The organism is Vreelandella sp. L-25 (assembly GCF_056857535.1).
On record NZ_JBSXNH010000053.1, the window covers coordinates 1 to 115343 of the forward strand.

Sequence of the window (115343 nt, forward strand, 5' to 3'; positions counted from 1 at the left end):
CGACGGACACCCTTGCTGTTCAGCTAACGGTTCCCGCTATCAGGGTCCGTAGGGGACTCTCACCCCCAAGTCATCCCGCCAACCACCACGGTTGACCGGATAGCGCCTGAGCGGCGCTTCGCGCCATGCCTGGCGCACCACGAAAAAGGGCGGCCAAGCCGCCCTTTTAGTATCACCTGAAGGTGTACGACCTAGCCTTCGAACGGGTTGCGCAGCACGATGGTTTCAATACGATCGGGACCGGTAGAAATGATATCGATGCTAGTGCCTACCTGCTCTTCGAGGAAGCTGATGTATGCACGGGCATTAGCCGGTAAGTCTTCCACCTTCTTAGCGCCCAGCGTGGACTCTTTCCAGCCTGGCAGATCGTGATAGACCGGCTCTACCGCTTCGTAGCCCTCTGAATCCACCGGGTTATCCAGCACGTCGCCATCTTTGCTGCGGTAGCCGACACACACGCGGATATTTTCCAAGCCATCCAGTACGTCCAGCTTGGTCAGGCAGATACCCGATACCGAGTTGATCTGTACCGCGTGACGCAAGGCAACGGCATCAAACCAGCCACAGCGACGCGGGCGGCCCGTAGTAGCACCAAACTCATGGCCACGCTCAGCTAGGTGACGGCCGTGATCGTCAAACAGCTCGGTGGGGAACGGGCCGGAGCCGACACGAGTGGTATAGGCTTTGGTAATACCCAGCACGTAGTCCAGGTAGAGCGGACCGACACCAGAACCAGTCGCCGTACCACCCGCGGTGGTGTTCGAACTGGTCACATAGGGGTAGGTACCGTGGTCGATATCCAGCAGCGAGCCTTGAGCACCTTCAAACAGGATATTCTCACCGGCTTTACGCAGGTCATGAACCATACTGACCGTATCGCTGACCATCGGACGCAGCTCCTCGGCCATTTGCATGGCGCTATCCAGCACTTCCTGGAAGTCTACCGCCGGCTCACCGTGGTAATTCACCAGTACAAAGTTGTGGTAGTCGAGCACTTCACCGAGTTTGGAGGCAAACCGCTCGCGATGAAGCATATCGCCCAAACGCAGGCCGCGACGAGCCACTTTGTCTTCGTACGCCGGGCCAATACCACGACCAGTAGTACCGATTTTGGCAACACCGCGGGCTTTCTCACGCGCTTGGTCTAGGCGCACATGGTAAGGCAGAATCAGCGGGCACGCCGGAGAAAGACGCAGGCGCTCACGCACGGGCACGCCCTTCGCTTCCAACTCGCGGATCTCTTTGATCAGCGCTTCCGGCGAGAGCACAACACCGTTGCCAATCACGCAGGTTTTACCAGGGCGCAGCACGCCTGAAGGAATCAGGTGAAGAACGGTTTTCTCACCGTCGATGACCAGCGTGTGGCCTGCGTTATGGCCGCCTTGGAAGCGCACCACAGCAGAGGCGGATTCGGTGAGCAGGTCAACGATCTTGCCTTTGCCTTCATCACCCCATTGGGTACCCAGGACTACGACATTCTTACCCATTATGCACTCGTCTCTTGTGTCAGGGTCGTTGTCTGCCAACGACCATCGATAAACTCAAGACGGCGGTCACAGCTGTGCTCCGCCGGCCCAGTACGCTGCCCAGGCAGCGCTTGAATTACGCGTTCACCCTGCTCACGCAGCGCCACAATGGCAGCGTTAAGCGACTCTTCTTCTTGGGCAGGAGCCCAAATTGCACCCCGGCTGGGTGAAGCCAGTGCCAGCGATGCCAGTTGTTTCAGGTCCATCGAGAAACCGGTGGCAGGCCGTGCACGGCCAAACGCGCGCCCGGTATCATCATAGCGCCCGCCTTTGGCCAGCGCATGGCCATAACCCGGCACGTAAGCCGCGAACATCATACCGGTGTGGTATTGATAGCCGCGCAGCTCTGCCAGATCAAAATAGAGCGAGACATCAAAGCGCGCCAGAACGCCTTTATAAAGCGCTTCTAGCTGGTCGAGGGCTGCAGTTACAGGCGCAGGCGCACCTGCAAAGCGCTCGCGGGCCTGGGCCAACACACTGGCATCGCCATGTAACTCACCCAAGGCCATCAGCATATCGGCCAGCACAGGATCGCTCACACTGTCGTTCACTTGCTCTGCTAGCTGACCCGGTGATTTTAACGCCAAGGCCTCAAATAGCGCACGCTCTTGCTCATCGCTGAGTGCAGCGGCCTCTACAAGGCTACGGTAAATACCAATGTGGCCCAACGCCAGGTGAATTTCATCAGCGCCCGCCGCATGCAGACTTGCTAATGCTAAGTGGATAATTTCACTATCAGCCTCTAAGCCTGCATGACCAAACAGCTCCACACCAACCTGTACGGGGCTTCGGCCGCCCTGATGCTGGTCGGCCTTTGCGCGCAGCACATTGGTGCAGTAACACAGACGCACCGGGCCTTGGCGTTTTAGGGAGTGAGCGTCCATACGCGCAACTTGAGGCGTCACATCGGCAGATGCGCCCATCATGCGGCCCGTCAGTTGGTCGGTAAGCTTGAACGTTTGAAGGTCGAGGTCTGTGCCGGTACCTGTCAGCAAGGAGTCCAAAAACTCCACCGGCGGCGGCATTACTTGGTCGTAGCCCCAGCAATGGTAAAGATCAAGCAGCGCACGGCGCAGCTCTTCCATGCGGCTTGCCTGAGGCGGCAGCACCTCATCCATGCCGTCGGGCAATAGCCAGCGGTCAGCGATGGTCATGTGAACAATCCTGCGAGACGATGAAGGCCCCTTCTGACGACACCACCAACAGCCTCACAAGGCGCTGCGTGGAAACGTTCACGAAACGAGGGCCACAAAAAAACCGGGCGACGCCCGGTAGATAAAGTCTATCACGTTTATGCGCTAGATGAACCCCGCCAAGCACACCGCTTGACGGGGTTCCGCGCCATTACTCAGCGCTATTAGGCACTGCGCTACGCAGATAGCGGAAGAAGTCGCTATCCGGCTCAAGCACCAGCAGGTTGCCATCGCCAGAGAAGCTTTCACGATAGGCGTTTAGACTGCGCCAGAAAGCGAAAAACTCCTGATCCTGGCCGTAAGCCTGGGAGAAGATCGCAGCTGCCTCGGCGTCACCTTCACCACGCAGGGTTTCGGCGCGCTCGTTAGCTTGAGCAAGCAGAACCTGACGGCGGCGATCGGCGTTAGCACGAATACGCTCAGCTTCTTCTTGACCCTGGGCGCGCCACTCACGGGCTTCACGCTCCCGCTCTGAACGCATACGCTCGAACACAGCGGCAGAGACATCTTCCGGCAGGTCGATACGCTTGATACGGATATCGCGAATCGCCACGCCGAGCTCTTCACGCATCAGCTCGTCAAGCTCTGCTGTCGGGCCTGTCATTAGGTCATCACGGCGCTCGGCAATGATTTCCTGAAGGTTCAAGCGACCAAACTCGTTACGCAGACTCTCATCGACCCGTGGCTGAATCAGGCGAATCGCCATCATCTCATCACCTGCGGTCGCCTCGTAGTAGCGAGTGGGGTTAATCACTTGCCACTTTACGTAGGAGTCTACGATTACCGCTTTCTGCTCAAGGGTCAGGTAACGGCTGGTATCGGTATCCAGTGTCAGCAAACGCGTGTCAAATTTACGAATTGTCTGAGCAATCGGAATTTTGGCATGCAGGCCCGGCTGAATATTCTCTTCGATGACTTCACCAAAACGCAGCTTCACCGCACGCTCGGTTTCATCCACTACGTATAGGCTGTTACTTGCTAGCCACGCCACGGCGGCCAAGCCACCTACGATAAGCAGGGATCGATTATTAATCATTTAGCGGCCCTCCCTGCGGATAGGGTTATTACTAGACGACGATGAGGAGCTGCTTTGGCTGCCCCGCAGCGACTCCAGCACGCGCGGATCAATCGCATCGCTGCTGCTATCGCCACTGCTATCAGTCGTTGAACTGCTGTCACTACCACTGTTACCGCGCATCTGGTCTAGCGGCAGGTACATCAGCGGAGCATTTTCGCTCACATCCAACAGCACCTTGGGCGTGCTACCAAACACTTCTTCAATTGCATCCAGATACATACGTTCACGCATGACCTCTGGCGCATTACGGTACTCAGTTAACAGCGCATTAAAACGGTTGGCTTGACCTTGCGCTTCAGCGACTACCGACTCCCGGTAACCCTGGCCCTGCTCTACAACACGCTGAGCTTGGCCTTGTGCAGCTGGGATGATCGCGTTGGCATAAGCCATACCTTCGTTGATGGTCCGCTGGCGATCTTCGCGAGCACGAATAACGTCATCAAAGGCATCAATAACCGGTGCAGGTGCAGATGTTGATTCAATGTTGATGGTTTGCAGACGAATACCGGCACCATAGGCATCTAAGTATGCTTGCAGACGGCTCGCCACCGAGCTACCCAAAATCTCACGACCAGAGGTCAGGATATCAATCATATCCGTACCACCGACCACATGACGCAGTGCAGAGTCCAGCGCATTCTCAATAGAGAGAGCGGGATTACGTACGTTAAGTACAAAGTCACGCGGGTTGGCGACTTGGTACTGCGCAGAGATTTCCACTTCAACGATGTTCTCGTCGCGAGTCAGCATGGACTGGGTCTGAGAGACGGAACGAACGCGTGTTACGTTTACCATGCGCACATCATCAATCAGCGGTGGATTCCACTGCAGGCCTGGCTCAACAATGCCTTGGTACTCACCAAAGCGCAGTACAACCCCACGCTCAGACTGGTCAACCAAGTAAAAGCCTGAGGCAGCCCAAATGGCAAGCGCAACAATAATCAAGAGGCCCGGCAACGCAAAGGAATTGCGAGGTTTACCGCCCCCGCTTTTACCATTACCGCCCCCGCCACTTTGCTTACTGCCGCCGCCAAGCATGCCGTTCAGCTTGTCTTGGAATTTTTTCAGCGCTTCGTCAAGATCGGGTGGCCCTTGATTGTTGCCACCTTTATTGCCGTTATTACCACCACCATTGCTCCCACCGCGATCGCCGCCGCTGTTACCACGTCGACCACCACCACTCCAGGGGTCGTGCTGGTTGCCACCACCGGGCTCATTCCAGGCCATACTTCGTCTCCACTAAGGTGTTCACCTGCACATTGCCTTGTGCTTATGCAAGGCCGGGTGCTTTTGATATTGTTGCTATATCAATCGTGTACCACAACTCCACAGTCAATGACTGTGGAGTAGGTACTTGATGGGCTACCATTCGTCAGATTCGCGTAATGCTTCTGGTAAATAGGTATTGGCACGCTCACCCAGTTGAGCCATCAACTGGTTAAAGTCGCGCCTGGGCAAGCGCACATCCAACACGGAGCGCCCTTGCTCATCAAAACTCTCTTCGCGTACGGCGTTAAGCTCATGCAAGCCAGCGCGTAACTTACCCTGCTCTGGTGACAGTGTAAGCGAAAAACCAATCACGTCATTGGCAAGGCGCTCGGTCAAAGCTTCATGCAATAGATCAAGCCCTTGGCCCTGCTGAGCAGACAGCCAAACTACCTCTGGCACGCCATGGCCGTCGCGCTCAATGCGCGGGGCGCTGTCTAGCTTGTCGATTTTATTCATGACTTTGAGCACCGGCACGCTGTCAGCACCGATCTCTTTGAGCACATTATCGACTTGCTCAACGTTTAGCTCTCGATCTGGGTCAGCTGCATCGATGACATGCACCAGCAAAGTTGCCTCGGCCGCTTCTTGCAGCGTCGCCTGAAAGGCCTCCACCAGCTTATGCGGCAAATGGCGAATAAAACCAACCGTATCCGCCATAACAACGGGCCCAACGTCTTCGATTTCAAGCCGGCGGAGCGTTGGATCCAGGGTAGCAAACAGTTGATCAGCCGCATAAACCTCAGCGCTGGTCAACGCGTTAAACAGCGTCGACTTACCCGCGTTGGTATAACCCACCAGCGAAACACTGTGGATCTCCGCCCGAGCCCGAGCACGCCGATTCTGCTCGCGCTGGCTGCGTACTTTATCGAGCCGTTTATGAATAGATTTAATGCGGCCGCGCAGCAGCCGTCGGTCAGTCTCTAGCTGGGTTTCGCCAGGACCGCGCAGGCCAATGCCGCCTTTTTGGCGCTCAAGGTGTGTCCAGCCGCGAATCAGGCGTGTGGACATATACTCAAGCTGGGCAAGCTCTACTTGCAGCTTACCTTCATGTGTTCGTGCCCGCTGCGCAAAAATATCGAGAATCAGACCGGTGCGATCCAAGACACGACACTTGAGTTCCTTCTCAAGGTTACGCTGCTGGGAAGGGCTTAAACTGTGGTTGAAGATCACCAGTTCCGCTTGATGAGCTGCGAGCATTGCCCGCAGCTCATCCAACTTACCTGACCCAATAAACGTACGGGAATCAGGGCGCTGTCGGCTGGCTGTGAGCAATGTCGCGGGCTCTGCGCCAGCAGAGCGCACGAGCTCCAAGAACTCACCCGGGTCTTCACGCGCCTGCTCATCATAGAAATCTACGTGAACAAGAACTGCCGTTTCACCGGCTTCTGGGCGTTCAAAAAACAATCAATACCTCGTGGACTCTCTTGCTATCCAGCAGTGTTAGAGTTCAGCATCAGATGCTGAAGGGTCTTGTGCCGGCAAACGCACATTGCGTGAAGGCACTACCGTGGAAATAGCGTGTTTATAAACCATCTGACTGACGGTATTGCGCAACAAGATGACAAACTGGTCAAACGATTCAATCTGGCCCTGCAGCTTAATGCCGTTTACCAGGAAAATAGAGACCGGAATGCGCTCCTTGCGCAAGATGTTCAGGTACGGGTCTTGAAGGGACTGCCCTTTGGACATGTTGCTCTCCCTAAAACTGTCGTTGGGGTTGGTTATCAAATGGCGTGCCCTACTGGTGCTACGCCGCAATCTTGTTGCCCGAAAGGCCCGGTGTGTCAAAAGCGCTCGCCGGCCACTCGAAATCACTATCTTACGCTAAGCACCGCTGTCACGCACGAATTTCAGAAGCTTATCCAATGCGTCTGGCTGCTGCGAGTCTATCCAGTTAAGTGACGGCCAGCTACGCAACCAAGTGAGCTGACGCTTCGCTAGCTGCCGAGTGGCAATGACCCCTCGTGACACCAGCTCGCCCTGATCGTAAGCGCCGTCTAAATATTCCCATACTTGACGGTAGCCAACACTCTTCATCGATGGCAAGCCAAGATGAATATCATTACGCTTTCTGAGGGCGGCCACCTCATCTATCAAGCCCTCACCCAACATTGTTTCAAAACGTTGGGCAATACGTTGATGAAGTATCTTACGATCATTAGGCGCTAGCGCTATCGACAACACCCGCCACGGAAAGGTTTCAGGCTGCTGTTCGGCCCACAGTTCACTCATGGGTCGACCGCTGGCGTAAAACACTTCCAAAGCCCGCATTAACCGCTGGGGGTCATTAGGATGAATACGCGCCGCCGAAGTCGGGTCCACTTCAGCGAGTGCGCGATGCAAGCCCGCTAAGCCTTCGGCTTGTCGCTTCACTTCAAGCTGTTCACGAATAGCGGCATCCGCAGAAGGCAGGTTCGCGACACCTTCCACTAAGCGTTTAAAGTAAAGCATTGTGCCGCCTACCAGCAGCGGCACTTTCCCAGCCGCGCTGATTTGCCGCATCTCTTGCAGGGCGTCTTCACGAAAATCTGCCGCGGAGTAAGGGTCGGCAGGGTCGCGAATATCAATAAGCCGATGGGGTGCCCGCGCAAGCTCCTCAGCGCGGGGCTTAGCGCTGCCCACATCCATTCCCCGGTAGACCATGGCGGAATCCACGCTGATGAGCTCGTGACCTAACTGCTCGTGGAGCGCTATTGCCGCGTCGGTTTTTCCAGCGGCAGTAGGCCCCATCAAAAATATCGCCCAGGGGCGTGTATCAGCCATCTGTTTACCGCACTCCGTTTATTGTCTTCATCATTACTGGCCACGTAAAAAAAGTCGGTCGAGCGCTTGCATGCTCATTTGCGTCCAAGTAGGGCGACCGTGATTGCACTGATCGCTGCGCTCGGTGCGTTCCATATCGCGCAACAGGGCATTCATTTCATCGAGCGTTAAACGACGATTGGCACGCACGCTGCCATGGCACGCCATGGTAGACAGCAACTCATGAATACGCGCTTCTACCTGATGCGTACGGCCAAATCGAGCTAGCTCTTCGAGCATTTCACGCACCAGCGCTTCAGGGTCGGCCTGAGCCAGCAGAGCGGGCAGTTGGCGCACCAGCAGCGTCTCGGGGCCTGCCACATCCAACTCAACGCCTAGCTGAGCAATAGCGTCACGTTCGCTCTCTGCAGTAGCCACTTCGCTGCGACTCGCCGCCAGCGATACGGGCACTAACAGCGGCTGCGTATCGATCCCTTTAGCCGCCGCCAGTTGGTTTTTCATGCGTTCATATACGATCCGCTCATGAGCCGCATGCATATCGACCAACACCAACCCCTGGGCGTTTTGAGCCAGGATATACACGCCGTGCAGCTGGCCTAGTGCAAAACCTAACGGTGGTGCGGCGGTGGCATCATGCGCGGGCATAGCCAGCGGCGCTTCGCGCACTTCGTTAGCAGCTGGGCGCTGGCCGGGCGGGCTTGGTTGAGGCGTTAACAGCGTCTCTTCGTGATCAGGATGGAGCGCCTGGTACCCTTGCATAAACCGGCGCACGCGCTCGGCGCCGGGGTGCCGATCCGACCCTTCCGATAGCGGCATGCCCTGCTGCTGCCAACGTGGCGCGGGCGGCTCTTCCGTTGTGGCCGCTTCAGGGCCAACAGGCACCGGATGATCTTCTGGCGAGGACTGCTCCTCTTCGGAAGGCTTTGAAGCCGCCAGACAGTGGTGCAAGCTTGAATAGAGAAAGTCATGGACCATCCGGCCATCACGAAAGCGCACTTCATGCTTGGTGGGATGGACGTTAACGTCGACCACATCCGGGTCCAGCTCAAGATAGAGTACAAAAACCGGATGACGACCGTTATACAGCACGTCTCGGTAGGCCTGGCGCACCGCATGCGCCACTAAGCGGTCACGCACGACCCGGCCATTGACGAAGAAGTACTGCTGGTCAGCCTGGGAGCGGGAGTGGGTCGGCAGCCCCACCCAGCCGCTTAACCTAAGGCCACCCGCTTCGCGTTCAATATAACGCGCATGCTCAATAAAATTTTTACCCAGCAGGGAGGCAATACGGCGCTCGCGCGCAGTGGGCGTATTGCCCGGCGGCAGCTGGTGCACCACTTTTTGATTGTGCCTCAGTACCCAGGCAATGTCGTAGCGCGACAGCGCTTGACGACGAAACGCCTCTTCCACGTGGGCAAACTCGGTCTTTTCAGTGCGCAAGAACTTGCGCCGCGCTGGCGTATTAAAAAACAGATCGCGCACAGAAACACTGGTGCCTCGGGGGTGCGGCGCGGGCGTTACCCTGGCCTCCATGCCACGGCCCTCCGCCACTACCCGCCACCCCTGGCGGGGGTCTTCGTCAGCATTAGAGACTAGCTCTAGGCGCGAGACGGAGCTGATAGATGCTAGTGCCTCGCCGCGGAAACCCAGCGAACTAACGCCTTCTAGATCCTCCAGGCTGCTGATTTTGCTGGTGGCATGACGGGCCAGCGCCAGGGGCAAGTCCTGCTCGCCAATACCGATGCCATCGTCGCGCACTTTAATCAGCCGGGCACCGCCCTGCTCGATCTCTACTTCAATACGCTGACTGCCCGCATCAATGGCGTTCTCAATCAGCTCTTTTGTCACTGACGAGGGGCGCTCGACCACCTCCCCCGCCGCGATTTGGTTCGCTAAGCGGGGGTCGAGCACATGAATACGGCCAGACAGCGAGTTTAATTCAGTCAACCAACACCTCAGAAGCTAATCATCAAAACGATTTCTTAAGCACCCGTTTCTAGCCCAGACGCTTAAACAACGGCTTAAGAACTGGGGATACGCAGCACTTGGCCCACGCGGATCACATCGCCATTCAGGTCGTTCGCTTGCTTTAGCTGGTTCACCGGTACGCCGTGGCGAATCGCAATCGCCGATAGCGTATCGCCGGACTGAATGCGGTACTCGTTTCCGGTAGGGCTACGCTGATTATCGCGCTGCCACGCCAGCAGGCTCGCTGGGGGCGGGTTACGCTGAAAATGATCGCGCAAGCCACTGAAAATGGCCGTTGCTAGCCCCTGCTGATGCACCGGGTCGCGCAGGCGGCGCTCTTCATCTGGGTTTGAGATAAAGCCCACTTCAATCAGTAGCGAAGGAATATCCGGCGATTTCAGCACCATGAAGCCCGCCTGCTCTACCCGCGATTTATGCAACCGGTTCACGCGCCCAAGTTGCTCAAGCACCTGCCCGCCAATCGAGAGCGAGTCGTTGAGCGTAGCCGTCATGGTGAGATCCAGCAGCACCCCGCGCAATACTTGGTCTTTATCACGCAGCGACAAACTGCCATCGACGCCACCAATCAAGTCGGAGCGGTTCTCGCTATCCGCCAGCCACTGAGCCGTTTCTGACGTTGCCCCCCGCTGTGAAAGCGCATAAACCGAGCTACCCTGGGGCCTTGGACTGGTAAACGCATCGGCATGTACCGATACAAAGAAGTCAGCTTTCTGCTCGCGGGCAAGCTGAGTACGCTGGCGTAACCCCAAATAATAGTCGCCGTCACGAATCAACACAGCCTTGAAGCCTTGGGTTCGATTCACCTCAGCAGCCAGCCGTCGGGCGATATCCAACACCACATCCTTTTCACGAGTACCCGATGGGCCAATCGCACCGGGGTCTTCGCCGCCGTGCCCCGCATCAACAGCAATAATTATGTCACGCTGTGGGTGAGGCTGAGCGGGCTGAACCTCGACGGGAGGCTGCGCGGGCGTAGGTGTAGAAACGTCAGCTTCCACACCGGACAACTGGGCCTGAGCCGAGCGCTGCGCCAGCATCTCCTGGTCACGAATCATCGCCTCAATAGGGTCGATAGGGTTCTCCACAGCGCTTTCGCCAGGGTACTCCAAATCCACCACGAGACGGTGGCCATACTGATCATTAGGCGGTAGCGTAAAGTGGCGCGGCTCAATATCACGATTCAACTCAAGCACGACCCGCAGGCCACCACCATCCCGCACGCCGGTTCGCACTTCCGCAATCGCACTGCCATCTAGCGGCAGTGTTGATACGTCGGTATTCAGCTGGCTCTCATCAAGATCAATGACTAGGCGCGACGGGTTTTCTAATGAAAACACATTGGCCTCTGCGGCAGCGGTAAGATCAAACACCAAACGAGCATGATCGGGTGCTGCCCAGAGTCGCATGCTCTCAACGGTGGCCGCCTGTAGAGTGGCGGTACCTACCAATAAAACCGCGCAGCCAGTTGCTAACTGACCTATTAAACGAGCCAGTGGGTTTTTCATATCCATTGAAGCACACCACACTCCTGTTGCATCCCGACACACTGACGCGCCAGTTGCTCTATGACATCTTCGCCAAGAGAACTACCGGCGTTTAATAGCGCGACGCGTCCAGTTTCAGCAACGCTCAGTTGAATACGCAGATCTGGGGCGGGCAACCAGCCCTCCCCTCGGCTCGGCCACTCAATCAGACATAGCGCATCGTCGGCCAGCACATCGCGTCCACCGATGAACTCCAGCTCTTCCGGGTCTGCTAGGCGATACAAATCAAGGTGATAAATACGTTGATTGCCAAGCTCATAAGGCTCTACCAAGGTGTAGGTGGGGCTTTTCACCGCCCCTTGATAACCGTAGGCCCGCAAAATGCCGCGCGTTAAGGTCGTTTTACCTGCCCCTAAGTCGCCTTCTAAATAAACACGCCCGTGACCTTTTAGCGCTTGACCCAGCGCTTCGCCAAAAGCGACGTGGGCCACTTCATCGTTCAATTGCACCTGCATGTTGGCCGCCTTCACGGGTTAATTAACACTCGTGCATAGGATGCCAGATCACTTGCTAACAGGCCACGCTCGCCCGCTGCTTTAGCGGCTTCATCCCCCGCTAAAGCGTGTGCCATCACGCCCAGCCATGCGCTCTGCTCCAGGCTATTAAACTGCCCCACCAAAGCGCCTAACATACCGCTTAATATATCTCCCATCCCGCCACTCGCCATGCCTGGATTCCCGTAAGGGCAAACCACCAATCCGCTCGGCCCGGCAATCAGGCTGCCTGCTCCTTTCAATATCACTATACCGCCACGAGCGCGTTGCAATGCACGGGCAGCCTCAGGCCGGTCGGCTTGGACATCAGACACAGAGCACCCCAGCAGCCTTGCTGCCTCACCAGGATGAGGCGTGAGTATCCAGTTATCCCGGCGGAGGTCTGGCCAGCGGCTTGCCAACAAGTTGAGCGCATCGGCATCCACTACCAGCGGTGAAGAAGCCTTAAGCGCGCTTTGCAACATCGCCTGCCCCCAGGACTCTTGCCCAAGCCCTGGCCCTATCACCACCACATCCGCTGAGGCAGGCAAATCTGCCGCATCAGCACCACCACGCACCGCCCGCACCATGACTTCTGGGCAGCGCACTAGGCTTGCGGTGATATGTTCGTGTGCCGTGGCCAACGTTACCTTACCGGCACCCAAGCGTGCAGCCGCCTGGGAAGCCAGCAGCGCTGCGCCACCAAAGCCCGGCGCACCGCCCATCACCAGCACATGCCCCAAGCTGCCCTTATGGCTAGTACGAGAACGTGGAGTGAAAGCCTCGCCTAGCAGCGCATCATCCAGCCGCCAAGCGGTAGGTGGAATATCAAAAAATGCCTGGGCTTTGACGCCCAGCGGGCGAAAATCGATATCGCCGGTATACGCCGGGGCATCACCGGTATGCAGACCAATTTTGTCGCCAATAAAGGTTACCGTGCAGGTGGCTTCCACTGCTGTGCCTAACATCGCGCCAGTATCGGCTGAAATGCCCGACGGGATATCCAGCGCCAGCACTGGCTGAGATGCCGTATTCATCGCTTTAATGGCCTGCTTAATGCTGCCTTCGACCTCGCCGGAAAGCCCGGTACCCAGCAACGCATCGACAATGACCTCACCGGCAAGCGTAGTGTGCGGGTGCCACTCTTCAAACCCTACCCCGGCGGCCGTTGCCAGCTCCGCGGCACGGGCAACGTCGCCAGAAAGCGCGTCTCGCGGCTTGAGGGAAAGGCGCTGCACCTTAAGCCCCGACTGCATGGCCAGCGCCGCCAATACATGCCCATCGCCGCCGTTATTACCGCCGCCGCAAAGCACCGTGACACTGCGCGCCTGAGGCCAGCGGGAACGAAAGCTGTGCCAAGCGCTAGAGGCGGCTCGCTGCATTAGGGCAAAGCTCTCTATACCGCCTGCAATGGTGCGCTGATCCAGCTCGCGCACTTGAGACGCCTTATAAAGGGGGCGTAGCGAAGAGGTACTCAACGTAGACACGATTGCTCCTTAAATAGGGTACTAAATCAACGCTTAAACACAGCCAGTGTCAGCTTAGGCACGCACGGCATGTTGTGGCAGAGGCTAATGCGTTAGCATAGCGCGCTTAACGCACCACCGTTGACTGACCATGCCAAGTTCCACGACTTTTTCACTGTCTCGCAACCAGCCGTCGCGTGAACACCCGACTCACGAACGGCTATCCGCAGAACAGCTTCGCCAGCTTGCCGCACTGATTAGACAGTGGGGGCGCGAGCTGGGCTTTCAGCAGGTGGGTATCACTGACACTGATCTAAACGACCACGAAACGCACCTCACCAACTGGCTGGATAAAGGCTACCACGGCGAGATGGGCTTTATGGCGAAGCACGGCACCAAACGCACGCGACCTGACGAACTGGAACCCGGCACCCGCCGGGTCATCAGCGTGCGCATGGACTACCTGCCCGCCGAAGTAGAGAGTGCCAAAGTGCTTGGCCAACCCAACCGTGCCTATGTCTCCCGCTACGCGCTGGGCCGTGATTATCATAAATTAATGCGCAAACGCTTGGCGCAGTTAGCAAAGCACATCGAGCAAGAAGTAGGAAAATTTGGTTTTCGCGCCTTCGTCGACTCCGCCCCGGTGATGGAGCGTGCGCTCGCCCAAAAAGCAGGCTTAGGGTGGTTCGGTAAAAACGCCATGTTGCTGAATCCCAAAGCGGGCTCGCTGTTCTTTCTTGGGGAGCTGTATACCGACCTACCGCTGCCTGTCGATGCTCCTTTTGCGCAAGAGCATTGCGGCAGCTGTAGCGCTTGCCGCACCGCTTGTCCCACAGGGGCCATCGTGGACGATAAGGTCGTCGATTCGCGCAAGTGCATCTCTTATCTCACCATTGAGCTGCACGGCGCGATTCCCGTGGAGTACCGTCGCGCCATGGGCAATCGCGTGTATGGCTGCGACGACTGTCAGCTCGTTTGCCCGTTCACACGCTTCACAAAATTCACCCAAGAAGAGGACTTCTCCCCACGCCACGACCTTGACCGCGCATCGCTTATTGCGCTGTTTAGCTGGGGCGAAGAGGAATTTTTGGACAAAACCGCAGGCAGCCCCATTCGCCGCATTGGCTATGAGCGCTGGCTACGTAATCTTGCCGTCGGGTTAGGCAATGCTCCGTGGAGTGATGCCGTCGAGGCAGCGCTGTGGGCACGTCGTGCCTATCCCAGCGCGCTAGTACGCGAACACGTTGCCTGGGCACTCGACGAGCAGCGCCATAAGCGAGATGCGCGTATCGCGACACGCGCATGAGGGCTACTCCTCTTCGTCGCCACCACCTTCAATACGCAAAAACGTGCTGCGGTAATGGGCAAGCTCCGCAATCGACTCCTTGATATCATCCATCGCCAAGTGGGCATTCTGCTTTTTGAAGCCCGCCAGCGCACCGGGGTTCCAGCGCTTCGCCAACTCTTTGACGGTCGAGACATCCAAGTTGCGATAGTGAAAGAACGCCCACAAGTCGGGCATTTCCCGCTCTAAGAAGCGGCGGTCTTGATGAATACTGTTGCCGCACATCGGCGAGGAGCCCGCCACCACGTACTGGCGTAAAAAGTCGAGAGTTTGGCGCTCGGCTTCTTTAGTTTCGATGGTGCTCGCTTTCACCCGCGCCACCAGCCCAGACTCACCGTGGGTTTTCTGGTTCCAATCGTCCATTCCGGCCAAGAGGCTATCGGGCTGTTTGACGGCGATCACGGGGCCTTCTGCCACGACATTCAACTGAGCATCGGTGATGAGTGTCGCCACCTCGATAATGCGCTCTTTATCCGGCTCCAGGCCGGTCATTTCCAAATCAATCCATACCAACAGGTCGCTACGCGGTGCGCCGCTTTGCTCGCTCATTGCATTCATTCCTTGGCCAGTTTCGCCCTGACATCGGCGAATAAAGTAAAAGTGTCGCTTATATTGCGCTAACCCGCACCCCATACAGGACAGTTGACCGCCCTGGTGGGTACAATGACGTCTATTGTAACGATCATCAGGTGGTCATGAGCAAACGTAAATTAAGCCGCCAGCAGCAGTGGCGAGTCGAGAAGATTCAAGCCGAACGCGCCCAGCGCGCTGAAAAGCGCGATTCCAAGGATGCCGAAAAGCTCTCTGCAGGCGAATACGGCCCAGAGCAGCCGGGTCGAGTGATGGCCCACTTTGGCCGTACGCTGGAAGTGCGTGACGCCGACGGCACACCTATACGCTGCCACCTGCGCGCCAACCTTGATGGCTTGGTGACCGGCGACCGAGTGATCTGGCGGGCAGGCCAGGATGGCTCTGGCGTGGTGGTTGCCCGTGAAGAGCGCGACAGTATTTTGAAACGCCCTGACCCACGCGGCCAGCTTAAGCCGGTAGCCGCTAATATTGATCAGCTGCTGATTGTATTCGCCGTCGAGCCTGCACCCCACCCCAACCTGATTGACCGCTATCTGGTAGCCGCTGAAGCTACCGGCATCGCGCCTGTGCTGGTGCTGAATAAAACCGATTTACTGCCAGACGATGGCGGCGAACTCGGTCAGCTGCTGGAGCGCTATCACCAGCTAGGCTATCCGGTGGTACGCACCACCACGGCCAACCCCGAAGGGCTGGATAAGTTGCGCCAGCAGCTCGCGGGCCGCACCTCGGTATTCGTCGGCCAGAGTGGCGTGGGGAAATCATCGCTCATAGACCTGCTGCTGCCCGACGAAACCCTGCGCATTGGCGCGCTATCGGAAGATTCGCGTAAAGGCACGCACACGACGACCACCGCACGGCTCTACGCTATGCGCAGCGACGAAGTCAGCAATGGCGAACTGATCGACTCGCCCGGCATCCGTGAGTTTGGCCTGATCCATCTGGACGAGCAGGAAGTGACCGACGGCTTCATCGAGTTCCACCCCTATTTGGGCCTTTGCCGGTTCCGTGACTGCCGCCACCGCAACGAGCCGGGCTGCGCTTTACTGGATGCCGTCGAGGCAGGCAAGATTCACCCAGAGCGTTTTGCCAGTTATCGACGGATTCTCGATAGCTTGAATCCGCAGTGACGAACCTACAATGACCAGGGCGACACCGTCGTTAGCCTCGTTGCAGTTGTCTTAATGTTAAGGGAGCCGGATATGAGCACCGCCAGCCACTCATCAGAACACAATCTATTGCCACTCATCGTGGAGCCGGAGCAGTTACAAGAGCACTTACAGGCGCCTGAACTGCTGATTATCGATGTGCCCGCCAATGGCGAAAGCTACCGTCAGGGCCACGTTCCCGGCGCCATTTATCTGGATTTTCGCTACTTGATGCGCGGCGAAGGCCCAGTGCCCAACGACGTGCCGTCGGTGGAGTTTCTCTCCAAGTTATTCAGCGCGCTGGGATTAACCCGCGACACCCATGTAGTGGCTTACGACGACGAAGGCGGCGGCTGGGCAGCTCGCCTGCTCTGGACACTGGAGCTGATCGGCCACACCCGCTACTCCTATCTAAACGGCGGCATTCACGCCTGGCGCGACGCAGGACTGGAAGAGAGCACCGAGCCCACCGCGCCAACGCCAAGCGAATACCACGCTGAGATTCTCAACCCTAGTGCCGCCATTACTTGCGATGAGATCAAAGAGAAGCTCAGCAACAAACAGTTTGCCATTTGGGACGCCCGCTCCAAAGCGGAGTACGACGGCGAACGCGGCAACAACAAACACTTGGGACATATTCCTGGTGCAGTGAACATGGATTGGCTAGACGCCATGGATCGCAGCCGGGCGCTGAGAATCCGCGACTACGCCGAGCTCATGACCGAACTTAATGCCCTAGGGCTCACTCCCGATATGGAAATTGCCACCCACTGCCAAAGCCACCACCGCAGCAGCTTTACTTGGCTTGTAGGTAAAGCGCTAGGCTTTAATATACGCGGCTACGCGGGTTCCTGGGGTGAATGGGGCAACCGCGACGATACACCCATCGAGAAATGAAGATATTACTGTGACCCTTTCCCAAAAAGCCTTTTCACTACTTCAATACCCCTTGCCTCAACACGCGCTGTCGCGCCTGACGGGTAAGTTTGCCCAGTGCGATAACCCCTGGGTGAAAGACACCCTGATTAAAGCGTTTATCAAGCGCTTCAAGGTGGATATGGGCCAGGCGCTGGAGCCAGACCCCACCGCCTACGCCACATTCAACGACTTTTTTACCCGCGCGCTGAAAGCGGATGCTCGCCCACTGGGCGAAGGTCTACTGAGCCCTGCGGATGGCACGCTTTCACAGTTTGGCCGCCTCACCACGGCGGGCAAACTGGTGCAGGCAAAAGGGCATACGTTTTCCGTCCAAACCCTGCTGGGCGGCGACAAAGCGTTAGCTGATGAATTTTTGAACGGCAGCTTCGCGACGGTTTATCTCTCGCCAAGCGACTACCACCGCGTGCATATGCCAGTGACCGGCACGCTGCGGGAAATGATCTACGTGCCGGGGCGACTCTTTTCGGTCAACCAAGCCACCGCCAACTACGTGCCCGGCTTGTTCGCCCGCAATGAGCGTTTGGTGTGCATCTTTGATACCGAGCACGGCCCTATGGCGATGGTGCTGGTCGGCGCCATGATTGTAGCCGCCATTGAAACCGTCTGGTCTGGGCAAGTAACACCGCTGTCGGGCCACCCTCAGCGCATGCGCTTCGGGCAGCCGATTGTGCTGGAGAAAGGTGCTGAGATGGGCCGCTTCAAGCTCGGCTCCACCGTCGTGTTGTGTTTCGCTAAACCCGTGGCGTTTGGCAACCACACGCTAGGGGCAACAGTGCAAATGGGGCAGAGCCTCGCCACCCCAACGCCCTGAGTCAGGCTGGCCGCGTTGTTAGCAGTTAGCCGTCGAAAACGCCAAGACCTCTTCCAGGCGCGCTTTACCCAGCGCTAATTGGATCAAACGATCCAGCCCCAGCGCCACGCCGGAAGAGGCTGGCAGCCCCTGTTCTAGCGCTGCCAATAGATGAGCATCGACATCTACTTCAGGTAGCCCCAACCGGCGACGCTCGGCATTATCTGCATCGAAACGCTGGCGCTGCTCCTCGGCATCGGTCAACTCATCGTAGCCATTGGCGAGCTCGATACCGTTCAGGTATAGCTCAAAGCGAGAGGCCACCCATTCGCCATCGGCATCCTGATGACGTCGCGCCAGCGCCGCTTGGCTCGCAGGATAGTCAACGACTACGCTAAGCTCCTGTTGCCCCAAGGTTGGCTCGATAACCATTCCCATGAGCAGATCCAGGCAAGTATCGCGCCCCTCCTCGGCTAGCGCTTGGGCCGACATATTGCCCCGCTCTGCTGCTAGCGACCGCAGCGTGACCAGCGACGTGGTGAACGGGTCTACCTCCAAGTGGCGATGAAAGAGTTCGCGATAACGGTAGTACACCACCGGGCCAGGTGACTGGGGCAATACGTGCTCCACCAGCGCCGTTGTCTCCTCTATCAACTGCGCCAGCGTGAAACCAGGGCGGTACCACTCCAGCATGGTGAATTCGATATTGTGCCGAGCCCCCACTTCGCCATCACGAAAGCTTTTTGCCAGCTGAAAAATGGGGCCGCTGTCGGCCGCCAGCAGTCGCTTCATATGAAACTCAGGCGAGGTTTGCAGCCATAGCTTGCGCTGACCTTTATCGGTGCGGGCAAGCGACGATAGCGACACTAGATGCACGTCGGTGCTGCCCCCTTGGCCGAGCACTGGCGTCTCCACCTCCCATATGCCCCGAGCAGCAAAAAAGGCGCGCACCGTCGCGATCAAACGTGCGCGCTCGCGCAAGGTGCCTATCGTTGCCGTTGGCTGCCAGTTCAGTGTCATTCCCTTCTCCCTAACAACATAAAGCCACGCAACAGTATCGCGTGGCTTTATGAACGAAACGCTTAAGCGACTATGTCTGCCGCTTTTATCATCGCGCGGTTAAGCGCGTGATACGTACTCACCAGAACGGGTGTCGATTTTCAGCACTTCACCCTGATTGATGAACAGCGGTACGCGAACCACAGCACCCGAAGATAGCGTAGCAGGCTTAGAACCACCCTGTGCCGTATCGCCTTTTAGGCCTGGGTCAGTCTCTACGACTTCCAGCTCGATGAAATTAGGCGGCGTTACGGAAATGGCCTTATCGTTCCACAAGGTAAGAATGTAAGGTACCTGCTCTTTTAGCCACTTGACGGTATCACCCAGCGCTTTTTTCTCTACCGCATACTGCTCAAACGAGCCGTCGGTCTTCATGAAGTACCACATATCACCGTCGGTATAGAGGTACTCCATTTCCAGATCCATGACGTCAGCGCCTTCTAAAGAGTCGCCAGACTTGAAGGTTTTCTCACCCACACGGCCTGTCATCAGGTTGCGCAGCTTCACGCGGTTGAACGCCTGGCCTTTACCCGGCTTCACCAGCTCGTTCTCAACGATCGAACAGGGGTCGCCGTCGAGCATTACTTTCAAACCTGCCTTGAATTCGTTGGTAGAATAGTTCGCCATAATGCCTCTCAATGGTCTGTTTCAATTGTCTATGTCGTACGTGCGGCGATCTGCCAGCCACTTACGTTACCGTCAGTTGCGTCATTGCGAATAGCAACGCCGCTAAGTGCGCGCATGATAACCCGAAGGAGGGCTTTTTGCAGGAGAACATCATTATCGCTGGTCACCACGCCCATGCCCAGGTTTCGATCTCCTGGCAGCAGCAGCTTTCTCATGCGATTCGTGATCCCGACACGCTCTGCCAACGCCTTGGTTTAGACGCCCAATGGCTGCCCGGAGCGCAGGCCGGACATCGTCTGTTCGATATTTGCGTGCCCGACGCTTACCTTGCCCGCATTAAGCCCAACGACCCTAATGACCCGCTGTTGCGTCAAGTGCTGCCTATAGGCGATGAAACACTGGCCTCACCGGGCTACGTCACAGACCCGTTAGAGGAAGCCGACCACCGCCCCGTCAAAGGGCTGATCCATAAATATGCAAACCGGGTACTTCTGATAGCAAGCCCAGCCTGCGCAATCAACTGCCGCTACTGCTTTCGCCGCCATTTTCCTTATAGCGAGAACTCGCCTTCCCGCGCCCAGTGGCAGGAAGCCCTGGACTACCTACGTGCCGACACTTCGATTCACGAAGCCATCCTATCAGGAGGCGACCCCCTTGCCGCCAGCGACCGGCAGCTGGCGTGGCTGGTTGAACAGCTAGAGAGCATTCCTCACCTAAAACGGCTGCGCATTCACACCCGCTTGCCCGTGGTCATTCCCGACCGTGTGGATGAAGGCCTGCTGAGCTGGTTAGGCAGCACCCGCTTACAAAAAGTCGTCGTGCTGCATATCAACCACGCCAATGAGATCGACCAAGCCGTGGTGGATGCCTGCGCGCGCTTAAAACAGGCAGGCGTCACGCTGCTGAACCAGAGCGTTCTATTACGGGGCATCAACGACAACGTGCCCACCCTCGCGGCCCTCTCGGAACGGCTGTTTGAAGCAGGCGTGCTGCCCTACTACCTGCACGTACTCGACCCAGTTCAGGGCGCCGCGCACTTTGACGTGCCTGACAAAGAGGCGCAAGCGCTCATTCAAGTGCTACTGGAACACCTGCCCGGCTTTCTCATGCCCAGGCTGGTGCGGGAAGTACCGGGCAAGATGAGCAAGACGCCTTTGTGATCCGCGTATAGCGGCCTCTAAGCCCCTGTCGGGGCTTAGAGCTGCGCTATTCCCCGTGAGGTCGCCGCAGCCAGGGGCCGCTCGCTCTCTGCCTTGTTAATCGAATACCGCTTGCTTAGCCTAGGGTTTCCGCCGTCACATTGGCCGCCGCAGGCTGCGTCGAATAGTGGCGGTTGATCGCACTCAGCACACCTTTCATGGAGGCACTGGTGATACTTTCATCGGTGCCTACGCCGAACACGGCTTTGCCATCAATACGCACTTCCACGTACGCGATCGCTTCGGCATCCGCCCCTTGGCCGCGGGAGTGCTCGTGATAGTCAATGATTTCGACCTCTTGGCCGCTCGCCACCAGCGCCTTGATGAACGCGGCCAGCGGGCCGTTGCCTTCACCGGTCAGGGTCTGGCGTTGGCCGCCGTTTTCGACAATGGCCTCTAGCGCGACTTTGGGGCTATCTGGCTCGGAGGAAAGACGGTGATTCACCAGTGCCAGCGGTGACCGCTGCTCTAAATACTCATCGGCAAAGGCTTGGTAGATCATTTGTGAGGTGATCTCTTTACCGGTGCGGTCCGCCACTTCCTGCACCACTTGGCTGAACTCGATGGAGAGCCTGCGGGGCAGCTCGATACCGTGCTCCTGTTCTAACAGGTAAGAGATGCCGCCTTTGCCTGACTGGCTGTTCACGCGGATAACCGCTTCGTAGCTGCGACCTACGTCCAGCGGATCGATGGGTAGGTAGGGAACGTCCCACGGCGCTTCTGGATGGGCGCGACGGTCGGCCATGCCCTTCTTGATGGCGTCCTGATGCGAACCGGAAAACGCCGTGAACACCAGGTCGCCCACGTAAGGATGGCGCGGATGAACCGGCAGCTGGTTGCAGTACTCCACTTCGCGCATGATCGGCGTGATATTGGAAAAATCGAGCTGGGGGTTTACCCCTTGGGTATACATGTTCATCGCCAGCGTGACGATATCTACGTTACCAGTACGCTCGCCGTTGCCAAATAGCGTGCCCTCGACGCGATCCGCCCCCGCCATCAACGTGAGTTCGGCCGCCGCCACGCCGGTGCCGCGGTCGTTGTGCGGATGAACGCTAACGATCAAGGTATCGCGCTTTTTGACATGGCGACAGAACCACTCAATCTGATCAGCGTAGTTGTTGGGCGTAGCGACTTCGACTGTGGCTGGCAGGTTGACGATCATTTTGTTGTCGACGCTGGGGCCAAAAGTGTCCATCACCGCTTCGACGATCTCGACCGCGAACTCCATCTCCGTGGTGGTGAATAGCTCGGGAGAGTACTGGAAGGTCCAGTTCGTTTCCGGGTTGGCCGCCATCAAATCGCGAATCTGCGCGGTGGCATCCACAGCAATTTGGATACACTCGGTTTTATCCACGTTGAACACCACCCGGCGGAACATCGGGTCGGTGGCGTTATAAACGTGCACGATGGCGTTCTTGACGCCTTTCAGCGCTTCGAAGGTGCGTTCAATCAGGTGCGGACGCGCTTGGGTCAGCACTTGAATGGTCACGTCTTCGGGAATCTTGTTTTGCTCGATCAGCGAGCGAACGAAATCAAAATCGGTCTGCGATGCAGAGGGAAAGCCCACTTCGATCTCTTTGAATCCGATCTTCAACAGCATGTCGAACAGGCGCTGTTTGCGCTCTTGATCCATCGGGTCAATCAGCGACTGATTGCCGTCGCGCAGGTCAACGCTACACCAGATGGGCGGTGTTTCGATACGTTGGCTTGGCCACTGGCGGTCAGGCAGATCCACGGCCACGAAAGGGCGATACTTTTTAGAAGGGTCGGACAACATCATAGCGGCGCTCCTGTCGTTAATCTGTTTTAGCGGAATCAGTAGGACTATTGGGGGGAGGCGAAGCTGTATTTCGCTCTGCCAACGCGGCTTCCATACGATCGAGCTGCGCTTTGAGCGAGTGAACGTCGCTACGCAGTGCCTGCAGCTGTGCAGGCTCCCCTTCGCCACTGTCAAAATCGAGCTGGGCACTCTCTTTCTGCATCACGTCCAGCACAATACCAATCATCATATTAAGAAAAATAAACGCAGTAAGGAAAATGAACGTCAGGTAGTAAATCCAGCTCCAGGCATATACCTCCTGGGTGGCGTACATCACGTCCGTCCAGTCTTCAAATGTGGCGATACGAAACAGCGTTAACATGGCAACGGAAATGTTGCCCCACAAAAACTCATCCACGTTGTGGAAGAGAAAACTACCCAGCGCCGCATAGATGTAGAAAATAATAAACATGAGCAGCACCACGTAGCCCATGCGGGGAACCGATTTCACTAGCGCGCCCAGCAGCATCTGCAGCTCTGGAATCATCGACACCAGGCGCAGCACGCGGAAAATGCGTAGTAGCCGCGCCAGCAGCACCATCTCTGAATCGTCCATAGGAATCAGACTGGCGGTGACGATTAAGAAGTCAAAAACGTTCCAGCCCTTCTTAAAAAAGCTGACTAAGTTGCGCTCGGCTGCCATTCTGATCAAAATCTCGACCAGGAAAAATACTGTGACTGCGACATCCAGGTAGAGCAACCACTGCTCAATTCGAGAGGTTTCTTCGTAGGTTTTCGCGCCAATGACCAACGCAGAAATGACGATAATGGAAATCACTACTCCCTCAAAAAGCTTGTTACTACGCAGCTTTTCAAAGCGGGCTTGCCAGGTATTGAAGGGTTCACTCATGGAACAAGAAGTCTCTAAACGGTTAACGTCGACACTTTATACTAAAATTACACACCTTCCATACAAGTGATATCCTGTTGTTTCACTTGATGTATCTTCGCCTCCAGGGCAACCCTCTTTGCTCTGGCGATTTTTTTGATTTTTTGCGCTGGATGACCTCATGACACTGCTGTGGATCGCCTTACTGCCGTTACTGGGCGTACTGGTGCCGGCACTGACTGCCCAACGCGGCCGCACTTGGTGCTCGCTCGCAACGGGCATACTGCCAGCAACAGCACTGCTACTTACGCTGCTGCAAATACCTGCCCTGATGGAGGGTGAAGCGCTGCGTTTTGCTGCCACCTGGATGCCCGCACTCGGCCTGGAGCTTGCGTTTCGTCTCGATGGCCTGTCGCTGCTCTTCAACCTACTCATTTTGGGCATTGGGCTATTGATTCTATTATATGCCCATTTTTACTTGGCAAGCGATGAGCCTTTTGGGCGCTTTTACGCCTTCTTGATGCTGTTTATGGCCTCGATGGTCGGCATCTCGATGTCCGATAACCTTATCCTGCTCTGGCTATTTTGGGAGTTGACCAGTCTCTCCTCCTTCCTGCTAATTGGCTTTTGGTCCTACCGCAGCGATGCCCGTAAAGGCGCGCGCATGGCGCTGACCGTGACCGGTGCAGGCGGCCTAGCACTGCTAGCAGGCTTACTGCTGCTGGGCGATATGGCGGGTAGCTACCGCATGGATGACGTGCTGGCCAGTGGCGCAATCATTGTGTCTGACCCGCTCTACCCACTCATGCTCGGGCTTGTACTACTGGGCGCATTCACCAAATCCGCACAGTTCCCGTTCCAGTTCTGGCTTCCCCATGCCATGGCGGCTCCCACGCCCGTTTCTGCCTACCTGCACTCAGCCACGATGGTAAAGGCGGGTATTTTCTTAATGGCCCGGTTGCATCCCACCATTGCGGATAGCGCGCTGTGGAGCGTGGTCGTGCCACTGGTGGGTACCATTACGCTGCTTTACGGCGCGTGGTTTGCGCTGTTCAAAACCGACTTGAAAGGCATTCTGGCGTTTTCGACCGTCAGCCACCTGGGCTTAATCACCGTTCTGCTAGGGATTGGCAGCCCCATGGCTGTGTTAGCTGCGCTGTTTCATATTCTGAACCACGCTACCTTTAAAGCGGCGCTGTTCATGAGCGCGGGCATCATCGATCACGAAACCGGCACCCGGGAGCTGAAGCAGCTTGGCGGGCTCAAAAAGGCGATGCCCGTCACCGCACTGCTGACCACCTTGGCAGCTGCCGCTATGGCGGGGGTGCCGCTGTTTAACGGTTTCCTCTCGAAAGAGATGTTCTTTACCGAAACCCTCGCCACCCCGGTACTCGGCGGTTTGAGCTGGGTGCTGCCCGCCCTGGCGACGCTGGGCGGCATTCTCTCCGTCGCATACTCACTGCGGCTGGTTCATGCAGTGTTCTACAAACCCGCCCGCGAGCAAACGCCGAAAGCTCCCCACGAGCCGCCCCACCTGATGCGCTTGCCCGTAGAGCTGCTGGTGGCGCTCTGTGTGCTGGTAGGGCTATTCCCCGCCTTTTTCGCAACAGGCATTTTGGAGCTAGCCACCCAGGCAGTTCTGGGCAAGCCGTTGTCGTTCCATCTCGCCATCTGGCACGGCGTGAATTTGCCGCTGATGATGAGCTTGCTGGCCTTTGCAGCGGGCATTGCCATGTACTGGCGTCATGCCGATCTGCGTCGTTTCATGCAGCCCTTCGACAGCGTCGATGCCCGTCGCGTTTTCGAGCGTTTGATCCTTACCACCGGCTATCGCGCCGAACAGGTCATCACCAAGCTGGAAGGCAACTCGCTACAGCGCTATATGGGATGGTTGCTGGGGGCCGCTCTACTCATGGGGGTGATCGGCCTTGCCAGCGTGCAAGAATTGACCGGCACCAAAGGTAACCAGCCGATAGATGGCGTAGTGCTGCTAGGCGCGGGCATGCTAATTTTTGGTGGTATTGCTACCGCAGCGACTCACCGCTACCGCTTAATTTCGCTGCTGATGCTGTCAGTAGTAGGGCTCTTTGTCGCCCTCACCTTCGCACGTTTCTCGGCCCCGGATCTCGCTTTGACCCAGCTATCGGTAGAAGTCGTCACCATGATTCTGCTGATGCTGGCGCTATTCTTCTTACCACAAAAAACCCCCACCGAATCGAGCCCGTTGCGCAACGTGCGCGATATTCTGCTAGCCGGTGCGCTGGGGCTGGTGATCGCCAGCTTGAACTACGCGGTGATGACCCGCGAAACGCTATCGATCTCCAACTTCTTCGTGGAGAACAGCAAGCCTGGCGGCGGCGGCTACAACGTAGTCAACGTCATCCTGGTCGACTTCCGGGGCTTCGATACCCTGGGCGAAATTACCGTACTGGCCATTGCAGGCCTGGCTATCTTCAAGCTGCTCAACCGCTTGCGTCTGTTCATGCCCCACAGCGACGGTGAAGGCCGTGCTTGGTCGCCGGATCGCTACCCGGCCATTCTGACGTCTATCTCAATGACGCTACTACCACTGGCGCTGCTGGTCTCAGCCTTCATCTTCCTGCGCGGCCACAACCAACCCGGCGGCGGCTTTATTGCCGGTTTGATCACTGCGGTTGCGTTGATTCTGCTGTACATGGCGCGGGGCGTTGAGTGGGCGCAGGAGCGCCTGAACTTCCCCTTCCAGCCGGTCGCCGTGGTCGGCGTGGCCATTGCCACGCTCACCGGGCTAGGCAGCTGGCTATTGGGCTATCCCTTCCTGACCTCGTCGTTTGGGTATTTCAGCCTGCCGCTGATTGGTACGTTCGAGCTTGCCACGGCCCTGCTGTTTGACCTGGGGGTGTACCTTGCAGTGGTAGGTGCCACGCTGATGATTCTGGCCAACCTGGGTAAGGTGACGACACCACACCGCCCGGTGAGCGACCCGAAAACGTCAGACACCCACGACACGCCGAATGAAAAGGAATCCCACTAATGGAAATGCTCTACGCCATTACCACGGGCATCTTAACCTCCTGCGGGCTCTACCTGACGCTGCGTGGAAGAACGTTCCCGGTCGTTGTGGGCCTGACGCTGCTCTCCTACGCGGTCAACCTGTTCCTGTTCTCCATGGGCGGGCTGACGACGGACGGTGCTGCGCTGGTGAACGAAGGCTCTCAGTTTGCCGACCCGCTGCCCCAGGCGCTGGTTCTCACCGCTATCGTCATCGGCTTTGCCATGACGGCGTTCGTCGTCATTCTTGCCATGCGGGCGCGCAGCGAAGTGGGTAACGACCACGTGGATGGTAAAAAGGAAGACCGCGAATGATTCAGCATCTAATTGTGTTGCCCGTGGTACTACCCCTGGTCGCGGGTATTTTATTGCTTTACCAACGCCAGGGGCTGACGCACTACAAGCGCGCTGTGAGCGTTATTGCCACCATGCTTCTGCTGCTGGTGTCGATTGCCCTGGTGCGCCAAGCCACCAGCGGTGAGATCACCTATTACGCCCTAGGCGACTGGCAGCCCCCATTTGGCGTCGTGCTGGTACTTGACCGCCTCTCCGCGCTGATGGTGCTGCTCACGTCCCTTCTTGCCGTGGGTGCCGTGGTGTTTGCCTGCGGTGGAGACGACGAGAAAGGCAGTAACTTCCACGGTTTGTTTCAGTGGCAGTTGCTAGGCATCAACGGCGCGTTTTTGACAGGGGATTTGTTCAACCTATTCGTCTTCTTTGAAGTGCTGCTGCTGGCCTCCTACGCGCTGCTGCTACACGGTGGTGGCAAAGCGCGCATTCAGGCCAGCGTTCACTATGTAGTGCTTAACCTAGCGGGCTCGTCGCTATTTTTGATTGCCGTGGGCATTCTGTATGGGGCCACCGGCACGCTCAATATGGCGGATATGGGCTATAAGCTTGCTAGCCTGCCCGCCGAGCGCGAGGGCTTAGTGACCGCAGGCGCGCTAATGCTGCTGGTCGTCTTTGGCCTCAAAGCCGCTATTTTGCCGCTCTATTTCTGGCTCCCCCGCGCCTATGCGGCGGCCCCTGCCCCGGTGGCAGCGCTGTTTGCGATCATGACCAAGGTGGGCATCTACGCCATTCTGCGGGTCTATTCGCTGATTTTTGGCGAGCAGGCTGGCGGACTTGTGGCGCTTGAGCAGCCTTGGGTGTGGTGGTTAGCGCTAGCCACCTTGGCAGCCGCTGGCGTTGGTGTGATGGCCGCTCGCGACCTACGCCTGCTGGTGGCCTACTTGGTGCTGATTTCGGTCGGCACGCTGCTGGCAGGTGTGGGCATGCGCTCGGTAGAGGCCACCTCTGCCTTGCTCTACTACCTGATCCATACCACGCTGATCACCGGTGGCCTGTTCTTGCTGGCTGAGATGATTGGCCTGCAGCGCGGCAAGCCGGGTACGCGCATCGTCAAAGGGCGCCCGCTGGTTCAGGGTAACGCCCTGGCGATCACCTTTTTCATCGGTGCGATTGCCGTGGTGGGGATGCCACCCCTTTCAGGCGCGCTGGGTAAAGCGATGGTGCTAGTAGCCGCAGAAGGCACTCAGCGCGTGTGGCTATGGCCACTGCTGCTGCTCGCCAGCCTAGCATCACTCATCGCGCTCTCCCGTGCAGGCTCTACGCTGTTTTGGCGCAGCCACCGGGGCAGCCCCAGCGGTAGCCCTCTTTCGCGCTACCAATGGTTCGGTATGCTCTGGCTACTCAGCGCCGCGCCTTTACTGGTGGCGTTTGCCGGGCCGGTGAGCAGCTACACCCAAGCCACCGGCGAGCAGCTCGCCAACCCACAGCTGCTAATTGAAACGCTGCTGCCCGATGCAGGAGAGACGCCATGATTACCCCTCGCAAATGGCTGCCCACCCCAGTTCTTTCGATACTGCTGCTGTTGGTGTGGCTGCTGCTGGTGCGCAGCTACGCCTTTGGCCAGCTCGTTCTGGGGGGTGCGCTGGCTATTCTGATCCCTTTGTTAACCCACCGCTTTTGGGATGCTCGGCCACGGATCAGCAAGCCTATGATGCTGCTGCGTTTTGGCCTGCGGGTATTGGGCGATATCGTCACCGCCAACTTTGAGGTCGCGTACCTGATCGCTAACCCATGGCGCAAGCTAAAGCCTCACTTCATCGAGTATCCTCTGATGTTGGAGGAGCGTTTTACCATCACGCTGCTGGCCAGCACGATCAGCCTGACCCCGGGCACCGTTTCGGCCAACCTGCGAATGGATGGCAAATCCCTGCTGATTCACGCACTGAACGTGGATGATGAAGAAGCGCTCATTGAGCAAATACGCGAACGCTACGAACGGCCGCTCAAGGAGATTTACGAATGCTGAGTATTGCGCTCTATATCACCTTAGCGCTGGTGGTGATGGCCCTGCTAATGAACCTTTATCGGCTTACCGTAGGCCCCGATCTCCCTGACCGGGTACTGGCGCTAGACACCATGTACGTCAACTCCATCGCGCTGATCGTATTGCTCGGCTTGTGGCTCAACAGCAAGACTTACTTTGAGTCAGCGCTGTTGATCGCCATGCTTGGCTTTATCAGTACGGTAGCCGTGTGCAAGTACATTCTACGCGGGGATATTATTGAATGAGCCCGATTAATGAGGTGCGTTTATGCCATTCTTAGTTGAAGCGCTGATTTCCCTACTGTTAATAGCGGGAGGCGTGTTTGTGTTTATAGGCTCGCTAGGCATGGCACACCTGCGCGATTTCTATATGCGCCTACACGGCCCTACTAAAGCCACTACGTTGGGCATCGGCTGCATGCTGATTGCTTCCATGGGGTATTTTTGGAGCGCCGATGGTAAGCCGGATATCCAAGAGCTGCTGATTACGCTGTTCCTGTTTATTACCGCCCCAGTAAGCGCTCACCTGCTGGCCAAAACCGGCTTGCATATGCAGTTAAAGCACAGCCAAAAAACCCAGGGCAAACCGGTCGAGTTGCGCCCTGAAGAGGTCGGCGAAAAGCCGGTACCTCACCCGGACAAAGGGCACGGCTAAGCTTCGCTGCCCTATTTTCTCAAGCGCTGGCAACCGCCAGCGCTTTTTATTGCCCGCTATGCTAAACCGCTGAGCGAGCACCAAAAGTGTCAGCCTCACGCATGATCTGCTCTCAAGAGAAAGTAGTGGCGGATGCCACTTTCCGGTAAGCTCTTGCCGATTGATTTTTTGTGGTGAGGTACATCTATGTGGAGCCTACTCAGGCTATCTGCACTTTCATTATCCGCCTTGGTACTCGTAGGCTGCTCCGACCCGAAAGTCGATACGAGTTCCATGCCTGCAGCGGTGGTCTCAATCGAGAAAGTGCGTGAGTCGCTGCCCACCTATAAGCGCGACGAGTTTGATACCGCGCTGAAGATCATAGCCATGTCATCGTTTAACGGTATCGATCTCTTTAACCCCCAACGCATGAACGCTGCTGAAATTGCTGAATCGGCTAATGCCTATATGCACGGGCTAACGGGCGACGAAATTATTGAGCGCGCTGACGAGATGCTGCGCCAGCGGCGTGCACGAGAGCGGGAGCAAGCACTGCGCACGCTTAACCGGCTAGAAGCCAAACAGGACAGCGCCCAGCGCGCCCAAGAGCATTTAGCGCAAATCAGCATTGATAATGCGCGTTACTACATCAGCACCAGCCCCTACGGCGCACTGGAACCGGTGATTGAGCTAACGGTGACGAACGGCTCTGAACACGCGGTTGCAGAGCTCATGCTGCACGGCGTACTGAAAAGCCCTAACCGCGAGGTGGCCTGGGTGGATGAAACATTCTACTACGCTACTTCCGGCGGCCTAGCGCCAGGGGAAAGCGCCACCTGGAGCCTCGCCCCTAACCGTTTTGGCCCCTGGGGCAACGATCAAATACCGCGTAATGCCGTACTGACACTAACACTGCTCGGGGTTAACAATAGCGAAGGTGAACCGCTATGGGATGCTCCCGCGTTAACCGATAACGAGGCCGAGCGGCTTGAGGAACTGCGCGCTGAATATGGCGGAGTAAATCCGCAAAGAGCGGCGAATTAAGCAAACGGCGGTGCTTAGCACCGCCGTTTGCTTACTAGGTGAGTACACGGTGGTTAAATCAAGTCGGCTTCACCGTAGCCCAGCAGATACAGCACGCCATCCAGCCCTGCCACGGAGATCGCCTGACGCGCTTCGGCACGCACGAGGGGTTTAGCGCGGAACGCCACGCCTAGGCCAGCTTTCGCCAACATCTTCAGGTCGTTCGCCCCATCACCTACGGCGACGGTTTGCGCTAAGGCTACCCCTTCCCGCTCGGCAATTTGCTGCAGTAGCGCGGCTTTACGCTCGGCATCGACAATTGGCTCATGGACCGCACCGGTAACTTTGCCATTCTCAATCACCAGCTCGTTGGCGTGGATTTCATCAAACCCAAGCCGCTCCTGCAGGTAACGGGCAAAGTAGGTAAAACCGCCGGATAAAATAACCGTACGGAACCCCAAACGTTTCAGGTTCGCCATCAGACGCTCAACGCCATCCATCAGCGGCAGTTCTGTAGCAATATTCGCCAATACCGACTCATCCAGGCCTTCCAGCTTGCTCATACGCTCGCGGAAGCTGGCCTTAAAATCCAGCTCGCCGCGCATGGCGCGCTCGGTGACTTCCGCCACCTCGTCGCCTACCCCGTGACGGCGCGCCAGCTCATCAATCACTTCCGCTTTAATCAACGTGGAGTCCATATCAAAACAGACCAAACGGGGTGCGGCACCGCCCCGCTGGTTCCGTTGGACCACCATATCCACACCGAGGGTTTCACTCAGCTCCAGCGCCGCATGGCGAAGGGAGGTTAATTCACTGGATGCGCCGCTCAAGTGCAGCTCCACACAGTCGATAGGCTCGCCTTTTTCCGTATCGGCAAGCCGCTGACGGTGCTCTTCCTGCAGGCCAAACTGCGCCATCAGCGCGGCCATGTGCGACTCAATATCCGCCGTTAAGCGCGGTGCCAATACGGTTAACAGAACATCCCCGCGTGCCATCCGTTACTCCCCTGCTTCTAAACGATCAACTTTTTGGAAACCACGCGGCAGCTTGCTGCCCCTTCTGCCACGCTCCCCACGATAATACGCGAGATCATCCGCCTTGAGGGTCAGTTTGCGCTTACCCGCATGAATGATCAGCTCTCCGCCTTCCGGCACAATGGCGATATCACGCAGGAACTCTTCGCGCCGCGCCGCCCGGGGGCCGGGGATATCGAGCATCTTGTTGCCCTTGCCCTTGGCCATCTCGGGCAGCTGGTCCAGCGGGAAGAGCAGCAGCCGCCCTTCGTTGGAGACCGACGCCACCCACAGCGATTCGCCTTCCGGCACCTCCACGGGCGGCATGACGCTGCAGCCTTTCGGCACGCTGAGCACGGCTTTACCCGCTTTGTTTTTGCCGGTGAGCGCTTCGAGCTGGGCCACAAACCCATAGCCGCCGTCGCTGGCCAGAAGATAGCGTTGGGTGGGCGGCGCGAGCATCAGACCCGCCATCTGCGCCCCCGCTGCCACGTTCACCCGACCGGTTACCGGCTCTCCCTGCCCTCGGGCGCTGGGTAAATTGTGCGCCGCCAGGGTATAGGCGCGGCCTGTATCGTCCAGCAGCACCAGCGGCTGGTTGGTTTTACCCCGAGCTGCTAGTCGGAAACTATCCCCCGCTTTGTAGGAGAGCCCTTCAGGGTCGATATCGTGGCCTTTGGCAGCACGAATCCAGCCTTTATCCGACAGCACTACGGTAATCGGGTCGGCACCTAGCAGCTCCACCTCGGAGAGCGCTTTAGCCTCGCTGCGCTCCACCAGCGGCGAGCGGCGTTCGTCGCCGTGCTCTTTACCCGCTGCGCGGATCTCTTTCTCGATCAGCGTGGTGAGCTTGGCTTCGCTACCCAGCAGCCCCTGCAGGGTTTTACGCTCTTTTTCCAGCTCATCCTGCTCGCCGCGAATCTTCATCTCTTCCAGCTTGGCAAGATGGCGCAGACGCAGTTCAAGGATCGCTTCAGCCTGACGCTCGGTCAGGCCAAAGGCGCTCATCAGGGCAGGCTTGGGCTCATCCTCTTCGCGGATGATGCGGATCACCTCATCAATATTCAGGTAAGCGGTCAGTAGGCCTTCTAGAATATGCAGGCGATCTTCCACTTTGCCTAAACGGTGCTCAAGGCGGCGACGCACCGTTGCACGGCGAAACCGCAGCCACTCACCCAGCATATCAGTCAGCGGCATCACCCGTGGACGGCCATCCAGGCCAATCACGTTCATGTTCACCCGCACGTTCTTTTCCAGATCCGTGGTAGCAAACAGGTGCGCCATCAGCGCTTCGACATCCACACGGCTCGAACGTGGCTCAATCACCAAGCGGGTCGGCTCTTCATGGGTCGATTCATCGCGCAGGTCGGCCACCATAGGCAGCTTTTTCGCCTGCATTTGCGCGGCGATCTGCTCCAATACTTTGGCACCGCTTACCTGATAGGGCACGGCGGTAATGACGATATTGGCGTCTTCACGTACGTAGCGGGCGCGTAATTTGACCGAGCCTCGGCCAGTCTCATAGAGCTTACGCAGATCCGCTTTCGGCGTGATGATTTCTGCATCCGTCGGGAAATCTGGTGCAGGCACAAACGCCATCAAATCCGCCGTGGTGGCCTCGGGATGACGCAGCAGGTGGCAAGTGGCTTCCACCACTTCTGAGACGTTATGGGGCGGAATATCGGTCGCCATGCCCACCGCAATGCCCGTGCCGCCGTTGAGCAGCACGTGGGGCAACCGCGCGGGCAGTACTACAGGCTCTTGCATGGTGCCATCGAAGTTCGGCGCCCACTCCACGGTGCCCTGGCCCAGCTCGCTGAGCAGCACTTCGGCAAATTTGGAGAGCTTGGCCTCGGTGTAGCGCATCGCCGCGAAGGATTTCGGGTCGTCGGGACTACCCCAGTTACCCTGGCCATCCACCAGCGGGTAGCGGTAGCTGAACGACTGCGCCATCAGCACCATGGCTTCGTAACAGGCGCTGTCTCCGTGGGGGTGAAACTTACCCAGTACGTCACCGACGGTACGCGCCGACTTTTTGTACTTGGCATTGGCGTGCAGCGCCAGCTCGCGCATGGCGTAGATGATCCGTCGCTGAACGGGCTTCATGCCATCGCCAATGTTGGGCAACGCGCGGTCTAGAATGACGTACATCGAGTAGTCGAGGTACGCTTTTTCGGTGTAATCGCGTAGGGACAGACGCTCGACGTCGCCTTCCGCTACCTGAATATCCATGGTCATCGGGGGGTCATACCTCAATGTCTGCCAAATTACCGTAATCTTCCAACCACTTCTTGCGGTCGCTGGCGCGCTTTTTGGCGAGCAGCATGTCCATCATTTCCAGGGTGCCGTCGCCCTCGTCCAGCGTGAGCTGTACGAGACGGCGGGTTTCCACGGCCATGGTGGTTTCACGTAGCTGCAGCGGGCTCATTTCCCCTAGCCCTTTAAAGCGCTGCACGTTGGGGGTGCCCCGCTTTTTCGCTAGCTGTTTCAAAATGGCGGCTTTCTCGCTCTCATCCAGGGCGTAGTGCACCTCTTTACCCAGGTCGATCCGGTAGAGCGGCGGCATGGCCACGAAAACATGCCCGGAATCGACCAGAGCGGGGAAGTGTTTGACGAACAGCGCGCAGAGCAGCGTGGCGATGTGCAGCCCGTCGGAGTCGGCATCCGCCAGGATGCAGATCTTGTGATAGCGCAGCTTTTCAAGGTCGGCGCTGCCGGGGTCGGCACCAATCGCCACGGCAATGTCGTGAACTTCTTGAGAGCCATAGATATCGTGGGTTTCGACTTCCCACGTATTGAGGATCTTCCCGCGCAGAGGCAGGATGGCTTGGGTGTCGCGATTACGCGCCTGCTTGGCACTGCCGCCTGCCGAGTCACCTTCTACCAAAAACAGCTCACTCAGCGCTGGGTCCTGGCCAGAGCAGTCCGCCAGTTTGCCGGGCAGTGCCGGGCCGGAGGTCACTTTCTTCCGCGCGACCTTCTTCGATTTCTTCTGACGCTGCTGGGCTGCGCTGATCACCATCTCCGCTAGCTGCTCGGCCTGCTCGATATGATGATTCAGCCACAGCGAGAAGGCGTCTTTCACCACGCCTGATACAAACCCGGCAATGGTGCGCGAAGAAAGTCGCTCTTTCGTTTGGCCGGCAAACTGTGGGTCAAGCATTTTCACCGAAAGCACGAAGGAAGCACGCTCCCACAAATCATCGGCGGTGAGCTTGATGCCACGGGGCAGCAGGCTGCGGTATTCACAGAACTCCCGCAGAGCGTCTAGCAGGCCGGACCGAAAACCATTGACGTGGGTGCCACCCTGGGGCGTGGGAATGAGGTTGACGTAACTTTCGAGGAGCGCCTCGCCACCTTCCGGCAGCCACTGAATGGCCCAGTCCACGCCGTGCTCGTCGTCACTGAAGTGGCCTACAAACGGCTCCTTGGGCAGCACCTCATAGCCATCGGTGGCTTCGGCCAGATAGTCGCGCAGGCCATCGGCGTAGGCCCACTCGGTTTTGGTGCCATCCGGCTCGACCAGGGTGACCGAGAGCCCTGGGCAAAGCACCGCTTTGGCGCGCAGCAGGTGCTTCAGTTTGGATAGCGCGAGCTTCGGGCTGTCGAAGTAGCTTTCGTCGGGCCAGAAGCGTACCAGGGTGCCGGTGGCACGTTTGGCGGCTTTGCCGATTTCATGCAGCTCTTCGACCTTTTCGCCGTGCTCGAAGGCAATGGCGTGGCGGGCACCGTCGCGGGTCACTTCGACTTCCAACCGTCGAGACAGCGCATTGACCACCGAGACGCCCACGCCGTGAAGGCCACCCGAGAACCGGTAGCTCGTCGAGGAGAACTTACCGCCCGCGTGAAGCTTGGTCAGGATGAGCTCGACCCCGGAGACGCCGTGTTCCGGGTGCAGGTCGATCGGCATGCCGCGGCCGTTATCCTGGACTTCGATGGCTCCGTCGCTGTGAAGCACCACGCTGATGCTCGAAGCATGACCCGCCAGCGCCTCGTCGACACTGTTGTCGATGACCTCTTGGGCGAGGTGATTGGGACGTGAGGTATCGGTATACATACCGGGACGCTTTCGCACCGGCTCGAGGCCTGAGAGAACCTCGATCGAACTCGCGCCGTACTGGGAGGCATCAAACTGGGTCATGTAACGTCGGTTCCTGAAAAAACGTACTGAACAAAAGCGCACAGGCGGCCTGGTTGGGTGCCGTACAAAGGCAGTCACTAGTCCTATCAACGCGAGAGGCACACCGGAAGAGACCGCGCATAAAGGTACACAGGATAGCGGAAAAGCAAAAAGCTGTATATCCAGCCATATGAGTTGGGCGTCCTACTGCTGCTCTGCGGCCCAAAACGCTTCAATCAGCCCGCGGCTAGAGGCGTCCATGCGGCCAATATCACCTTCCCCGTCGATAATTGCCTGGGTATCGGTGGCAATCTGCTTGCCTAGCTCGACGCCCCACTGGTCAAAGGGGTTAATGTCCCAAATCACGGCCTGCACGAAGACTTTGTGTTCATACAGCGCTATCAACGACCCTAGCGTGGCAGGCGTGAGCTTATCCAGCAGCACCGTTGAAGAGGGCTGATTACCCCGGTAGCGCTTGTGTTCGGGGCGAGGGCCATCCTCTTCCAGCGCATCGTCGCCCAACATCAGCACACGGGACTGGGCAAAACAGTTGGCCAGCGCCAAGCGATGCTGCGACTTCAAATGGCGGCGGGTATCCAGATTTTCGACCTCATCGTAACGCTTAAGCGGCGCGATAAAATCGCACACCACCGGCTGCGTGCCCTGGTGAAGCAGTTGATAAAACGCATGCTGGGCATTAGGGCCCAACTGGCCCCACAGCACCGGGCAGGTGGAGTAGTTCACCGCTTGGCCCTGGCGCGTCACCGATTTGCCATTGGACTCCATCTCCAACTGCTCAAGATAGGCGGCAAAGTACTCAAGCCGCCCGTCGTAGGGCAGAATCGAGTGAGCGCGAATATCCAAAAAGTTAACGTTCCAGATACCTGCCAAGCCCAGTAACACCGGCAGATTGTCCTCCAGCGGTGCATCGCGGAAGTGGCTATCCATAGCATGGGCGCCCGCCAACAGTTCGCGGAAGTTCTCCATGCCAATGACCAACGCAATCGGCAGCCCAATGGTGCCCCAAAGCGAGTAGCGCCCGCCGACCCACTCCCAAAACATCAGCTGGTGGTCCGGGGTAATCCCCCACTCGCTCATCTTGTCAGGGCTGGCGGATACACCAATAAAGTGCTGGCGCACAATCAACTCTGCGCTGATCGGTTTGGCATGGGGGCTGACTTCTGGCAGGTCGGCGTGCTGTGTAAGCCGCCCGATTAGCCAATCGCGGGCCGTGTTGGCGTTGGAGAGCGTATCAATGGTGGTGAACGACTTGGACGACAGCACAAACAGCGTGGTTTCAGGATTGAACCGGCTGAGGTAGTCCGCCAATTGGGAGCCATCCATCGTGGAGGCAAAATGCACCTCCACCGGGTGAATATCGCTGGGGCGATAGTCCGCGAGGGCATGGGTCACCATCAGCGGCCCTAAATCCGAGCCGCCCACGCCTAAATTCACCACGTGACGAATAGGCTTGCCGGTGGCCCCACGCCATTGGCCCGCATGTAGCCGCTGAACTAGGCGCTCCATTTGCGCCAAGCTGTCATGCACGGCCCCGACGATATCTTCGCCTTCCACTTCCAGGCTCGCATCCGCAGGTAGGCGCAAGGCGGTATGCAGCGCTGGGCGGTTCTCACTGACGTTCACCCGCTTACCGCTCAGCAGCGCCTCGATGGCCCCTGGCACGCCCGCCTCTTGAGCCAGCGCCAGCAGGTGCTCCAGCGTATCGTCGTCCCAACGCTGCTTGGAAAGGTCAAGGGTGAGCCCCGCCACCTGACGAGTAAAATGCTTCCAACGGCCAGGGTCGTCCCCAAACAGGTTTTTCAAGTGGACGTGTTTAAGTACTTGAGCGTGCTGCTGTAACGTTTGCCAAGCGGGTAGCGTATCGGGAGTTGCTGTTGCTGAAGCCATGTGCCTTCTCCTGTGGCGTCGTTCCGTGAGGCAGGAATCTGTGTTGATCAGGCCTGTTCTGCGTTAACAAGGGCGCGTAAACTACGCAGCCTCATTAACCATCCTGGCTTGCCCATGAGTGATGCATCTTACCGCGACGCTATCTTTTCAACACCCCTAGACAAGGTGGCTAGGTTCTCCTTTGACGAGCAGGTCGTCGCGTGCTTCCCCGACATGATCCGCCGCTCGGTGCCCGGCTACGGCCAAATTCTGGGCATGCTGAGCCTGATTGCCAAACGCCATCTGCGCCACGGCGCCCATGTCTATGATCTGGGCTGCTCGCTGGGCGCATCCGGACTCGCCCTGGCAGGCGCACTGCCCGCCGATGCGTTCGGCTATACCGGTATCGACCTTTCCCCGGCCATGGCGGCCCGAGCGAAGCAGACCTTTCTCGATGAGTGCCCTGACCACGCCATGCAAGTGGAAGAAGCCGATATTCGTACCTACGAGTATGCGCCTTCGGGGATGATCATTCTCAACTTTACGCTGCAGTTTTTGCCACCGGCCGATCGTGATGCGCTACTCAAGCGGCTTTTTGATGCGCTTGAGCCCGGCGGCGTGCTGATTTTGTCGGAAAAGACCATTGATGCCGACGAGCGCGACAACGCTTGGCGAGTTGAGCGCTATCACGACTTCAAGCGTGCCAATGGCTACAGCGATATGGAGATCAGCCAAAAGCGCACCGCGCTTGAGAACGTGCTGATTCCCGATACGCTCGATGCGCTGCACGAGCGCTTGTCGCTGGCGGGTTTTCCCCGCTCCATGACCTGGTTCCAGTACCTGAACTTCACCTCGCTGATCGCCTTTAAGGAGGGTTAAGGTGGCGCTACTCCCCGACGATCATCGCGTGCTGTATCAAGCGTTTCTGGACCAAGCCGCCCAGGACGCCTCGCTCACGCCCTGGCTTGCCAAGCTCCCCGAGCAGCTCTCCAGCGGGCTGGACCGCCAGCGCCACGGCGATCTCTCTGCCTGGGAAAAAGCCGTGGCCAAGCTGCCGCCATTGCCGGAAGAGCGCCGTGTGGATCTAAACAGCGACACGCTGACGGTGGAAATAGACCTCACCGACAGCCAGCAGCGCCAGTGCTTCAATCTGCTGCGCAAGCTGGCCCCGTGGCGCAAAGGGCCATTCAACCTGGGTGGTATCGAGATCAATACCGAGTGGCGCTCTGACTGGAAATGGCAACGCGTCGCGCCGCATCTCGCGCCGTTGAAGTACCGCAAAGTGCTGGACGTGGGCGGCGGCAGCGGCTACCACGCCTGGCGTATGGCGGGTGCAGGCGCGGCTTTCGTGTTGGTGATTGACCCTTCCCCACGCTTTTACTGGCAGTTTCAGGCGGTGCGCCACTTTGTCGGCAACGCCGATGAAGGACGTACACAGTTTCTGCCGGTGGGTATCGAGGACATACCGGAAAACCTGGGCTTCTTCGACACGGTGTTCTCCATGGGCGTGCTGTACCACCGCCCTTCGCCCCTTGAGCACCTGCAACAGCTAAAAGGCGCGCTGGCCCCCGGCGGTGAGCTGGTGCTGGAAACGCTGGTGGTAGAAGGCGATGAGCAGACCGTATTCGTACCCGGCGAGCGCTACGCCGCCATGCCCAACGTCTACTTTCTGCCCTCCTCCAAAGCACTGTGCCACTGGCTGGAGCGCTGCGGCTTCACCAATGTACGGGTGGTAGATGAAGCGATGACGACGCTCGATGAGCAGCGCTCCACCGAGTGGATGACCTACCAGTCGCTGGCGGACTTCCTCGACCCGAATGACCGCAGCCGCACCATTGAAGGCTACCCCGCCCCACGCCGTGCGGTGATTCTGGCGAACAAGCCGGAGTAGTGAGTGATGGCCGCCCACCATTTTTAAACCAGTACTTTTAAATCAGCACTTTTAAATCAGCGCCTTAAAATCACCAGCCAGCGACCCAGGTTCATCACGCTGGCTAGCGACGCGGCCACATAGGTAAAGGCGCAGGCGGTGAGTACGTGGCGGGCACCGGCCATATCGGCAGGCGGCACGTACTCTTTCAACAACGGTAACGCACGATTGAAACTGGCATCGAACTCCACCGGCAGCGTGACCAGATGCACCAGCGCGGCGGTGCCGAAGCTAATCACCGCCATGACGACTATCATCGCAAGCCCACCGGGTAGCCGCGTCAGCAGGAACAGAAACGGCGCGGCCATCATCAAAATAGCGCCTAGCTTTTCCGCTTTTTGCGCCACTTGCACCAAACGGCTGCGGGCCAGCAGCGGCGCATAACCTTCATGGTGCTGAATAGCATGGCCCACCTCATGGGCGGCAACGGTTACCGCCGTAAGCGAACGGCCATCGTAGTGATCGGGCGTTAAGCGTACACAGCGTGCCTCAGGGTCGTAATGGTCGCCCTGTTCGGTGCGCTCTACCCGTACGCCCTCCACACCCATACGGCGCAGCAGATGTTTGGCCAATTCCGCACCGGTACCTGGGTAATCATCACGCCCTCGGGTATGGCGCCTTAATACCCATTTTGCCCATAGGTTGGGCAGCACAAAAATAGCCAACGCCAGCACAATTAAGAGGATGAGCATCACAACACCGGAACCCGCCAAGTAAGAGAGACATCAACGCTCATTTTTACCACGAATGGCGGGGGAACACAGCTTAGTCAGGCTCGTTACGATGGGCTTCGACGTCGCGCTGAACCGCTTGCAGCCCGCGGGCGGAGATATCGCCTTTGGCGTGGGCATGCTCTGCCATCAAAATGCTATCTACGGCCAAGACCAGCTCACAATCGGTATGGGCTAACTCATCGCGCAGACGCTGAATGGCGGCTTCCCGCTGGGGGTCGCTGTCGACGCGGCGAATATAAATCGCTTTGATCCGATCCGGATAAGCTTTAACGACCTCCGTGTAGACTTCCGGGTCGTGCTGGCCGCTATCGCCAATCAAAATGCAGGGCATGTCGTCATACAGCGCCAGCATGCGGTCGATCAGGTCACGCTTATGATCCTCCGCTCGGCGGGGCCACGGCTTACGCCATGAGATCCCCCACTCCCGTAAAAACAGAATAGGACCCACTGGAATCCGGTTGATTTGGAAGAAAGCTTCCAACATTTCATAAATCGCCCACGGGCCACGAGAAACATAAAGAATCGGCCGCTCGGCCTTTTCGGTCTGCCCACGGTAAAGCGCCTGATAGAGCGATGCTACACCGGGAAACGCCGTCCGTCGGTGGGGCTTGCGCACAAACAGTCGGTAAAGCATTTTAAACTTTTCCGCCACGCCGGTGAACATCACCGTATCGTCGATATCGCTGATCACCAACAGGTCCGCCTCAGGAGGCGGTACGTACACTTCTACGCTGGTACGGATCGGTGGGTGCCCCTCGGCATGGACCAAAATATCGGCGCGATGCCAGGAAACATCGACCGGCAAAGGCGTACTAATCGGCAGGTGGGCATCAAAGTAGCCGTCTCGGTCGGTGGTTAAACAGAGCTCATTGCCCCCCACCCGAATATCGACTTTGGCATTGGCGAGGCCACGCCGGAACACTCGCCGCGCGACGTCGGCGGTATCGCGCAGCATACCGCGTCTAGGAATGGCACGGCCGAGTGCCGCTTGGCGGAACACCCGGCCCATCACAAAGATTTCCCGCTGGGAACCGTAACCGCGGTAGGGATGCACCATCATCCCGCTGCGGCCACTGTCCCGCTTCATCGGTTTTGCAACAACGTGGGCAAGCCTTTTGGCAAAGCTTGCCCACTGGTGATACCACGCCATTAAGCGTGCTGGCCTGAGTGGCGCCCTTCCTGCAGCTCTTCCAGCAGTTTGGAATTAAAGGCGTCCAGGTCTTTGGGTGTGCGGCTGGTCACGAGGCCGCTATCGACTACTACCGGCTCATCCACCCAGTTCACACCCGCATTTCGCAGATCTTGGGCGACACTCGGCACGGAGGTCATCTTGCGCCCTTCGACCACGCCAGCGTTAATCAAAATCCACGGCGCGTGGCAAATGGCGGCGACGGGCTTGCCCGCTTGGAAGAACGCTTTTACAAAGCTCAGGGCGTCTTCGTTCAGGCGCAGCTCGTCAGGGTTGAACAGGCCGCCGGGGAGTACCAGGGCGTGGTAGTCGGACTCGCTAACGTCTGCCAGTGCCTTGTCGGCCTCGTAGGTATCGCCCCAGTCGGTTTCTGCCCAAGCGCGAATGCCCTTGCCTTCCGGCGAGACAATATGCACTTCAACACCCTCTTTTTGGAGCGCCGCGCGAGGCACGCTCAGCTCGGACTCTTCAAAACCGTCGGTGGCTAAAATAGCAACACGTTTACCATTCAGTGCTTGATTCATCGTGCTCTCCTTTTCGTGATGATCTTTTCGTGATGAGGTTACGTCTACAACACCTCTCCAGTGTGGCGCATCTTATACAATCGTCAAGCGTAGAGGCCGAATCAGACTAGTCGCTACGCGCTTAAGCGTTGTACAACACGCGGCCTAGCTGGCTCACATCATACCCTCTTAGCGTACTCGCACGCTGGGCAAACCGGGGCTCTCTGGCAAATTCAAACAAGGCTTGGACGGCAGGCTCAAAGTAGCTGCGACGATGCATCACCAGATCAAACGACTCCTCCACCAGCGGGATAAAGTCCAGCTGCTGGCGTTGCGCGGCAGACTCCATCCCCAGCCCAACATCGGCTTCACCTTGGGCAATGGTCAGCGCTAAATCGTCCTCGCTGAGCGCAGGATGTGCCGCCCATCTCAGCGCTTCGGGCACAATGCCCGCCTGCTGCAGCATGCAGTTCAAGAGCTGCGCGGCCCCTGCGCCTGGCTGGCGGTGGGCAAGCATGGCTTTGCGCTTGGCAATGTCGCCTACCGACCGAATGTCCAATGGATTCCCCAGCGCCAAGAGCAGCCCCTGGCGGCGCGTGGCCCAGTGCAGCACGATCAGATCGCGCACTCCGCCTAGGCCCAACGCAGCAGGTTCGTTATAGCGCTCAGAAGCCGCGTCGAGCAGATGGATCCCCGCTAGCATCGCCCTGCCTTTCAGCAAGCGGCGCACGCCGTCGCCACTGCCTTGACACAACGAGGCCAAGTCACTCCCGCTCTCTCGCACAGCCCACTCCAGCAGCGGGTCTTGGCTGCCCGCCAATACCGGCGGAGGCGGCTGCCGCTGCGCCTGGTCGCCTTCCAAGTGGCTAAGCACCCACATATCAATATGCTGTCGAGGAAACAGCAGCTTTCCCGTCGCACGGCTGCAGGGGATATGGCCCTGACGCACCAGGTCGTACACCTTGCGCTCTTTCAAACGCAGATAATCCGCCACCTCAGCGGTAGTCAAATAGTCGTTTGGCATCGCTCACCCTGCATTTAGCTGCGTATGGCTGCATATATTTCAGTAGCCAATGCATAACATCAAGTAAACGTACACTATGCAGCCTACTGAATACACTTTGCTCACCCGTTTCTTCCGTGGCCATCGCACTGGCATGTGCGCGACCCAACGCTTCTACATCAGGTACTTATGTCAGCAAGTGATAACCCTTTTTATACGGCGCTCGCGCTGATTCTGGGCATGGACTCAGATTTGATCGACATCGTGGTGCTCTCTTTACAGGTGTCGCTGGTCGCCGTGCTAATCGCCAGCGCCTTGGCGCTGCCAGTGGGAGCGGCGCTCGCCCTATGGCGTTTTCCTGGGCGTAACGGACTGATCGTCGTACTCAATGCACTGATGGGGCTACCGCCGGTCGTGGCAGGGCTATGTGTCTATTTGCTGCTCTCCCGGGCAGGACCATTAGGCTCGTTTGGGCTGCTGTTCACGCCCAGCGCCATGGTGATTGCTCAAGTCATCCTGGTATTTCCGATTATCGCTGCGCTGACGCGCCAGCAGGTGGAAGCCCTGCAGCATGAGTACGCCGAGCAGCTACGCTCGCTGGGGCTGACCCAGCTACGCATGATGCCCACCCTACTGTGGGATGCGCGCTTTGGCCTGCTGACGGTGATTCTAGCGGGCTTTGGCCGGGCCAGCGCCGAAGTGGGCGCGGTGATGATCGTCGGTGGCAATATCGACGGCGTGACTCGGGTGATGACCACCAGCATCGTGCTGGAGACCAGCAAGGGGGATCTTCCCCTGGCGCTCGGGTTGGGCATCGTACTGCTGACGCTGGTCACCCTCATCAATGCGCTGGCCCATGCGGTCAGTGAAGCGGCCAAGAGGCGGTTAGGATGAATGCACCGCTCACTACCTCCTCTTTCACCTCACAGGCCGATGTGCCAGCCCTGCACTTTCAGCAGGCGAGCTTTACCCATCGTGGACACGCCTTGTTGGTGCCCACCACCCTCACGCTGTCTGGCTGTCAGCGCACGTTGATCATGGGGCCTAACGGGGCGGGTAAAAGTCTGTTCATGCGTTTGGCTCACGGTCTACTCCGCCCTAGCAGCGGCCACGTTAGCTGGGAAGGCGTACCTCCCGTGCAGGCCATGGTGTTTCAGCGACCGGTGCTGCTGCGTCGCTCGGTGATCGATAATCTGATCTACGCCCTGGCCGTCAAACGCGTGCCTCGCCGGGAGCGTAAAGCACTCGCCTGGCAGGCACTGGAGAAGTTCGGCTTAGCAGCTCTGGCCAAGCGCCCCGCGCGGGTGCTGTCTGGCGGCGAGCAGCAGCGGCTCACCCTGGCCCGCGCTTGGCTGTTAACCCCTTCCGTGCTGTTTTTGGATGAACCCACCTCCGCCCTTGACCCCGCCGCCATTAAGGCGGTGGAAGATGCCGTGAACGAGTTTCACCAAAGCGGCACGCGCATCGTCATGACGACCCACGACCTGCATCAGGCGAAGCGGCTCGCCGACGATGTGCTGTTTATGTACGGCGGCCAGGTGCTGGAGCACACCAGCGCCGAGCGATTTTTCGACACCCCGACCTCCTCGCAGGCCAGGGCGTTTATCCGGGGCGAACTGGTTTGGTGACCCCCAATCAGCGTTGAACAACACCCAAAGGAGCAGACCGTGAAGACAACGACCACGCTTATCACCGCCAGCGTATGCACGACCGCCTTGGCCTGGAGTGCTTCGCCACTCGCGGATGACGACTTCATTACCCTCGCCTCCACGACGTCCACCGAGAACTCAGGGCTGTTCGATGCCATTATCCCCACGTTCACCGAGGCCACCGGCATCGACGTGCGCGTGGTGGCCGTCGGCACCGGGCAAGCATTTGAGATCGGCCGCCGTGGTGATGCTGACAGCCTACTGGTACACGATACGGCAGGCGAGGAGCAGTTCGTGGCGGACGGTTACGCCACGGAGCGTTTAGACGTCATGTATAACGACTTCGTGATCGTAGGCCCCAGCGACGACCCGGCAGGCATTAGCGACAGCGAGAGCGTGGCAGACGCCTTTGCGCGTATCGCCGAGAGCGGGTCACCATTTGCCTCACGAGGCGATGACAGCGGCACGAACCGCGCCGAACTGCGTTTGTGGGAAGATGCGGGCGTGACACCCCAAGGCGACTGGTACCGCGAGCTGGGCAGTGGCATGGGCCCGACCCTAAACACCGCTGCGGGTATGGACGCCTACACCTTTACCGACCGCGCCACCTGGGTCGCGTTCGATAATCCGCAAAACCTCACGCTGCTGTTCGAAGGTGACGAAGCGCTGTTTAACCAGTACGGCAGCCTGCTGCTCTCGGAAGAACGCCACCCGCACTTAAAGCATGATTTAGCCGCTCAGTGGCACCAGTGGCTCGTCTCTGAGGAGGGTCAGCAGGCGATTGCTGACTTCGAGGTAGGCGGCCAACAGCTGTTTTTCCCTAACGCCAAGTAGTCTTTTGCAGAAGAGCCTTTGGCGGTATTGGCATACACCGCCACTGAGGCAAACGCAACAAGGCCTGCTGCACCAAGTGCAGCAGGCCTTGTTTTATGACTATGGTTTTAGGACTATGATTCTAGGGCTATGATTTAGATAACGCGGCGTCAGCTCAGCGGCTCAGCAATTCGCGAACATCCTTTGCTTCCCAATGGGGGAAGTGCTTGCGTACCAGCGCGTTCAGGTCACGCTCAAAGGCGGCCCAATCGGTGGTAGCGGCCTGTTCACGGGCGTTAGCCACGCCGCGAATCATACCGGCACCTACCGTCACGTTGGTCAAACGGTCAATCACGATAAAACTGCCGGTACCCGGGCTAGTACGGTAGTCGTCTACCGGAATGGACGCCGTTAACTCCACCTCGCAGCGGGCGATGGCGTTCAGCCCCAGTGAATCGGTAGCGTGCTTTTCCAGCGTATTAACGTCAATCTGGTACTCAATGGCACTCACCTGCCCCGCTAAGTCGCGGGTGGCGAGCTTGATGTCGTAGAGCTTGCCGGGCGTGAGAGCGTCTTCATGCATCCACACGATATCAGCGTTGAACACGTTAGAGAGCGGAATTTCAGCATCGGCGCTCACGATCCAGTCGCCACGGGAGATATCAATCTCATCTTCCAGAGTGACGGTAATCGCTTGGCCTGGGTACGCCGCGTCTAAATCGCCATCAAACGTGACAATGCGGGCCACGCGGGATGTTTTACCCGACGGCAGCGCTTTGACCGCCTGGCCAGGGCGCAACACGCCTGCCGAGAGCGTACCGCAGTAGCCACGGAAATCCAGGTTCGGGCGGTTAACGTACTGTACCGGCAAACGCAGGTCGGTGAGGTTTTGATCGCGGCTGATTTCGACGCTTTCCAGCAGCTCGATCAGCGTTTTGCCTCCGTAGCGCTGGCTATCGTCAAAGTACCAGGGCGTTTGCTCGCTGGGGTTGACCACGTTGTCGCCGTTGAGTGCCGACATCGGCACGAAGCGGATATCCGGGGCTTGCAGGTTCTTAGCGAACGCCCGGTACTCCTCGACAATCTCGTTAAAGCGCGCTTCTGAGAAGCCCACCAAATCCATCTTGTTGACCGCAATGACTAAGTGCTGAATGCCCAGTAGGTCGGCAATGAAACTGTGGCGGCGTGTCTGGGTCTGCACGCCGTAGCGCGCGTCGATCAGAATAATCGCCAAGCTTGCGGTGGAGGCACCGGTCGCCATGTTACGGGTGTACTGCTCATGCCCAGGGGTATCGGCAATAATGAACTTGCGCTTCTCCGTCGAGAAGAAACGGTAGGCCACATCGATGGTGATGCCCTGCTCGCGCTCGGACTGCAGACCATCCACCAACAAAGCAAGATCCACCGCATCCCCTGTGGTACCGCTGGTTTTAGAGGCCTTGGTGATCGCCGCCAGCTGATCTTCAAAGATCATCTTGGAGTCGTGAAGCAGCCGCCCGATCAGGGTGGATTTACCATCGTCGACGCTGCCGCAGGTAATAAAGCGCAGCAGGTCTTTGTTTTCGTGCTCGTGCAGGTATTGCTCAATGTTATCGGCAATTAACGTTGACTGGTGCGCCATTAGAAGTACCCCTCACGCTTTTTCTTCTCCATGGAGCCGGCCTGATCGTGGTCGATGGCACGGCCGCTGCGCTCACTGGTTTTGGTCAACAGCATCTCTTGGATAATTTCCGGTAGCGTTGCTGCCGTGGATTCCACCGCGCCGGTGAGCGGGTAGCAGCCAAGGGTTCTAAAACGCACCCACTTCTCCTCCGGCACCTCGCCTGGGGCCAATGGAAGGCGGTCATCGTCCACCATGATCTGCATACCGTCGCGCTCAACCACCGGGCGCTTGGCGGAGTAGTACAGCGGCACAATCGGAATCGACTCAAGGTAGATGTACTGCCAAATATCCAGCTCGGTCCAGTTGGAAAGCGGGAAGACGCGAATCGATTCGCCTTTATTGACCTTGGCGTTATAGACGTTCCAAAGCTCAGGGCGCTGGTTTTTGGGATCCCAACGGTGGTACTTGTCGCGGAAGGAGTAGACGCGCTCTTTGGCACGGGAGGCTTCTTCGTCACGACGCGCACCGCCGAAGGCAGCATCAAACCCATACTTGTCCAGCGCCTGCTTGAGCGCCTGGGTTTTCATAATGTCAGTATACTTCGCGCTACCGTGATCAAAGGGGTTGATGTTAGCTGCCCGCCCCTCTTCGTTGGTGTGCACAATCAGTTCCATGCCCGCCTCTTCCGCCATACGGTCACGGAAAGCGATCATTTCGCGGAATTTCCAGGTGGTGTCCACGTGCATCAACGGAAACGGCGGCGTGCCAGGGTAAAAGGCTTTACGCGCTAGGTGCAGCATCACCGAGGAGTCTTTACCGATGGAGTACATCATCACCGGGTTGCTGAACTCAGCCGCCACTTCCCGGATGATATGGATCGACTCGGCTTCGAGCTGCTTCAGGTGGGTCAGTCGGGCGGCATCCGGTGCGATGGGCACCTCTTGCGTCGCCGCCGACGGCGCAGAAAACTGGTTCATTACCTACTCCCTCACAAAACGGTGCTTGCTTTTATGGGTAGGGTAACGCTATGCCAATAATAACCCAAAAGAATTAATAACTATCTTTTTATACCCATAACGCCTAACAGACTCTTTAGACAACCACACGCTCAATCCAGGTCTGCCACTCGTGAGCGTTGAAATCGACCACACGATAGCCAGGGCGTGAGGCTTCATCGATAGCAAACTGCTCCGCTCCCGGCAAAAACTGGTCAGCCATGGCGGGGCAACCGTAGACACCAATATCGGTACCAGCTGCTTGATGATGCTGGGCGTAGGCTTGGTGAGCATGACCAAACAGAATCATTTTCACCTGCGGATAGGCACTGAGTAACTGCCAAAAAGCGTCGCGGTCTTGCAAGCCAATGGCATCCATCCAGGCAGCACCTACGTCCACAGGCGGGTGGTGCATGGCAATAAGGGTTGGCCGGTCGTCTTGCTCAAGCCGTTCTGCCAAAGCGCTTAAGGCAACACTCCCCAGCTCGCCGTGGGGTTTGCCCACTACCTGGGTGTTGAGCAGCAGTAAGCGCCATTGCTCCAAGTCCACTTCCTCTAACAGCGGATGTTCGGCGGCCATCAGCTCTGGCTGGTCATGGTTGCCAGCAATCCAGAACCACGGGCATGGCAGCGCCGAAAGCGCCTCGCAAGCAAGGGCGTAGGAAGCGGCGGTTTCATCCTGACTGATATCACCCGTGAACACGACGACATCGGGTCGTTCAGTAATCACAGCCTCCAGCACACGCTGAAACTGCTGCCAGGGAATTCCCGCCCGGGAGCGTGCCTGCTTATCGGCATAAAGATGGGAATCGGTGATTTGAATCAGCCTCATGACAGTAGCTCCATTAACGACATTCCATCAACGCAATTCGGGCATGTCCACAGCATGGCCGTGGGCCAGCCCGTGGGCCAACCACTCACCCAGGAAGCAGTTGAGCTGCAGCTTTTCATCCGGCTGGTGCATGCGGGCATTGGGGTAGCGATAGCGGCCGCTAAAATGGCGCTCGCGTTGAAAGTCGACCACTTCCGCCATACGCACATCATGGTAGAGATGTACGCGCATGCGCGGGCCTTCGATCACTGCGTCCAGCGGCCCGCTCTGGGTCACTTCCACCAGGGTGGTATAGGGGGCTTCCTGCAGTATCGCTAAATGCAGATCACCAAAGTGCTGATGGTCGCTGCGTAGTGCGATATCACGGCGCTGACCGCTCTCCATATCCCCTACTAGGCGCAGCAGGCGCAGATAGTTAGCGCTACATTCGCCCTGCAGGGTTTTTAAATCGGTGACGTAGGCGGCTCTTGCCATGATGACTCCTTACTAGATTCGCTTGGCGTCAATATTCGAGAGGGCGGCGCGTTGAGACGCGGCACGCAGCGATGCCCGCTGCCCCGCCAGCCAATGCAGCCCAATCAAAGACATGGCGTTGTCGAGTCTTCCCTGCTCTAGGAGTTCCCAAGCGGTGGTAAACGTTACAATGTGCACGCGGATATCTTCGTGCTCATCTTCGACCCCATACACCCCGCCTAGCCCGTGGGTATCTACCAGCCCGCAAAACAGCGTCACGCGTTCATTACAGGCGCCGGGGCTTGGATAATAGGTGTGCAATTTGGTCAACTGCCCTACTTGGCAGCCGGCCTCTTCCAGGGCTTCGCGTCGGGCAACATCTTCCAGCGACTCGTCTTTATCGGCGAGGCCTGCCACGAATTCTAATTTCCAGGGGGAGGTAGGGTCGTCAATTGCCCCAGCGCGAAACTGCTCGATGAGTACCAGGGCATCACGGTGCGGGTCGTACAGTAGCACACCCACCGCATCGAAACGGTTATGCACTTCTCGGCGCATAGTAGCGCTCCAGCCGCCTTCAAACAGCCGGTGGCGCAACTCCAGTGCTTCTAGGCGAAAAAAACCTTGATAAAGGGTGTCGCGTTGGATGAGTTCGACATCATCACGACCAAGCGTAGGGCCCATACGGCACTCCCGATGATAACAATCGAACTATTATCAATGCTGCCCACCGGGAATGCCAATGCGGTGATTAACCGCGTGTCATCGTCATCGAAAGGATACTGGCTACGTTAGAGCTGGCTGAGTAGAGCCTCGGCATCCCGTCGTAGCGCTTCATCTGACACTTGGCGATTCTCTCGGGCCGTGCCGTTCACCGCGCGCTGGGCATGCTCCCGTGCCGCCTGAGTGTTGCCCTCTTCTTTTAAAAACGCCGCGTAGTAGTAGTTCACGTCGATGCCGTCGGGGCGAAGCTCAAGCGCGCGCTGGAACATGCGCTCGGCAGTATCGCTGTTACCAAATCCCAGCGGGCGACCTGGGGCACGGTCATATAATGCGCCCAGCGTGACATAGGCCGAGCCGTTGCCACCGGTGGGGTCGATCTCAATGGCACGCTCCAGCACATCACGAGCGTCACCGGCCGTACCCAAAGCCCCCAAACCGCCGCGCTCGCGGGCGTAAGAGGCCAGCACAATGCCCTGCCAAATCAGCACCTCGGCTTCATTAGGATGCTGGCTTGCTAGCTGTTCGGCTTCGCTGGCGAGCGCTTTTAGCGTCTCTTCCCTCTGGTTGGCAGGCATTTCCGTTACTGTATGCTCCCAGCGGTTTTTCAGCGAGAAAACTTCCCCTTCAAATGCTGAGGCATTGAGAGGCGCCAGGGCCAGCGTGCTGCCCAGGGCTGCGGCGATTAATAGGCGGGAAAATGGAATAGCGCGCATAGTCACTCCAGGTTTGTTGTTGTAACGGCTGTATTCATAAGGCTCTGTAAGCCAAGTATCGGCTTACTTAGACAATGTAACGAACGTTTGAATGATTCGCCAGAGAATCGCGACTTTGTTATAAAACCTTCCCGTAGCGTAAGCTTGTTGCCCTGGTAGGAAAGCCTTACAAGGCACTTAAGGAGAAGATTGGCTTATGAAAGGTCGCAACATGACCCGCTGGCGGGATCCGGCCAAAGATCCTCGCCAAGAACCGAAAAGTCATTTGATTACTGCAGAAGGTGCCGCCCGTCTGCGCGGCATTTTGGCTCACCTTTCGCGGGTAAAACGCCCTGAGCTATCAGCGAAAGTGGGCGAAGCCGCCGCGCTTGGAGACCGCAGCGAAAACGCGGATTACACCTATAATAAGAAAGAGCTAAACCGTGTCATTGCGCGCATTCGTTATCTCACCAAACGGCTCGATGAGCTACAGGTAGTGGATCGTCTGCCCGCTAACACCGATAAAATCTTTTTTGGCGCGTACGTAAGCTTGGAGGATGAGGAGGGCGAAGCCCTGCAGCTTCGGATCGTGGGCCATGATGAGCTCGATACCCAAAAACGCTGGATTAGCATCGATGCTCCCATGGCGAAAGCACTGCTGGGCAAAGAGGTCGATGACGACGTTACGGTGCTCACCCCCAATGGCGAAACGTTCTATACCGTGACGGCCATTCACTACGATACGCCAAGCGGCCCATGAGCTCGACGCCAAAGAGCAGCAGCCAAAGACAACTAGTTGACGGCGCGATACACGCGGAAACGCCGGTTGTCCGACAGCGTCTCGAACTCGCCCAGCGCGCGCTGTAATCGCTCCGGATAGGGCAGAAACGCATTGGCCACTAGCCACAACTGCCCTTTTGCCTGGAGGTGCTCTACCGCTTGATCGATCAAGCGCGAGCTGGGGCCATAGCTGATGTCTCGCTCCTGGTGAAACGGCGGGTTACTCACGATGACATCGAAACGCTCGCCGTCCAACGCCGAGTAAACGTCGCTCTCCAGCACCCTGCCCTCCAGCGCGTTCTCACGCAGCGTGCGGCGGCAGGCTTCGGCGGCGAAGGCGCTGACATCGACAGCCGTGACCGCATGGCCACGTTTAGCCAGCCAGGCGCTAATAATGCCGTCGCCGCAGCCCATATCCAGCACTTTCAGCGTTTTTTTCGGTAGTGTTTCTTCAAGGGCTTGCAGCAGTAGCTGCGTTCCCTCGTCGACTTTGCCATGGCCAAACACGCCAGGATGGCTCACTAAGCGCATATCCAGGGCATCAAAGGTTTGCCAGGCACTTTCGGGCGCTTCCATTTTCACCGTGCGGGTGGCAAACAGCGAGCAGCGGCGGGCGTTATCGAGCTTGTCGCAGCTCATGCCCAGCTCGTCTAGCATCTTGGGAACACGTTTGATGCCCCCTTGGTGCTCACCGACGATATCGAGCGGCGTATTGTCAGGCAGCACGTGGCAAAGCCACTCAAGCCACCACTTGCCTAGCTGGTGGGCTTTGGGCCAGAACAGTACCACCTGCCCCTCGGGTAAGTAGTCGAACGGCTCGAAAGGGCTAACGGCTAGGCGCTCACTGGCCTGCCACTGCTGCCGCAGGGCGACGTTGTCGCTCACCATCGCGGCGGAGTGGGTTAACAGCCATGTATCTTCCGGGGGTGCGACAGGCCATAACCGGGCGGCCTGCCCATAGTAACGTTCAAGCAGTTGGCAGGTGGGCAGTTGAGCACTCATACATCAGCCTCAGGTTTGGTAACGGTATAAAGTAAATAGCGGCCTAAGCGCCAATGAGGGTCTTGCTGGCAGTACTGCTTTTCAAGCGCTAGCAGTGCTGCTTGATCGCTTGCCTTCTCTGGGGCCTGGCGCACGTAATCCTGAAAAATACGGATGCCCGCAACGCTCTCGATATGTAAGCCGTTCTGGCCCACCCACTGGCAAATCTCATCATGGGTAACTGGGGAGATCGGCGTTAAGCGCTGGCGCTTGCCCTTGCCTTCTAACTGGCCACTCAAGGCTTTTTGATAGTTGCCCTTCACCACATTAGAAAAGCGCAGCGCGTCGCGGTTAAACACCATCAGGCTGAGTTGACCACCAGGCGCCAGCAGCGTTTCCAGGGTTTGCAGCGCTTGCTCAGGATGGCCCAACCACTCCAATACCGCGTGGCAGGTGATCAGCGGCCAGGGGCCGGGGGCTTGGCTCGTCAGCGCCTGTAGAGGAGCTTCCACATAGCGAAGCTGCCCCGGAGGCCACACCGCAGCGGCTTCCTGCTCAGCGTGCCACGCCTTAGCGTGGGCCAGCATATCGTGGGAAGGCTCTGCCATGCTGATAGTGTGACCGCGTGCCGCGAACCAACCGGAGAGCTGCCCCAACCCACCGCCGACATCCAGCACCGGCTGAGCCTGTAAGTGCAGCATTTGCGGCAGAAGATAATCCAGCATCGCGAGGCGCAGCTCGCCCCGGGGTGCTTGGTAGAGCGAGCGAGAGAACTTATCTGCCAAGCCATCAAAGTAGCGGTCGCCAGCGTCGGTTAATTCGTAGGTCGGGTGCATGCCTCTAGCCACCACAGTTTAAAGGGGCGCTAGTTTACCCGTTATCGTCAGGAAAATCGCACCCCAGGCAGCATGGTTGAGCAGTCCAAGGCGCGATGGTCACAGCAGGACTAGAACTGCTCCCACTCACCCGCAGACGACTGTTTGGAGGGCAGCACTTTGGCGGCTTGCACCACCGCTGGCAGCTGCCAACGGCTTTTTTCTCTTTACGCTCACCATTACGTATATGCTGAGCATCATAGCCGCTAGCTACTGCTCGCTGGACGACACGGCTCCTTCCCATACTTCACAACGGTCGCGGCCGTTATTCTTAGCTTTGTACAACGCCGTGTCGGCTAAGCGCAGTAGCCTTTTAGGGTCCATGGTGTGAGCTGGATACGTGGCGATTCCGCAAGAGAGCGTAATGCGTCCAAGCGGCTGATGAAGGTGACTCAACGCTTGGTTACGCTGTGCCTTCAGCAGTTTCTCGGCACGCGTTTGGGCCTCGGCCGCTCCGGTGCCCGGTAGGAGTGCGACGAACTCCTCGCCCCCCAACCGGCACACCACGTCCGTACCGCGAAAATGCTTCTTTAACAGCGCCGCGACCTCGATCAAAACGGCATCGCCAGCGTCGTGGCCAAAGTTATCGTTCACTTTCTTGAAATGATCGATATCGATCATCAGCAGCGAAAGCAGGCTTCCCTTACGCTGCGCGAGCGCCATTTCCTGATGTAGCAAGGCGTCGAAATGGCGACGGTTATTGAGACCGGTCAGGGCATCCTGAAGCGAGAGCCCCTTGAGCTGCTCGACCAAGGTATCTAGCTCTGCTGTCCGCGCCTTCACCTGTGCTTCTAGCGTCTGGTTGGCCGAAGCAAGCTGACGCTGCGTATGACGGTAGTGCCACAGCGAAATCCCCACGATAGCCAAAGAGAAGCCCAACGCCCCATAGCTCAGTGGCACGTCGCGCCGAGGTATCAGCTCGTGCGCCACCAACATGTCCAGCAACAGAAGTGGCGCAAACAGCAGGAAACTAGTGACGAACAGCCGCTGCTCCAAATTCAAACGACGCACCCGCAGCAGCGCCAGCAGAAGCATGAGGGGGAGCGTGAGCAACAGCAGCACATCGAATATGGGGAACGTCAGTGCCAAGTTCACCACGCCAAGTGCGACCAGACCAATCGAAACCACGAGGTACGCCAAATGGAGCTGCCATAAACGCCTCATCCAGCGCTTTGGTACACCCTCCAACCAGTGGCTCAGCAACAAGCCTATGGCAATGGGCAGTGTAAAGTAGCTGGCGGCTCTTAAAATGTCCCAGGTAAGCGGCGCGTCTGCCAACAGCTGCCGAACGGGGGTCTCTGCCAACAGCATCAACCCTGACGAAAACGCAAACAGCGCGATGGCGAAAAAGCCCCGACGCTCAGGCCCAATCATGGCAAAAATCGCTGCCAACGTCGCCAGTAGCAGGCTGAAGGCACTCACCGCAAGGTCCTGTACCGAAGCGTGGAGCATCCCCTTCAGCGCATCGATACGATCGGTGATCTCTACATCGCCCCACAGCCCGATGCTGGTGTAATCGGAGTGGATACGCAGCGCCAGCGTCTTGCCCGCCGAATTCTCCGGCAGCGGAACCAAATGCCACGGCCAACCGATGAAACGAGGTGCCTCCATATCGCCATGCTGATAAATCAGCGTGCCATCGAGGTAGATCTGCCCCACCAAGTTAATGCTGGTAATGTGCAACACCGGGTCACGCCACTCCCCCTCTGGCAAGACCGTTTTAAACCAAACAGACTTCTGGCCGTTGCGCTCCGGTGGGTTAGAAGGAAAATCGATGGGGCTCCAAGGCGCGTCATCTTCTAAAGGAGCATCTCCCCAGCGATACTCCCAATCGGTCAGCGGTGCAGGCGCGCTAGCGTAGGCCAAAGAACCGGACAGCAACAGCAAGCCAGCCATTATTCCTACGCATAAAAAGCGCAACAAGACGTTGAACGTACCCATCCGATCCCCTAGCTGGCGTGCCCCACCAGCTCACCCTATTTTTTTATTAACGCTAACCTTATACACTCAAAATTGCGTTGATAGCACGTTTGATGCGTTTCAAACGCCTATCGTTGGTGGCGTTAATCATTATCCAATCGCTCTGTTCGATATAAATGCCACTCGTTTTCGATCCGGCAGTCGACAGTAACGCCCCGTTCCCAAAGCACTTTCGCGGGTGAGGCGCTCGCCGCCCAGGCTGACGCAATACGCCGCAGCTGCCACCCAGCGCAACGTGCAGCGGCTTGCCACGCTCATCAACGATCTGCTGGATATGGAGAAATTGGTGGCAGGCAAAAAGTAGAAATGGGTGAGTACTGGAAAGCCAGCGTGCGCTCCCACCGAACGGCAGCAAACGATGTTGGACCGCGTCAACCAAGCTCGAGGCCAAGCCCGCCAATGCGGTGAACATTCTTTCGGTGCCGCTAGCTCCCTTACTTGGAGCTGCTCGCTCACCACTGCCGCAACCTCATGAACGATGCCTTTACCGATATGGGCATGGCGCATGCAGAAGATAGTGACGCGCGATTTACGCACTACTGGGTGCAAACGCTAGGCGCGCCGCGCTAGTGGTTAGAAATGAAGAAGATATGGGGGCGTTTGGCGTCCCTGGCAGGAGTCGAACCTGCGACCTGCCGCTTAGGAGGCGGCTGCTCTATCCTACTGAGCTACAGGGACTTACGGGGCGCATAGTATAGCGGTTTGATCCGCCCCGGCCAACCGCGGTTTTGCATCGGCAGAGGTCATATCCAACCGAGCAGGCGAAGAGCGAAGATACCCAGTGTCACGGTCACGCTGGCCATGAGCGTGGTCATGGCGATGATATTAGCGGCCAAGGCCACGTTCCCATTGATCGCTTTGACCATCACGAAGCTGGCGGCAGCAGTGGGGCTGGCAAAGAAAAGAAACAGTAGGCCGAGCTGATTCCCTGAAAACCCCATCAGCCACGCAGCCAATGTGGAAAGCACGGGTAAAATCACCATTTTCATACTGCTGGCGCTGAGCGCCACTTGGCTTCCCTCTCGCATGCTGGATACCGATAGCGTTGCGCCGATGCATATCAACGCGAGCGGTAGCGTGAGCGAGGCAAAGTAATTACCCGAGGTCATCACCCAGCTGGGCAGTGACACCGAGAAAGCGGTAAAAGGGAGCGCAGCGAACACCGAAAGAATCAGCGGATTTTTAATAATATGACCCAGCAAACTCCGCCAATCGGTCGCTTGGCCGGGCTGATAGGCTGCCAAAGCAACAACGGAGAGCGCGTTATACATCACGATCACCACCCCCAGCAGCAAACTACCGGCGGATAACCCATAATTGCCGTACATGCCCGCCGCCAAGGCCAAGCCTACGACCCCACAATTTCCGCGAAATGCTCCTTGAACATAAATGCCACGGTCGGCTCTTGGCACGCGCAGGTGCGCCCAACCCCAACTCAGCAAAAACTGGCCCAACGTGGCGAGGGCAAAAAAGAGCAGCAACGGCACATCTAGAGCAACGCTCAAGTCAGCTTTGACTAGGCTGAGAAAGATCAGCGTGGGCAGTGTGGCTTTGAACACGAGAGACGAGGCGGTCGAAATGAAGGCACTATCGATCCAGCCCAGGCGCTTCAAGGCAATCCCGATGAACACCATGGCAAAAACAGGCAGGGTAACGTCTAGGGTGCGTGTAAAGAGTTCAAGTAAGTCCACGAAGGCGCTCTCAGTCGAATCAGCATCCTCTTATACTCTACCGTTGACTGAGATTTGTCGACTCGCTAGACAGTCTGTCAACGGCTGGGGATCGACGTGGCGCTGGACGATTTCGGCACCAGCTACTCGTCGCTGGCGTACTTTCGCCGCCTGCCGGTGCAGTTGATCAAAGTCGATAGAGCCTTCGTTCGCGATATGCTGGCGAGCGAAGATGATCGTGCGATCGTAGAGAGTATCGTCTTCTTGGCTAAGAAGTTCGCGCGCCCCGGGCCCGCCGAAGCGCTCCCCCAGTGGCTGATCACTTGGCAGCGGGAAGGTTTCCCAGACGCGTCTTAACCGAATAGCTCTATGGGGTCGAACTGTTCGGGCAATTTGACCACCACGGCATCTCGCCCCTCCCCTTTGGCTTCATAACTGGCCGCATCTGCCCGGGAAATCGCCACATCCACCGTTTCGTCGCATTCATCGAAGGTCGTCACGCCGATGCTGAGCGTCACGCTGTACTCTTTGCCCTCATGGGTCACGGTCACCTCACTCACCGATTGACGCAACGACTCTGCGATACGTTCGGCCTGTCCCAGCGTACAGCTGGGCAGCAGCACGGCAAACTCATCTCCCCCTTGGCGCGCCACATGGTCACTGCCACGCACTTCCCAGGCCACGATTTGAGCGATACGGCGGAGCATCTCGTCTCCCAGCGCGTGGCCGCCCTCATCGTTGATAGGCTTGAAATGGTCCAGATCGAAGAGAAGCAGCGCAGAGGGCGTGCTGGTCTTCTGGAAGTCGGCGAATGCCTCTTCCAACCGGCGCTCGAATCCACGTCGATTGAGCAACCCCGTCAACGGGTCGTGCTCTGCCTCCCAGCGCTGCAACGCCTCTTGCTGGCGCCGCTCGGTAATGTCCTTCACCACACCGACCAACCCCAAGGAGTGGCCGCCTTGGGTCAACATCACCACCCGGGCGTGAATATCCAGCCACAGCGTTTCGCCGTCGCTGCGCAGAAAACGCAGCTGGCGCACGAAATCACTGCCGCTATTCAAGCTGTGCAGCCACATATCACGCGCCCCTTCACGTTCATCCGCGTGAATCTGTGTCAGCCACTGCTCCATCGGAGTATCGGCTGAAATGCTCAGCATCTGCAAAAGCGCAGGGTTCATGTAGGTGATCTTGCCACCGAAGTTGGCCACGAACATGCCCTGAGGCGTGGCACTCAGCACAGAATCGAGAAATGCCTCACGCTCCTGCAAATGGCCCACCAACTGCTGGCGTTCCCCTTCCACCCGGTTGAACGTAGTGGCGACCTGCTGTAGCTCCTGCATCCCCGTGGCCAGGGCCAACTGCGAGCGCCGCCCAGCCCCTACTTCACCAATCTGGCGTTCGAGATGCTCCAGGGGCTTGAGAATACGCGCCAGCAACCACCACAGCAGCGGCATCATCAACAGGGAAATCACCAGCCAGATACCAAACAGCTTGGAGATGAAGCCCGAAAGCGGAAGCTGCGCCTGCTCGGTGGGCAAATAGAGCCCAACGACCCAGTTGGCTGGCCACACTTGCGCATATGCTTGCAGGCTGGAGCGCCCGTCGGCCAGCTCGCTGCCCCCCTCGCCTTGCCAGCCATCCAGCGCCAGGTCCAGCAGGGCATTGCGCTGGGCGTGACTGATTTCTGCATTCACTAGCTCGTAATCAGGGTGGTAAAGAATCTTGCCTGACGCCGTGGAAACCGCCGCAAAGCCGTGGTCACCCAAACGAATCGTGGTCAATCGGTTGAACAGGCCGCTACGGTCCAGGCTCACCATCCCCGCTACGAACCCGGCAAAACGACGCTCCTCGTCCAGCCGAGGTACGATCATCAGCACCATGGGTGCGCCGCTTGCACGACCAATAAAAGGCTCGCTCACATAAGGGCGGCGTGTACCGCGTACCATCTTGAAATACTCGAGTTCTGCCGTATCGAGTCCCACTCGCCCCACCACACTGGGCCAGTCCGCCACGATCTCACCATACTCGTCACTCACAATCAGTCCATCGAACCAGGAGAGCAAGGCATCGTTTTTCTGCAGCTCATACGATAACCAACTCGTTTCGTTGGCGGACCCCATGGCGCTGCTCAACAGCTCCAGCGCAGTGATGCGCTGATTCACCTGCTGAGTAATCTCATCGGCCAGCAAATCGGCTTCATAGCGCAGGTGGGCGATATTGGTCTCGTGCACCATGATTTTGCCGACCTGCCACGCCATGCCCAGCACGGCCCCTGCCAAGATGGCCAGCGCACAGGAAAGCCCCAGCAGCAGCCGGCTTTTTAGCGAACGAAACGTAATCAGTCGATGGATCGGGGGGGCTAGGCGCACCAGAAAACCCTATTTCGTTAACTTTCCTTGAGTGGGGCTCGCGAGTTCAGACGCTATCATGGCTCGAAAGAAATAACTTATCAAAAACAACTGAAATGTGCGCGTTGAGACAAATCAACTTAGCTATTTTCTAAGCCAAGCGCGTGCGAATTGATAACCACGCTTATTTCACGTATGTTCGCCGCCTATCTCGCAAACCACCCGACAAAACATTTCGGCACACTCCATGGCAAAACGTACGGCGGGTTACACCTCTAAAGGCATTGGCAGCATCACACCACTCGCCGCATTTTTAAGAGAATTCGACGACGTCCTTCCGCTTCATCCCCTCAGTGCCCAACCAGACGCCGTCATTGGATGGGGGTTGAAACCTACCAGCCGCCGAGCGAGGCGCTACGCCAACAAGCGTCGTCTTCCCTACGTCGCCCTGGAAGATGGTTTTTTACGCTCTTTAGGGCTTAGTAGTGCCGGTTACCAACCGCATAGTCTCGTAGTGGATTACAGCGGCATTTATTACGACGCCTCACGACCCAGCGACCTAGAGCAGTGGCTAGCGACCGCCGACTTTTCGTCGGAAGAAGTATCCAGGGCCGAACATTGCATCGCCTTACTAAAGCGTTATCGCTTATCGAAATATAACCATGCGCCGGACAAGCCTTTGAGCGCTAGTGGCGCCAGCGTGTTAGTGGTCGACCAAACGGCGGGGGATGCATCCATCGAGTACGGTGGCGCGAGCGCCGCCAGTTTTTCAGCCATGCTGGAACACGCACTGGCCTATCACCCCCAGGCCAAAGTGCTGGTCAAAATTCATCCCGATGTGATTGCGGGTAAAAAGCAAGGGCACCTTACCAGCGCTCTTCAACACCCGCGCTGCCAGGTCATCAGCGAAGATATCAACCCCTGGGCCCTGTTCGACCAAGTCGACGACGTCTATGTGGTGACTAGCCAGCTTGGCTTCGAAGCGCTTATGGCGGGCAAACGTGTCCACTGCTTTGGCACCCCTTTCTATGCTGGCTGGGGCCTGACCCAAGACCAACTCCCCTGCCCGCGGCGCACGCGTTCTCGTACATTACCAGAAGTATTCGCGGCAGCCTATCTTCGCAATTGCCGTTACGCTAACCCCTACACGGGCCAGCCATCCACGCTGGAAGAGACGATACACCTCATCGCTGACCAAAAGCGTCAGCAAGAACGGTTGAGAGGCGCATGGCTCGCTTGCGGCTTCTCCTCTTGGAAGCGACGTTTTATCAGCGATTTTCTGGGCCCTGCTGCCCGCGTTCGTTATCAAAAGAGACTCCCCCATCAAGCCGTCGAGCCTCAACGGCTGCTGGTATGGTCGAGCCGTATCGACGGCACCTTCAAAACGCAGCACAGCGAACTGTTGCCTCATCTTTGGCGCATGGAAGACGGTTTTATCCGCTCGGTAGGCCTGGGTGTCGACCTCACTCAACCCTTGTCACTGGTGATAGATCGCCACGGTATTTATTACGACCCCAGTCAGCCAAGCGACCTGGAAACGCTGCTCAACGAGCATGAATTTAGCGATGACTTACTGGCCAGGGCCGGCGAATTGCGCCAGCGCCTCGTTACCCTGAAGCTATCGAAATATAACGTGCCTGGGGCGGCTGACGTTGCCTTACCCGATCATCGAACGGTCATTTTAGTGCCGGGACAAGTCGAGAGTGATGCGTCCATCGCCACCGGCTCACCGAAGATCCGCACCAATAGCGCGCTGCTAAAAGCCGTGCGCCAATCTCAGCCGAACGCTTTCATCATCTACAAAGCACACCCTGATGTGATCAGCGGGGCTCGAGTAGGCAAACTCGATACTGATGCCAAACGCCTGTATGATTTGGACGCCAGCCACGTCGACATCACCGCTTTGCTAGAGCGCGTGGATGCCGTGCATACAATGAGCTCGCTGACCGGTTTTGAAGCCCTGTTGCGTCATCGTCAAGTGACGACCTATGGTTTGCCATTTTACGCAGGCTGGGGATTAACGCACGATGCCATGCACTGCCCAAGGCGTAACCGTACACTCACCTTGGATGCCTTGGTTGCTGGCACGCTATTGCTGTACCCCAATTACATCGACCCCACCTCTGGTCAGCTTTGCAATGCCGAGACCGTCGTCAGCCTATTGGAGCGGGCAAAGTTACAACAATCTACTGCACAAACACCGCTACTTACATGGAAGCAGCGCCTTTATCGCTGCTATCGTAACTTGTTGATTGGAAGCCATTGAGTTGAAGCAGAAGCGCGCATTCTTATTCTTACAAGGCGTTTGCTCGCCCTTTTACCAACGCTTAGCCCGCCGCCTCACCGACGACGGCCACCGCGTGGTGAAAGTACACTTCAACGCGGGCGACCTCCTCTATTGGCAGCGCACGCACAGCCATAGCCACTTGTTTCGTGGCCCTCTGAGCGAGCTGCCCGCCTACGTCACCTCTCTATGGCAACGCTACGGCATTACCGACCAAGTCCTGTTCGGCGACCGGCGTCCCGTGCACCGCCCAGCGGTCGACCAAGCCCCGGCCGCAGGCATTCGCACCCACGTGTTTGAAGAGGGCTACTTCCGCCCCTTTTGGATCACGCTGGAACGTGAGGGAGTCAACGGCCACTCGCTGCTGCCTCGCGATCCCACCTGGTTTTATGAAACGGGCAAAGTGTTACCTGAGCTTCCCTCTCCAGTACGCTTTCGCTCATCGTTTAAAATCCGCGCCATGCACGATGTGGCGTACCATGTCGCCGGTCTGGCGAACCCCCTGGTCGCACCGCGCTATCGCAACCACGCGCCCATTACCGCACCGGTGGAGTATGCGGGCTACCTAAAGCGCTTCACGCTGCTCAAACAGTGGAAAAAACGCGATGCAGCGCGGATTAAGCGATTGATCGGAAGTGGCAAGCCCTACTTCATGCTGCCGTTACAGCTAAATACCGATGCGCAAATTCGTGACCACTCTCCCTACGCCAACATGGAAGAGGTCATGGACCACGTGATGGGCTCGTTTGCCGAACATGCACCAAGCGATGCCTTGCTGTGCATCAAGAACCACCCGCTCGATATGGGACTCGTGGATTACCCCTCCATCATTCAACGTCTCTCAGACTTTTACGGCTTGGATGGGCACATCGTGTACCTCGAGTCCGGCGATCTGAATGCGCTGATCAAGCATGCAGTGGGCACCGTCACGGTGAACAGTACCGTGGGCATCGTCTCACTGGAATCACACTGCCCTACCTTTGCGCTCAGCGACCCCATTTATAATCTGGCAGGGCTTACCTACGAAGGCGCGCTGGAGGAGTTTTGGCACCAGCCACCACCGCCCAGTGCCGAATTGTTCGGCTATTTTCGCAATACCGTGATGCATACCGCCCAGGTAAACGGCGGTTTTTACTGCCAGCCCAGTATCGATCTTGCGGTCAATAATGCTGCGCACATATTAGAGGCCTGCCCATCCCCTCTGGAGAAGCTGCTGTGAGTGTTGATGCAACGTACTCGACAAAGACACCACACACACGCCGCGTGCTGATTACCGGCGCCACGGGGGCCATCGGCGGAGCGCTCGCCAAGGCGTATGCGACGCCCCAGACGCATCTGATTCTGCATGGACGCAACGTCAGCGCCTTAGAGGACGTGGCTAACGCCTGTCGAGAAAAAGGGGCTGACGTGTCGCTCTCCTCCATCAACCTCACTGATGAGGAGGCACTAGCGCAGTGGATCACCACACTCCGTGCCGAGCAGTTGCCGGATATCGTGATCGCCAACGCAGGCAAGAACACACATCCTGAGCAGTTGGGCGAGCTCGAGCCCTGGGCCGATGTTCAAGCCTTGCTGAACATCAACCTCACCACCCCCATTGCCATGGCGCAGCACTTGGTACCCGCCATGCGCGCACGGGGTAGCGGCCAACTGGTATTCATTAGCTCACTGGCAGGTTGGCATGGACTACCCAGCACGCCCACGTACAGTGCCAGCAAAGCGGGCATCAAAGCGTATGGCGAAGCCTTGCGCGGCTTGCTCGCCCCCTGCGGCATCGGGGTAACGGTCGTCATGCCCGGCTACGTCACCTCCCCCATGTGCAATGCCATGCCTGGCCCCAAGCCCTTTGAGTGGCCACCCGAACGAGCCGCCAAAGTGATCATTCGTGGCATTCGCGCCAACCGTGCGCGAGTCAGCTTCCCGTTTCCGCTCAACTTCGGCACTTGGTGGCTGGCCGTCTTGCCAGCAGGCGTGTCGCAGTGGCTCATCAAACGACTGGGTTTCGATCATGTAGGAGGCCGGTAAGATGCTTGGCCACCTGCTCCTATCGCTTAGCCTGCCGCTCTTCATCGGGCTAGTGTTCAGCCTAGCGTTCGAAGCGCTGCTGTCTCCACGGCCTGCTCCTCTCTGGCAGCGGCCGATGGCAGCCAATGTGATCCATCTCGGCAGTTGGCTACTGCTATTTGGGCTTTTCACGCTGCTGCTCCAGCGTCCCTGGTTTGCCGTGGTCTTCGTGCTGTCACTCCAGCTCGTGGTGGTCCAGTCAAGCAATACCAAGTCCAAAACGCTCAACGAACCGTTCATCTGCCACGACTTCGAGTACTTCTGGGACGCCATCCTGCACCCACGGCTTTATGTCCCGTTTTTTGGCATTGGCCTCGCCATCGCGGCCAGCAGCGCGGGGGCCATCGCCATTGGCAGCTTTCTCTATGTGGAGCCGTCGCTGGTTAGCCAGTGGAGCACCGTGCTCTTTTTACAAAGCAACGGACTGCTCGCCGGGCTCGGGGCGGTGCTGGTAGCCGTTGGTTTACGCTCACTCGGCGCCATGTCCCTGCAACCGGTCGAGGATCTACATCGCGTGGGGCTATATGCCAGCCTTTGGGCCTATGGGGTAGCATTGATGCGCTCGTCACCGCCTGACCCTTTGGCATCCCCCTACGCGGCTGCCAGCCAGCCCAGTGCCGTCGCTTCACCAGATAGCGCCGAGCGACCCAATGTCGTCCTGGTCCAGAGCGAATCATTTTTCGATCCGCGCCCATGGTGTCCAGAGGTTGCGCCGACGCTACTGCAACATTTCGACACCACCTTTACCGAGGCCGTCGAAAAGGGCGAGTTGAGCGTGCCGGCCTGGGGGGCCAATACCGTACGCACCGAATGCGCCGTGCTCACGGGGTTGGCACCCAGCGCCTGGGGTGCCCGCCAGTTCAACCCCTACCGCACGCTAAGCCGTTACCCGCTGCCCAGCGTGGCGAGCGCTTTTCGCGCGCAGGGTTACCGCACTATTTGCGTGCACCCTTACCCCGCTACCTTTTACATGCGCGACAAGGTCATTCCGCAGCTAGGCTTTGATACCTTTATCGATATCAGCGCGTTTAGCAGCAGCGATAAGCACGGGCAGTACATAGGCGACCGAGCCGTGGCACGAAAGGTTGGACGCCTGCTGAAAGATGACGATAATAGGCCGCTATTTATTTTTGTGATCACCATGGAAAACCACGGCCCGCTGCATCTGGAAGCGCCCCAACAGGCACGTTTGGCCGATACGCTGCCGAACGCCGCGTGGCCGCTTCCAGGCCATCTGCGGGAGCTCGCCGTTTACTTGCACCATTTAGGTGAAGCTGATCAAATGCTGGCAAGCGTTAAAACAGCGCTAAACGAGAGCACGAGGCCTGGAATACTGAGCTGGTATGGCGACCACGTCCCTATACTGCCCGATGCGTATGGGTACTTCATGCCCCCTACGGGCAGCACCCCATACATGATATGGTCAACGCAACCAACACCGCCTGACCAAATGCCTGCCGAGCAACCGCTGCAGGGAATAGCAGCCAACGAACTTGGCGTCCGGCTATTTAAACAAGTGTTTGGACGCGATATAAGTAACGATGTGATCAAGGCAGAACCAGAACCTCAGGAGCAAGAATGACTAAACGTGTGGCCATCATCGGTGCCGCCCATCGTTTCCCCGGCACCACCCCTGAAACGTTCTGGCAAGACCTGCAAGCCGAAAAAGACCTCGTCACCCAAGTGGCCCCAGATCGCTGGAGCCATGAAGCCTTTTGGCACCCAGATAAACGCCACCCTGGCACCAGCGTCACCTTTGCTGCGGGTAGCCTGGGCGATATCAGCGGGTTCGACGCAGCGTTTTTCGGTATTTCCCCACGCGAAGCGGCCAATATGGACCCGCAGCAGCGCATGCTGCTAGAGCTCGCCTGGGAAACCATGGAAAGCGCCGGCATTGTGCCCAGCACTCTGCGTGGCAGCCAGTGCGGCGTTTTCCTGGGCGTCGCCAGTCTTGACTACTCTTACCGTTTAGCCGATGACATGTCGGCTATTGATGCTTCGACCGCCACGGGCAACACCTCGAGCATCGCCTCCAACCGACTCTCTTATGTGTTTGACTTGCATGGCCCCAGTATGTCGCTGGATACCGCGTGCTCGTCCTCCATGGTGGCGTTTCACCAGGCTTGCCAATCCATTCGCAGCGGTGAAACGACCATGGCACTGGCGGGCGGTATCAGCCTGCACTTGCACCCCTACGGCTTTATCATTTTCTCTAAAGCCAGCATGCTCTCGCCCACCGGCCGCTGCCAAGTGTTCGATGAAGCGGGCAACGGCTACGTGCGCTCAGAAGGCGCTGGGATATTCCTGCTCAAGGACTACGACCTAGCCGTTGCCGATGGCGATAACATTCTGGCCGTGGTCGCCGGGTCAGCCGTGAATACCGACGGTCATAAATCCGGCCTGACGGTACCCAACACCAGCGCTCAAACCGACTTGATGCGTCGCGCCTACGAGCAAGCGGGCATCTCCCCCGATGAGATCGACTATTTAGAAGCCCACGGTACCGGCACCGCCGTTGGCGACCCCATCGAAACCCGCGCCATTGGCGAGGCCATTGGCAAACATCGGCAAACGCCGCTGCCGATTGGTTCGGTAAAAAGTAATGTCGGCCACTTGGAAACCGCCTCGGGCGTGGCGGGGCTTGCCAAAGCGCTTTATAGCCTGCAGCACCGCGAGGTGCCCGCGACCATTGGTATTCGCAAGCTGAATCCGCGCATCAAGTTCGACGAATGGAACTTGAGCGTGGTCACCAAAGCCCAGCCGCTGAAACCCACAGGCCGTTTGGTGATTGGCATCAACTCGTTTGGCTTTGGTGGCGCCAACGCCCACGTCATTTTGGAGAGCGCACCGGAAAAAGCGGCAGCGCCTCGCCAAACACCCACTACCCCGCTGCCCATTCGCCTTAGCGCCCGCAGTGAAGCAGCCTTGACCGACAATGCGCTGGCGCTGGCCAAGCACCTGCAGGTATCCGGGCAGGATTTTTACGATATAGCCCATACGCTTTATCACCACCGTGAGCAGCACAGCCACGGCGCACTCTGCTTTGCCAGCAGTGCAGAAGAAGCAGCCACGGCACTGCGTCAGTTTGCCGAAGGCGAAGCCAGCCAGGTCATGACGCTGGAGCGCCTCGCCAACGCCAGGGGCCCGGTGTTCGTTTATGACGGTAACGGCTGCCAGTGGGAAACCATGGGCCACGACCTGTTGGATACCGACGCCGACTTCACTGCTGCCATTGACCGCGTCGACGCCCTGTTCCAGCGCTACGGCAGCTTTTCACTGCGTGACGAATTAGCAGGCCGTAACCAGCTAGAAGGCGAAGAGAGCCGCTTTGTACGCACCGAAATCGCTCAGCCTGCGCTGTTTGCCCTGCAAGTGGCGCTCACCGAGTGGCTAAAAGCCCAAGGCATTACCCCTGCTGCCGTGTTTGGTCACAGCGTGGGCGAAGTTGCCGCCGCTTGGGCCTCCGGCGCGCTCAGCCTGGAAGATGCGGTCAAAGTCATCTATTACCGCAGCGATTTCCAAGGCAAAACCCGTGGCTTGGGTGAGATGACCGCAGTGGCGATGAGCGCTGAAGAGATCGCCCCTTGGCTTGCCAAACCAGCATTTGACCGCGTAAGCCTAGCAGGCATTAATAGCCCTAAAGGCATTACCCTAGCAGGCGACCGCGGCCAGCTTAGCGAGCTGGAAGCCGCACTGAGCGCCGAAGGCACCTTTGCCAAACGCCTGCCGCTGGATTACGCCTTCCATAGCCCCGCCATGGATAGCATCCAGTCAGGCGTGGTTGATGCTCTTGCGGACATCAAGCCCCAAGCCACAGAGATCCCCTATTTCTCTACGGTGACAGGCGCGCTCAGTGAAGGCACGAAACTGGACGCCCACTACTGGTGGCTCAACATCCGCGAGCCGGTGCTCTTCGATAGCGCAGCGACCGCCCTCATCGAGCAGGGTTACAACGTCTTCGTCGAAGTCGGGGCGCACCCGATCTTACGCCGCTATCTCAACGAATCGCTGCGCCAGCAAGAGCGCAGCGGCTTAGTCTTCGGCACCATCGAGCGCCACAAGCCAGGGTTAGAGGGCTTGAACCGCACGCTCAGCCAGCTGCTACTCAGCGGATTAAGCGTCAACAGCCAGCGCTTCTTCCCCGTGGAGGGCCAGCGCGTCCTGCTGCCCCGTTACTCATGGCAGCGCACTCACCTATGGGTTCAAGGCACCAACGACGGCCAAGGCCTGCTATCACGCTATTACCAGCACCCGTTGCTGGGTTACCCATTAGCGCAGCAAGAGCACACCTGGGAAAGCCAGCTAGACACCAAGCGGCAGCCTTGGCTGGCCGACCATGTGGTGGGTGAAGGGGCCGTCTTCCCCGGCGCGGGCTTCGTCGAGCTGGCGCTGGCCGCCGCGCTACAGCAGAAAGAGACGCCGGTTCTCGATATCGAAGAGCTGGAAATTCGTGCCCCGCTGCTGCTGGACGGGCCCAATGGCCGTACCATGCGTCTCACCCTCGACCCCGATGATGGACGTCTGACCATCCACTCCCGTGAGCCCGCCACGGGAAGCGAGTGGCAGCTCAATGCCGTGGCACGCCGGATGCGCGAAAGCCGCGGCTTCCTGCTCAACCGCAGGGCGCCAGCGCTACCCAAACGTGATGCTGACTACACCCTGGACGAGCATCTGCACATGGCCGAACGCATTGGCCTGCACTATGGCCCTGCGTTTCAGGCGATTCAACGCGGCTGGATCGAGGGCGATAGCGTCATTGGGGAAATCGCTCTCTCAGAGGCGGTAGCGGCTCAGTTAAACACGCTACACGTGCATCCGGGCATTCTGGATAGCGCTTTCCAAATGTTCATTCCGCTGCTGGCGCTGGCACAGCACAGTGAATTCGCCGCCCAACTCGCCTTCGTACCGGTGCGCGTCGGTCGTATCCAAGTCAATGCCGAGGCAGGCACGCCGGTGTTGGCGCGTGCGGTCATGGGCAAGCGCGCTCCGCACTCTTTCACGGCGGACTTCGAGCTTTACGATGCCCAAGGCCGCGCCGTGGCGGTGCTGAGCCAAACACGCTTCAAGGCCATTCGCCTCAACCGCGCGCACCACCAACACTTTAGCTATTTAGACGTGGAGCTCACGCCCGCACCGCTGAAAGCCGCCGCGCTACCGCTTCCCGCAGACGCACTGACGCGCCTGATGGGCTTGAGCGATGCTTACACCGCCAGCACTGGCCAGCGCTATGCGCAAGAAGTTGCCCCCCTGCTCGATAGCCTTAGCGAGGCCTTCTTCCAGCAGGCTAATGGCGGCGGCGACGACGAACCCCCAGCGCCAGAGACCATTTGGCAGCTCTTGGTGCAGGAGTATCCCGACTACTTCGCGCCCATTCACCTCGTCGGCCGCTTGGGCCTGCACCGTGAACCGCTACTCAATGGCCGTGATACGCTGGAAAGCCTGGGCATTAGTGCCGAGCACTTGGCTGGCATCAACCGGGTACTGATCGGTGAAAATGGCTGGCAAGTACTGGCGCGCGAGCTAGGCGCGCTGATGGACGCCTCTCTGGCTACTTTGCCGGATGGACAGCACCTCAATCTACTGGAAGCAGGCCCCTGCGCGCCCGCGTTGGGCCAGCGCTTGCTGGAACAGCTTGCCCACGGCGCCCCGGCTACGAACGACCGTTATCGCTACCGCGCGCTCACCACGAGCGACACGGCGCGCCACCAGGCGGAACAGCTGCAAGAGCGCTACCCGCTGATGGACATTCAGTCATTAGACGAGGCGCTACCGGCACTGACAGCTGCGCAAAAGGCACAGCTTGCGTTTGTCAGCGCGGATGTCACCCAGCCCGAGCGCACACGCCAGCTGATCGACGCCCTGCCCGCTCAACTGGCCCCAGGCGCACAGATCATGGTGATTGGCCTTCATCCCAGCCGTTGGCTGGATGACCTGCTGGCAACACCGGGCATCGACCAAGCGGCGCTCGAACAGAGCACGCTCATCGAGTGGTTGAGTAGCCAGGGGCTGAGCGTCTCCGCGCCTCTCGAGTTAGAAGAGAGCGGCGCTTACCTGCTGCACGCGCAACAAACAGAGCACAACGACGCCAACGTTCAGGCATCCACCACTCAAACGCTGCTGGTGGCCGATGTTCAGCAAGAAGCGCTCGCGGCAGCGTTGGCCGAACAGTTGAATAGTCATGCAGGCCACAGCGTATGGCTTCGCATCAGCGATGCAGCGCCGCAAACGCTGCTCAACGAAGCGCTTGCCGACCTGCCCGAAACACCTGCGGCACTGAACGTGCTTGACCTGCGTGAACTGGGTAGCACGGCCACGTCAGCCCAAACCCAACGCTGCTTTGGCGCACAGCAGTGGTCATTGGCGCTAGAAGCCAGCGGACTGGAAGCGCAAGGCAGTGCCGTGACGCTATGGCTAGCCACTCAAGGCTATCAACGCGCCGATGACGCCGCGCTATGGGGCTTTGGCCGCTCGCTGGCCAACGAAGCCGTTGGCCACAGCGTCACCCTCATCGACCTGCCTGATACCCCCAGCGCGGCCGCGTTAGCCATCGCGGCAGCCTCTATCGCTGAACCGGATAGCGAAAACGAGCTGGTGATTACCCAGGAAGGCACCCGCTTCGCCACGCGCCTACGCACGCTGCCTGCGCCGCATCCGCAAACCGCCGACAGCGAAGCGCCACGCCAAGCCATGACACTGGGCTTTACCCTGCCCGGCCAACTGCGCCAGCTACAGTGGCGGCCGCGCCAACTGCCAGAGCTAGGCGCGGATGACGTCGAAGTACGCGTCAAAGCAACTGGCCTCAACTTCCGCGATGTGATGTACACCCTGGGCCTGCTCTCAGATGAAGCGATTGAGAACGGCTTTGCTGGCCCTACTCTAGGGCTTGAGTTCTCCGGCGAAGTAATGGCCGTGGGCAGTAACGTGCACCACCTGACACCCGGCCAAGGTGTTGTGGGGTTTGGTCCCGCCAGCTTCAGCGACCGCCTGATGGCCAGCCAGCACGCCGTGGCGCCCCTGCCGGAAGGCGTCAGCTACGCCGCTGCCGCCACCATCCCGACGACCTTTTTTACCGTGTACTACGCGCTAAAACACTTGGCGCGTTTAGAACCCGGCGAAAAAGTGCTGATTCACGGCGCTGCAGGCGGTGTGGGCATTGCCGCGCTACAAATCGCCCAGTGGATGGGGGCCGAGATTTACGCCACGGTGGGCTCGGAAGAGAAGCGTGATTTCCTCCGCCTAATGGGCGAAGAGCGCCTTTACGACTCCCGCTCGCTCACCTTCGCAGAAGAGATCCTCGAAGATACCCAGGGTGAGGGCGTCGATGTCGTCCTCAACTCCCTGGCCGGTGAAGCCATCAACCAGAACCTGCGCGCCCTGCGCCCGTTTGGTCGTTTCCTGGAGCTAGGCAAGCGCGACTTCTATGAAAACACCCATATCGGCCTGCGCCCGTTCCGCAACAACCTGAGCTACTTCGGGATCGACTCCGACCAGCTGATGAAAGTGCAACCGGCCCTCACCCAGCGCCTGTTCGGCGAAATGATGGCACTGTTCAACGACGGCACGCTGAGCCCGCTACCGTTTACCGCCTTTAGCCATAGCCAAGTCATCGATGCCTTCCGCTACATGCAGCAGGCGCGCCAGATCGGCAAGGTGGTGGTGACTTACGAACAGCCCATTGCCCCGCCACGCCAGGAGCAGCTAGGCACCGCCCGCATGGCATTGCCCAGCGATGCCAGTTACTTGGTGACCGGCGGCTTGGGCGGGTTTGGTCTGAAAACTGCACAATGGCTGGTCGATAAAGGCGCGCGGGAGCTGATTCTACTCAGCCGCAGCGGCCCGGCCAGTGAAGAAGCGCAAGCAGCCGTGGCTGACTTCGAAGCCCAAGGCGTGAAAGTGCTGGCAGCGGCTTGCGACATTACCAACCGCGATGCGCTGGCCAAGGTGCTGGAACGCGCGAAAAGTGAGCTAAGCCCGCTGCGTGGCATCGTGCATGCCGCTACGGTGATCGACGACGGTCTGATTCGCAACCTGGATGCCGAGCGGATTCACAAAGTGCTCTCACCGAAGATCGACGGTGCCAAACACCTGGAAGCGCTGACAGCCAACGAAGCCCTTGACTTCTTCGTGCTCTATTCATCGGCGACCACGCTGTTTGGCAACCCAGGCCAAGCCAACTATGTGGCCGCTAACCACTGGCTCGAAGCGTTCGCGGCCCGCCGTCGTGCCCAAGGTCTACCGGCCACCTGCGTGCGCTGGGGTGCCATCGAAGACGTCGGCTTCCTGGCCCGCAACACCCGCACCCGCGACGCCCTCCAAGAGCGTTTGGGAGGCTCGGCGCTGCGTTCCGACGACGCCCTGAAGGTGCTGGAGCAAATGCTGCTGACGCCTGGGCCAAGCCTGGGCGTGCTGGAGCTGGAATGGGGCGCACTGGCGCGTTTCCTGCCCACCTCCGACACCCCGCGTTTCGACGAAATTGCCCGCGCCAGCGACGACGACGGTAGCCTGGATAGCGACGACGACATCAGCGCGCTGCTGGCAGATCTCTCGCCGGAAGAGCTGCACAGCACGATCACCGAACTGCTGCGCGCCGAACTGGCCAGCATTCTGCTCATCGATGAAGAAAAAATCGATGTGAACCGCTCGGTCTACGACATGGGCTTCGACTCGCTTATGGGGGTCGAGTTAATGACGGCCATCGAGAACCGCCTGGGCGTTCAAGTGCCGGTCATGGTCCTCAGCGAAGCCTCCACCCTCGACAAGCTCGCAGGTGTGCTGATTCAGAAGCTCCACCAGCACGATGAAGACGTTGAAGAGTCGCCGCAAGATGCGTTAGCCTCTCTGGCCGCCCGCCACGGCGCGGATGGCATCAACAGCGAGCCCGCATCCTCCCCTGCGACCGAGACACCATGACCGCCAAGCGTTCTGAGTTAAAACGCCAGCTTCTGGAAAAAGCGCGCCAGCGCCCCACCGCCAGAGCCGCCGCTCCCTCTGCCCCCAGCGCCCAAGGCGCGGGGGCAGCCCGTTCCGTGCCCGAGCGCTTTACGCGCTTCGATGCGCACCCAGGCTATCAGCAGCTCATGATGATGCGCCAAGGCGCTGAGCAGCTCGGCCTGGAGGTGCCCTTCTTCAAGGTACATGAGGGCCTGGCGGGGGCCACGAGCGTGATGGATGGCCGCACCTGCATCAACTTTGCCAGCTACAACTACTTGGGTTACTCCGGCGACCCGCGGGTCATCCACGCCGCCTGCGAGGCCGCCCAGCACTACGGCACTTCGGTATCTGCCAGCCGTGTGGTCTCGGGCGAGCGGCCCATTCATGGCGAGCTGGAACAGGCCATCGCCAAGGCGTATGCCGTGGAAGATGCCGTGGCCTTCGTCAGCGGTCACGCCACCAACGTCTCCACGCTAGGCTACCTGCTGGGCCCCAAGGATCTGATCCTCCACGACGAGTACATCCACAATAGCTCGTTGGTGGGCGCGCAGCTCTCGGGCGCCAAACGCATGTCGTTTAGCCACAACGACCCGGACGCCCTGGAAGCACTGCTCACCCAACACCGCCACCAGTTCGAGCGTGTGTTGATAGTGATCGAAGGGCTCTACAGCATGGACGGCGACATCCCCGACCTGCCGCGTTTTATCGCCCTCAAACAGCGCCATCAAGCCTGGCTAATGGTCGATGAAGCCCACTCTTTCGGCGTGATGGGAGAAACCGGCCTGGGCCTGCGGGAACACTTTGCCATTGACCCCACCGATGTCGATATCTGGATGGGCACCATGAGCAAAACGCTTTCCGGCTGCGGTGGCTACATCGCGGGTAGCACTGCGCTAGTCGAGACGCTGCGCTACTTCGCACCGGGCTTTTTGTACAGCGTTGGTATGCCCGCCCAAGTGGCCGCCCCTTCGCTCAAGGTACTGGAGCTGATGCCCCAAGAACCCGAGCGGGTCGCCAAGCTACAGGCCATCTCCCGTTACTTCCTCGAACAGGCGCAAGCACGCGGCATGGACACCGGCCACAGCATCGGCTCCGCCGTCGTCCCCGTCATCGTCGGCAGCTCGCCCCTGGCCGCCAGGCTCTCCAACGCCCTGCTCGAAAAAGACATCAACGTCCAACCCATCCTCTACCCCGCCGTCCCCGAAAAAAGCGCCCGCCTACGCTTCTTCCTCTCCTGCGAACACACCCAAGCCCATATCGATGAAACATTAGACGTGCTTGAAAAGCTGTTGGCAAAAGGGATGTGATTCGTGGTGAATGGTGAATGGTGAATGGTGAATGCCAACACCGTAGCGCGGCGTAACGAATCTTGCGAGGCACGAGCAAATGAGGCACCCGCGAAGGCGGCGGATAGCCGCCTGGATGATGCCACTGCAAATCATCACACCACAGTGCCAACTTCGGCACTCCTAACGGAGTGCTTCGCGGGTGCGCTATCGCTTACACCGCGCTACAGGTGCCCGCTTAAGTGCAATGGAGCCACGTAGCGCGGCGTAACGAAAGAGCGAGAGCAACGAGCGAAAGAGGCACCCGCGGAGGCGGCGATAGCCGCCTAGAAGGTGGCACGTTAAACTAGGGAGCCACTGGGCAATAGGAAAAAGTCAATGGTAGTAGAAACAATCGAGACCAGCACTGCCCACTGGTACGTCATTCAGTGCAAAGGCAGCGAATCTTTTCGCGCGGCGGAACACCTCTCTAATCAAGGATACGAGGTGTTTCACCCGGTGCTGGATGTAAAACGCAAACGCCAAGGCAAGCTCACCACCGTCACCGAGCCGCTGTTTCCCTACTATCTATTCATCCGTTTAGACCAGGTCGTCAGCAACTGGCGGCCCATCCGCTCTACGCGTGGCGTCCTGCGCCTGCTCACCTTTGGCAACACGCCCATCGCCGTACCCGACGCCCTCGTCGACACCCTGCGTGCCCAACCCCATCGCCAAGAAGGCAGCCACAGTTACTTCACCGCTGGCGAAAAAGTCACCATCACCGACGGCCCCTTCAAAGATCTAGAAGCCATCTTCACCCGCTGCAAAGGCGAAGAACGCGCCATCGTATTGCTCAACGTCCTTCAACGCCCACAACACGTAGAACTACCGGTTGAAAGCTTGGAAAAGCGGTGAAGCGAATGGCGAATGGCGAATGGCGAATGGCGAATGATGGTAAACGGTGAATGATCAACCGTAGCGCGGCGTAACGAATCTTGTGAGGCACGAGCAAATGAGGCACCCGCGAAGGCGGCGGATAGTCGCCTGATCCAGCCACCGTGAATCATCAAACCTCGGTGCCACCCTCGGCACTCCTAACGGAGTGCTTCGCGGGTGCGCTCCGCTTACGCCGCGCTACGGGTGCCCATCTCAAGTGCCGTAAAACCTATCAACACAGAGCAACTGCACATACCCGTAGCGCGGCGTAACGAATCTTGCGAGGCACGAGCAAATGAGGCACCCGCGAAGGGCGGCGCCAGCCGCCCTGATCACGCCACCACAAGCAACCGCGCCACCGCTCACACATATGGCTTCATCGGCATCCCTAACGGGATGCTTCGCGGGTGCGCTCCGCTTACACCGCGCTACGGGGTCATCGCCAACATCGGGCACAGGTAACCCCCCCCCGCACGAAAGATGCACTCCCTTCCCAATCAAGGTACGCTTACCCTAAATTCACTGCAGGGAAGCAGCCCTTGGCCACCTACCGACGCGCGCACATCCCCGGCGGCACCTACTTCTTCACAGTGGTAACCTACGGCCGCCAACCGCTCCTGGCGGACCACCTCAACATCAACGCCCTGGGCCGGGCCTTCCGTCGCGTGAAAGAAGAACGCCCCTTCACCATGGACGCCTTCGTCCTGATGCCCGACCACCTGCACTGTATCTGGACACTCCCCGAAGGAGATGCGGATTACTCCTCCCGATGGAGAGACGTCAAAAAGTATGCCTCTCAAGAATTTTTGTTTCCCCCCGGCAGCCCACATGCTTGGCAGCGTGGATTTTGGGAGCACGTCATCCGCGATGAGAACGATTGGCAGCGCCACATGGATTACATCCATTACAACCCAGTGAAGCACGGCTGGGCGCAGTCCCCCCGCGAATGGCAATGGTCCAGCTTTCACCAATGCGTCAAGAAGGGATGGTACGAGCCAGACTGGGGAGCGCAAGACATACCGGACGTCGCCGATATGGACTGGGAGTAGAATGCCTGCCCCCCTACCGGAGTGCTTCGCGGGTGCGCTCCACTTACACCGCGCTACGGGTGCCTTCCCTTGAGCACCGTAGAACCTATCAACACTGGGCAACTGCACATACCCGTAGCGCGGCGTAACGAATCTTGCGAGGCACGAGCAAATGAGGCACCCGCGAAGGCGGCGGATAGCCGCCTGATCAAGCCATCGCAAATCATCACACCTCGGCGCCACCATCGGCACTCCTAACGGAGTGCTTCGCGGGTGCGCTCCGCTTACACCGCGCTACGGGTTCTCACCTCAAGTGCCGACACTGGGCGCTTGCACATACCCGTAGCGCGGCGTAACGAATGAGCGAGAGCAACGAGCGAATGAGGCACCCGCGAAGGCGGCGGATAGCCGCCTGATCCAGCCACCGTGAATCATCAAACCTCGGTGCCACCCTCGGCACTCCTAACGGAGTGCTTCGCGGGTGCGCTCCGCTTACGCCGCGCTACGGGTGCCCATCTCAAGTGCCGTGATACCTATCAACACAGAGCAACTGCACATACCCGTAGCTCGGCGTAACGAAAGAGCGAGATTAACGAGCGAAGGAGGCACCCGCGAAGGCGGCGATAGCCGCCTGGATGAAGCTGCCGTGAATGATCACACCTCGGTGCCACCATCGGCACTCCTAACGGAGTGCTTCGCGGGTGCGCTCCACTTACACCGCGCTACGGGTTCTCACCTCAATTGCCGACACTGGGCGCTTGCACATACCCGTAGCGCGGCGTAACGAATCTTGCGAGGCACGAGCAAATGAGGCACCCGCGAAGGCGGCGATAGCCGCCTGATCAAGCCACCGCAAATCATCACACCACAGTGCCACCATCGGCACTCCTAACGGAGTGCTTCGCAGGTGCGCTCCGCTTACGCCGCGCTACGGGTGCCTGCCTCAAGTGCCGTGATACCTATCAACACAGAGCAACTGCACATACCCGTAGCGCGGCGTAACGAATCTTGCGAGGCACGAGCAAATGAGGCACCCGCGAAGGCGGCGCTAGCCGCCTGATCAAGCCACCGCAAATCATCACACCACCGTGCCACCTTCGGCACTCCTAACGGAGTGCTTCGCGGGTGCGCTCCGCTTACACCGCGCTACGGGTGCCTACCTCAAGTGCGGTGGCACCTATCAACATGGGTAATTTAGTGGCCCCACACCACAAAGTAAGGGTTTAGCTTTTCAGCGGGGTTGGCATAGCTGAGCGGTTCGCCTTTCAGGGTATCGACGCGTCCACCTGCAGAGCGCACGACCGCATGAGCGGCGCCGGTGTCCCAAAGGCAGGTGGGGCCCAAGCGTGGGTACGCATCGGCTTTGCCTTCGGCAATCAGGCAAAGCTTGAGTGAGCTACCCATGGGAAGCATTCCGTGTTCGCCTAATTTATCCAGCCAAGCCGCTAAATCTGGGCTGGGGTGAGAGCGACTACCCACGACGCGCCACGTGGCGCCTTCAGCAGGCTGTCCAGCCACTCGAATGGCATGACGTTGGCCGTCTTTCTCAACCTTAAACGCACCTACGCCTTCAGCCGCCACATAAGCCGTCCCTAGCGCCGGGGCAGTCACCACGCCGAGCACGGGCGTGCCGTTTTCGATCAGCGCAATATTGACGGTGAACTCTCCGTTACGCTTGATGAATTCCTTGGTGCCATCCAAGGGATCGACTAGCCAATAGCGTCCGTCGGCATCCACGCCCGCAAACCCTTCCATGTCCTCTTCGGAGAGAATCGGGAGGCGAACCGACAGCGACTGAAGGCCACGCACGATAACGTGATGCGCCGCTTGATCCGCCTCGGTCAGTGGGCTTTTATCCTCTTTCTCTTCGACACTGAAGTCACGGGCATAGACCTTCATGATGGCATCGCCCGCCTCGCGTGCAATGCGCTCTACCGCCTCCAGCAGTGTTTGATCGATCATCGTATCCATCCTTTACATTCGACATTAAAAACCGCCAACAACCCAAAGATGCTAAGTCGTTGGCGGTATGACGACAGAGGCTGACTCCAACCCCCTATCGCGACGTCAACTGCGTGTCGTTAGCTGATCAAGCCGCGCTCACGTAGCGCCTCGATTACCGCATCGGCGGCTTCTTCGGCACTCATTTCAGACGTCTTCAAATGAACGTCGGGCGACTCGGGCGCTTCATAGGCGGAATCGATCCCCGTAAAATTCTTCAATTCGCCACGGCGCGCCTTTTTGTAGAGGCCTTTTGGATCACGCGCTTCCACCACGTCCAACGGCGCATCGACATAAATCTCGATGAACTCACCCTCTTCCAACAGATCACGGGCCAACTGCCGCTCACTGCGGAACGGTGAAATGAAGGCCGACATGACGATCAGGCCCGCATCGACCATCAGCTTGGCGGTTTCCGCCACCCGGCGCACGTTCTCGACGCGGTCGGCATCGGTGAACCCCAGGTCACGGTTCAAGCCATGGCGGACGTTATCGCCATCCAGCAAATAAGTATGCTGGCCGTTACCAAACAGCTTCTTTTCCACCAAGTTGGCAATGGTCGACTTACCCGCGCCAGACAACCCCGTGAACCATAGCACCGCAGGCTTTTGACCTTTGGCTAGCGCGCGTGCTTGCTTGTCGATATCCACGTGCTGCATATGAATGTTCTGGCTGCGGCGTAGCGCAAAGTGCAGCATGCCAGCGCCGACCGTATTGTTCGTCATACGGTCAATGAGGATGAAACCACCGGTATCCTGGTTCTCTTTATACGCATCGAACGCGACGGCGCGGTTCAAGCTAATCGTACACACGCCGATCCCATTCAAGTCCAGCTGCTTACCCGCTGTGTGCTCAAGCGTATTAACGTTTACTTGGTACTTGATATCGGTGACCGTAGCAGATACGAGCTGAGTCCCTAGTTTCATTAGGTAGGGACGTCCCGGCAGCAGCGGCGCCTCATGCATCCATACCAGCGTGGTTTCGAACTGGTCGGCCGTGTGTGCCGGCTGGTCGACGCCAGAAATGATGTCCCCACGGGAAATATCGATCTCGTCATCGAGCAGCAGCGTGATGGATTGCCCGGCGACCGCTTCCTCCAAATCGCCATCGAACGTATAGATGCGCGAGACGGTGCTGGTTTTACCCGAGGGCTGTACACGAATAGGATCACCAGGACGAACGACGCCGCTGGCGATCATACCGGTAAAACCCCGGAAATCGAGATTCGGGCGGTTGACCCACTGCACGGGCATACGGAACGGTGAACGCTGCAAGCGCTCGTCATCTACCTCGATGGTCTCCAAGTAGCCCATCAGCGTGGTGCCGTGGTACCAAGGCATCTTCGCGCTGTGCTCGATGACGTTATCGCCCTTCAATGCCGACATCGGAATGAAGGTGATGTTTTCAAGCCCCAACTGCTTGGCGAACGCGCGGTACTCCTCGACGATTTGGTCGTAACGCGCTTTCGAGTAATCCACCAAGTCCATTTTATTGATGGCGACGATGATGTGTCGCATGCCCATGAGCGACATCAAAAAGCTGTGGCGGCGGGTTTGGGTCAGAATGCCGTGGCGAGCATCCACCATCAGAATCGCCGCATCGGCCGTAGACGCCCCGGTCACCATGTTGCGGGTGTACTGCTCGTGCCCTGGCGTATCCGCGACGATGAATTTGCGTTTCTCGGTGGAGAAGAAGCGGTACGCCACATCGATGGTAATACCCTGTTCGCGCTCAGCGGCCAAGCCATCGACCAGCAGCGCAAAGTCCATCTCACCGCCTTGCGTTCCGTACTTCTTGGAATCGGCTTCGATGGCAGCCAGCTGGTCTTCGAACAGCAGCTTGGATTCGAACAGCAAACGGCCAATCAGGGTACTTTTGCCATCGTCCACGCTTCCACAAGTGATGAAGCGCAACAAACCTTTATGCTCGTGGGACTTCAGGTAGCCCTCGATATCTTCAGCAATCAGATCGGATGAGTGCGACATTAGAAGTACCCCTCTTGCTTCTTCTTCTCCATGGACGCCGCGCTGTCATGGTCGATCACACGGCCCTGGCGCTCGGATGTTTTGGTCAACAGCATCTCTTGAATGATCGCGGGTAGCGTGTCGGCTTCCGACTCCACGGCACCGGTCAGCGGGTAGCAGCCTAAGGTACGGAAACGTACCTTGCGCATCATGGGCACTTCACCCGGTTCCAACGGCATGCGGTCATCATCGACCATGATCAGCGCGCCATCACGCTCCACCACCGGACGCTCGGCAGCGTAATAAAGCGGAACAATGGGAATGTTCTGCAGGTGGATGTACTGCCAAATATCCAGCTCGGTCCAGTTCGAGAGCGGGAAGACACGAATGGACTCTTTAGGGTGCTTGCGCGTGTTGTAAAGCTTCCACAGTTCCGGCCGCTGATTTTTCGGATCCCAGCGGTGCTGTGCGGTGCGAAAAGAGAACACGCGTTCTTTGGCACGGGACTTCTCTTCATCGCGCCGTGCCCCGCCAAATGCCGCATCGAAGCCATACTTGTCCAGTGCTTGCTTCAAGCCTTCGGTCTTCATTACATCGGTATGAATGGCCGAACCGTGAGTGAAGGGGTTGATGTCTTTCTCCACCCCTTCCGGATTGATATGCACGATCAATTCCATGCCGATCTCTTCGGCCATCTTGTCGCGGAATTCGTACATCGCTTGGAATTTCCAGCGGGTATCGACGTGCAGCAGCGGGAAAGGAGGCGGCGAGGGGGCAAAGGCCTTACGCGCCAGATGCAGCATCACCGCTGAATCCTTACCGACGGAGTAGAGCATCACCGGGTTTTCGGTCTCGGCGACCACTTCGCGCATGATCTGGATGCTTTCCGCTTCCAGCCGCTGTAAATGGGTGAGTGATGTCATCATCTTTCCCAACGTTGTGTGAAAAAACCGTTTTCAAGTGGCCGCTCGCGGCACTGCCTTAAAAACCTATGGATAAAAAGCCTTAGCGGTGTTCCAAACCGATATCTGCTGGTACCGCCACGACCGTTAACGTCGTTTGGCGGTCGAGCCACTCGGTAAGCGTTTGGCTAGCCGAGAACAGCGCGCCGTGAAACACCACGGCGGCAGGCCGAGGCAGCGATGCCCACACCGCCTGATAATCGAACGCGGCAGGCGGACGCTCGTAACAGCGCATGTAGAGCTTTCCGCGTGCCCCGTGCAGGTACACTTGATAGAGCGCCCGCTGCACATGCGCCACACGTCGTACGCCGCCCTGCCAGCGCTGCTCGGCGCTCGGGTAGAGAGAGAACGTCGGGGCGACCGTTTTCTCGAACCACCGCCCTGCACGAGTGCGCTTTTTGGCTAGCGCATTCAGCTCCCAGGGGGCATGCAGCAACCCTTCGGTTTCCCACCAGTGCTCAATGGCACGTTGGGTGAGCTTTAGCCCCAAGCGCACATTCACCAAGTCGGCCAGCGCAGCGCTACTCCAGCCCGGCATGCCTTGAGGAGGCGCACCATAAAGCGCCTCCCAAAGTACGGTCTGGGCGGCAGCGCCCAACGTATTGCCCTGCCCCTTCGTCCGGCCACGCGGCTTCACGGGTACGGCAGCCCATCCCCCTTCGCGAAAGGCCTTCCACGCCGCCGAAACCGTAGGCGCAGACAACCCCGTACGTTGGCTGGCCACCGCTACCGTATGGCCATCCAAACGCAGCCTGACAGCTTTTTTACGCTGCTCATTCAGGGCTTCAGGCGACAAATGTTTAGCGCTCAACTTTAAACATAACCCCTTGCTTTAAAAACAAAAACAAAGCGAAAAACAACACTGCTAATGGTAATTATTAGACACCATCATAAAAGCCTGCGTAAAATCCAGCAAGCACCCTTTTATTTTCTGTTGACATAAGGACCCACCATGACGCCCTGGGCCGTCTTGTTATCCATCACACTGCTGTTGGTTCTGCTGATCAGTGGCAAGGTAAAACCAGCTATTGCTTTCGTCTCGTTGGCATGCGGTTACCTTTTGTTAGGGTTCATCGATACAAGCACCTTACTGGTGCAGTACACCAACCCTGCACTTGCTACCCTGCTCCTGTTGTTGCTTGTTTCGTTGGCGCTGGAGCGCTCGCCGCTGCTCGACTGGCTGTCTAAGCATTTACTCAAGGGCCACCCGAAATTGGCGACGGCACGGCTGATGGGCAGCACTGCCGTACTATCGGCTTTTTTGAACAACACCGCCGTCGTTGCCGCCTTTCTAGGGGCCATTACGCGCCAGCAAGGCATTGCACCTTCACGGCTACTGATCCCACTCTCTTACGCATCGATTCTTGGCGGCATTACCACGCTGGTGGGCACCTCGACGAACCTCGTGGTGAACTCTTTTCATCTGAACGCCAGCGGCAGCGAGCTGGGAATGTTTCAGTTTAGCCTGGTGGGCATCCCGGTTGCCTTGATCACCCTGGCCGTTCTGCTATGGCGTGCCAACGCGCTCCCCCACCACCGCCCGGAAGACACGGAAGAGAAACTCTCGTATTTCTTGGCCGCCGATGTGGAAGCCGAATCTCCCATGATTGGCCAAAGCATCGAGCAGAACGGGCTACGCAGCCTGGATGGTCTCTACCTACTGGAAATTGAGCGTCAAGGCAGGTTGATCAGCCCCGTGGCTCCCGATGAACAGCTACAGGCTGACGACACGCTGGTATTTACCGGTGAAGTCAGCAAAGTGCAGGCACTGCAGCGCTTTCCTGGCCTCAACCTGTTTGGGCACCAAGCCGATAACCTGCTCGCTACCAACCTGGTCGAGGTAGTGATCTCGCATGAGTCGGAATTAGCGGGTAAGACACTGCAAGACGTCGATTTTCGCAGTATGTTTAGTGCAGGTGTGGTGGGTATTCGTCGCGGAGACAAACGTTTAGAGGGACAATTAGGTAAAATCCCTCTCCGGGTAGGCGACTGTTTATTATTGGCCGTCAGCGCGGATTTTCGTCAGCACCGCAACCTAGACCGCAACTTTCATTTACTGAGCGGCAGCTTTACACGCCCACAACTCAACCGTAAGGAAAGCCTGATCACCCTAGGTGGTTTTGCGGCCGTCATTTCTTTGGCGGCGGCTAACTGGCTGCCGCTGTTTCACGGTTTACTCATTCTGCTAGGCGCGCTGCTACTGCTGAAGGTGATCAGCATGGCCGAACTGCGCAGACGTTTTCCTTTCGAGCTATGGCTCATCATTGGCTCTGCCTTGGCCATCGCCCAGGCGCTGGAAAACTCTGGTGCAGCAGCATTATTGGCTGGCGGCATGCAGACCATATTCAGCGGTTATGGCATTTATGCCGCCTTTATCGGCTGCTATTTATTGACGTTACTGCTCACGGAAACGGTCACCAACAACGCCGCCGCTGCGCTGGCCTTTCCCATTGCCTGGAGCACGGCACAAGCGTTTGGGGCCGACCCGCTGCCGTTTGTCATGGCCGTTGCCTACGGTGCTAGCGCTTGCTTTCTGATTCCGTTTGGCTACCAAACACATTTGATGGTGTATTCACCGGGGCGCTACAAAATCACCGATTTTTTCAAGATCGGCTTTCCTGTTAGCCTCACCTATTCAGCGGCAGTGCTGCTAATTACGCCGCTAGTATTCCCCTTTTAGTGATGGATAGATTTTTACAAAAAAGCCGCTGCAGCGAGAGCTGAGCGGCTTTTGTAATGCTTGGAGATGCGTTATACGTCGTAACCCGCCTCGCGGGCAAGCGTAGTATTGGCTTGCAGCCAACCTTCGATGTGCCCGCAATCGAAGGTGCGGCCATGCATGCGAAACGCCTGCACGGTTTGCCCTTCCTGCATCAAGCGGCCGATGGCATCGGTTAGCTGAATTTCGTTACCTGCACCCGGCGGCTGGTCGCGTAGCAGCTCCATGATGCGGTACGGCAGCACATAGCGGCCAATCACCGAAAGGCGTGACGGCGCCTCTTCCGGCTTGGGCTTTTCCACCACGCCGCGCATAGTAGCGCTCTCCCCCGCCGCTGGCTCGTCGCAATCCACAATGCCGTAACGGTAAACGTCTTCTTGCGGTACTGCTTCTACCATGATTTGCGACGCATCGGAGGCTTCCCAGCGCTCGACCATACTGCCTAAATCACACGCGCTGCTGCCTACCTGCGGCTTGACCAGCACGTCCGGCAGGATCACCGCGAACGGCTCGTCTTTATCTAACAGGTGGGAAGCGCAGTAAATGGCATGGCCTAGCCCTTTCGCATTGGGCTGACGAACGCTGGTCACTTTCAACTTTTTAGGAGAAATGGCCGAAAGCGTTTCCAACAGCGCATTTTTACCCTTGCTGGCCAGCGAATGCTCAAGCTCGAAGTGGGCATCGAAATGGTCTTCAATCGCCGACTTGCCCGCACGCGTGACCAAAATGATTTCGTTGATACCCGCCGCCAGCGCTTCTTCCACCACGTGTTGGATGAGAGGACGATCCACCACCGGCACCATCTCTTTAGGAATCGCCTTACTGATCGGCAGCAGGCGCGTACCAAAACCCGCCACCGGAATAATCGCTTTGCGTACTTGGGTCATCATTAACGTCCTTTTATTGAGCGTGCCTTCCACGAGAAGTCATAAACATCGAACCACGCCAAACGATATGCAATAGACATGCCGAACAATATAGCAGGAACGCAGCTACCGGCGCGAGCCTGGGTGCCACCATCGGCACTCCTAACGGAGTGCTTCGCGGGTGCGCTCCGCTTACGCCGCGCTACGCGGGCCTGCCTAGAGTGCCGCGGACCATTAGAGCGGAGTGCCTGCCCCGTAGCGCGGCGTAACGACTGAGCGAGAGCAACGAGCGAAGGAGGCACCCGCGAAGGCGGCGGGTAGCCGCCTGGATGAAGCCGCCGTGAATGATCACAACTCAGTGCCAAGATCGGCACTCCTGGCGGAGTGCTTCGCGGGTGCGCTCCGCTTACGCCGCGCTACAGGTTCCTACCTAGAGTGCCGCAGACCATTAGAGCGGAGTGCTTGCCCCGTAGCGCGGCGTAACGACTGAGCGAGAGCAACGAGCGAAGGAGGCACCCGCGAAGGCGGCGGGTAGCCGCCTGGATGAAGCCACCGTGAATGATCATACCTAGGTACCACCATCGGCACTCCTGGAGGAGTGCTTCGCGGGTGCGCTCCGCTTACGCCGCGCTACGGGTTCCTACCTAGAGTGCCGCAGACCATTAGAGCGGAGTGCTTGCCCCGTAGCGCGGCGTAACGACTGAGCGAGAGCAACGAGCGAAGGAGGCACCCGCGAAGGCGGCGATAGCCGCCTGGATCAAGCCACCGTGAATGATCATACCTAGGTACCACCATCGGCACTCCTGGCGGAGTGCTTCGCGGGTGCGCTCCGCTTACGCCGCGCTACGGGTGCCCACCTCAAGTGCCGTAAAACCTACCAACACTGGGCAACTGCACATACCCGTAGCGCGGCGTAACGAATCTTGCGAGGGACGAGCAAATGAGGCACCCGCGAAGGCGGCGAGTAGCCGCCTGGATGAAGCCACCGTGAAGGATCACACCTCAGTACCAAAATCGGCACTCCTGGCGGAGTGCTTCGCGGGTGCGCTCCGCTTACGCCGCGCTACGGGGGCCTGCCTAGAGTGCCGCGGACCATTAGAGCGGAGTGCTTGCCCCGTAGCGCGGCGTAACGACTGAGCGAGAGCAACGAGCGAATGAGGCACCCGCGAAGGCGGCGGGTAGCCGCCTGGATGAGGCCACCGCGAATGATCACATCTAGGTGCCATCGTCGGCACTCCTGGCGGAGTGCTTCGCGGGTGCGCTCCGCTTACGTCGTGCTACGTGAATTACTTACCCTTTCAATACGCCTGATAAAAGCGCGGTGGCGCTTTCGATCAACTCATCCAAATGCTGTGGGCCTTTGAAGCTTTCGGCGTACACTTTGTAGAGCGATTCCGTGCCACTAGGGCGTGCCGCGAACCAGCCGTTTTCGGTGGTGACTTTCAAACCACCAATGGCGGCTTGGTTACCCGGTGCTTTGACCAATACGGCGGTGCTGGGGTCGCCTGCCAAGGTGGTGTCGGTGATGCTATCGGCGGTGAGGTTTTTAAATGCGGCTTTCTCTTCTGCGCTGCAGGCGGTATCAACCCGTTTATAGAACGGCTCGCCAAAGCGTTCGGTGAGGGTTTGGTAATACTCACTGGGCGTTTTGCCGGTAACGGCCATAATCTCAGCGGCCAGCAAGCACAGCGCGATACCATCTTTATCGGTAGACCACGCTTTCCCTTCTTGGGTAAGTAGGCTCGCGCCAGCGCTCTCTTCACCACCAAAGGCTAACCAGCCTTCATGCAGGCCATCCACGAACCACTTGAAGCCAACCGGCACTTCAAACAGCTCACGGTTGTGCGAAGCCACAACGCGGTCGATCATCGAAGAAGAGACCAGCGTTTTACCGATTTTCAGCGAATCGCTCCACTGCGGGCGATGGCTAATCAGGTAATCCACACACACCGCTAAAAAGTGGTTCGGATTCATCAACCCGTTGGCATCCACAATGCCGTGGCGGTCGGCGTCCGGGTCGTTGCCAAAGGCGATATCGAAGCGGTCTTTAATCTTCAGCAGATTCAACATGGCATCCGCGCTGGAGCAGTCCATGCGGATCTTGCCATCGTGATCGGGCGGCATAAAGCTGAAGCTGGCATCAATAGTGGTGTTCACGACTTCCAGGTGCAGGCCGAAATGCTCACCAATCGCCTGCCACACCGGCAACGCCGTGCCACCCATGGGGTCCACGCCCAGAGTTAAGTTAGCTTTTTGAATCGCCGCCATATCCACCACGCTGCCCAACTGCGCTACATAATGCGCGGTGAAGTCATACTCCTGCACCTGGGCCAGTGCCTCTTCCAACGACACCAGAGCAATATCGCTCAGTTGGCACAGCAGGTAGGCATTGGCACGCAGTTCGATCCAGCGGGTCGCTTCGGTATCGGCGGGGCCACCGTGGTACAGGTTGTACTTGATGCCGCCATCTTCCGGCGGATTGTGCGAAGGCGTGATGATCAACCCATCGGCCTTGGCAGCAGGGTCACCCAGCGGGTGCTGAGTGTTGTAATGGATGATGGCCTGGCTGACCAGCGGGGTTGCCGTATAACCATGCCCCTTCTCAACCAACACCGGCACCTGGTTGGCCACCAGCACACGCAGCGCACACTCCCAAGCGGGGCGTGAAAGTGCGTGGGTATCTACGCCCAGAAACAGCGGCCCCTGATAGTTCTCTTCCTTGCGGTAGTCCACCACCGCCTGGGTAATCGCGATGATATGTGCCGCGTTGAACGTACGCTCGGTGGCGCGGCCACGGTGGCCAGACGTACCAAAGGCGATGCGTTCCTTCACGACACTGGCATTCGGCGTTTGCTCATGAAATGCCTGGATAATGGCGTCCATCTGCTTCTCCCTTGCGTGAATCGCCACTCCTGTTGTGCGTTATCCAACGCGCACCTTTCAACATGACGACATGACTCATGAATAAAAACAATTCAAGACTAACCCACACTTTGTTCTGGTCAAGTCAGAGCGGACACATTTTCAGTAAGCGCTCCACCAACCTTGCAGTTACCCATAAGTGTTTGATGCTGAATATTTGACAACCCAGCCTTCTTCAACGAGCTCGCCTCCCACTGACCCGTGCTGCGGGCAAAGGAGACTGCCCGCGCTCCTCCCCCTTACCCTCACAAGCGAAGCTCTCACCCCTTACAGCTTAAGGCTTTCTGTGGGATGAAAAAAGAATATCATCCTATGATGGTGCCTAACCCCTTGATTTATGGTCAGGAGCAGTCATGCCGGCAAGGTAAAGTATCATCCTTTCTTGCCTTGTCTACTCGCGGAAGAGATCAGCGTGACTACCAGTACGAGCCAAGTGCAGTTCCTCATCCACTACGCGATACAGCAGCAACCAATCGGGTTCGATGTGGGCATCTCGGTATCCCTTCCAGTTCCCCCGTAATGGGTGATCCTGGTAAGCATCCGGCAAGGGAGCTTGCTCGAGCAGCAGGCCCAGCAAGCACCGGAGCTTATCCATGTCCTTGCCGCGTTTCTGGACCCGCTTCACATCTCGCTTGAACTGGCTGGAACGTACTGGGGTTAGCATCAGATGCCCAGGTCCTCGAACAGCGCATCCGCGCTATCAAAGCGCTTGCCCTTGCCGGCTTCCAGCTCTTCCAGAACCTTGGCCGTAGTGGCGTTCGGCACCTGCACGGCAAACGGCAGGCGCTTTTCGTCGGCGATCCGCAGCATCAAAAGGCGTATGGCGTCGGACACGGACAGACCCATAGCCTCCAGGGCAACGGTGGCGCGCTCTTTGGTTTCGCTGTCGATGCGGGCTCGGACCACGGTATCAGCACTCATGACTCTCTCCTTCTCTTTCGTAGCTACTTTGTAGCCACATTATAGCCGGGCTACGCCGCCTTGTCATCAGGCACCGAGGGTAAACGCTTGTAGACGGCCTGAACTCACCTATTGGCCAGCTGATCTCGTATAACCTTTTGATAATAGGCGCTTAGCTGTTTCTTTTTCTGCCTTAACGCATCGATTTCGGATCTCGTCAGCGGTTCTAAAGCCGACGAGATAACTTGCCTCGTTGGCGGTGAGGGCTGGGATGTGTATTCCGAAGATATTTTTGATTTCATCACCTATTCACCATTCACAAATCACCACTCACCACTCACCACTCACAAATCACCATTAACCACTCGACTTCCGTAAGGCCTGACGGGCCCACACGAACGAAGCGTGCTTTCTCAGTTCTCAACCACGCTACCGCGCCTGCCAAAAAGTAATTGTGTGCGCTGGGTCACCGATGCGCTGTGCATCCATGGCCGCCTGTTTTGCCATTTTAACGGTCGCCTCAGGGTGGTTGAGCAATTGCTGCATCGCGGTGTGCCATTCGTCAGGGGAATCCCCTGCTAGCAGGCCGTTTTCGCCATGGCGAACCACCTCTGTATAGGGGTAGCGATTGGAGTAGATGCCTACTCCGCCCATAGCAGCAATATCCAAAAACTTGATAAACGATTTTCCCTGATTGAACGGCGTTGCTAATAGAGGTGCCAAGCCAATGTGTATTCGTCGCTGGCGTTGGTACTGCTGAAAAGCCTGCCAGGGCAACGGTGCCGGGGCTTTCACCCGTGGCAGCGCCGCCAACCGCTTGGGAATATGTTGGCCCAGCATGATTTCAAGCTCGGTATCATCACGCTGCTTTTGCAGTGCTTCCAAGGCAGGTGTGATATGCAGTAAATCCTGAAGGTGCGCCCGCGTACCGTGAAAGCCTATCTGCCACGGCGTTTCTGAAGAAGCGGTAACCGATAAGTGCTCCTGGCTCGGCAATGGCGCCAGCAACGGCGGTGTAAGCACTGAAACCTTGGCGTGGCGCGGGGTAAAGTAGCTTGCCAGTTGGTCGCTGCATGCCACCACCTCATCGGCCAGGGCCAGTAAGCGGGGCTGAAGGCTGGCGATCCCCGCCATACGTTTGCGATAAGCGCTGGGTAGCGTGGCATCAACGGCGGCAGCGGCTATATCATCATCAATCAAATAAACGATATAACCAAAAGCATTACGGTTGCGCTCTAGCCAGCGCAGCCAGCTTAACGGCAGCGAGCGGCATAACAGCAGGTTTACCCCGGCGAAGCGGTGCTTGAAGGAGCGCCCGTGCAGCCGCGCAGCGCCAAAAGAGCGAGAAACAGGACAGCGCTCGGTTAACACGCCCTGGTAATTCAGTGCAGGCGCGGCGGACTCATGGAAATAGATATCTTCGGTTGGCCGCGCGCCATCGCTGAGAACGACCCAGTGAATGTGGCTACTCACGATGCATCCTTTTTTAATCCATTAATCGAGTGATGCACACACCGTAGCGCGTAACCGATACTGGCCCCCACCAGCCCCGGCACCACTTCGCTTACCGCTCGCGACACAACTCCTCACCCTTCAGTACTCATCCCTAACGGAGCGAAAAATCTTCATGCACCAGCGTTAAATTAGGATTATAAGCAGGGTCGTTATCCAACTGAGCTGCCCACGTCTCACGCATGTAGGCAACTTCCCCAGCAGCACGGGCACGCTTCTTAGCGTTGTCGTCGGCCCCGCGTGAGATTGATTCATGGTGGTAAAGCTCAGCATAGGGGGTCCACAGATTACGGTAGCCCGCCTCTCGAACCTTTAGACATAAATCCACGTCGTTAAAGGCAACGGTAAGATGCTCTTCGTTGAGCCCACCTACCTGTTCAAAGACACTTTTCCTCAATAACAAGCAGGCAGCGGTTACTGCAGATAGATTGTGTGCCAGATGCAATCGATAGAAATATCCGGGGTGGCTTCTTGGAAAATACTTATGGGAGTGCCCAGCCACACCGCCTAAACCAAGGATAACGCCCCCATGCTGGATAAGGTCGTTAGGATAATAAAGCTTGGCCCCCACGCAGCCGATCTCCGGTCGGCAGGCTTGGCGGACCATTTCATCAAGCCAATCAGGGTTGATCGGCTCGATATCGTTGTTCACCAGCCCGAGAATTTCCCCTCGGGCATGCATAGCCCCATAGTTATTGATCGCCGAATAGTTGAACGGCTCGTTCCAGCGCAACACACGCACTCGCGCGTCACGGTTGGCTACGTCATGCATATAGTCCAGCGTAGCGGTACAGCTACTCTGGTTATCGAGAATCAACACTTCCAGGTGAGGATAATCCGTTCTGTCAAGAATGGCGTCTACGCATGGCTTCAGGATTTCCACTCGGTCACGGGTGGGAATTAGAAGACTTACCAATGGCGCTTGCTTGGGTAGCGGCCAGCGCACGTGGTAAGTATTAGCAAAGGTTCCATGTTCTACTAGCGCACCGGAGTGATGAGCGGCTAAGTGTTCCCTAACAGCGTTAAGCCCTGCGGTAGCAGTATAGTCTTTCTGCCCGCTATTCATGGCCGTTGAGCCTTCCGCAGCGCGCCAATGGTAGAGTACCCGAGGCACATGGATAATTTGCTCGGGAGCAATGGCGGCGGTGACACGTAGCGCTAGATCGTGGTCTTGGCTTCCTTCAAATCCTTCGCGAAAACCGCCCAGCCCACGCACCAAAGCAGTCTGGTATACCCCTAAATGGGAAATATAGTTTTGCGCCAATAGCAGATCAGGGTTCCAATCCGGTTTAAAGTGGGGGTCGTAGCGCCTACCGCCTTCGTCCAGTTTATCTTCATCACTATAAAGCAGGCGGGCCTGTGGCGATTGATTGATCGCTACAGCCATTTCAAGCAATGCTTCGGGGGCTAGGCAATCATCATGATCGAGTAGTGCAACAAAGCTCCCCTGCGCCAATTCAAGGGCAGAATTGCTGGCGGCACAAATATGCCCATTCTGTTCACGGCGTACTACCTGTATACGCGGGTCACGCTCAGCATATTCGGCTAGCAACGCGGAAACGCCAGGTTCTGTTGAGGCATCATCCGCGATGCAGAGCTGCCAATGGGGGTAATGCTGGGCAAGCACGGAGTCCAAGCAGGTTTTTAAATGTTCCAATGTAGGGTTGAAGACCGGCATGAGTATTGAAATAAGCGGTTTAGAGGCCAACCCTGCCAATACTGCCTGCCGCTCTTCAAGAGACCTAGTGGGCTGGTTATGTAACCACTCGGCATAGCTGCGCTGCACGGAATAACGCTCGAACGTTGCCTCATACTCCGCCAACGCTAACTCGCGCCACGGCTTGCCCTCATCAGCCGCTTTGCGTTTGAGTGCTTTAATAACGCTGCGCTTAGGCGTATTACGCCACTGAAAATGCATATTAGATAAGCGCTGGGCCAAACGGTCGTGAGCAAACCAAGGGGTTAGCCACACAAAACGTAAATGGCGGATAGAGAAGCAACCCTCGCCTTCCAATGGGTCTAGCCGTAAGGATTTAACGCCGGTAGGCATCCAAAACAGTCGTTTAGTAACCCGCCCTGCTTTCACGGGCAAGTAAACGCTACTCTCCTCTTCGAACCCTTTTCCTCGGTTAAAATAGAGCTTAACGGCAGCGCTAGGCTGGTCGTGGTCTATCGCAATTTCCAGCATTTGCCAGCCGGGCAGTAAACGGGCCTTGGGAAACGTAAACTGAGGGTCTTCACCAACGGCTTGCCATTGGTAAGCGGCTTCCGGCGAGAGCGCTTGCAAATGGCAACGGGGCTGATAGTCAGGCGTATGGGAAAAAAGGGTCACAGCGATCTCTTTCATGAAACAAATGCAAATATTAAAAAAAGCCCTAGTATAAAATCTGCCCTGTATCAGCAACTTTTACAACAATGTTAGCGTATTCTGCTATTGGCTTAGAAAAATTTACGTGAAAGCTAACATATCCATCTCTTGGTAAATTTAACCTCAGCATGCCTGCACGGAGAGCTGTTGCAGAAATATTTGCCAACACTTCACCATCATACTCTACATTAAGATTCACTGGTTCATCACTATTCGACCACCAAGCCCATCCACTAACACTCTTCTCGTTTCTTTGCTGCACTGCTCCATGAGCAAAAGGCAAACCGCTAGTAAAAATCTCTTTTCTATTTAAAAAAATTTTTTTAGCTTTCTCATATAAAACAATATCATCTTGGTTGAGCTCAACAATTTCTTGCAACTGGCTTATTGGCAAACTATAACTTTTCGATTTATCACCCCTTCCTAAGTTCATTTCAACAGAATTAATTTGAGACTTAAAATCACTGTTAACAATAGCCAAACACTCATCATAGAACTCAGTAATACCTATAAACCCTAAGGACTCTAAAGGTATGTTGTGCAACATCTTGGACTGACGGTTTATAAAAGCATCTTTAACATAAAACGAAGAAAGGCTTCCTTTATAACCATTATGCCGTACAAAGTGATTGTATTCTGAAACAACTCTTTGCACGGGCTCACGTAAAAAAGTTAACGTATTACGAACCCCAAAAACATGAATGTACTTATTCGCTGGAACATGGCCACTTAAAAAAACATGACCATTCTCTTGCACATATTTTTTTAATAAAAAACTATCTTTTTTATTGTAAATAAGATCGTTAATTAAATGCGACGTCTCATGAGATGAGTAAGAGTAATCATATAAAACATTATCCGAACCATAAAAAGTTTCAGCTGCTTTTCTAAAACTAGTGCCTGCTGTCTTGGGTATATGGACAAAAAACATATCAATACCTAAAAATGAAAAATCGATTCAATATTTTCTGCAGCGGAAATCCCATGCTCTTTGATCCACTGCTGTTTATTTACCAACTCACTCCAAGACGATAAAAACAAAAAATCTATATTGAAAGAAAGTGCAGCATGATAGTCATATTTGCTATCGCCTAAAAACAAAGCAGGAAAAATAATATTGCCAATATCAATCTCACGCTGCAAAATCTTTTCCTTATTGTCTGGGCTACCAAAAATACCTCCATTGAAAAGGTTAGATATACCTCTAACTTTAAACAACTCACGAAGCTCATCTTGATCACCACCTGATACAATCAGCCATTTCGCACCAGCAGTGCAACGCCTAAGATCAACAAGGCCATTTGCTATTTCACAACTCAACAATCCCTGGCGAACGCGGGCAGAGTAATCAGCTAACAATCTATCGATGCATGGACCTGGCTGGCTTGGCTCAATCAAATTGCGAAGAAAGTAATCAAACTTTCTGTAACGCGAGACACCACCATTCTCCACATGATACTTTACTAGACGTTTGGCTGCTAAAACACCATATGGTAAAGCCGCTTCATAAAAAGCTTCAGTTTTTATGGAGTTAGAATTCAATACAACACCATCACAATCAAAAACCAAAGTTCTATATTTCGAAATATGAGATCTCATAAATCAACCAATCTTTTTTCAGCCATACACTCTGCAATAGCAAAATCTTCAGGCCAGTCTATATCATGGCTTACTAGTTTATCTAATGCATAAAGATAAGGCGTGTCACCTATCCGATCTGCTTTCTGTTCATATACACTAAGAGAAGTTAGAAAAACCGCGCTATTCACCTCATGCAAAGGCTCAATCGTTTGTGTTCTTGGCCATTTTTCCAAGTCACGACTGTAATTAAAGGGCTGACTATCTTTCCATAAAAAACCATGCATTTTAGTAGTAGTCATTAGGGAGTCAAACCCTTGTTTTTTTGCATCAAAGTAAGCATTAATAATTTTATCGTAAAGCTTAGCCGTGATGAACGGCGAAGTAACATGTGTCCAAAGAATATTCCCAGAGCTTACTAAAGATGCTGCATGCGAAACAAGACTATCAGTACTTGTACTACTAGATGATAGCTCCTCTTCACGACGGTGTATTTTCAACTTTTCTACTCGAAGAGCTGAGGCATATTCGATAATCGATTCATCATTAGTCGAGAGCACTATCTCATCAATTAAATTTGCTGAAATCAGTTGCTTCAGCTTAACTTGTATTAGCCCAAACTCATGACCAGCGAAAGGTTTAATGTTTTTTCTAGGTACGCGCTGACTTCCTAGACGACAAGGTAAAAAGCAAGTAATTTTATCTTTCATGATACTAAACCATATACACTTGTTTTTTCAACATCATACCTAGTTGGTGTAATAGCAATCAAAGGTGTATTTGATGAACTTCTTTGATATAGCTTAACAACTTGATTCATTTCCAAATTACGCGGATCTTCGCCTTCATATCCGTCAAAACCAGCCATAAATAATTTTTTAGCCCCGCCACTTGCAGCAACCGCAAAGGCATAAGCCATAACAAGAGAATTTGGACTAGTGCAACAATCATGACCAAACTCAAACTTATCAGGCTCTACATTCAATCCAAAATCAAGAACCTCTTTACCAGCTAAAGCACTTTTAACTTCTTCTGGGAGCATAGAGTACGGTGTGATTAAAGGCTGTGGTAATTTAGCATGCATTTCACAATCAGCTAACAATCGGACTGGATGGCAGGCCACACGAAAATCTATAAACTCTGCACTTATCGAACTCTGCGTATTAAGAGCAAGAACCAATGGCTTTTCTTTAACAATAAAGCGCTCTAATACTTTTACATACTTTTCAACACCAGGGCCTGTACCTAGTAGAAGAACATTTTTCCCTTCAAATGAAGCTTTAGGCGACCATGTACCTTTAATTTCGTTGTTATAAAAGTGACGTGCTGAATCTAAAGTATTAAAATTGAATTTCTTACCACCTTCAACTCGAAGGTATTCAATAACAGCAAGAATATCTTCCTCATCGAATCTCGAATCACTAAGCATCTCTTGAATATAAGTAGGATGAATACCATACTTACCAGCTAGATAATAATACGGATTTGTACCCCAACCATAGTACTCTTGCATTGGCTTAAACTGTTTACGCAACAAGGCCATTAGCGGCACCATGCTAACTTTTTTATCACGGATTCCGGCTAGCTCAATAGCGAGTTCTTCCGTCCGAGCATTCCCGGGGCCACGTCCCATACCAGTTACTGTAGAATCTACCCACGTAACTCCTTCGTCAATAGCACGCAAAGTATTAGAGAGAGCCAGACCTAAGTTATCATGTGTATGAATACCTATAGGCCCTTCCCACTCTGTACGAAGCCACTTGATTATCTGGGCTGCTTGATCAGGATTCATGCTCCCCATGCTATCTGCAAAATAAAGAGCATCTAAAGGATAAGAACTAGCCTCTCGGGCAAGTGCTATAACTTCCTCTTCGGTACGGTCAGCAATTTGCATCAAGTTAAAGCCAACTCTAAAGCCACGCTCTTTCAACCAGACTACTGCAGGTAAAGAAGACGTAAATTCATGCACATGGCATGCAATTCGCACTAACTGAACTGGCGAGTTTTTAGCATCATTAGGAAAAAGCTTGGCCAACACTTCTGACTGAGGCAAGCTTCCCACTAACTCACTGCCATTAATCATCACACCCACGGTTAGTCCTGAGGGTACATTTAAAGCACTAATAAAATCATCAGTAGTGAAAGCACAAGGCCCTTGATAACCTATATTTTTTAGTGACCTAAGGCCTAGCTCCACCACATCAACTCCAGCAGCTTGCATAGCCTCTAAATATTCAGCTATTAGAGATTCAGAAAAATCCCATTGATTATAATATCCACCATCACGAAGGGTGCAGTCTAAAAAAGTTAAAGCCATTTTAAAAATCCTCAATTAGGTCATTAATTACATTTTCTGCATATTCAGCATCAACATTCAATGCAAAAACTGCAGCAGTTAGAATTTTCAAAAAACCGAGAAAATTCGCATTCCCACCAACAATTTCTTTATCAGCACCATGGAGCACCAGTTCATTTAGTAGCTTAAACTGACCACCATCAACAGAACGATATACCTTGGCGCAATAATCGCTCAAGGTAATTAACACTTTGAGCTCATAATTTGCTTTGAATAGAAAGTTATTACTGGCCTCACTATTCAAACTATCCTCAGTGCCAAAAAAAATCAAACTATTGAAAAACTTATCCGCTGAAAAAAGAGCTTCATCTGCCTCACGTATGCCAAAGCACCTTGTGAAGGAAGCATCAAAAAAACCATTATAAACCGTTTCTTTAAATAAGCGAAAACTTGAATTCACTCCAGACACTATCACTTTATCAACTAGTAACATTTTTTTTTCAAGCAAAGCTGAAATTTTTTTCCTTAAGCGCAGTAAAATACAGTAAGCAACTTCTGGAGCCGTTCCTTCAACAACGTACTTAAGAAACAGAAAGCCGTATAGAGAAGGATGATTACTGCTATCTATGAAGAAAAAATCAAGATTGTAATCCAACAATCCAGCCAGAGGCACACAAGATTTAGAGTAACGTTTCTCAACTTTTTCAAGATGCCAAGCAGGATGTTTGTAAACACCATCAAAAAAATATTTATCCTTTTTTTTATTTTTATATTCTCTAGCAAACAAACACCAAAAAATATAATTACCACCTATATCAGTTAACTCATCTAATGCTTTAATTGACTTAGCATACATACGCTCATCATCTTTTCCTGAAATATATTTTCGTTCTACTCGGAAAATATCACTTTCAAGCCCTGTATAGTCGTACCCATTTCCAAATCGAAAATCACCTACTAAAATAAAAGCTGAGCTTTTATCTAAAATAGAACCACAGACATATTTTTTAATTGAATGATGCCATATAGGCAATCCGCCAATGCCATAAAACTCATGCGTCACATTCAAATAAAAGTTGAAATGTGACATTCGTATCACATGTGAGGGGCCTATAATCATATTTCACCTCGCCTCATTCAACTTTTTTTCCACCTCTTGAAAGAATGATTCATTTGCAAGCTTTCTAGCATCTCTACTTCTTTCGAAGATAGGGTTTAAATTTATGTTACCATTGTATTTTATTGCAGCAATTCGAGATTCTGCAGGTATGTTTCCAAGACATTTAGATGCACACTTGACTGCAAGCTCGCCAATACTCAGCAAAGCCTTACAATCTGAAACCTGGCCTAACAACCAATCATTTCTAGAGTGATAAAGATCATTGATTGCCTTTCTTGAAAAGTCGAAAACTTTGATATACTTCCAACCAGAAGAAACAAAATCACCTTGATACGTTTCAATTAAAGCAATCATAAATAAACACAAAGAATAATTCCAATAACATAATTGATTCATTTCAGGGTCAGCATTTTCTAAGCTAGATTTTAAAACTTCATTAGCTGCAAATATTTCTCCTTTTAAAAGCAACACCATACCAAGTGTGCATGATGAAGAAATGATCCAACGTGACCTATTAGGTGTTAGTGTTATTTCGGAGTTATCGAACTTTCTCTTCTCCTCAAAAAGACTATCTACAATCCAACCCCGGGAATCTGGTTGCTCTAGTACTCGATAGCATAACAATGTTATGAGCGCACCGAAAAAATGATTATCTTTTTTTACAACACGTAATGCATTTAAAGCAACGAAAAAAATTTCGTCTTTGTTATATTCTCGAGAAGCGGCATTTACTAAACTTCTCGTCATGTAAAACTCATCATTAACTTTAGATAGGTCTAGCTTATAATTTTTAAAAAGAAAACCCACATCAATTTCTTCGCCATCAATTAATAAGCTGTTTTTTTCATAAATTGAAAAGGCATCAATCGGCACAGTAACAATCAGATTATCTTTAATATCAAACTCTACTGGACTTACTTGACGCTCACCTGAAAAAAACTCAAGCCTGCTTCTATTATTTGCTATCACTTTTGTAAAAATAACAGCTTTTCCATCTTTAATTAGAACATTCTGCATAAATCACCTTAACAAAGATATCAATTCATCAGTTTGATTTAAACTGGTAAAGAAGAAATTAGAAAGATTTTGAGAAGTGCCTTTAAGCGAGCTTATATCTACATTTTTTAAAAAAACACTCAGCTCTTGTAAATTTGGACTTAACACATTACCTGTTTTATTTTCAACGACTCCTTCGCCAATCCCGCCTATATTACTTGCTATAATCCAACATCCACAAGCAGCCGCTTCTCTCGTTACGAGACCAAAACTTTCGGGCCATGTAGAAGGCGCAAATAGCACATCAATCTGACGATACAGATCCACCATCTTCTCTTGGGATACCCGGCCTATGAACCTAACGGGCACCTTACCCCACGTGTCTTTAGCTTCAAACCCTTCCTCTTTGGAGTGGTCGACCACCAAAAACTCCATGTTGTCTGGCTGCGATTCCATTACCGCCTGTTTCAGCAGGTAATAGCCTTTATGTGCAGACATGCCCCCGATATGGCCACCCACTACCCGCGAGGTGTAGCTGGTATCCTTAGGTGCCCATGGCATTTCTTCCGATATACCGTTGGGAATGACCTGTATATCAGCCACGCCATTTTTACGGTAAATATCCGCAAAGGCATTAGAAACAGTCAGTACTTGGCGTGCTCCCTTTAACAACCCTTTTAAATAGAGCTTGCGTTCTACCGATGCCTCAATGCTCATATTGGCCGGTAGTTCGATAGGTGCAAAGGGGTCTGGATGCCCTTCTGGATAGACTTTGCCTTTGTGATCCACCAGGAACTGGAAGTCTGAAATCCACCACGCATCATGGGCGGTGATGAGGTAAGGAATGTTCGCCTCTTGGGCGGCTTCGACAATCGAGCCAGTCAGGCGCTGAATACAATGGAAGTGAATAATGTCAGGCTGTTCACATGCCAAGAATTCTGCGAAGAGCGCTTTCATTTTAGGGTCTTGTGCATGCCAATCCATATGCTCGCGGTAAATAGGCGTTGCTCGATATACCCTAACATCGTGATGGTTGTAAACGCTCAATTGATGTGGCGTTCTACACTCTGCATCTGCCGTAAATACGCAAAGGTCTACCTCATCACTAAAGTGTTTGCGAAGCGCATTAAAATTGTCAGCCACGACACGAGTTGCACCGCCAATTGATTGTGGCGGGAAAAACACGTTTACCAAAGCCACTTTACGGCGCCTTGGTTTAGCTTCTAGCCCGTCACTATTAGGCTGAACAACTGCCAACGAGGCAGCCGCTTGATCGACCTGTTCCACTAGCTGGTTACCCAGCACCTCCAGTGAATATTCTTCCACTGTCCGCTGTTGAGCTGCTTTGCCCATATTTTTTCGCAATTCGGGGCTTTCGACGAGCTTGGTAATCGCCGCTTCCCACTGCTCTGCCGTTGCCGCAAGGAAGGCATCTTCTCCATCGCGAATTACATCCCGGTAATTTTGTGTGGCACTGACTACAGAGGGTACGCCATAACATGCTGCTTCAAACCATTTCAGCTCAGATTTACAGGCATTGATCTCATCATCGTGAAGCACCGCTAGGTTGATATCTGCATTTCGTAGCAACGACCAATAACCTTGTACACTTTTGATGGGCGGCAGTAGTGATAACTGATCAGCAAACTCGGTGGTGAAGCTATTGGGGAGCTTGAGATAACCAACGATTACTAGACGCAGGTGTTTGTGCTTGCGCAGCAATTTCTGGATGGCGGGCAAGGCCAAGTCAATGAAGTCTTGGTTGTGTGCCTGGGTCCCACTGCCATAGAAAATATCTAGCGTGCCTTTAGAGTGCTCTTTTAAGTCAGCAATTTCATTAAGACTATCGAGTCCATTACGGTGTAATAAGCAGTGTTTACCAAATACCAGCTTGGCTAACCTTTGTTGCAGAGGAACCGTAGAGGCCAACCCAAACCGGCAATGCCTAGCCGCCGCATGAAAAAGAGCCATACCGCGGGTTAGCTCACGATACGTATCAATTGACACATAACCGCCATAAGTGGAAAGCGCGGGCGGGTAAACGGGCTCAAAGATTAAGTCATCAATTTCATAAAGGCTTAGCTTACCGGCTGCATTGGTCTGTGCCATGGCTTTGATCACTTTCGGCACGGCAGGTACACGATAAAAAATAATAACATCGTGTGCTGCAACCATATCGCTGCTGTTTTCGAGCGTCATCCAATCAATGGCAGTGACCGTTTTACCTACGGCAGTGAGCTGTTCAATTTTTTGATTAATACGGTAACGCTCACACTGGGGTACGTGGTAGTCCCCAATAATGAGAATTCGCTCTTTGTTAAGATTGGACAGTGTTTCTGGGTTATGTTGGCGACCGCTGGCTATTAGATAAGCGCTGTAAAGGGTGTCTGTAAAACGGTCACACGCTTTTACTAACTCATCACGGTTTCCCTGGCCCACATAGCTTAAGAATGCCGGATAAATATCATCCCATGCTGTATTGGCTATTTCATCAAGCTTATCTAACTGGCCTGTAAAGTCGGGATGAGCCTCTACCCCTTCAGCAATAGCCAAGAGCGCTTTTTCATGCTGATGCAATCGCGACAAGCAGGTGGCACGGTTATGGTTCAACCACTTAGGGGAATCCCCCAGCGCCCTGGCAGCGTTGTAGTAGCCCAGCGCAATACGGTTCTGCCCTTCGTCCAAATATGTATTACCCATTAATTCTAATGCGCCACCAATCGCTTCAAACGTATTGGATGCGTTAAGAAGCGCACGAGCGGCCTGCCGATTTGAAACCGTCAAGTAGTAACGCGCCATCATTAAGTAATGACGAGCGTTTTGATTATCCGATTCTGAAAATGCTACAGGAATGCTAGGCTTTCCAAGAAAGGCATTGAGCATATCCTGGCTATCAATCTCCATCCCTTTACGCGAATTCAAGGCCTGTAGGCGGTTAAAGCACATATTTTCGGGCAAGAAATCGCTGGGTAGTTTTTTACTGCGCAGCCACGCTTTAATCGTTGCCGGGCGCTTTTCTTTATTTCCGTGAGTTTCATAATGCTGCTTGAGCGCCTCATCCGTGACGACACCTGCCGCTTTTAGATCCTGATTAATCGCCAGATAGAAGCCAGCATCGAAAGCATCATCCGCTTCATGGCTGCTTTGCTGGTTAGCACTAGGCAGGCCTAACTCATGCCTTGCAGAACCAAATCGACCTTCTTTCTGGCCAAATTGTTTCCAGTGTTCAGCTAGCTCTTCATCGGGAAGCGCTTTCAGATCATCATATTTTGAACGGTAATAAGCGGCATCCAGCTCGATTTCAGGCGGGTGCTCAACCGCTTGTGAAGGTTCTATATTCTTATATGGTTTTTGGCTTTTCTTGCGTGGGAAAAGCTTCTTTTCTAACTTTAAAAACATGAAAAATCCCTTTATCAATTTCATGCATATCAAAAAGCAAGAAGTCGCTTCATTGTTATAACATTGAAAAGAAGCACATCTACTTCAAATTGATAACGCAATTACTAAACTAAGAACACTCTTTACTTAAAGTAGGGAGCATTTGCAAAAGAGGTGCCTTGCGCATCCTTGCCTGACAACTGCGGTGCTTGGCCTTTTTTGAGCGGCCAGCTAATCGCTAGCTGTGGATCGTCCCACGCGACTGATACTTCGTCTCCAGGCGCATAATAATCCGTACACTTATACTGAAACTCGGCTTCCTCGCTTGTTACGTAGAAGCCGTGCGCAAAACCCGGGGGTACCCAAAGCATTTGCTTATTTTCTTCATTTAGCAGCGCCCCTACCCATTGCCCAAACGTGGGGGAGCTTTTACGCATATCCACCGCTACATCGTACACTTCACCACGGGTGACGCGTACCAACTTACCTTGGGGCTGTTGGTACTGGTAGTGAAGGCCGCGCAAAATACCGTGGGTAGATTTGCTGTGGTTGTCCTGTACAAACCGGTAGTTGCCGCAGTGCTTTTCGAATTCGCTCTGGCGAAAGGTTTCCATGAAGAAACCGCGTTCATCACCGAACACTTGGGGGGTGAGCAGTACCACATCGGGAATGGCGAGTTTTTCGTAATGCATAGCTGGTAGACCACCTAAATTAGCTGCGTTTTAATTGGCCACGGACACTCACGGAAAACACGGACAAGGTCAAAAGCAACAACCAATAAAGTCAAAAACCAATAAAGAATTTAAGGTTTTGTCCGTGCCGTCCGTGAGTGTCCGTGGCGAAACAGGTTTTCAGTGAGTGTCTGTGGCTAGATATTATCGTTTGGTTATCAAAAGGCGCTGTAGATACTGGCCGTATTGGGTTTTAGAGAGCGGTTTTGCCAACGTTGCAAGGTGTCCGTCGCTCACCCAGCCGTGCTGCCATGCAATTTCTTCTAGGCAGGCGATTTTAAGGCCTTGGCGGTGTTCAATAGTTTGTACATATTGGCTGGCTTCTAGCAGGCTATCGTGAGTGCCGGTATCCAACCAAGCAAAGCCACGTCCTAGGCGTTCTACACGCAGGTCGCCACGTTCAAGGTACGCATTATTAACGCTGGTGATTTCCAGCTCGCCGCGCTCGGAAGGCTCTACGTTTTTGGCAATTTCCACAACGTCGTTGTCGTAGAAGTAAAGGCCCGTTACCGCGTGCGCTGATTTAGGCTTTTTAGGCTTCTCTTCAATGGAAATAGCCGTACCATCTTCATTGAATTCAACCACGCCAAAGCGTTCGGGGTCTTTTACCAGGTAACCAAATACGGTGGCACCGCTGGGCTGCTGATCCGCGCGCTTTAGCTGCTCAGAGAAGTGCTGGCCGTGGAAGATGTTGTCTCCTAACACCAAGCACACGGGGCTTTCGCCAATGAACTCTTCACCAATGATAAACGCTTGGGCCAAACCATCGGGGCTAGGCTGCTCGGCATACTGAAGGTTGATACCAAAGTCGTCTCCGCTGCCCAGTAGGTTTTTATATTGCGGCAAATCTTCTGGTGTCGAGATAATCAAAATATCGCGAATCCCCGCCAGCATCAGCACCGAGATCGGGTAGTAGATCATCGGCTTGTCGTAAATAGGCAGTAGTTGCTTTGAAACGCCACGCGTGATGGGGTGTAAACGGGTGCCAGATCCTCCGGCAAGAATAATGCCTTTACGTTGGGTATTTTGGCTCATGGTTACCTCCTGTGTAGGTTAATTGCTACGGACACTCACTGAAAACACGGATAAAGGCAAAACACACTTTTAGTTTTTTCCGTGGTGTCCGTGTCTTCCGTGGCTTATGTATTTTCGAGGTATTCTTTAAGGGTTAGGCCCAACTGGGCTTGCCAAGTCGGTAGTGTGACACCAAGGGCAGCTTCAAGTTTACTCAGGTTCATTCGTGAGTTTAGAGGCCGTTGTGCAGGCGTTGGATACTCAGCGGTGGGAATGCCCGCTGCGCCTTGCGGCTTAATAGCAAGCGTTTCTCCTGCTTTGCGTGCCTGCTCAAAAATTTCGCATGCGAACCCGTGCCAGCTGGTTTCCCCACGCGGTGCCAAGTGGTAGATGCCTGATGCTAAGTGAAGCGTTAAGTGTGAGGGGTGAGGCGTGAACGCTAGTGCGGTTACTTGGGCGATTAAGCGTGCGGGTGTGGGTGCGCCTATTTGGTCGTTGACGATGCTGAGCGCTTCACGCTCGCGGCTTAAACGCAGCATGGTTTTCATAAAGTTGTTGCCGCGTGCAGCGTATACCCAACTGGTACGGAAAATCAGGTGCTGGCAGCCGCTTTGGGTAACCGCTTGGTCACCTTCCAGCTTGGTCTGGCCGTATACACTGTGCGGTGCCGTGGGGCTATCTTCCTGCCAGGGGGTTTCGCCGTTGCCGGGGTATACGTAGTCGGTTGAGTAGTGCACCAGCGAGATATTGTGCTTGGCGGCATACTCGGCTAACTGTGCTGGCAGCTCGGCATTGAGGCGTTTGGCTTGCGCTGGCTCGCTTTCGGCTTTATCTACTGCCGTGTAGGCTGCGGCGTTGAGGATCAGTGCTGGCTGGTGTTCTCCCAAGTAGGCGTCTACTGCTTGGGCGTTGGTTAAGTCGAGCTCTTGGCGTGTAGGGGCCAGGATATTGCCGAAGATGGCAAATTGGCGTTGGAGCTCAAAGCCGACTTGGCCGTTACCGCCGGTGATTAAGATGTTCATGGTGAATCCTTTTCTGCCACGGACGCTCACGGAAAACACGGATATAAAAAATTAAACGACAATGCGTTTGATCAGTGCTTTAGGAAAGGTGAAATTAATGAGCAGGCCTACTGGTAAGTGAGTGGCACGTAGATAGTTAATGAGCTGAGGCTCAGCTGATGGAGGCAAGCTTTTTTGCGCTTTCAACTCTAGAATAATTTTACCTTCAACCAACAGATCGAGCCGATGCTCTCCAACAAGACACTGCTTGTAGTAAATATTGACAGGCTTTTCGGCCTCAACATGCAGGCCTATGGACTGTAGTTCAATAAACAGTGCTTTCTGATAGATGCTTTCCAAGAAACCAGGCCCAAGCTGCTTGCTAACTTCGAAAACCGCCCCCCTGATTCGATATGTTAGTGCTTCTTCCGTGAGCATGTGCACCTCTTAATATTGGCCACGGACGCTCACTGAAAACACGGATAAGGTCAAAATCTAAATCTTGTTTTTATCCGTGCTTTCCGTGCTTTCCGTGTCTTCCGTGTCTTCCGTGTCTTCCGTGGCTAAGACACTTTGGTTGGCCACGGACGCTCACTGAAAACACGGATAAGGTTTAATAAATGCAAAACCTATCTTTTTTTCATCCGTGTTTTCCGTGTATTCCGTGGCAAAACAGGGCGGTGTCTCTACAGGCTACCGAGGCGTTGGCCTTGGTAGCTGCCGTCTTGCACACGTTTCCACCAGGTTTCGTTGGCGAGATACCACTGCACGGTTTTACGTAGGCCGGTTTCGAAGGTTTCTTCTGGCGCCCAGCCGAGTTCGCGTTCAATTTTGCTGGCATCAATGGCGTAGCGTACGTCGTGGCCGGGGCGATCGGTCACGAAGGTGATGAGCTCACGGTACGACCGCTCTTGTGGCACTAGCTCTTGAAGCAGGTCGCACAGTGTTTCAACAACGGTAAGGTTGGCTTTTTCGTTATGCCCACCAATGTTGTAGGTTTCGCCGATTTCACCTTCTGTGGCTACTTTGATTAAGGCGCGGGCGTGGTCTTCTACATAGAGCCAATCGCGGATTTGCTGGCCATTGCCATATACCGGGAGTGGTTTACCGGCCAGGGCGTTGAGAATCATCAACGGGATCAGTTTTTCTGGGAAATGGTACGGGCCGTAATTATTTGAGCAGTTGGTTACCAGCGTGGGCAGGCCGTAGGTACGCTGCCAGGCGCGCACTAAGTGATCAGAGCTGGCCTTGCTGGCGGAGTAAGGCGAGCTTGGCGCGTAGGGTGTCGTCTCGGTGAATAGGTCGTCGGTGCCTTCCAAATCGCCATACACTTCATCTGTACTGATGTGATGGAATCGAAATGCATCACGACGCTCACCTTCCAGGCTATTCCAGTAACTACGTGCCGCCTCTAGCAGTACTGTGGTGCCAACTACGTTGGTTTGGATAAACTCGGCGGGGCCATCAATGGAGCGGTCTACATGGCTCTCGGCAGCCAAGTGCATAACGACATCGGGTTGGTGCTGTTCAAACAGTTGTTGCATGGCGGGTGCATCGCAAATGTCGGCCTGCACAAAGGCATAACGCTCACTGGTTTCAACATTGACAAGCGATTCTAAATTCCCTGCATAGGTGAGCTTGTCTACATTCACCACACGGTGGGTAGAGTTTTGGATAAGCTCACGCACGACCGCTGAACCAATAAAGCCAGCGCCGCCGGTAATTAGGAAAGTTTTGTTCGCCATGTATTACATCCTTGAGTTTGCTATTCAGTTTGTTCAGCAGCGGTGTTGGAGCCGCCCTGCTCTTGCTTGAGTGCTTCTAGGTGACGTTGGGCGTTAGCTACTTGCTGTTGCCGCTTGGGGATGTCATCACGAATATGTTTACGGTAGATAGGCAGTAAATTTTGTTGGTTAGCGATTTTTAATGCTCTTTGCGCCTCCGCCAACTTGCTTTTTGCTTGCTGTAGGTGTTTGTCTGCTTCGGGAATGTTGCTGGGCAAACTGTCAAACCGCTTGGGCTTATGCGCTGCCTTGGGCTTAGTGACCTCTTTGCCACTATCAACGTCTGCGTGATAGGCCTTGATCGCTGCATTAATATCGTCATGCCAGTAGGCGCGGCCCTCTTTTAGATACAGCCCTGCTTGGCAGAGGTCTTTAAGGATGCCTTCCGAGTGGGAAACCATAATCAGCGAGGCTTTACCAATTCGCTCTTTAAATAAGGCTTGTGCTTTGGCTTTGAAAGCACGGTCGCCTACGGCGGTGGCTTCATCCGAGATATAAACATCAAAATCGAAGGAGAGGGAAAGCCCAAACGAAAGCCGTGCGCGCATCCCTGATGAATAGGTACGTACAGGCTCATCAAAGGCTTTGCCAATTTCGGCGAACTCTTCAACAAACTGGATGACCCGTTTTACTTCTTTTGAACCACTACCTTGTGTACGGGCGACGAACTTGACGTTTTGCCGCCCGGTCATGTTGTTTTGCATGCCGCCAGCCAGCCCCACCGGCCAGGAAACGCGGCTGCGGCGGATGACTTCGCCGCGTTCGGGTTTGTCCATCCCGGCGATCAGTTTGAGCAGCGTGGATTTACCCGCGCCGTTGGCACCAATCAACCCCACGCTCACCCCCGTGGGGATCGTGAGGTTAATGTCTTTGAGCACCCAATCGCTGCCGTGGTGGTTGTGGTAGCGTTTGTAGAGGTTGTTTATTTCGATCATTTGGTAGTGGTTGCCGATGGTGTTTCGATGCGGTTTGGTGGCGTTTCAACATTCCGTGGCGTAAAGGGCCGCCGCCGCGGGTAATTGCACGCTTTCGAGGTTGGCGATGTTCGTAGCGCGGCGTAAGCGGAGCGCACCCGCGAAGCACCCCGTTAGGGGTGCTGGTGAGGCCAGTGAGGTTTGCTCGGTTACTGTGGCTTGATCGGGGCGGCTAGGGCCGCCCTTCGCGGGTGCCTCTTTCGCTCGTTGCTCTCGCTCTTTCGTTACGCCGCGCTACGGGGTGGTGGCTCGCTTGACTATTACGTTGTGCAACGGGGTTGCACGCTTTCGAGGTTGGCGGTGTTCGTAGCGCGGTGTAAGCGGAGCGCACCCGCGAAGCACCCCGTGAGGGGTGCCGGTGAGGCCAGTGAGATTTGCTTGATCACTGTGGCTTGATCGGGGCGGCTGGCGCCGCCCTTCGCGGGTGCCTCTTTCGCTCGTTGCTCTCGCTCTTTCGTTACGCCGCGCTACGGGGTGGCTCGCTTGACCATTACGTTGTGCAACGGGGTTGCACGCTTTCGAGGTTGGCGGTGTTTCGTAGCGCGGCGTAAGCGGAGCGCACCCGCGAAGCACCCCGTGAGGGGTGCCGATGAGGCCAATGAGCTTTGCTCGATCACTGTGGCTTGATCGGGGCGGCTGGCGCCGCCCTTCGCGCCGGGCCGCCGCTGCGGGTGCCTCTTTCGCTCGTGACCTCGCTCTTTCGTTACGCCGCGCTACGGGGTGTTTGCCGCCTTTCGAGGTGTTGCCGCCATTCGAGGTGTTGCCGCCTTTCGCGGTGTTGCCGCGCTTGATCGTTATGCAGTGAACTGGGGGTGGTTCTATTCACCATTCATCACTGTCACACCCCTTCCTTTTCGGGCGTACATCGCTTCCAACTCACGTTTGAGTGCGCTGCGGGCGGTTTGTTCGCCGTGCACCAGGTGGATGGTGTGGGGCCAGCGGCGCATGCGTTTGACGAAGTTGAGTAGGTCTTTTTGGTCGGCGTGGGCGGAGTAGCCGCTGATGCTGCTAACCCCTGCTTTGATGTCGTACCGCTCGCCGTCGATGTTTACCCAGCCGCCTTGTGGGCCGTATTGCTGAATATCCCGCCCTGGTGTGCCTGCGCCTTGGTAGCCCACAAACAGTACTTGGTGGCGTTCGTCGCCGAGCATGGCTTTGAGGTAGTTCATAATGCGCCCGCCTGCGCACATGCCGCTGGCGGCAATCACTACTGCCGGTCTACCCGTTTTAGCCAAGTACTCTACGGTTTGTTCATGCTCGGCGTGGCTATCCACCGTGTAGAGATTGGCAAAGTTGAGCGGGTGACGGCCACTGCGCAGGCGGCGTTGGGCTTCGTCGTCCCAGTAGGGTTTCAGCTCGCGGTATACCTGGGTGAAGCGGGCGGCGAGCGGTGAATCAACGATGATTTCTAGCGCTTGCCACAGGCTTTTGGGTAAGCCGCGTTTGGCGTTGCGCTCGGCTTCGTAAATGATGCCTTCCAGCTCGTAGAGCAGCTCTTGGGTGCGGCCTATGCTGAAGGCGGGCACCATGATCGTGCCGCCGTTAGTGAGTGCTTGCTCGATGGCCTGCTTCAGCGTGGCGCGGCGCTGGCGGCGGTCGGGGTGCTGGCGGTCGCCGTAGGTGCTTTCGAGTACTAGCTGTTCACAGCCGTAGGGGGATTTAGGTGCGGGGAGTAGCGGTGCGTAGGGCGCGCCTAAATCACCGCTGAAGATGACCCGTTCCTTTTCGCCGTTGGGGTGCTGGTGGGCTACTTCCACGTAGCTGGAGCCGAGAATGTGCCCTGCCCGCTTGAGCTTTACTCGTGTGGTGATGCCTTCTTCGGATTTTCCGACCACGGTGTGCCATTTGCCGTAGGGCACGCTGACGATTTGGCTTTCTAGCTGCTGCTGGAAACGCTCGATGAGTTGGGCGTTGCGGGTGAAGCCGATTTTTAGAGCGTCTTCAATCACCAGGGGCAGAAGTTTGGCCGAAGGAATGGAGCAAATGATTGGCCCTTTGAACCCGGCAGCCAGTAGGTAAGGCAAGCGGCCTACGTGGTCGATATGTACGTGGGTGATGACCAGCGCTTTTACAGTGCTGATATCGAATTCGATTTGAAGCTGATCGAAGGCGTCTTCTGTTGCGTCTTCGCCTTGGAATAGCCCGCAGTCGATCAGCAGTGAATGTTCGCTATCGAGGGTGAGCTGGTGGCAGCTTCCGGTGACGCCTTTGGCTCCGCCGTGGTGGGTGATGTTGAGCATTGAATTCCTTTTCGTGCTTTCTTTCAGTGCTGTGGCGCGGCCGTCGCGGGCTGAAGCCCCCTCCCACAAGAGCTAGTTGCTTGGATGGGCTACTGAGCTTGCTGTGGGAGGCCAATTTATTGGGCGATTGCTTGAGCGGGCTAGGTGCGGTGGCGTGATCGGGGCGGCTAGCGCCGCCCTTCGCGGGTGCCTCTTTCGCTCGTTGCTCTCGCTCTTTCGTTACGCCGCGCTACGGGTTTGGTGCCGCCATTCGAGGTGTTGACGCGATTGATCGTTATGACGCGATACGAGATCTCTGCAAGCTTCTTAACGTTGGCGGTGTTTACGTAGCGCGGCGTAAGCGGAGCACACCCGCGAAGCACCCCGTGAGGGGTGCTGGTGATGGCGTGAATGTCAGCGGTTACTGAATAGGTTCGATCAGGGCGGCTGGCGCCGCCTTCGCGGGTGCCTCTTTCGCTCGTTGCTCTCGCTCTTTCGTTACGCCGCGCTACGGGGGTGGTGCCGCCATTCGAGATGTTGACGCGGTTGATCGTTATGGCGCGAAACGGGGTTGGTGCCACGCCTCATAACGTTGGCGGTGTTCCCGTAGCGCGGTGTAAGCGGAGCGCACCCGCGAAGCACCCCGTGAGGGGTGCTGGTGATGGCGTGAATATCAGCGGTTACTGAATAGGTTCGATCAGGGCTTCCAATGTGTTGGCACTCAATATGCCTTCCATCCAGTTTTCCAGCTGCTCTATGGAAGCCGCCTCAATTTGGGTATCGGCCCATGACGGTAACTCGCCAAACTTCAGCATGAGCAGCTTTCGCAGCATATTTTGTGCTTCATGCTGACGGCCCTGTTGCATGCCCTGTTGCATACCTTGCTGCATGCCTTGCTGCATGCCTTGCTGAATACCTTCCGTACGAAGACGCTCTGCTAAACCAGCCATTTTGCTTTCCTCCTGAGGATAGCGCCTTTGGTAGGCTTGTCTTTCATCTGTGCTTAAATCGCTGTAGATATCGACAAAGTCTATGTATTTGAGTTGCTTTTCAATGCTTGGTTCCAGCGAAAACAGACCTTGTATGGCATTGGCGTATACATCGATTTTATCTTTCTCTGCCCATGCCATATTCGGTAAATTCAGGCGCGCCACGATATTTTGGCTACTAAAATACTGATTGGCCGGCAATTTATTTAAATGTGTATGTAAATAGTGAAACTGTAGGTAGCTATGGCGTTCACTTCGAATATGCAGGCTTTCTGCCACTTTTTTATTAGAATTCAAAAAAATCACCACCGGTACCACTCGTTCTGTATCGAATAGCTCACTCAGGTGCAGTGTGTAGTGCGCCAGCCTGTGGATCGAGAAACGGCCGGGATCCGTTTCTTCTTCTAGCGTGAACAGTAGCGCTTCGCGTTGCCCATTTGGCCACTCTACCAGCAACGGTACGTCTAGCTCATGAAATCTGTCACCCAGGCGCTCTTTTAATTGCTCCTGGCGAATAGGAGTGACTTTGACGCTAGGCAGTAAATCTCCAGCCTCTTCTGATGCAAAGAAAGCGAGGGCTTCGCGAGGATAGTCCAAAATCAGGTTTTTGAAATTTTGATCGTGGCTTGTACGGTTCGCCATGGCTTTTCCTTGCTGTAGCTCAGTCGGGGCGGCTAGCGCCGACCGTCGCGCCGGGCCGCGGGTGCTCGCCCATGAGTATCGTTGGCGATGCATCCGTAGCGCGGCGTAAGCGGAGCGCACCCGCGAAGCACCCCGCTAAGGGTGCCGATTATGCCAACGGGGTTTGATTAATCGCCGTGGCTCAATCGAGGCGGCTGGTGCCGCCATTCGAGGTGTTGACGCGATTGATCGTTATGACGCGATACGAGGATGGTGCCACGCCTCATAACGTTGGCGGTGTTCCCGTAGCGCGGTGTAAGCGGAGCGCACCCGCAGGAGCAGCGGGAGTCGTGTTGCGGTTAGTTAAGCGGCTTGGCTTTTTAAGAGTGGCCATGCACCTTGCTTCGAGGCCTCCAGAATGACGATTTCATTGATCGTGCCATCCTCTGCGTAACTAATATGTGTATGCCAATCTTGAGAAACCTCCCTAACGGTAGGCTTTTCTGATAGGTGCAGAACCAGGATATCATCTGCTTCATCGTACGTAGTTCGCATTACTTATCCTCCCACTCAAAGTGATGCATGACTGTCTTTACCACTATTTTATCTTCCAAGACTGCTGCAATAGACAAAAGGTTGTCTTGACGATTTTCAAAATATCGCGCTATCCAAAACCGCGTAGCATCTTTGTATTTTACGGTTCCCTGCTCTACCAATTCTAGCAGCTCATTTTCTGTAATATTTCGAGTAGCCATGCGCTCACGGGCATGACGTGTTATATGAATATTTACCTTGAAACGGTGACTATGCATATTTACTTTCTGCACTTTTGGTTTGGGCGTCTTGCAGACGCCTTCGCGCCGGGCCGCCGCTACGGGTGACTCTTTCGCTCGTTGCTCTCGCTCTTTCGTTACGCCACGCTACGGGGTGATAGCCCCCTTCACCCTTCACCCTTCACCACTCACTACTTACTACTCACCACTTACTACTCACTATTCACTATTCACTATTCACCATTAACAACTCACCACTCACCACTCACCAACAATCCTAATCTCGGTGGTCTTTGACGATCATGATGAGCATGCTGAGGATGAACGCGAGGAAGATGGTGATGATGGCGAAGACGCTGCTGTTGTAGAGGCGGTTGGGCTCTGTTGGGTATTCCGGCATCAGCGGGCTTTGTAGCACGCTGACCTGCTTGAGCTGGCGGGCGGCTTCTAAGCGGGTGTTTTCTAGCGCGGCCAGGGCGCTGGAGTAGGTTTCCTGGGCGAACTGGGCTTGCAGCTCTAGGGTTTCGTACTCGGCAGAGACGCGGTTGAGCGAGTTGCCGGTGGCTTGGGCTAGGCGGTCGCGCTGCTCTACGATTTGGTCACGCAGGGCTGCAATGCTGCGCTCTACTTGGCGTAGCTCGGCCGATTGCGAGCTTTGGAAGCTGGCCAGGGCGTTGCGCTGGGCTTGCAAGCGGGCAAGATCGCCTTCAAGCGTTGCCACGACTTGGTTGATGCTTTCTACCGTGGCGGTAGGTGATACCAAGCCGTATTCGTTCTGGAAGGCGAGCAGTTGAGCGCGGGTTTCTTCGAAACGCTCTTCTAAACGCACCATTTGCCGCTCTAGAAAACGTACTTGCTCATCAGCAAGGCGGTGGCCCATTTCGTTCATGTGGTTTTCGCCCGCTTCTAGCAGTAGCGATGCCATATCGTGGGCGAATTCCGGCGTGTAACCTTGAACATAGATATTCAATACGCCTGCATACTCATCCAACTCTACCTCTACCCGGCGCAGGTAGTATTCATGTAGATCTTCAATGGGTACGTTGGGGTCACGCAGCTTAGCGAAGAAGTCGCCGTGTTCGCTGTAGTGTTGGCGAATGCCTAACTGCTCGTCTAGCAGGCGGAGCATATCGACCGACAGTAAATGCTCACGCAGTAGCAGCAGGTCGGCAGTATTGCCCGCACCACTTCCCATAAGTGAAGAAAGGCTAAACTCAGGCGTTGCCACCTGCGGGCTTTCGAGCACCACGGTAGCTCGGGAAACATAACGCTCTTGCGCCCATACAAACCAGTAGAAGCTGACAAGGGCAATTGCCACTAATGCAAACGCCCAATGCGGCGACTTCTTAACAAAACGAGTGAACGATATAAACATTAATTATTTAGCCTTTAACCGGTCAACAAAGCGGAGATGCATAAGTAGCCCCAGCGCATTTAGCGAAAGTGTCACCAGCCAGAAATACGTCATACTGGTGCCATGAATAATTTTGTAATTCTCAAAAAAACCCAACCGTAATGTTTCCAACCCATGAGGAATGGGGTTCAGCATTAGATACTCCAGCATCCAATGAGGAAGCTGATTCAAAGGAAATATGACGCCAGAGACAATTAACAAAGGAAGGGAGGTTATACGAATAATTTTGCCTACTTCAGGCACTAGCGTCGAAGCTACAGAAACGACTAGCCCCAACCCTATACCTAACCCCCATAACGCTAGCCAAGCTGATATTGCACGAACAGCATTATCGGGGAATAGCTCTAAACCAAGCAGCAAGCCGCCCGCAATAAAAATTAAAAATACAAAGGTACGCAGTGTTCCTTCCAAGAAATTGCGTACTACGACAGGGTCAACAGGATGCACTTGACGGTATGCAAACAGGGCGCTGTTACCTTCAATCGCCCCCATGCCCCGGAGCATGCCTTCGCGAACTAGGAAAAAGCCCATCATTCCGACAATCATCCAGGGAATGAAGGGGGCATTAGCAATCAAATTATCGCCGCTGATAAAACTGCGTATACCGACCATTACGGCAACAAGCGCAAAAGGCTCAAAAATCATCCAGAACCAGCCCATGCGGTCGCTCATGGTGCGAGAAATAGCTTCCCGCATAAACATGGCGTACCACACGCTGCGGGTGACTTGCCAAGGGGTGCGCGCCCCTTTTGGGGCGCTGTGTGTGTTGTTCATGAGGCTGTTTCTTTTGAGGTCAAGAACTTACATGAGGGGTTTATAAAAGTCTGTGGCGTGGACAGGGCTGCTTGCGCCGCCCTCCGCGGGTGCCTCTTTCGCTCGTTGCTCTCGCTCAGTCGTTACGCCGCGCTACGAGATACTACCTTCACCACTCACCACTCACCACTCACCACTCACCATTCACTATTTACCAACCACCCATCACAAATCCACTGCCACGCGGGTGGCTACAGCCACTTGGTAGAGGATTTGCGTGAGCGTAGCGGCTAGCTGCAGGTTGTGGGTGGGCGCTTCTGGCATGACGAGGATTTCATCACCTGGGCGCAGCGGAGTGTTGCGGGCGTTTTCCACCGCGCCGTTTTGGCGAACCAGCAGGATGTGGTCATCGTCGGCACGCTGGGTAAAGCCGCCAGCGCTTTCGATGTAGTCGATCACGCTCATGCCGGGGCGGTATACCGCCGCTTGCGGCACCAGTACTTCACCGCTGATCAGAATGGAGTCGCTGATTTCCGGAATGGTGATCACATCGCCATCTTGCAGGCGGATATCCGCAATGCGGTCGTTGTAGGCCACTACCAAGCGGCCGCTGGGCTCTAGCTCGCGGGCGCGCTGCACGAAGTTTTGAATCAGTTCGGCTTCTTGGGCACGAATTTGCGCTTCTTCGTTGGTGCTGGATTGGGCGCTGAGGTAGGTGGTTTCCAGGCGGCGCAGGCTCTCTTCCATGGATTGCTGTTGCTGCTGTTTCACGCTTTCACGCTGTAGCGAAATGCTTTCCACGGCGGTCATGTTTTCCGGCACGGGAATGGCATCCAGCAGTTCACTCAAGCGCGCATCGCGGGGTAACGCAAAGCGGGATGGGCCGTAGTAGCTGCCCTCTACTTCTACCACGATAGTTTCGCTGCGCTGATCGGCGCTGAACGCCACTTCATCGCCACTGCGAATGGTTTGAGTATAGAACTCGTTCAGCGGGAAGTACTGGGCCATGGGGCCATCGGAGCGGTCGCCGCGCAGCAGTACATGAGATACGCCGCTTCTGAGGCGGGCAAGCTCTACCAGTTCGGCACCGCTTAGCTGGTTGCCGATAAGCTCGTAGCGGTGTTCACGGTGCACATCGCCCACCACGGCAATGGCCGGGCCGCGCTCTTCCACTACGATGGTGTCGCCATCCTGAAACTGCGGGCGCGCGATGCTGCCATTGATCAGGAAGTCGTAGAGATCCACCGTGGCGACGGTTTGGTCGTTGCGAATCACGCGGATTTGGCGATAGCTGCCCAGGTCTTGATCAATACCGCCTGCTTGGTCCAGGAAGTAGAGCACGGAGTCGTTGGGAGTTCCTGCAAAGCGGCCGGGGTTTTCCACGTAACCAGTGACGAACACGGCCACGGGCTGCACGCCCTGTACGTTGGTGTATACCTGTACGTTTTCGGGGTACACCGAGGTAATCGCACCGCGCACGCGGCTATCCACCTGCTGGCTGTTTTGGCCTTCTACATTCAGCGGGCCAGAGCCGGGAATAAA

95 protein-coding genes and 1 tRNA gene (1 of these 96 running past the window's edge) are annotated in these 115343 nt (G+C 56.0%); 30 read left to right on the forward strand and 66 right to left on the reverse strand.

What is annotated here, in order from left to right:
• Positions 1 to 191: 191 nt before the first annotated feature.
• The 11 genes from AC13CN_RS05515 to AC13CN_RS05565 form a co-directional block, all read right to left on the reverse strand.
• A complete protein-coding gene (locus AC13CN_RS05515) occupies positions 192 to 1487 on the reverse strand; it encodes an adenylosuccinate synthase (protein ID WP_044629100.1) in 1296 nt (431 codons plus the stop codon).
• A complete protein-coding gene (locus tag AC13CN_RS05520; protein WP_044629099.1) occupies positions 1487 to 2680 on the reverse strand; it encodes an ATP phosphoribosyltransferase regulatory subunit in 1194 nt (397 codons plus the stop codon). The genes AC13CN_RS05515 and AC13CN_RS05520 overlap by 1 nt, the downstream gene beginning before the upstream one ends.
• Before the next feature lie 190 nt (positions 2681 to 2870).
• Positions 2871 to 3755: a protease modulator HflC gene (gene hflC, locus AC13CN_RS05525; RefSeq protein WP_044629098.1), complete on the reverse strand. Its 885-nt coding sequence runs from the start codon at positions 3753 to 3755 to the stop codon at positions 2871 to 2873.
• Entirely contained in the window at positions 3756 to 5024 is a 1269-nt protein-coding gene (gene hflK, locus AC13CN_RS05530; RefSeq protein ID WP_253556888.1) for an FtsH protease activity modulator HflK, read from the reverse strand.
• A gap of 135 nt (positions 5025 to 5159) precedes the next feature.
• Positions 5160 to 6470, reverse strand: coding sequence for a ribosome rescue GTPase HflX (hflX, locus tag AC13CN_RS05535; protein ID WP_062361206.1), 1311 nt, complete (start codon positions 6468 to 6470; stop codon positions 5160 to 5162).
• A gap of 36 nt (positions 6471 to 6506) precedes the next feature.
• Positions 6507 to 6755: an RNA chaperone Hfq gene (gene hfq, locus AC13CN_RS05540; protein WP_044629095.1), complete on the reverse strand. Its 249-nt coding sequence runs from the start codon at positions 6753 to 6755 to the stop codon at positions 6507 to 6509.
• Positions 6756 to 6890: 135 nt separating this feature from the next.
• Positions 6891 to 7829, reverse strand: coding sequence for a tRNA (adenosine(37)-N6)-dimethylallyltransferase MiaA (gene miaA, locus AC13CN_RS05545; RefSeq protein ID WP_253556889.1), 939 nt, complete (start codon positions 7827 to 7829; stop codon positions 6891 to 6893).
• Positions 7830 to 7862: 33 nt separating this feature from the next.
• Positions 7863 to 9776 carry a DNA mismatch repair endonuclease MutL gene (mutL, locus tag AC13CN_RS05550; protein WP_253556891.1) on the reverse strand — a complete coding sequence of 638 codons (1914 nt, stop codon included), beginning with the start codon at positions 9774 to 9776 and terminating at the stop codon, positions 7863 to 7865.
• Positions 9777 to 9850: 74 nt separating this feature from the next.
• Entirely contained in the window at positions 9851 to 11329 is a 1479-nt protein-coding gene (locus tag AC13CN_RS05555) for an N-acetylmuramoyl-L-alanine amidase (RefSeq protein WP_474354387.1), read from the reverse strand.
• A complete protein-coding gene (gene tsaE, locus AC13CN_RS05560; RefSeq protein ID WP_253556892.1) occupies positions 11320 to 11817 on the reverse strand; it encodes a tRNA (adenosine(37)-N6)-threonylcarbamoyltransferase complex ATPase subunit type 1 TsaE in 498 nt (165 codons plus the stop codon). The genes AC13CN_RS05555 and tsaE overlap by 10 nt, the downstream gene beginning before the upstream one ends.
• Positions 11818 to 11828: 11 nt before the next feature.
• Entirely contained in the window at positions 11829 to 13322 is a 1494-nt protein-coding gene (locus AC13CN_RS05565) for an NAD(P)H-hydrate dehydratase (protein ID WP_089674838.1), read from the reverse strand.
• Between the two features lie 130 nt (positions 13323 to 13452).
• Between AC13CN_RS05565 and queG the strand changes: the two genes are divergently transcribed.
• Complete coding sequence (gene queG, locus AC13CN_RS05570) at positions 13453 to 14607, forward strand: tRNA epoxyqueuosine(34) reductase QueG (protein ID WP_253556893.1); 1155 nt, start codon at positions 13453 to 13455, stop codon at positions 14605 to 14607.
• A gap of 3 nt (positions 14608 to 14610) precedes the next feature.
• Here the strand turns inward: queG and orn are convergent, their stop codons facing one another.
• Entirely contained in the window at positions 14611 to 15195 is a 585-nt protein-coding gene (orn, locus tag AC13CN_RS05575; RefSeq protein WP_128082392.1) for an oligoribonuclease, read from the reverse strand.
• Positions 15196 to 15341: 146 nt separating this feature from the next.
• Between orn and rsgA the strand changes: the two genes are divergently transcribed.
• From rsgA to asd, 3 genes are all read left to right on the forward strand, one after another.
• Positions 15342 to 16364, forward strand: a complete 1023-nt coding sequence (rsgA, locus tag AC13CN_RS05580; protein WP_058576417.1) for a small ribosomal subunit biogenesis GTPase RsgA — start codon at positions 15342 to 15344, stop codon at positions 16362 to 16364.
• Between the two features lie 72 nt (positions 16365 to 16436).
• Positions 16437 to 17279: a sulfurtransferase gene (locus tag AC13CN_RS05585; protein ID WP_253556894.1), complete on the forward strand. Its 843-nt coding sequence runs from the start codon at positions 16437 to 16439 to the stop codon at positions 17277 to 17279.
• Positions 17280 to 17289: 10 nt separating this feature from the next.
• Positions 17290 to 18132: an archaetidylserine decarboxylase gene (asd, locus tag AC13CN_RS05590; protein ID WP_253556895.1), complete on the forward strand. Its 843-nt coding sequence runs from the start codon at positions 17290 to 17292 to the stop codon at positions 18130 to 18132.
• A gap of 18 nt (positions 18133 to 18150) precedes the next feature.
• Here the strand turns inward: asd and epmA are convergent, their stop codons facing one another.
• Together epmA and efp are read right to left on the reverse strand one after the other, a co-directional pair.
• Positions 18151 to 19131: an EF-P lysine aminoacylase EpmA gene (gene epmA, locus AC13CN_RS05595; RefSeq protein ID WP_253556896.1), complete on the reverse strand. Its 981-nt coding sequence runs from the start codon at positions 19129 to 19131 to the stop codon at positions 18151 to 18153.
• A 99-nt stretch (positions 19132 to 19230) separates the two neighbouring features.
• Complete coding sequence (gene efp, locus AC13CN_RS05600; protein WP_054641005.1) at positions 19231 to 19797, reverse strand: elongation factor P; 567 nt, start codon at positions 19795 to 19797, stop codon at positions 19231 to 19233.
• Between the two features lie 137 nt (positions 19798 to 19934).
• On the opposite strand from efp, the gene epmB reads away from it, so the two are divergent.
• On the forward strand, positions 19935 to 20957 hold the full coding sequence (gene epmB / locus AC13CN_RS05605) for an EF-P beta-lysylation protein EpmB (RefSeq protein WP_287836734.1): 1023 nt from the start codon (positions 19935 to 19937) through the stop codon (positions 20955 to 20957).
• 115 nt (positions 20958 to 21072) lie between these two features.
• On the opposite strand, the gene leuA is transcribed toward epmB, so the two are convergent.
• Positions 21073 to 22779, reverse strand: a complete 1707-nt coding sequence (gene leuA, locus AC13CN_RS05610; RefSeq protein WP_288102047.1) for a 2-isopropylmalate synthase — start codon at positions 22777 to 22779, stop codon at positions 21073 to 21075.
• A gap of 16 nt (positions 22780 to 22795) precedes the next feature.
• Positions 22796 to 23668 (reverse strand): ion transporter, encoded by an 873-nt coding sequence (locus tag AC13CN_RS05615; protein ID WP_054641007.1) that lies wholly within the window; start codon positions 23666 to 23668, stop codon positions 22796 to 22798.
• Positions 23669 to 23828: 160 nt separating this feature from the next.
• Here AC13CN_RS05615 and AC13CN_RS05620 point away from each other — a divergent pair, with 160 nt between their 5' ends.
• From AC13CN_RS05620 to AC13CN_RS05650, 7 genes are all read left to right on the forward strand, one after another.
• A complete protein-coding gene (locus tag AC13CN_RS05620; protein WP_483053055.1) occupies positions 23829 to 26660 on the forward strand; it encodes a monovalent cation/H+ antiporter subunit A in 2832 nt (943 codons plus the stop codon).
• Positions 26660 to 26992 carry a Na+/H+ antiporter subunit C gene (locus tag AC13CN_RS05625; RefSeq protein ID WP_044629077.1) on the forward strand — a complete coding sequence of 111 codons (333 nt, stop codon included), beginning with the start codon at positions 26660 to 26662 and terminating at the stop codon, positions 26990 to 26992. Before AC13CN_RS05620 ends, AC13CN_RS05625 begins: the two co-directional genes overlap by 1 nt.
• Entirely contained in the window at positions 26989 to 28500 is a 1512-nt protein-coding gene (locus AC13CN_RS05630; RefSeq protein ID WP_483053056.1) for a monovalent cation/H+ antiporter subunit D, read from the forward strand. Before AC13CN_RS05625 ends, AC13CN_RS05630 begins: the two co-directional genes overlap by 4 nt.
• The gene (locus AC13CN_RS05635) at positions 28497 to 28994 is read left to right on the forward strand and encodes a Na+/H+ antiporter subunit E (protein WP_044629075.1); all 498 of its coding nucleotides are present in this window, start codon (positions 28497 to 28499) and stop codon (positions 28992 to 28994) included. Before AC13CN_RS05630 ends, AC13CN_RS05635 begins: the two co-directional genes overlap by 4 nt.
• Positions 28988 to 29257 (forward strand): K+/H+ antiporter subunit F, encoded by a 270-nt coding sequence (locus AC13CN_RS05640; RefSeq protein ID WP_044629074.1) that lies wholly within the window; start codon positions 28988 to 28990, stop codon positions 29255 to 29257. Before AC13CN_RS05635 ends, AC13CN_RS05640 begins: the two co-directional genes overlap by 7 nt.
• Before the next feature lie 22 nt (positions 29258 to 29279).
• Complete coding sequence (locus AC13CN_RS05645) at positions 29280 to 29666, forward strand: Na+/H+ antiporter subunit G (protein WP_044629073.1); 387 nt, start codon at positions 29280 to 29282, stop codon at positions 29664 to 29666.
• A gap of 186 nt (positions 29667 to 29852) precedes the next feature.
• Entirely contained in the window at positions 29853 to 30689 is an 837-nt protein-coding gene (locus AC13CN_RS05650; protein ID WP_483053057.1) for a DUF6694 family lipoprotein, read from the forward strand.
• Between the two features lie 53 nt (positions 30690 to 30742).
• Here the strand turns inward: AC13CN_RS05650 and serB are convergent, their stop codons facing one another.
• The 4 genes from serB to pgi form a co-directional block, all read right to left on the reverse strand.
• On the reverse strand, positions 30743 to 31663 hold the full coding sequence (serB, locus tag AC13CN_RS05655; RefSeq protein WP_044629071.1) for a phosphoserine phosphatase SerB: 921 nt from the start codon (positions 31661 to 31663) through the stop codon (positions 30743 to 30745).
• Positions 31664 to 31666: 3 nt separating this feature from the next.
• Positions 31667 to 33919: a DNA topoisomerase IV subunit A gene (parC, locus tag AC13CN_RS05660; protein WP_230834626.1), complete on the reverse strand. Its 2253-nt coding sequence runs from the start codon at positions 33917 to 33919 to the stop codon at positions 31667 to 31669.
• Between the two features lie 7 nt (positions 33920 to 33926).
• Positions 33927 to 35822, reverse strand: coding sequence for a DNA topoisomerase IV subunit B (gene parE, locus AC13CN_RS05665; protein ID WP_230834627.1), 1896 nt, complete (start codon positions 35820 to 35822; stop codon positions 33927 to 33929).
• 183 nt (positions 35823 to 36005) lie between these two features.
• Positions 36006 to 37709, reverse strand: coding sequence for a glucose-6-phosphate isomerase (gene pgi / locus AC13CN_RS05670; protein WP_253556902.1), 1704 nt, complete (start codon positions 37707 to 37709; stop codon positions 36006 to 36008).
• Between the two features lie 114 nt (positions 37710 to 37823).
• Here pgi and cmoA point away from each other — a divergent pair, with 114 nt between their 5' ends.
• Positions 37824 to 38567 (forward strand): carboxy-S-adenosyl-L-methionine synthase CmoA, encoded by a 744-nt coding sequence (gene cmoA / locus AC13CN_RS05675; protein ID WP_230834629.1) that lies wholly within the window; start codon positions 37824 to 37826, stop codon positions 38565 to 38567.
• A gap of 1 nt (position 38568) precedes the next feature.
• Entirely contained in the window at positions 38569 to 39579 is a 1011-nt protein-coding gene (gene cmoB, locus AC13CN_RS05680; RefSeq protein ID WP_253556904.1) for a tRNA 5-methoxyuridine(34)/uridine 5-oxyacetic acid(34) synthase CmoB, read from the forward strand.
• A 56-nt stretch (positions 39580 to 39635) separates the two neighbouring features.
• Here cmoB and AC13CN_RS05685 read toward each other — a convergent pair whose 3' ends face one another.
• From AC13CN_RS05685 to AC13CN_RS05700, 4 genes are all read right to left on the reverse strand, one after another.
• Positions 39636 to 40310 (reverse strand): zinc metallopeptidase, encoded by a 675-nt coding sequence (locus tag AC13CN_RS05685; RefSeq protein WP_054641026.1) that lies wholly within the window; start codon positions 40308 to 40310, stop codon positions 39636 to 39638.
• 73 nt (positions 40311 to 40383) lie between these two features.
• Entirely contained in the window at positions 40384 to 41502 is a 1119-nt protein-coding gene (locus tag AC13CN_RS05690; RefSeq protein ID WP_062372534.1) for an App1 family protein, read from the reverse strand.
• A complete protein-coding gene (locus tag AC13CN_RS05695) occupies positions 41502 to 42065 on the reverse strand; it encodes a type 1 glutamine amidotransferase domain-containing protein (RefSeq protein ID WP_054641013.1) in 564 nt (187 codons plus the stop codon). The genes AC13CN_RS05690 and AC13CN_RS05695 overlap by 1 nt, the downstream gene beginning before the upstream one ends.
• Positions 42066 to 42186: 121 nt before the next feature.
• Positions 42187 to 43068 carry a helix-turn-helix transcriptional regulator gene (locus AC13CN_RS05700; RefSeq protein ID WP_062372531.1) on the reverse strand — a complete coding sequence of 294 codons (882 nt, stop codon included), beginning with the start codon at positions 43066 to 43068 and terminating at the stop codon, positions 42187 to 42189.
• A gap of 168 nt (positions 43069 to 43236) precedes the next feature.
• On the opposite strand from AC13CN_RS05700, the gene AC13CN_RS05705 reads away from it, so the two are divergent.
• From AC13CN_RS05705 to AC13CN_RS05715, 3 genes are read left to right on the forward strand one after another with little or no spacing between them, the layout of a single operon-like run.
• Positions 43237 to 43941, forward strand: coding sequence for an ABC transporter permease (locus AC13CN_RS05705; RefSeq protein WP_054645031.1), 705 nt, complete (start codon positions 43237 to 43239; stop codon positions 43939 to 43941).
• The gene (locus AC13CN_RS05710; RefSeq protein WP_054641014.1) at positions 43938 to 44675 is read left to right on the forward strand and encodes an ATP-binding cassette domain-containing protein; all 738 of its coding nucleotides are present in this window, start codon (positions 43938 to 43940) and stop codon (positions 44673 to 44675) included. The genes AC13CN_RS05705 and AC13CN_RS05710 overlap by 4 nt, the downstream gene beginning before the upstream one ends.
• 39 nt (positions 44676 to 44714) lie before the next feature.
• The gene (locus AC13CN_RS05715) at positions 44715 to 45530 is read left to right on the forward strand and encodes an ABC transporter substrate-binding protein (RefSeq protein WP_089674822.1); all 816 of its coding nucleotides are present in this window, start codon (positions 44715 to 44717) and stop codon (positions 45528 to 45530) included.
• A gap of 154 nt (positions 45531 to 45684) precedes the next feature.
• Here the strand turns inward: AC13CN_RS05715 and cysN (AC13CN_RS05720) are convergent, their stop codons facing one another.
• From cysN (AC13CN_RS05720) to AC13CN_RS05745, 6 genes are all read right to left on the reverse strand, one after another.
• Positions 45685 to 47130, reverse strand: coding sequence for a sulfate adenylyltransferase subunit CysN (gene cysN, locus AC13CN_RS05720; protein WP_058576392.1), 1446 nt, complete (start codon positions 47128 to 47130; stop codon positions 45685 to 45687).
• Complete coding sequence (gene cysD / locus AC13CN_RS05725; protein ID WP_172416297.1) at positions 47130 to 48089, reverse strand: sulfate adenylyltransferase subunit CysD; 960 nt, start codon at positions 48087 to 48089, stop codon at positions 47130 to 47132. Before cysD (AC13CN_RS05725) ends, cysN (AC13CN_RS05720) begins: the two co-directional genes overlap by 1 nt.
• A 115-nt stretch (positions 48090 to 48204) precedes the next feature.
• Positions 48205 to 48939, reverse strand: coding sequence for a phosphodiesterase (locus AC13CN_RS05730; RefSeq protein WP_054641016.1), 735 nt, complete (start codon positions 48937 to 48939; stop codon positions 48205 to 48207).
• Positions 48940 to 48966: 27 nt separating this feature from the next.
• On the reverse strand, positions 48967 to 49413 hold the full coding sequence (locus AC13CN_RS05735) for a DUF1249 domain-containing protein (RefSeq protein ID WP_044629055.1): 447 nt from the start codon (positions 49411 to 49413) through the stop codon (positions 48967 to 48969).
• A gap of 12 nt (positions 49414 to 49425) precedes the next feature.
• A complete protein-coding gene (locus AC13CN_RS05740) occupies positions 49426 to 50073 on the reverse strand; it encodes an NUDIX domain-containing protein (RefSeq protein ID WP_058576389.1) in 648 nt (215 codons plus the stop codon).
• A 107-nt stretch (positions 50074 to 50180) separates the two neighbouring features.
• Positions 50181 to 50825, reverse strand: a complete 645-nt coding sequence (locus AC13CN_RS05745) for a TRAP transporter TatT component family protein (protein ID WP_089674819.1) — start codon at positions 50823 to 50825, stop codon at positions 50181 to 50183.
• A gap of 196 nt (positions 50826 to 51021) precedes the next feature.
• Between AC13CN_RS05745 and greB the strand changes: the two genes are divergently transcribed.
• A complete protein-coding gene (greB, locus tag AC13CN_RS05750; protein WP_483053058.1) occupies positions 51022 to 51564 on the forward strand; it encodes a transcription elongation factor GreB in 543 nt (180 codons plus the stop codon).
• Positions 51565 to 51596: 32 nt separating this feature from the next.
• Here greB and AC13CN_RS05755 read toward each other — a convergent pair whose 3' ends face one another.
• From AC13CN_RS05755 to AC13CN_RS05765, 3 genes are all read right to left on the reverse strand, one after another.
• Positions 51597 to 52586 carry a methyltransferase gene (locus AC13CN_RS05755; RefSeq protein WP_483053059.1) on the reverse strand — a complete coding sequence of 330 codons (990 nt, stop codon included), beginning with the start codon at positions 52584 to 52586 and terminating at the stop codon, positions 51597 to 51599.
• Positions 52583 to 53401 carry a methyltransferase domain-containing protein gene (locus AC13CN_RS05760; RefSeq protein WP_483053060.1) on the reverse strand — a complete coding sequence of 273 codons (819 nt, stop codon included), beginning with the start codon at positions 53399 to 53401 and terminating at the stop codon, positions 52583 to 52585. Before AC13CN_RS05760 ends, AC13CN_RS05755 begins: the two co-directional genes overlap by 4 nt.
• A 249-nt stretch (positions 53402 to 53650) precedes the next feature.
• The gene (locus tag AC13CN_RS05765; RefSeq protein ID WP_483053061.1) at positions 53651 to 55381 is read right to left on the reverse strand and encodes a GGDEF domain-containing protein; all 1731 of its coding nucleotides are present in this window, start codon (positions 55379 to 55381) and stop codon (positions 53651 to 53653) included.
• Between the two features lie 537 nt (positions 55382 to 55918).
• Between AC13CN_RS05765 and AC13CN_RS05770 the strand changes: the two genes are divergently transcribed.
• Positions 55919 to 55990, forward strand: a complete 72-nt coding sequence (locus tag AC13CN_RS05770) for a hypothetical protein (protein ID WP_228219860.1) — start codon at positions 55919 to 55921, stop codon at positions 55988 to 55990.
• Between the two features lie 31 nt (positions 55991 to 56021).
• On the opposite strand, the gene AC13CN_RS05775 is transcribed toward AC13CN_RS05770, so the two are convergent.
• Both AC13CN_RS05775 and AC13CN_RS05780 read right to left on the reverse strand, forming a co-directional pair.
• Positions 56022 to 56098 (reverse strand) — tRNA-Arg (locus AC13CN_RS05775).
• A 65-nt stretch (positions 56099 to 56163) separates the two neighbouring features.
• On the reverse strand, positions 56164 to 57111 hold the full coding sequence (locus tag AC13CN_RS05780) for an AEC family transporter (RefSeq protein WP_044629048.1): 948 nt from the start codon (positions 57109 to 57111) through the stop codon (positions 56164 to 56166).
• A gap of 90 nt (positions 57112 to 57201) precedes the next feature.
• On the opposite strand from AC13CN_RS05780, the gene AC13CN_RS05785 reads away from it, so the two are divergent.
• On the forward strand, positions 57202 to 57447 hold the full coding sequence (locus AC13CN_RS05785; RefSeq protein WP_276325990.1) for an EAL domain-containing protein: 246 nt from the start codon (positions 57202 to 57204) through the stop codon (positions 57445 to 57447).
• Here AC13CN_RS05785 and AC13CN_RS05790 read toward each other — a convergent pair.
• A complete protein-coding gene (locus AC13CN_RS05790; RefSeq protein WP_483053062.1) occupies positions 57444 to 59459 on the reverse strand; it encodes a sensor domain-containing diguanylate cyclase in 2016 nt (671 codons plus the stop codon). The two genes, AC13CN_RS05785 and AC13CN_RS05790, sit on opposite strands and share 4 nt — an antisense overlap.
• A gap of 226 nt (positions 59460 to 59685) precedes the next feature.
• On the opposite strand from AC13CN_RS05790, the gene AC13CN_RS05795 reads away from it, so the two are divergent.
• The 8 genes from AC13CN_RS05795 (at position 59686) to AC13CN_RS05830 (ending at position 75967) form a co-directional block, all read left to right on the forward strand.
• Positions 59686 to 61704 (forward strand): capsular polysaccharide biosynthesis protein, encoded by a 2019-nt coding sequence (locus tag AC13CN_RS05795; RefSeq protein WP_483053063.1) that lies wholly within the window; start codon positions 59686 to 59688, stop codon positions 61702 to 61704.
• A gap of 1 nt (position 61705) precedes the next feature.
• Complete coding sequence (locus AC13CN_RS05800; protein WP_483053064.1) at positions 61706 to 62941, forward strand: capsule biosynthesis protein; 1236 nt, start codon at positions 61706 to 61708, stop codon at positions 62939 to 62941.
• Positions 62938 to 63747 (forward strand): SDR family NAD(P)-dependent oxidoreductase, encoded by an 810-nt coding sequence (locus tag AC13CN_RS05805; protein ID WP_474188412.1) that lies wholly within the window; start codon positions 62938 to 62940, stop codon positions 63745 to 63747. Before AC13CN_RS05800 ends, AC13CN_RS05805 begins: the two co-directional genes overlap by 4 nt.
• A gap of 1 nt (position 63748) precedes the next feature.
• Entirely contained in the window at positions 63749 to 65368 is a 1620-nt protein-coding gene (locus tag AC13CN_RS05810; RefSeq protein WP_044629042.1) for an LTA synthase family protein, read from the forward strand.
• Entirely contained in the window at positions 65365 to 72696 is a 7332-nt protein-coding gene (locus AC13CN_RS05815; protein WP_483053065.1) for a type I polyketide synthase, read from the forward strand. The genes AC13CN_RS05810 and AC13CN_RS05815 overlap by 4 nt, the downstream gene beginning before the upstream one ends.
• The gene (locus AC13CN_RS05820; RefSeq protein ID WP_483053066.1) at positions 72693 to 74024 is read left to right on the forward strand and encodes an aminotransferase class I/II-fold pyridoxal phosphate-dependent enzyme; all 1332 of its coding nucleotides are present in this window, start codon (positions 72693 to 72695) and stop codon (positions 74022 to 74024) included. The genes AC13CN_RS05815 and AC13CN_RS05820 overlap by 4 nt, the downstream gene beginning before the upstream one ends.
• A gap of 357 nt (positions 74025 to 74381) precedes the next feature.
• Complete coding sequence (gene rfaH, locus AC13CN_RS05825) at positions 74382 to 74897, forward strand: transcription/translation regulatory transformer protein RfaH (RefSeq protein ID WP_054645269.1); 516 nt, start codon at positions 74382 to 74384, stop codon at positions 74895 to 74897.
• Between the two features lie 560 nt (positions 74898 to 75457).
• The gene (locus AC13CN_RS05830; RefSeq protein WP_054641575.1) at positions 75458 to 75967 is read left to right on the forward strand and encodes an REP-associated tyrosine transposase; all 510 of its coding nucleotides are present in this window, start codon (positions 75458 to 75460) and stop codon (positions 75965 to 75967) included.
• Between the two features lie 1173 nt (positions 75968 to 77140).
• On the opposite strand, the gene cysQ is transcribed toward AC13CN_RS05830, so the two are convergent.
• The 4 genes from cysQ to AC13CN_RS05850 all read right to left on the reverse strand — a co-directional run bounded on the left by cysQ (position 77141) and on the right by AC13CN_RS05850 (position 81684).
• Positions 77141 to 77908, reverse strand: a complete 768-nt coding sequence (cysQ, locus tag AC13CN_RS05835; protein WP_483053067.1) for a 3'(2'),5'-bisphosphate nucleotidase CysQ — start codon at positions 77906 to 77908, stop codon at positions 77141 to 77143.
• 119 nt (positions 77909 to 78027) lie between these two features.
• Positions 78028 to 79932 (reverse strand): sulfate adenylyltransferase subunit CysN, encoded by a 1905-nt coding sequence (cysN, locus tag AC13CN_RS05840; protein ID WP_483053068.1) that lies wholly within the window; start codon positions 79930 to 79932, stop codon positions 78028 to 78030.
• Positions 79932 to 80834, reverse strand: a complete 903-nt coding sequence (cysD, locus tag AC13CN_RS05845; protein ID WP_054641454.1) for a sulfate adenylyltransferase subunit CysD — start codon at positions 80832 to 80834, stop codon at positions 79932 to 79934. The genes cysN (AC13CN_RS05840) and cysD (AC13CN_RS05845) overlap by 1 nt, the downstream gene beginning before the upstream one ends.
• Before the next feature lie 82 nt (positions 80835 to 80916).
• Positions 80917 to 81684, reverse strand: coding sequence for a helix-turn-helix domain-containing protein (locus tag AC13CN_RS05850; protein ID WP_483053069.1), 768 nt, complete (start codon positions 81682 to 81684; stop codon positions 80917 to 80919).
• 141 nt (positions 81685 to 81825) lie between these two features.
• Between AC13CN_RS05850 and AC13CN_RS05855 the strand changes: the two genes are divergently transcribed.
• Positions 81826 to 83553: an SLC13 family permease gene (locus tag AC13CN_RS05855; protein WP_483053070.1), complete on the forward strand. Its 1728-nt coding sequence runs from the start codon at positions 81826 to 81828 to the stop codon at positions 83551 to 83553.
• Positions 83554 to 83624: 71 nt separating this feature from the next.
• Here AC13CN_RS05855 and AC13CN_RS05860 read toward each other — a convergent pair whose 3' ends face one another.
• The 19 genes from AC13CN_RS05860 to AC13CN_RS05950 form a co-directional block, all read right to left on the reverse strand.
• Positions 83625 to 84479: a UTP--glucose-1-phosphate uridylyltransferase gene (locus AC13CN_RS05860; protein WP_427720857.1), complete on the reverse strand. Its 855-nt coding sequence runs from the start codon at positions 84477 to 84479 to the stop codon at positions 83625 to 83627.
• A gap of 1269 nt (positions 84480 to 85748) precedes the next feature.
• A complete protein-coding gene (locus AC13CN_RS05865) occupies positions 85749 to 87341 on the reverse strand; it encodes a phosphohexomutase domain-containing protein (RefSeq protein WP_483053071.1) in 1593 nt (530 codons plus the stop codon).
• A 430-nt stretch (positions 87342 to 87771) separates the two neighbouring features.
• Positions 87772 to 88044: a type II toxin-antitoxin system YafQ family toxin gene (locus tag AC13CN_RS05870; protein ID WP_054641457.1), complete on the reverse strand. Its 273-nt coding sequence runs from the start codon at positions 88042 to 88044 to the stop codon at positions 87772 to 87774.
• On the reverse strand, positions 88044 to 88301 hold the full coding sequence (locus AC13CN_RS05875) for a type II toxin-antitoxin system RelB/DinJ family antitoxin (RefSeq protein ID WP_054641458.1): 258 nt from the start codon (positions 88299 to 88301) through the stop codon (positions 88044 to 88046). Before AC13CN_RS05875 ends, AC13CN_RS05870 begins: the two co-directional genes overlap by 1 nt.
• Positions 88302 to 88709: 408 nt before the next feature.
• Entirely contained in the window at positions 88710 to 89753 is a 1044-nt protein-coding gene (locus AC13CN_RS05880) for a glycosyltransferase (protein WP_062374923.1), read from the reverse strand.
• A 133-nt stretch (positions 89754 to 89886) separates the two neighbouring features.
• Positions 89887 to 92124, reverse strand: coding sequence for a glycosyltransferase family 2 protein (locus AC13CN_RS05885; protein WP_483053072.1), 2238 nt, complete (start codon positions 92122 to 92124; stop codon positions 89887 to 89889).
• A 43-nt stretch (positions 92125 to 92167) separates the two neighbouring features.
• A complete protein-coding gene (locus tag AC13CN_RS05890; RefSeq protein WP_483053073.1) occupies positions 92168 to 93091 on the reverse strand; it encodes a sulfotransferase family 2 domain-containing protein in 924 nt (307 codons plus the stop codon).
• Between the two features lie 8 nt (positions 93092 to 93099).
• Positions 93100 to 93759 carry an HAD family hydrolase gene (locus AC13CN_RS05895; protein ID WP_483053074.1) on the reverse strand — a complete coding sequence of 220 codons (660 nt, stop codon included), beginning with the start codon at positions 93757 to 93759 and terminating at the stop codon, positions 93100 to 93102.
• Positions 93756 to 94448 carry an acylneuraminate cytidylyltransferase family protein gene (locus tag AC13CN_RS05900; protein ID WP_483053075.1) on the reverse strand — a complete coding sequence of 231 codons (693 nt, stop codon included), beginning with the start codon at positions 94446 to 94448 and terminating at the stop codon, positions 93756 to 93758. The genes AC13CN_RS05895 and AC13CN_RS05900 overlap by 4 nt, the downstream gene beginning before the upstream one ends.
• On the reverse strand, positions 94445 to 96055 hold the full coding sequence (locus AC13CN_RS05905) for an aldolase catalytic domain-containing protein (protein WP_483053076.1): 1611 nt from the start codon (positions 96053 to 96055) through the stop codon (positions 94445 to 94447). Before AC13CN_RS05905 ends, AC13CN_RS05900 begins: the two co-directional genes overlap by 4 nt.
• Before the next feature lies 1 nt (position 96056).
• Positions 96057 to 97124: a hypothetical protein gene (locus tag AC13CN_RS05910; RefSeq protein WP_483053077.1), complete on the reverse strand. Its 1068-nt coding sequence runs from the start codon at positions 97122 to 97124 to the stop codon at positions 96057 to 96059.
• A gap of 33 nt (positions 97125 to 97157) precedes the next feature.
• Positions 97158 to 98171 (reverse strand): hypothetical protein, encoded by a 1014-nt coding sequence (locus AC13CN_RS05915; RefSeq protein ID WP_483053078.1) that lies wholly within the window; start codon positions 98169 to 98171, stop codon positions 97158 to 97160.
• Between the two features lie 3 nt (positions 98172 to 98174).
• Positions 98175 to 101549: a glycosyltransferase gene (locus AC13CN_RS05920; protein ID WP_483053079.1), complete on the reverse strand. Its 3375-nt coding sequence runs from the start codon at positions 101547 to 101549 to the stop codon at positions 98175 to 98177.
• 122 nt (positions 101550 to 101671) lie between these two features.
• Positions 101672 to 102220, reverse strand: a complete 549-nt coding sequence (rfbC, locus tag AC13CN_RS05925; RefSeq protein ID WP_483053080.1) for a dTDP-4-dehydrorhamnose 3,5-epimerase — start codon at positions 102218 to 102220, stop codon at positions 101672 to 101674.
• 183 nt (positions 102221 to 102403) lie between these two features.
• Positions 102404 to 103294 (reverse strand): glucose-1-phosphate thymidylyltransferase RfbA, encoded by an 891-nt coding sequence (gene rfbA / locus AC13CN_RS05930; protein WP_483053081.1) that lies wholly within the window; start codon positions 103292 to 103294, stop codon positions 102404 to 102406.
• Positions 103295 to 103398: 104 nt separating this feature from the next.
• Positions 103399 to 104295, reverse strand: a complete 897-nt coding sequence (gene rfbD, locus AC13CN_RS05935) for a dTDP-4-dehydrorhamnose reductase (RefSeq protein ID WP_483053082.1) — start codon at positions 104293 to 104295, stop codon at positions 103399 to 103401.
• Positions 104296 to 104346: 51 nt separating this feature from the next.
• Positions 104347 to 104712, reverse strand: coding sequence for a GxxExxY protein (locus AC13CN_RS05940; RefSeq protein ID WP_054641466.1), 366 nt, complete (start codon positions 104710 to 104712; stop codon positions 104347 to 104349).
• Between the two features lie 248 nt (positions 104713 to 104960).
• On the reverse strand, positions 104961 to 106019 hold the full coding sequence (rfbB, locus tag AC13CN_RS05945; protein WP_054641467.1) for a dTDP-glucose 4,6-dehydratase: 1059 nt from the start codon (positions 106017 to 106019) through the stop codon (positions 104961 to 104963).
• 20 nt (positions 106020 to 106039) lie between these two features.
• Entirely contained in the window at positions 106040 to 106993 is a 954-nt protein-coding gene (locus AC13CN_RS05950) for an ABC transporter ATP-binding protein (protein WP_054641468.1), read from the reverse strand.
• 637 nt (positions 106994 to 107630) lie between these two features.
• On the opposite strand from AC13CN_RS05950, the gene AC13CN_RS05955 reads away from it, so the two are divergent.
• Positions 107631 to 107837 carry a hypothetical protein gene (locus AC13CN_RS05955; protein ID WP_062363623.1) on the forward strand — a complete coding sequence of 69 codons (207 nt, stop codon included), beginning with the start codon at positions 107631 to 107633 and terminating at the stop codon, positions 107835 to 107837.
• Between the two features lie 13 nt (positions 107838 to 107850).
• Here AC13CN_RS05955 and AC13CN_RS05960 read toward each other — a convergent pair whose 3' ends face one another.
• The 7 genes from AC13CN_RS05960 to AC13CN_RS05990 all read right to left on the reverse strand — a co-directional run.
• Complete coding sequence (locus AC13CN_RS05960; RefSeq protein WP_483053083.1) at positions 107851 to 109272, reverse strand: MBL fold metallo-hydrolase RNA specificity domain-containing protein; 1422 nt, start codon at positions 109270 to 109272, stop codon at positions 107851 to 107853.
• A 659-nt stretch (positions 109273 to 109931) separates the two neighbouring features.
• On the reverse strand, positions 109932 to 110882 hold the full coding sequence (locus AC13CN_RS05965) for a DUF4351 domain-containing protein (RefSeq protein WP_483053084.1): 951 nt from the start codon (positions 110880 to 110882) through the stop codon (positions 109932 to 109934).
• 342 nt (positions 110883 to 111224) lie between these two features.
• A complete protein-coding gene (locus AC13CN_RS05970) occupies positions 111225 to 111416 on the reverse strand; it encodes a DUF2283 domain-containing protein (RefSeq protein ID WP_016913348.1) in 192 nt (63 codons plus the stop codon).
• Positions 111416 to 111673, reverse strand: coding sequence for a DUF4258 domain-containing protein (locus AC13CN_RS05975; protein WP_074210383.1), 258 nt, complete (start codon positions 111671 to 111673; stop codon positions 111416 to 111418). Before AC13CN_RS05975 ends, AC13CN_RS05970 begins: the two co-directional genes overlap by 1 nt.
• A 238-nt stretch (positions 111674 to 111911) precedes the next feature.
• A complete protein-coding gene (locus AC13CN_RS05980; RefSeq protein WP_054645379.1) occupies positions 111912 to 113009 on the reverse strand; it encodes a KpsE/RkpR family capsule polysaccharide export protein in 1098 nt (365 codons plus the stop codon).
• A 3-nt stretch (positions 113010 to 113012) separates the two neighbouring features.
• Positions 113013 to 113822 carry an ABC transporter permease gene (locus AC13CN_RS05985; RefSeq protein WP_054641793.1) on the reverse strand — a complete coding sequence of 270 codons (810 nt, stop codon included), beginning with the start codon at positions 113820 to 113822 and terminating at the stop codon, positions 113013 to 113015.
• A gap of 204 nt (positions 113823 to 114026) precedes the next feature.
• Positions 114027 to 115343, reverse strand: the 3' portion of a protein-coding gene (locus AC13CN_RS05990) for a polysaccharide biosynthesis/export family protein (protein ID WP_089675776.1). Its footprint extends 417 nt past the window's final position; the window shows 1317 of its 1734 coding nt (coding positions 418–1734); the start codon falls outside the window, past its right edge; the stop codon is at positions 114027 to 114029.

Bases quoted from the DNA above. Each gene is read 5' to 3' on its own strand.
- AC13CN_RS05515 (WP_044629100.1), bottom strand. From the start codon at position 1,487: ATGGGTAAGAATGTCGTAGTCCTGGGTACCCAATGGGGTGATGAAGGC.
- AC13CN_RS05520 (WP_044629099.1), bottom strand. From the start codon at position 2,680: ATGACCATCGCTGACCGCTGGCTATTGCCCGACGGCATGGATGAGGTG.
- hflC (WP_044629098.1), bottom strand. From the start codon at position 3,755: ATGATTAATAATCGATCCCTGCTTATCGTAGGTGGCTTGGCCGCCGTG.
- hflK (WP_253556888.1), bottom strand. From the start codon at position 5,024: ATGGCCTGGAATGAGCCCGGTGGTGGCAACCAGCACGACCCCTGGAGT.
- hfq (WP_044629095.1), bottom strand. From the start codon at position 6,755: ATGTCCAAAGGGCAGTCCCTTCAAGACCCGTACCTGAACATCTTGCGC.
- miaA (WP_253556889.1), bottom strand. From the start codon at position 7,829: ATGGCTGATACACGCCCCTGGGCGATATTTTTGATGGGGCCTACTGCC.
- AC13CN_RS05555 (WP_474354387.1), bottom strand. From the start codon at position 11,329: ATGGATATGAAAAACCCACTGGCTCGTTTAATAGGTCAGTTAGCAACT.
- tsaE (WP_253556892.1), bottom strand. From the start codon at position 11,817: ATGCAGGTGCAATTGAACGATGAAGTGGCCCACGTCGCTTTTGGCGAA.
- queG (WP_253556893.1), top strand. From the start codon at position 13,453: ATGCCAAGTTCCACGACTTTTTCACTGTCTCGCAACCAGCCGTCGCGT.
- orn (WP_128082392.1), bottom strand. From the start codon at position 15,195: ATGAGCGAGCAAAGCGGCGCACCGCGTAGCGACCTGTTGGTATGGATT.
- rsgA (WP_058576417.1), top strand. From the start codon at position 15,342: ATGAGCAAACGTAAATTAAGCCGCCAGCAGCAGTGGCGAGTCGAGAAG.
- AC13CN_RS05585 (WP_253556894.1), top strand. From the start codon at position 16,437: ATGAGCACCGCCAGCCACTCATCAGAACACAATCTATTGCCACTCATC.
- epmA (WP_253556896.1), bottom strand. From the start codon at position 19,131: ATGACACTGAACTGGCAGCCAACGGCAACGATAGGCACCTTGCGCGAG.
- efp (WP_054641005.1), bottom strand. From the start codon at position 19,797: ATGGCGAACTATTCTACCAACGAATTCAAGGCAGGTTTGAAAGTAATG.
- leuA (WP_288102047.1), bottom strand. From the start codon at position 22,779: ATGATGTTGTCCGACCCTTCTAAAAAGTATCGCCCTTTCGTGGCCGTG.
- AC13CN_RS05615 (WP_054641007.1), bottom strand. From the start codon at position 23,668: ATGAGTGAACCCTTCAATACCTGGCAAGCCCGCTTTGAAAAGCTGCGT.
- AC13CN_RS05620 (WP_483053055.1), top strand. From the start codon at position 23,829: ATGACACTGCTGTGGATCGCCTTACTGCCGTTACTGGGCGTACTGGTG.
- AC13CN_RS05625 (WP_044629077.1), top strand. From the start codon at position 26,660: ATGGAAATGCTCTACGCCATTACCACGGGCATCTTAACCTCCTGCGGG.
- AC13CN_RS05630 (WP_483053056.1), top strand. From the start codon at position 26,989: ATGATTCAGCATCTAATTGTGTTGCCCGTGGTACTACCCCTGGTCGCG.
- AC13CN_RS05635 (WP_044629075.1), top strand. From the start codon at position 28,497: ATGATTACCCCTCGCAAATGGCTGCCCACCCCAGTTCTTTCGATACTG.
- AC13CN_RS05640 (WP_044629074.1), top strand. From the start codon at position 28,988: ATGCTGAGTATTGCGCTCTATATCACCTTAGCGCTGGTGGTGATGGCC.
- AC13CN_RS05645 (WP_044629073.1), top strand. From the start codon at position 29,280: ATGCCATTCTTAGTTGAAGCGCTGATTTCCCTACTGTTAATAGCGGGA.
- AC13CN_RS05650 (WP_483053057.1), top strand. From the start codon at position 29,853: ATGTGGAGCCTACTCAGGCTATCTGCACTTTCATTATCCGCCTTGGTA.
- serB (WP_044629071.1), bottom strand. From the start codon at position 31,663: ATGGCACGCGGGGATGTTCTGTTAACCGTATTGGCACCGCGCTTAACG.
- parC (WP_230834626.1), bottom strand. From the start codon at position 33,919: ATGACCATGGATATTCAGGTAGCGGAAGGCGACGTCGAGCGTCTGTCC.
- parE (WP_230834627.1), bottom strand. From the start codon at position 35,822: ATGACCCAGTTTGATGCCTCCCAGTACGGCGCGAGTTCGATCGAGGTT.
- pgi (WP_253556902.1), bottom strand. From the start codon at position 37,709: ATGGCTTCAGCAACAGCAACTCCCGATACGCTACCCGCTTGGCAAACG.
- cmoA (WP_230834629.1), top strand. From the start codon at position 37,824: ATGAGTGATGCATCTTACCGCGACGCTATCTTTTCAACACCCCTAGAC.
- AC13CN_RS05685 (WP_054641026.1), bottom strand. From the start codon at position 40,310: ATGCTCATCCTCTTAATTGTGCTGGCGTTGGCTATTTTTGTGCTGCCC.
- AC13CN_RS05690 (WP_062372534.1), bottom strand. From the start codon at position 41,502: ATGGCGTGGTATCACCAGTGGGCAAGCTTTGCCAAAAGGCTTGCCCAC.
- AC13CN_RS05695 (WP_054641013.1), bottom strand. From the start codon at position 42,065: ATGAATCAAGCACTGAATGGTAAACGTGTTGCTATTTTAGCCACCGAC.
- AC13CN_RS05700 (WP_062372531.1), bottom strand. From the start codon at position 43,068: ATGCCAAACGACTATTTGACTACCGCTGAGGTGGCGGATTATCTGCGT.
- AC13CN_RS05705 (WP_054645031.1), top strand. From the start codon at position 43,237: ATGTCAGCAAGTGATAACCCTTTTTATACGGCGCTCGCGCTGATTCTG.
- AC13CN_RS05710 (WP_054641014.1), top strand. From the start codon at position 43,938: ATGAATGCACCGCTCACTACCTCCTCTTTCACCTCACAGGCCGATGTG.
- cysN (WP_058576392.1), bottom strand. From the start codon at position 47,130: ATGGCGCACCAGTCAACGTTAATTGCCGATAACATTGAGCAATACCTG.
- cysD (WP_172416297.1), bottom strand. From the start codon at position 48,089: ATGAACCAGTTTTCTGCGCCGTCGGCGGCGACGCAAGAGGTGCCCATC.
- AC13CN_RS05730 (WP_054641016.1), bottom strand. From the start codon at position 48,939: ATGAGGCTGATTCAAATCACCGATTCCCATCTTTATGCCGATAAGCAG.
- AC13CN_RS05735 (WP_044629055.1), bottom strand. From the start codon at position 49,413: ATGGCAAGAGCCGCCTACGTCACCGATTTAAAAACCCTGCAGGGCGAA.
- AC13CN_RS05740 (WP_058576389.1), bottom strand. From the start codon at position 50,073: ATGGGCCCTACGCTTGGTCGTGATGATGTCGAACTCATCCAACGCGAC.
- AC13CN_RS05745 (WP_089674819.1), bottom strand. From the start codon at position 50,825: ATGCGCGCTATTCCATTTTCCCGCCTATTAATCGCCGCAGCCCTGGGC.
- greB (WP_483053058.1), top strand. From the start codon at position 51,022: ATGAAAGGTCGCAACATGACCCGCTGGCGGGATCCGGCCAAAGATCCT.
- AC13CN_RS05755 (WP_483053059.1), bottom strand. From the start codon at position 52,586: ATGAGTGCTCAACTGCCCACCTGCCAACTGCTTGAACGTTACTATGGG.
- AC13CN_RS05760 (WP_483053060.1), bottom strand. From the start codon at position 53,401: ATGCACCCGACCTACGAATTAACCGACGCTGGCGACCGCTACTTTGAT.
- AC13CN_RS05765 (WP_483053061.1), bottom strand. From the start codon at position 55,381: ATGGGTACGTTCAACGTCTTGTTGCGCTTTTTATGCGTAGGAATAATG.
- AC13CN_RS05795 (WP_483053063.1), top strand. From the start codon at position 59,686: ATGGCAAAACGTACGGCGGGTTACACCTCTAAAGGCATTGGCAGCATC.
- AC13CN_RS05810 (WP_044629042.1), top strand. From the start codon at position 63,749: ATGCTTGGCCACCTGCTCCTATCGCTTAGCCTGCCGCTCTTCATCGGG.
- AC13CN_RS05815 (WP_483053065.1), top strand. From the start codon at position 65,365: ATGACTAAACGTGTGGCCATCATCGGTGCCGCCCATCGTTTCCCCGGC.
- AC13CN_RS05820 (WP_483053066.1), top strand. From the start codon at position 72,693: ATGACCGCCAAGCGTTCTGAGTTAAAACGCCAGCTTCTGGAAAAAGCG.
- rfaH (WP_054645269.1), top strand. From the start codon at position 74,382: ATGGTAGTAGAAACAATCGAGACCAGCACTGCCCACTGGTACGTCATT.
- cysQ (WP_483053067.1), bottom strand. From the start codon at position 77,908: ATGATCGATCAAACACTGCTGGAGGCGGTAGAGCGCATTGCACGCGAG.
- cysN (WP_483053068.1), bottom strand. From the start codon at position 79,932: ATGTCGCACTCATCCGATCTGATTGCTGAAGATATCGAGGGCTACCTG.
- cysD (WP_054641454.1), bottom strand. From the start codon at position 80,834: ATGACATCACTCACCCATTTACAGCGGCTGGAAGCGGAAAGCATCCAG.
- AC13CN_RS05855 (WP_483053070.1), top strand. From the start codon at position 81,826: ATGACGCCCTGGGCCGTCTTGTTATCCATCACACTGCTGTTGGTTCTG.
- AC13CN_RS05860 (WP_427720857.1), bottom strand. From the start codon at position 84,479: ATGACCCAAGTACGCAAAGCGATTATTCCGGTGGCGGGTTTTGGTACG.
- AC13CN_RS05865 (WP_483053071.1), bottom strand. From the start codon at position 87,341: ATGGACGCCATTATCCAGGCATTTCATGAGCAAACGCCGAATGCCAGT.
- AC13CN_RS05870 (WP_054641457.1), bottom strand. From the start codon at position 88,044: ATGCTAACCCCAGTACGTTCCAGCCAGTTCAAGCGAGATGTGAAGCGG.
- AC13CN_RS05875 (WP_054641458.1), bottom strand. From the start codon at position 88,301: ATGAGTGCTGATACCGTGGTCCGAGCCCGCATCGACAGCGAAACCAAA.
- AC13CN_RS05890 (WP_483053073.1), bottom strand. From the start codon at position 93,091: ATGTTTTTTGTCCATATACCCAAGACAGCAGGCACTAGTTTTAGAAAA.
- AC13CN_RS05895 (WP_483053074.1), bottom strand. From the start codon at position 93,759: ATGAGATCTCATATTTCGAAATATAGAACTTTGGTTTTTGATTGTGAT.
- AC13CN_RS05900 (WP_483053075.1), bottom strand. From the start codon at position 94,448: ATGAAAGATAAAATTACTTGCTTTTTACCTTGTCGTCTAGGAAGTCAG.
- AC13CN_RS05905 (WP_483053076.1), bottom strand. From the start codon at position 96,055: ATGGCTTTAACTTTTTTAGACTGCACCCTTCGTGATGGTGGATATTAT.
- AC13CN_RS05910 (WP_483053077.1), bottom strand. From the start codon at position 97,124: ATGTCACATTTCAACTTTTATTTGAATGTGACGCATGAGTTTTATGGC.
- AC13CN_RS05915 (WP_483053078.1), bottom strand. From the start codon at position 98,171: ATGCAGAATGTTCTAATTAAAGATGGAAAAGCTGTTATTTTTACAAAA.
- AC13CN_RS05920 (WP_483053079.1), bottom strand. From the start codon at position 101,549: ATGTTTTTAAAGTTAGAAAAGAAGCTTTTCCCACGCAAGAAAAGCCAA.
- rfbC (WP_483053080.1), bottom strand. From the start codon at position 102,220: ATGCATTACGAAAAACTCGCCATTCCCGATGTGGTACTGCTCACCCCC.
- rfbA (WP_483053081.1), bottom strand. From the start codon at position 103,294: ATGAGCCAAAATACCCAACGTAAAGGCATTATTCTTGCCGGAGGATCT.
- rfbD (WP_483053082.1), bottom strand. From the start codon at position 104,295: ATGAACATCTTAATCACCGGCGGTAACGGCCAAGTCGGCTTTGAGCTC.
- AC13CN_RS05940 (WP_054641466.1), bottom strand. From the start codon at position 104,712: ATGCTCACGGAAGAAGCACTAACATATCGAATCAGGGGGGCGGTTTTC.
- rfbB (WP_054641467.1), bottom strand. From the start codon at position 106,019: ATGGCGAACAAAACTTTCCTAATTACCGGCGGCGCTGGCTTTATTGGT.
- AC13CN_RS05950 (WP_054641468.1), bottom strand. From the start codon at position 106,993: ATGATCGAAATAAACAACCTCTACAAACGCTACCACAACCACCACGGC.
- AC13CN_RS05955 (WP_062363623.1), top strand. From the start codon at position 107,631: ATGAGCTTTGCTCGATCACTGTGGCTTGATCGGGGCGGCTGGCGCCGC.
- AC13CN_RS05960 (WP_483053083.1), bottom strand. From the start codon at position 109,272: ATGCTCAACATCACCCACCACGGCGGAGCCAAAGGCGTCACCGGAAGC.
- AC13CN_RS05965 (WP_483053084.1), bottom strand. From the start codon at position 110,882: ATGGCGAACCGTACAAGCCACGATCAAAATTTCAAAAACCTGATTTTG.
- AC13CN_RS05970 (WP_016913348.1), bottom strand. From the start codon at position 111,416: ATGCGAACTACGTACGATGAAGCAGATGATATCCTGGTTCTGCACCTA.
- AC13CN_RS05975 (WP_074210383.1), bottom strand. From the start codon at position 111,673: ATGCATAGTCACCGTTTCAAGGTAAATATTCATATAACACGTCATGCC.
- AC13CN_RS05980 (WP_054645379.1), bottom strand. From the start codon at position 113,009: ATGTTTATATCGTTCACTCGTTTTGTTAAGAAGTCGCCGCATTGGGCG.
- AC13CN_RS05985 (WP_054641793.1), bottom strand. From the start codon at position 113,822: ATGAACAACACACACAGCGCCCCAAAAGGGGCGCGCACCCCTTGGCAA.